Below are 115,343 nucleotides of genomic sequence, written 5' to 3' on the forward strand. Positions count from 1 at the left end.
CCCTGTACCACGGATAGCCGCCGAATATCTCGTCTGCGCACTCGCCCGAAAGTGCAACTGTGCCGTATTTCTTTATCTCACGGCAGAAGAGCAGGAGAGAAGCGTCCACATCTGCCATTCCCGGGAGTCCCCGCGCTTCTGTGGCTTCATCGAGAGCGGCTATAAGCTCGGGAGTATCGACTACTGTCCGGTGGTGGTCTGTACCCAGATATTCAGCCATGCAGGAGATGTATTCGGGATCGCTGTCAGGCTGAAAATGGCTGCTTTGGAAGTATTTATCGTTGTCGCGGTAGTCCACGGAAAATGTGGAGAGAGTCTTGCCCTGCTTTTTAAGTTCGGAAGCTGCCACTGAGGATATAAGGCTTGAATCCAGTCCCCCCGAAAGGAATGTGCACACAGGCACATCGGAGACAAGCTGACGGCGGATAGAGTCAAGAACAAGCTCACGGACGTGCTCGGCGGTCTGCGCAAAGCTCTCGCGGAGCTCATATGCCCGAAGCCGCCAGTACTCCCACAGGCTCAGCCCTTCCGTGCTGTAATAGCCGCACCAGCCTGCATTAAGCTCCTTTACTCCGCGAATGACTCCGCAGCCTATTGTTCTTCCCGGAGCAATGAGAAGAAGCTCTGCCGCGCCTTGAGCGTCTATTTCGTGTGGGATATCAGGGTGTTCGAGGAGCGCAGGGAGTTCCGAGGCAAAGATGAGCTTGCTGCCCGTATCATAGTAAAAAAGCGGCTTAACGCCTATCCTGTCACGGGCAAGGAAAACGCGGTGTTCCTGCTCATCGTATACCGCAAATGCAAAGATACCGTTGAATTTGTCAACGCAGGAGCTGCCCCATTTTATGTAGCTTTTGAGGACTACCTCCGTATCGGAATGAGTATCGAATGAAAAATCCTCGGACAGCTCTTTTCGGAGCTCGGCGGTGTTGTAAAGCTCACCGTTGTATACTATCGTATATTTTCCGCAGCTCATAGGCTGTCTGCCGCCGTCAATGTCAATGACTGCAAGACGGGTGTGTATAAGTGCAGCTTCACGGGTCAGCATCATGCTGTGCTGGTCGGGACCGCGGCGCAGAAGCGCACGCTGCATTTTCTCGTAAATTTTCATATCCTCGCGCATATCTTCAATAAAGCTTATAGCTCCTGCAATTCCGCACATAATATCTCTCCACCGCTTTCCAGCATACGGCACGCTGATCTTAGCCCTTAGCCTTTAGCCCAATGTAGGGGTGGATATTATCCGCCCGTGTATGACTTGCGCAATAAAATAACATGAACCAATTTGTAGGGGAGGGCGCCCTCGCCCTCCCGAGTGGGTATGTATTATTATTGCGGGAGCCCGAGGGCGGGCTCCCCTACAAATGTAAATTATGGTTTATTATATGAAAAAGACCTCTGATGTGTGTCAGAGGTCGTGAGATATTATTTTTGTTTGCGGAGTCCCGAACGTATGCCGTCCATAATAGTGTTGCGCGCTTTTACAGCGTCCTCCTTAGAGAGGGGGGGCGTGTCGCCGAGAGGATAATCAAGTTCCAGCTCAGCATATTTCGGCTTTGCCATATCGTGATAGGGGAGCACATCAAGGGCTTTCAGATTGCTCAAAGTTGATAGATACTCACCAAGCGCGAAAAGCTCCTCATATTTATCTGTTATCCCGGGGACTACAACGTGGCGTATCCAGACAGGTATGCCAAGATCGCGGATATGCTCGGCAAATGCGAGGATATTGCGGTTCCCTTTGCCTGTAAGCTCCCTGTGGCAGTCGTTGTCGATGTGCTTTATATCCAGCATCACAAGGTCGGTATATTTCAGCACTTCGTCTATCTTTTCGTGATGAGCAGGATCGTAAACTCCTGCGGAAGTGTCAAGGCAGGTGTGTACTCCCTTGCTTTTGGCAAGTGCAAAAAGCTCTGCAAGGAATTCGGGCTGTGCAAGAGGTTCGCCGCCTGTTGCGGTGATACCGCCTGTTTTAAGGAATTCCTTGTACGAGTCATACTCTTTCATAAGCTCCTCAGCGGTAGTCTCTTTGCCGCCTGCAAAGTCCCATGTATCGGGATTGTGGCAGTATTTGCACCTCAGCGGACAGCCCTGAAAAAACACCACAAAACGTATTCCCGGACCGTCAACTGTTCCGAAGCTCTCTGTGGAATGTATCCTTCCTGTCATAAACTGCACCTCTGTTCTGCATAGTCCATTATTTCAGCTTTGTCGTTGTTAAGGTCGCCGTCTATGACGTGACCAAGTATCTCATGCAGCATCGAGCCTATTTCCGAGCCTTTAAAGCCCAGTACTGCAAGGTCGGAGCCTTTTATAACAAGTCCGCGGATATTTCTGCACTCGTTATTGTCAACTATTTCATGTCCCATTGCGATAAGCTTGTCAAAGAAGATGTTCTCCTCGAGTACAAATTCATTTTTAGCCGAATTATCGCACTTCTTCATGACCATAAGGCTGAAGAACAGCTCGTCCCCGATATTGGACATCATTTTCTTCACATCTGCGCGGCAGCGTATCTTCTTGCTGTGGTTGGCGATAAGTGTGGAAACATCGGCTATGGACTTATTATCGTAGCGAAGCTCTCTCATAAGCTCCCGAGTCATTTCCGCACCTACGCTGTCATGCTTTTTGAAGTGTCCACGACCATTCTCGTCAAGTGTCATACATACAGGCTTGCCGATATCGTGGAAAAACAGAGCTCTGCGGAGAAGAATATCCTCGCATGGAGCAGAAGCCAGAGCGCGGACGATATGCTCCCAGACATTGTATTTATGGTAGGGCGAACGCTGGTCAAGCCCGATACATGGCTGAAATTCGGGGATAACTGCGGTGATGATGTCACTGTATCCAAGAAGCACATCAATGCAGTTTTTACCGCATATGAGCTTGTCGAGCTCCTCGCGTATGCGTTCACGGGATATATTTTTTAGATCGTCCCTCATTCTGTGGACGGCTGCTGCGGTAGCTTCGTCGATGGTGAAGCCAAGCTGCGAGGAAAAACGCAAAGCCCGCATTATCCTGAGAGCGTCCTCGCTGAAACGCTTTTCGGGCTCACCTACACATCTGATGACACCTGCTTCGATATCGTTTTTTCCGCCGAAAGGGTCGATGATGCTGCCGTTTTTGTTCATTGCTATGGCATTTACGGTGAAATCGCGCCTTGCAAGGTCTGCGGTTATATCAGATGTGAACTCTACCCTGTCAGGACGGCGGTGGTCGGAGTATTCACCGTCAATGCGGTATGTGGTTATCTCAAAGGGCGAGCCGCCGCACAGTACGGTAACAGTGCCGTGCTTTATACCTGTGGGTATCACCCTGTAATCGCGGAAAACCTCAAGTATCTGCTGGGGAAGAGCGTTTGTGGTTATATCAATATCGTGGCATTCTCTGCCCATTATGCCGTCACGGACACAGCCGCCGACCATATATGCTTCAAAGCCGCAGCTTTCAAGCTCTGTAAGTATCTGCCGAGTATTCGTATCTATATTCACAGTGGCTGCCTCCTTTCAAATCATAATTTTGCGCAGCAAAATTATGATTTAGTTGAGAATTGAGAGTTGAGAGTTTTGGTGTCGCCTGCGGCGACATTATTTAAATAATGTGAGCACAGCGAACATAATTATACTACTTTCTACTCACTAATTACTAATCACTAAAAACTATTATACTGCAAATGCGGCTTTTTTGCAAGTCGTTTTAGATCATACAGCAATAATGGACTGCTTATCGCGTTTTTTTGGTGATTAGGCAATATGCGCAATACGAATATGTTGTTTTTGGGCTGATTGCTCAATTGCTTAAAAACGTTAAAAAGTGTATAATAAAAAAAGAGTGGGGATATCTAAAAAAAACAAAAATATTCGTCCAAAATAGTAATTTTAAGGCTCGTTTAAGCAAAATTTAAGATTATTTCAAGGTGCAGCCATTATAATCTAATCATAGTCAAAACTTGGTTGACTTTGAATGGGCGATATTAAAAAAGGAGAATGATGTTTATGAAGAAGAATGGCTTAAAGAAGCTTGTTGCAGGCATTTCAGCAGTATGTGTTGCTGCTTCTGCACTTCCTGTTTTCAGCTTTGCAGCTGATGCCGCAGTTTCAACAATGGTCGGCGATGCCAACAGTGACGGACAGGTCGATCTTTCCGATGCCGTTATGATAATGCAGGCACTTGCCAATCCTAATAAGTACGGCGTAGGCGGTTCGGACGAACACTCTATTACTGAACAGGGCTGGAAAAATGCCGACTGCAACGGCGCAAATGACGGTGTATCCACAAACGATGCGCTTGCTATCCAGATGTATCTCTTGGGCAAGGGAGAGCTCAGCAGCGGCAAGACAGACGTTCCGCCTGTTACAGAAGCTACTAAGATCCACCTCAAGAACACTTCTATCGAGGTCGAGGGCGATAACGCAGCAGTAGACGGTACTACAGTTACTATCACACATTCGGGTGAGTTCTACGTTGACGGTACTCTCGATGACGGACAGATAAACATCAATATTGCTGATACAACAGCAGATGCTGAGACAGTAAAGATATTCCTCAACAATGCAAATATCACAGGTAAGACTGCTCCTGCTATCTATGTTACAAATGCGGAGAATACCTCTATAAACATTGTTGACGGTACTACTAATACTATTACAGACGGTGACACTGCTTATTCAGGGGACTTCGCAAAGGCTGCTGTTATAGAAGCCAAGGACGACCTTACTATCAAGGGCGGCGAAAAGGGAGACGGTGTTCTTGAGATCACTGCAAATACTCAGGACGCTGTTTCTTGTAACAACGACATCAAGTTCAACGGCGGTGATATTACTATCACAACTCTGAACTCTACAGATAAGACTGACGCTGTAAAGGGCAAGAAGTCTGTTACTGTAAAGAGCGGCAAGCTCAAGATCGAAGCTGAGGGCGACGGTATCAAGTCAGGCAAGGGCGCAGTTGCTTTCTCAGGCGGTTCTGTAACTATCAAGGCTGGCAATGACGCTGTACAGGCTGAAACAACTATCGACATCAGCGGCGGCAAGCTCATTGCAGGCGGCGACAGAGGTCTTACAGCTGTAACAGGCGTAAACATCACAGGCGGTACAGTAATTGCTACTGCTACTGATAATCAGGTAGATGAAAAGCTCCTTACAGGCACTACTCAGACTACTGCACTCCTCAATTGTATCGCAAATCCCGAAAATGAAAAGGACGGTACATGGAGCAAGGACAATGCAATAGTTACAGACAGTGTTGATGTCAAGTATCAGAAGAAGTTCAAGTATGTCCTCTTCAGTGATACTTCTATCAACGGTGCTAAGTCATGCGGCTTCAAGAACCTTGCAACAGGTAATGCTGTAACTCATACAGACGGCAAGCAGACACAGTTCCAGCTCAGCCTTGTAACTGTATTCAATAATGTTGATCCTTCAGGCGTAAGCAGCGGTACAACTACTGATCCTACTACACCTGATGATCCTACACCCGTTACAGACGAACTGACTATCACTCTTTCCGATGCAGGCATGGTCACAAATGCATCATCTGAGGCTAAGGTAGAGAACAACGTCTGCACTATCTCTCAGCCCGGTAAATTCACTGTAACAGGCGAGATGACAGGTGGTCAGATCGTAATTGACGTTGACAAGACAGCTTATCCCGATGGAGTCGTAGAGCTCGACCTCAGCGGCATGAGCCTTACAAATACAAAAACTTCTCCTATATACGTAGCGTCTATCGCAGACGAGGTAGTTATCGTTGCCAAGAACGGCACAGAGAATACTATCTCTGACGGTACTGAGTACACAAACGCTGACAACGATACGGGAGCTATCTACTCCAAGGACGATATAAAGTTCAAGGGCAAGGGCAAGCTCACAGTAAACGGCAACGCAGCAGATGCTATCGTAGGCAAGGACGATATCAAGATATATAACGGCACTTTGGTCGTTAACGCAGCTGATGACGGTATCCGCGCAAAGGATACTCTCACTATCGGCAATACATCATCAGACGGTACAGAGGTGGACTATTCCGCCCTCTCCGTAACAGTAAAGACAAAGGCAGGAGACGGCATAAAGGCTACTTCTACCGATGTTTCTTCAACAGCAAAGCAGCTCGGACTGGTAACTATCAACGGCGGTACAGTAAATATCGACTCTTACGCTGACGGTATCTCAGCAGAGCAGTTCTTCACCATGAACGGCGGCGACCTGACTATCAAGACTTATGAGGGCAGCTCCTACGCAGGAACAGGCAGCACTCAGGGCGGCAATACTCAGGGCGGCTTCGGCGGCGGCAGACCCGGCGGTGGCGGCGGAATGGGCGGCATGATGGACGGAAATTCCAACAAGACCGATATCTCCGCAAAGGGCATAAAGGCAGTAGGTCTTTATGACGAGGCAGGTACTACATGGCAGAGCGTAGGCGATATCACTATCAATGGCGGTACTATCACTATCGACTCTTCCGATGACTGTATCCACTGCGGCGGCAGTATGCAGCTTATCGGCGGCGAATTGAAGCTCTCATCAGCAGATGACGGTGCTCATGCCGACCATGATCTCACTATCGGCACAAAGGACAGCGGCAAGTACGATGATATCGTTATCGCTGTAGAGAAGTGCTATGAGGGTATCGAAGCTCAGAAAATTTACCAGAACAGCGGTTCTGTTATCGTAAACTCCACTGACGACGGCTTCAATGCAGCAGGCGGCAGTGACGGTTCGGGAATGGGTAACACAGGTATGCCTTGGGGACAGGGCGGCGGCGGTTTCGGAGGCGGCGGCTTCGGCGGCAACTCAGGAAACTATCTCCTCCAGTTCAACGGCGGTTTAGCAATAGTTAACGCTACCAACGGCGACCACGACGGTTACGACTCCAACGGTAATATTGAAATAAACGGCGGCTACATCATTTCAAACGGCAACGAACCGTTTGACTGCGGTGACGGCGGCAGCACTATCTCAGTAAAGGGCGGAACATGGGTATCCAACTGTTCGTCAGGCGGTATGAGCATGGGCGGCAGCGAGATGTCCGCAAGCGCAACAGCTTCAGCTAATGTATCCGCAAATACAAGATTATCACTGGTAGGAAGCGACGGAAAGGTAATAGTATCTTTCATCGTAGACAAGGCTGTAAGTCAGTTAAAGGCAGGCGGCAATGGAACATCGGGCGCATCTTTCTACACAGGCGGAACCCTTAACGGTTCTACATATTTCCAGCAGGTCGATCCGACTCAGCTTGCAGCCTTTGGCGGTACTCTCTCAGGAGGTACGAAGTGTTAATGACTGTAAGGAAAGTCGTTTTCGATAAATGATATTCTTTACAATTTATCATAAAAGCCACAGTGTAAGCTGTGGCTTTTATGATTTCAGAAACAAAGAGTTAGAGCAGAAGTAAAAAGTTGAGAGCTTAGAATTGTGGAGTCGCCTTCGGCGACATTATTTAAATAATGTGAGCGGAGCGAACACATTAACTCTCAATTCTCAACTCTCAACTCTGAACTAAACGATAATACAAAGCCCCGAAGCAATTAAACTGCCTCGGGGCTGAACTTTTATATGATGTAATGTGACTTATTATTGCGGATTTTCGCCGCCCTCGCCGCCGCCTTCGACAGGCTGCTGCTCAACAGGCGGAGCAGGAGGATCTGTTGGTGGTTCTGTCGGAGGATCAGTAGGTGCTGGAGCCTGAGTTGTAACAACAGGAGCCTGTGTAGTAACTACAGGAGCCTGAGTTGTAACTACAGGAGCCTGAGTTGTAGGAGCAGCTGTAGTGTACTGAGGTGCTTCGGAAGTCTCGGAAACATAGTAAACTGTAAGCTTTTTGCCTTCCTTGTTGCTGAAGAAGTCACCAGCATGGACTACCTTGCCGTCTACCTGTATCTCTACTACAGTATTAGCCTTGCCGTAGGAGTTCTTAGACTCAACGAACTGATAATTGAAATCAGTTATACCTGCCTTGTCAAGAGCGTTCTTGTACTGGTCAACAGTCAATCCTGCATAGTCAGGGATATAAGCTGAGGATTTGCCCTTGCTGACCTTTACCTTGATGACCTGTCCCTGAGCGATCATTTCGCCCTTCTTGACGCTCTGCTCAAAGATCATATCATTTTCGTAATCATCATTGTAAGCGTAATCAGCATCGAGTACAAAGTGGTCTTTCCACAGTTCCTTTGAGTGCTCATAGAATTTTCCGACGAGATCAGGCATCTCAGTGTCTGCTGCATTGGTCGTCTCGGCTTCGTCTATTACATTCTCGGTAACTGACGGACGTTTCGGCTTTACTGCTGTGTTATCCTCTTCCTCGGGATTTGAGAAAAGATTGATAATGATCACTGCAAGTGTCATAAGTATTGCAAGCAGCAGAAGTCCGATGATTATCGGGACTTTTATACGGTCAACGGTATTGACCTTTTCATATTTATAGCTGTCATTTCGGCGTGACTGAGCACTGCGCTGGTGTATCACATTCTGAGGTTCAGGCTGCTGATACTGCTGCTGCTCATATGCAGGCTGTTCGTAGACAGGCTGCTGATACTGCTGCTGTTCATATGAAGGCTGAACAGGATCAGGGAGCACTGTTGTATTTTCGAGTTCTTCCTCTTCTTCCTCGGAAGGCTGCTCGAACAGTCTTGTAACAAGCTCTGTGATAGTCTGTATACGGTCTCTGCCGTTTAAATTCATACCTTCCATGATAACTCTTGATACATGGCGCGGAATACGCGAATCAAGGTCATGTGGCTCATGCAGGTCGTCGTGCTTCAGACGGCTGAGTGAGTCAACAGGCATACAGCCTGTAAGTGCTCTGTAAAGGAGAGCACAGACTCCGTAAACATCAGTCCATGAACCCTGACGGCTGCTGCTGTTTGCAGAATACTGCTCGGGAGCTGCATAGCCCTTGAAAAGCTCGTATTCAAGGCCTGCATTGGCAGTTCTTACAGCTGATACGCAGAAGCCTGAGAGCTTCAGCTCGCCCTTGTCTGTGATATACACAGTATCGGGACTTATTGCACGGTGTATGATACCTGCGTTATGGAGTATGCCGATAGTGGTAAAGAGCGGCGGGAATATCTTTGAGACCTGTTCCCAGCTCAGCTCGCCTGCATTTTCCTTGAGATAATCCAGCATTTTAACGCCGTCGATGTACTCAAAGATAGTGTAGGTAGTATTATTCTCGGCAAACATATCGAGAATAGGCGGTATATTGGTATTGTTCCTGAGTCGTGCAAGAGACTTGTTGAGCTCTGTATATTCCGCCATAAAAGCCTTGTATTTAGCAAGGTTGTTATAGTTTACACTGATAGTTGGTTTGTTCTTTACACGGGTGCAGAGATTGATAGGGACATATTCTCTTATATGCACTTTCTTTCCTGTAGAAATATCAGTGCCTATATATGTAGCACCCTCGCCGTTGTATTCCAGAAGAATACCGCAGAGGTACTTGCCGTGGAGTATTGTACCGGGTGGGACATACATGGGCTCGTGGGCGTCGCTCTCAACAAATCCGCATGACGGACATACATGAAGCGATGCGTCGTACTGTTCCATGCATCTGTAGCAAAATTTACTGTCTCCCAAAGCAGCTCCTCCTCCTAAAAATAGTCGATGCATAATAAAGGCATCATATCTATTTTATCAGTAAAACAGAAAAATGTCAACCATTTAGAGCCTTATATTCCTCATTCTCATGAATTTGTATTTTTTTTGTAATAATTTCACGAAGTTTTTTTCTTAATTGTAACATTTGAGGTAAAAGAAAGAGGTCTGAAATTGCTTTCAGACCTCATTATATTATATATTTCCGTTATTAACAGAAATTATCTTCATTGAACTGAACTTGAATGTGCCGTCATCTTTTTCGGTAAGGCGGAATTCAACGTTCTTTGATACGTTCTTGTCCATCCACTGTGGGAGCTCGTCAACATAGTCAACATTGAGAGTATAGGTATTGCCATTCTTGACGATAGACTTTATCTCAGGTGAGTATGTATGAGTTATAGGCTTTGATCTTACGTTATACACGCCGTCTGCATAGTAGAAGCGTGATTCAATAGGACCTACTGTTGCGTGCTCAAACGGAGGCAGGTTTTCGCCGAAAAGCTCTACTGCATACTTCTCAACATCTACATCAGGGATAGAAACAGTATCAAGTGTGAGCTCATACTTTGATATCTTGCTTTCGTCCATTATGATAGACCATATAGTAGCTGTGATTATCTGCTCGGATGTAAGCTGTGAAGGGTCGGAGAATGGCTCTATATCCATGATAGCAGCAGGGTATATCATCTGAGTGAAGCTGTCCTTTTTAGCTTCGCCCGAAGTGAAGCTGCGAAAAAATCCGACGCACTTGATAATGGTAGCGATAATGCCGATAACTGCAAATATGGTGAATATTACGCCAAGAACAGTGAAAAGGCGTTTTCTCTTGTATGGGTCGCCTGCGGTGAGCTCGTCGGACTCAGTATGCTCACTGCGCTGTGCGATAAGCTCGTCGGGATCTTCATCAAGTATGCGTCCCAGAGCAGAAGTTATCTTGCCCTTTGGCTTTTGAGGAGCAGTTTCCGTAGGCTCAGAAGCTTTTTCTGCTTCTGTCTCAGCCTTTTCTGTAACTTCCTCGGCAGCTGATGTCTCAGTCATTTCTGTATCCTCAGCAGCTGATACATCTTCTTCCTCAGTGATGAAGCTGTCCTCGGCAGGCTCTTCGTCAGATACTACAGCAGGTGCAACTGCGCCCATCTGTGCTCTTCTCATTTCGATGACCTGCTGCTGCTTATCAGCTGAAAGCTCGTCAAAACGCTCTTTGAGCTCGGGTGAGAGCCCTGCGATTATATCCTCGTCTGAGAGTACCAGTGGCTCACTTGGAGCTTCGGCAGCTTCTTCCTTTGGTGTATCCATATCTGCAATGGCTTCTGCCGCGTCCTCGCGGATATTGTCCAGCATATTGCCTACAGGATCGCTGTAGCTTTCGGTACTCTCGCTGTCCTCGGGGTGATTTATAGCAGCAATAGCTGCGTCAATAAGCTCTGTTGCCGACGGAGACTCATCTGACTCGAATAATCCGTCCTCGGGAACAGGATCTGTATCTGTATCGGGCTTGGGTTCTTCCTTGCCCTTATTCATAAGCTTCTTGAAGAAACCGAGCTTCTTAGGCTTTTCTGTTTCTTCTTCCTGTATTTCGGGCACTGCTTCCGAAGCAGCTTCGCCCAGAGCTTCTATAGCTTCATCAACGTCTTTCTCGGCAGGAGGAGCAAATGTACTGATATCGCCTGAAACAACTGTCTCGGGCGCACTGCCTTCGATCTCCTCTGCAAGACGCTTCATTTCTTCGATCTGGCGGAGTTTTTCTTCTTCTGCATCAATACGATGATACTTAGCTTCTTCCTCGGCTATGCGCTGTCTTTCAGCTTCCTCAGCCAGTCTCTGACGCTCAGCTTCTTCCTCGGCAATACGCTGTCTTTCGGCTTCCTCAGCCAGTCTCTGACGCTCAGCCTCTTCCTCGGCGATACGCTGCCTTTCAGCTTCTTCGGCAAGTCTCTGACGCTCAGCTTCTTCTTCGAGCCTTCTTCTTTCGGCAGCTTCCTCTGCAAGGCGTTTTTTCTCCGCAGCGGCTTCTGCGATCCTGCGTGATCTTTCTTCTTCCTCAGCTATACGCTGTCTTTCAGCCTCTTCACGGGCAAGTCTGCGCTGCTCTGCTTCTTCTGCAAGACGCTGTCTCTCGGCAGCAGCCTCAGCAGCTCTTCTTGCTCTTTCAGCTGCTCTTGCTTCTTCAGCAGCAGCTTCGCTGGCAAGCTGAGCCTGTCTTTCTCTTTCAGCTTCTTCGCGTCTGAGTGCCTCATAATCAGGAAGCTCTCCTGTTATGACGATCTTCTTTTTCTTTACAGGCTTTGGGAGCTCTTCGCTCATTGGGATAGCATCGAATACCCTTGTTGTCTCTGCCGAAGCTTCTGTATGCATGACTTCGGATATGATATTCGGTACTTCTTCCTCTTCCGCCTGCATTTCAGGCTCAGAAGCTTTTTCTGTCGGCGGTGCGAACTCCCATACAGAAGGCGGTGTATCCTCATGATACTCCTCAGTGGGAGCAGCATCATCAAGGTAATGCTTTTTCTCGTCTTCAAGTGCGTGGAGCAGATCATCGACCGACATATCGTCGAATTTGCTCTTTCTTACGGAACGGGGAGTATTATGGCTGCGGGCAGGAGTACTCCCACCGCCGCCGCCGTCCATAAGACTGTTGAGCATATCGTCAAGATCTTTTCTAATAGCCATTTCGACCTCCAAAAATCAAATAAAAACTGGATATATAACTAAGGCAGTTATCTTACCTGACCGTTTCCGTTTATCAGATACTTAACTGTTGTAAGTTCAGTAAGTCCCATAGGACCTCTTGCGTGGAGCTTCTGTGTGGAAATGCCTATTTCTGCGCCGAAGCCGAATTCTCCGCCGTCTGTGAAGCGTGTTGAAGCGTTTACGTAAACTGCCGCAGCGTCTACCTGCTTCTGGAATTTCTGTGCATTTTCAAGTGAACGTGTGATTATGCACTCTGAATGTTTTGTGCTGTACTTTCTTATATGAGCAATAGCTTCATCTATATCGTCAACTACCTTTACAGCGATGATGTAGTCGTCAAACTCTGTTGCATACTCTGTTTCGGTAGCCTTTTCTATGGAGCTGCCGAGGATAGCGATGGTCCTGTCACAGCCGTATATCTTTACGTTATGTACCTTGAAGCGTTCAGCAATGAGTGGCAGGAACTTGTCTGCGATATCCTTGTGAACGAGAAGGCTCTCGATAGCGTTGCATACGGAAGGACGCTGAGTCTTTGCGTTGTCGGTCACTTCAACTGCCATATCAAGATCGGCAGAAGCGTCAACGTAAACGTGGCAGTTTCCTGCGCCTGTTTCGATAACAGGTACGGAAGCGTTAGTGACTACAGCCTGTATGAGACCTGCACTGCCGCGCGGGATTATAACGTCAACGTAGCCGTTGAGACGCATGATCTCGGTAGTTGTCTCACGGTCGGTCTTGTCCACTACCTGTATCATATCAGCAGGGAGTCCTGTTTCTTCAAGAGCTTTTCTCATTATGCTTCCGAGGCATACGTTGGAGTTTATAGCTTCCTTGCCGCCCTTGAGGATAACAACGTTTCCTGTTTTTAGGCAGAGTGCAGCAGCATCAACGGTAACATTCGGACGTGATTCGTATATGATAGCGATAACGCCCAGCGGTACACGAGTCTTGATTATCTGCAAGCCGTTGGGACGGTTGCCGCCGCCGATTACCTCACCGATAGGATCGGGGAGATTGATTATATCGTAAAGGCTCTTTGCGATGTCCTCGATACGCTTTTCGTTGAGCAGGAGCCTGTCCTGCTTTGCTTCCGACATACCGTTAGCCTTAGCGTTTGCGATATCCTTTGCGTTTTCAGCGATTATAAGGTCTTTGTTTGCTATAAGTGCCTTTGATATCGCTGCAAGAGCGTCATTTTTCTGTGATGTGGAAGCACTTATGGCAGCAGCTTCCGCAGCCTTGGCTCTTTTGCCCAGTTCCTCTGTATAACTCATAATTACACCTCGTTGTTAGTGGTCTGTATTATTGTTTTGCTTTGAAAAGAGTGCCTATTTCCTTATTTTCAAACAGGTCATAGAGCTTTTCGGGATCTTTTCCGTTCATTATTATCATGTCTATGCCTGCATTTGTAGCTATTTTTGCAGCGGTTATCTTTGTGGACATACCGCCTGTTCCCAGACTTGTTCCTGCACCGCCTGCCATAGCCTCTATCTCGGGAGTTATCTTCTCGACAACAGGTATGGGCTTGGCATCGGGATTTGAACGGGGGTCATCGTCATAGAGAGCGTCTATATCCGAAAGTATCAGCAGCAGATCGGCTCTTGAAAGCTCCGCAACGAGAGCGGAAAGGGAGTCGTTCTCGCCTATTTCAAGCTCCAGCTCATCAATAGCGATAGTGTCGTTTTCGTTTACTATAGGGATAACGTCCATACCAACCAGCTTCTCCACAGTATTCATGAAGTTTTCGCAGTGGTTTGGGTTATTGATGATAGTCTTTGTTAGCAGTATCTGTGCCACTGTTACGCTGTATTTTGCGAACATATCGTCGTATACGTGCATGAGCTCGCACTGTCCGATAGCGGCTACAGCCTGTTTTGTCTTGGTATCCTTTGGCTTCTCGGGGAGACCGAGCTTTCCTGCGCCCAGACCTACAGCTCCCGAAGATACCATGATTATCTCACGACCTGAGTTGTGAAGATCGGAAATAACGCGCACCATATTTGTCATTCTGCGTATATTCAGCTTGCCTGTCTTGTGGGTAAGTGTGGAAGTACCCAGCTTTATGACGATACGCTTTTTTTCTGATATATTTCTCATAGGATCAGCTTCCTTTAGTTGACTTTATTCTGCGGACAGCCATTCTGCCACGCCTTTATATTGCTGCATACGATGTCCACAAGGCGTTCTCTTGTTTCGAGAGGTGCCCATGCTGTATGCGGAGTGATCACGCAGTTTTTTGCACCTTTAAGGGGAGTATCCGGTGACATTGGCTCTTTTACCAGTACATCGAGATAAGCAGCTGCTATCTTTCCGTCATTGAGAGCCTTTGCCAGGTCGGCTTCGTTTACAACTCCGCCTCGTGAAGTATTTATCAGCATAGCAGAGGGCTTCATATGGGATATGAGCTCGCTGTTGATGATGCCTGCTGTCTTGTCTGTAAGAGGACAATGGAATGTGAGCACATCAGCCTTTTCTGCGGCTGTATACAGGTCTGTGACCTCATACGGGCAGTCCTTGGGCTGAGTTCTTGTGCTTATGACTATATTCATGCCGAAGGCAGAGCCTATCTGAGCTGCCTTGCGTCCGATAGAACCGTAACCCACAATGGAAAGAGTCTTTCCTGCAAGCTCGGCAGTAGGTACGGGGAAGTATGAGAAAGCAGGTGAACGCTCCCACTCGCCGTTCTTTACAGCGATGTCGTAGTCCCTTATACGGCTGTAGCGGTCAAGTATGTAAGCAAAGGTCTGCTGTGCAACAGCGTCAGTGGAATACTGACCTGCATTGCATACAACGATGCCTTTTTCTGCGGCATATTCTATATCCACATTGTTGAAGCCCGTGGCGAAAAGTCCGATATACTTGATATTGGGACAAGCGTCCATAACTTCCTTTGTAATGAGCACCTTGTTGCAGAGCACTATGTCTGCATCTCCGATATTAGCAGCTGTTTCCTCGGGGGGAGTAAGTGGGATTATCCTTACGTCGCCCAGCTCTTCAAGCTGAGAAGTGGGGATATCTCCGCTGATATTGACTGTATACCAGTCAAGGACTGCAATTTTCACAGCTTAGTCCTCCTTGTCTTTCTTGTCGGAAGAAGCTTTTTCCTCAGCTGTTTTTGGCTTTACGAATATAGAAGTGAACAGTGCTGTGACAATGAGTATGAGTTCGATTATACCTACAGTGTAGAAAAGAGTTTTATTATTTGATACCCATAAGAGAAGTGAAAGCGGAACAGCTATAGCGAAAATAAGCTGGAAAGGCTTTTTCTGTACCGCAAATCTGTAGCTGAAAAAGATGATAGAGATAACTGCCAGAGCAAGGTGCATCGAGAACGGGAATGGGAAGATAGTCGGATTTTCTGCGTCTGATATCTGGGCTAAACAAGTAAACATATTTGTAAGGTTCATATTATCTCCTGACCTCCGCCGTCCGTAATATATCTGAAATGGGGCGGAATTTATAAATTTGCAAAAGTCTGCACATTACAGTATACCATAAACAGCGCAGAAATTCAACTATTTTTTAAAAAATACACAAAAAAATTATAACGCATTTTTGCGGATTTTCGGATGTTTTTAACAGGGGGTTGAATTTTTTTCCCAACAGACGTATAATATAGTGAGTAGTGATCAGTTCCGAGTCCTTAGCCGTTAGCTTGTAGGGGCGGCGGATTTAATTCGGAATGCGGAATTCGGAATTAGGAATTGTAGGGGCGCGTTCCGCGCGCCCGTGCTCCTGTAACCTTTATGTATGCCATAACTACTGTAGGGCTGCCTTTGGCGGCCCGCATATTGAAAATTGAGAATGAAGGGACGCGCATTGCGCGTCCGTAAATTGATAATCCGTAAATTGATAAAAATGAGAAAGAAGGCGTTATGATGATATATATGCTGGAAGATGAGGCAGGTATAAGGAACTTCGTTATATATGCCCTTGAAAGCTCGGGAATGACCGCAAAAGGCTTTGAAACGCCTTCTGCTCTCAGAGAAGCTATGGCGCAGGAGCTGCCCGAGCTTCTGCTTCTTGACCGTATGCTCCCCGAGGAGGACGGACTTTCTGTACTGAAAAAGCTGAGAAGCGACCCCGAGACCCAGAAGCTCCCTGTTATCATGCTCACGGCAAAGGATTCGGAGCTTGATAAAGTCGAGGGACTTGACAGCGGCGCTGATGATTATATCGCAAAGCCTTTCGGTACTTTAGAGCTTATCTCACGTATAAAGGCACTTCTTCGCCGCACTGCTGATATCCCTTCCGAAAAGCTGGAATTAGGCAAAATAACCGTATATCCTTCAAAGCATGAGGTTTTTGCGAACGGCAGCAAGGTAGTGCTCACCCTTAAAGAATATGATATGCTCATATTGCTTATGAAGCACAGGGGAGAAGTCTTTTCCCGTGATGACCTGCTGAAAGAGATATGGGGCTATGACTTTGCAGGCGAAAGCCGTACAGTCGATGTTCATATAAGGACTCTCCGCCAGAAGCTGGGAGACTGCGGCGATCTGATACAGACCATACGCGGAGTCGGATATAAGGCAGGTGACGATATTATTGACTAAAAAAATATTTATCGGCATCATAACTATCTGTGCGATATCGGTCATAGCGGCTATAATGCTCGTAACTGCGCTGATGTACGACAAATCGGTGGAGTCGGCGGAAAAAGAAGTGAAAAATCATACTCTTATAATATCCTCCGCCGTTGAAAGACTTGGAGAAGATTTCCTCGAAAGCAGTGATTTCGGCGATGATATCCGCGTTACATGGATAGATCAGCGCGGACAGGTGGTTTTCGATACGGAAGAAGCTCCCGAAGCTCTGGAAAATCATTCCGACAGAAAAGAGATTTCCGAAGCCTTTGAAAAGGGCGAGGGCAGCTCATCACGCTATTCAAAGACTATCATGCAAAAGACAATAAATTACGCTGTAAGGCTGAAAGATCACTCTGTAATAAGAGTTTCAAGTGTACATATATCCCTTGAAGCACAGCTGCTGAAAGTATTGAACCCTATGCTGCTCATACTTGCTGTAGTCGTTGTATTTTCCGTACTTGCGGCAACGAGAGTATCAAGAAATATCGTAAGACCTATAAATAATATCGACCTTGCTCACCCCGATACGAAAAAAAGCTATAAGGAGCTTGCTCCTCTGCTGGAAAAGCTGCGCAGTCAGAATAACAAGGTAAGCCGTCAGATGGACGAGATACAGAGCAGCCGTGAGCAGTTCGGGCTTATGACAGAGTCAATGGACGAGGGACTTATAATCACCGATCCAAAGCTGAATGTGCTCACCTGCAATACCAGTGCGAAAAAGCTTCTCGGAGCAGGCGCATTTACGGAGGGTCAGAGCGTTTACGCTCTTAATAATTCGGAGGATTTCAGAAGATGTATCATGAATGCCCTCGGCGGCAGGCGTTCGGAGTGTATCCTGCGTACAGGCGGCGGTCAGCGCGAAGTAATTGCAAGCCCTGCAAACAGTATAGACATGGTATGCGGACTTGTGGTGTTCATCATGGACGTTACCGAAAAGCAGGAGCTTGAGACTATGCGCCGCGAGTTTACGTCAAATGTGTCACATGAGCTGAAAACTCCGCTTACGACTATCTACGGCATATCCGATATGCTGGCAAACGGCATGGTCAAGCAGGAGGACGTTGCGCAGTTCGGCGGAAATATCCGCAGCGAAGCCGAAAGGCTCATCAATCTCATCAACGATATAGTTTCCCTTTCAAAGCTTGACGAGGACTCTGCTCCCCGTGAGAATGAAAGCGTTGAGCTTTACAGCCTTGCTGAGGAAGTCCTTGAAAGACTGAAGCTGAGCGCAGAGGAAAAGGGTGTGACAACAGAGCTTACAGGCGAAAAGGTGTCGCTTATCGGAAGCCGCACCATACTCGGCGAGATACTGTACAATCTCTGCGACAACGCCATAAAGTACAATGTCAGCGGCGGCAGCCTGAGTGTCAAGATATCCCATATACCGCAGAGAGCTATCATAACTGTAAGCGATACGGGTATGGGAATACCGCAGCAGCATATAGGACGTATTTTCGAGCGTTTCTACCGCGTTGACAAGAGCCGTTCGCGTAAAATAAAGGGTACAGGTCTCGGACTTTCTATCGTTAAGCATGGTGTTATGTACCATAACGGTACTGTAAGAGTTGAGAGCGAGGCAGGCAAGGGCACTGTTTTCACAGTAGAGCTGCCTATAGAGAAAAAACAATGAGGTGTTTCAATGAATAATGGCATTACTGCCGCAGAGCTTGAAAAGCTCGATAATTCGGAATATAAGATAATAGATATACGTGACAGCTCCGCTTTTGAGTATGGTCATATAGACGGAGCTGTGAATATTGCGCAGGAGGATGTACTTTCCGCGGAACTGCCGCAGGATAAAAAGCTCATAATCTGCTGCCGCAGCGGTATTATCAGTGGAGATATCGCAGATAAGCTGTGTCAAAAAGGCTTTGAAGCCTATAATTTAGAGGGCGGCTATGTTGACTGGCTCCGCATAAAAATGGAGAACAGGGAAGTCACGGAGGCTGTAGAGCTGAGTATCAGGAAGAAGTTTAAGAAGTCAATATGGTGTAAGTTCACAAAGGCTATAAACGAATACGAGCTTGTAAAGCCGAATGACAAGATAGCTGTCTGTATCTCGGGCGGCAAGGACTCAATGCTCATGGCAAAGCTATTTCAGGAGCTGAAACGCCACGATAAGTTTCCATTTGAGCTTGTGTTTCTTGTTATGGATCCCGGCTACAGTCCCGAAAACCGCCGCGTTATCGAAGAAAATGCACGTTCTATGTCCATACCTGTGCATATATTCGAGTCGGATATATTCGACTCTGTGTACAATATCGAGAAGAACCCCTGCTACATATGTGCGCGTATGCGCCGCGGCTATCTCTACAGTCACGCAAAGGCTTTGGGCTGCAATAAAATAGCTCTCGGACATCATTTCGACGACGTTATCGAGACTATCCTCATGGGTATGCTCTACGGCGGACAGGTGCAGACTATGATGCCGAAGCTCCACAGTACCAACTTTGAGGGCATGGAGCTTATACGCCCCCTTTATCTCGTTAGAGAAGCCGAGATAAAGCACTGGCGCGACTATAATGATTTGCATTTCATACAGTGTGCCTGCAAATTCACTGATACCTGCACTACCTGTGCTCCCGACAGCCGCTCCGTGTCGAAGCGTCTGGAGATAAAAAATCTCATTGCGGAGCTTAAAAAGGTAAATCCGCAGGTTGAGAAGAATATCTTCCGAAGCGTTGAGAATGTCAATGTGAATACGGTCATCGCCTATAAGGACAACGCAGGTGTTCACCGTTTCCTTGATAAGTATGATGATGTAAAGGAATGAATTTGAATATTTCTGCATATATGTAGGGGGAACTGCTTATTGGGCGGTCTGCGATGTTACATTAAGGGACGCCTTCTCTTGCAAGGCGTCCCCTCTAAAAAAACAGTCCACTGGACTGTTTTTTTATTCACCCCTTGTGATGCGCCTTCGTATTATTTCGCTGTTCTTTAAAAGCTGGGAACAGCGACCAGAGACGCTGTCTCTGGACTCTGCCAAAGGAACACAGTCCCTTTGGAAACCCGTTCATACGCTCAGCAAGTTATTTGGCAGGGCAAATTTTAAACATTTAATTAGCTCCGAAACAGTTAAATTATATCGCCACTTTTTATTTTTGGACACTAAAAAGGACTGAGTAAACTCAGTCCTTTTTGCTTATTTCCAGAATATAACTGCGTCTTCAAGAGTATCTATAAGGCTTGGGAAGTGCTTCATAATAGTGCCTTCTCCCCAGTTGAAGAGCTGACCGAAGATGAATACCATTGTCAGTGCCATAGAAATACCCGAAAGAACGTATCTGCTCTTGTGAACTGAGGGATTTGAACAGCCGCGGAATATGCCTATCATAGCTGCAAATGTCATAAGTGGCATGATATCGAATACATAGTGTGTGATAAATCCGCCGAGACAGAAGTCAGCCCATGCAAGGAATACGGACATAGCAAGGCATATAGCCAAGAACCATCTTCTGCAGCGGTCGCCGAGCTCCTTTGTTTTCGGTCCGAAAGCCTGCGGCTGGAGAAGTGTGCCGAAGAGGATAACAGGGAGTGTGAGTGCTCCGAAGCCTATTACCGTATATACGTATGAGCCGTAGTTTTCAAGTCCGTTGAAACCTGTTTCAAAGAAGGGGAATGCAGGCTTTGATTTCGGCATCTGCAAGAAATAGTGGTATATAGCTGACGGTAGATTTGAAAGTCTGAGAGTATTTGCGTGGATATCGCTGACTGTGAGCTGGTATGCTGCACCAAAGTCGAACGGTGAGCCAAATCTTGCAGCGTTGTACTTCATTATAAGTGCTGCACCTGCAATAAGCGGAGCTACAAAGCTTGCTGCAAGTCCGAGACGATAGCCGAGCTTTTCCTTTTTGTCAAGGAGTATGCCGATGAAGAAAGGTACAAGAACTGCGCCGCAGAGTGCGACTGTAGGACGTGAAGCTACTGAAAGTGCAAGAGCTGTACCGCCTATGATGAGCAGGACAGGTTTGAGCTTCTTATTTGCAGTGGTGCAGGCTGTCATGCCTGTGAATAAGCTTATCATAAGGAAGCAAAGTCCCGAGATAGTTGGCAGAGTATAGCGGTCTATCTCATTTCCAAGCGTCCAGAAGCCCATTGTGGCTGCTGCCGTAGGAAGCATGAGAAGCAGAAGCAGGAGCTTAGGCTTTATTTTGAGAAGCTTTAAGGCTGCAAGTACAGTAAGGCACATGAAGAGTATGCCTATTACTGTGTAGAAGTTGTTTGCCATTGCCAGTGTTGGCAGCTTGCCTGTTAATTTATAATAAGGATAGTAGAATGTGAGCACGGGAGCTACGCCGAAATAGCTGTAGTATTTACCGTTATAGTATGCCAGATCCCAGTAGGCGAAAGCCTGTGAATTGCCGCGGAGTCCCGAATCATACACATTTTCAAGCTCATCAAGAGCGGGATCGGCGTCAAGGTCAAGGTATACCTGATCCTTTTCAAAGGCATCGAGAGTCATGGCAAATGGATCGTCGGTATATTTTTCAGTACCTGTATACGGTCTGCCTTCCTGATCAGGCTGACGGAGGCAAAGTCCCGAGAGAGTACATAGTACTATAACAGCGGCAACAGCAATAACGTGAGAACGCTTCTTGCTGTCGTAGTCCACTGCATAAAATCCGAAAGCCTTTATTGCAAGACAGCCTATAACTATAATATAGAGAAGAATAAATCTAAGGTCTGAGAAAGAATAGGGAACAGCGCTTAATGCGCGTATTTTATGGATATTAATGGTTTTGGTAACGCCTGATAATGTAAGTGTGAGTGAGTTGAGCTTTTCGTATGGTTCAAAACAAAGCGAAAGCTCTGAATTTCTGCCGCAGGTGCGCTTGTGCTGAACTATGATATCCTGAGTTGAGAAGTTTTTGTCTGTCATGGAGAGCTTTACATCAAATGGTGTTGATGAGCCGCCTTCAGCGTCAAGGCTTACAAGAAGCACTCTTGCATCTTCGGGAATATTGTACATCTTCATGTCAGAGTCGCCTGTAACGGATATATCGTTATCAGCTGAGCTCTCAGCATTTGCTCCGAGGGTGATATCGGAAGTCGATAAGGTCTGATCTGTCTTTTGTGAAGTGAAGCTTTTTCCGTTGAAAATAAGCACTTCCGCAGCAAGTATAACACAAGCACATATCGCACTCTTTTTAAGAAAAGCACCTATACGCGGAGCTTTATATCGTCTTGCAAGTACAGCTCCGAATACTGCGGCACTTGTAAGGGCAGAGCCTATAAGCGATATTCCGCTGTTTCCGTCTATCATGCCCACTGACGTTACCGCACTGAGCAGTACCATTGCGCAGATAAGACAGCCCAGGGCAGCTGCAAGGTTTTTCATTGTTGATTTTGAGGCGTCTTTTTTCTTATTGTCACTGTATTTCTTGTCGCAGATATTCATTATCGACAGTGATATGAAAAATATTATCGGCGGTATGATTATTGACCAAAGCATTTCTTATAGCTCCTTAAAAATTATTTCTATTATTAGACGTTAACATATCTTTTTTCTCTTGTATAAAAGCAGAAAAAACTATTTTTTTCGCAAATTATACCAAAAGACACAGACATATATATTATACTATCAATACGGTGTCAAATGCAAGCATAAAAAACAGTAGTATATAGCTTTTGGTGGATTTTCGTCATATTGTACATATTTTTCCATGTAATAAAAAATCATTGCCCGGCTATAATACTATCACGGCATCAAAAAATTATTAAGGAGATAACAGAAATGAGCAATAACAGCAATAACAATGGTGTAATGACTGAAAAGGGCAGAGAGGCTCTTGAAAAATTTAAGATGGAGTCTGCAAACGAGCTCGGCATTGACCTCAAGAAGGGTTACAACGGTGACCTTACTTCCCGTGAAGCAGGTTCTATCGGCGGAAGTATGGTCAAGAAGATGATCGATTCTTATAAGATGCAGTAACTCTTTAAGCAGCTCATAATTAATATGTATTCAATAACCGCCGCAAGGCGGTTATTGTTTATATATACAACTATAATCAACTTTTAAACAAAAAATATTCAAAAAACTATTGACGAATTATGTGCATATATGATACAATAAGTGTGTGTTAATATTACATATTGACTAAAAACAAAATACTAAAAACGAACCGGAGGTCGTAAAATGAAAAGAAAAATCGTATCTATCATGGCAGCAGCACTTATCTTAACACCTGCTTTAGCATCAACTCAGAGCATAGCTGAAACTGTTGCAGCAACAAATTATCAGACATATTTAAACGGCGCAGTTTACTCTGTAAAGCTTGACGGCTTAATTTATCAGAGAACTGTATTTTTCCCTAAGGAAATGACGTCGTCCAACAAGAAATATCCTGTAGTTGTATGGGGAAACGGTACATTTGTTACATCTACCGTTTATGAGGAGATCCTCAGCGAGATCTCATCAAAGGGCTATATCGTTGTAGCTTGTAATAGCCGTTTCTGCGGACCGGGAGTATCAGAGTCTGCATCTGTTGACTATATCATCAGTGAGGGTAAAAAGTCAAGCAGCATTTTCTATAACAAGGTAGATGCTGAGCATATCGGATCAGCAGGACATTCTCAGGGCGGAATGAGTGCGGTTAATGCTTCAAGACTCAATTCAAAGATAGACTGTGTATTCGATATACAGGGCTGTCAGCCTGCGTATGAAGCAAGCAAGCTGAAAGTTCCGACTTTCTTTGTAACAAGTACAAATGATATAATAGTAGGCTCTTCATGGGTAAAGGATTCTTATGATGCCTGCAATGCTCCTGCTGTATATGCAAGTGTAAAGGGCGGCAGACACTTAGACCCGGGCGATGCTCATGCACCTGCAATTTTTGCTGAATATGCTGTAAAGTGGTTCGACGCTTTCCTTAAAAACGACAGCAGTGCAAAGGCTGTTTTCCTCAAGGGCGGTGCTCTTTCCAAGGACAGCAGATGGGTCGACTATGCTTCAAAGAATTTCTGATCAAGAATAATAAACTGAAAAAATCTTCGGCTCCTGTGTAAACTCACAGGAGCCGTTGTTTTTATTAAAATATAAAATACCCGATGGCAGCGCATACTGTAAGTGTTATCAGGGCGGAAATAACGCCGTACATTAACTTTATGGCGGTTCTGTTGGCAGTTTTTATTCGGTCGGCTGATATCTCATCAAGGGGCTTGCCTTCCATAAATGCGGCGATCTCCTTGTATGTCTGGATATTGTTCGCTTTCTTCATTTTTTCGACCTTGAACGCCGTAAATATTGCTGCTGCGGCGATAACTGCCCATATAACACCGCCTGCCCAGCTGAGGTACTTTACCAGCGGAAGCGGCGTTACAACCATGAGTATTAACAATACCGCAAACAGCCATGCCATTGAATTGAATTTTTTTACTTCACTTTTGTTGATCTCGTTTTTCATAGTTTCAACATCTCCTTTTACTAATTCGTCAAGAGATATATTGAAAAGATTTCCGAGAATGAGAAGGCTGTGGATATCGGGATAGCTCTTGTCGTTTTCCCAGTTTGAAATAGTCTGGCGGCTGACGTAAGCTTTCTCTGCCAGCACCTCCTGTGACCATTTTAATTTGTTTCTGTGTTTTTTGATCTGATTTCCGATCTCCATTTTTTCCTCCTTCGGAACTTTTCGCTTGACTGACACCAGTATATCAGGACGAAGAAAAATTTGCCACCAATCTGTTTTTACAAGTGCTGAAAAATATGAAAAAAGATGTTTACAAATGCTTGAAAAACCATGTAAAAGCCCGTTGACATAACGTAATACAGCCAAATCCGGACAATCAAAAAAGACGGAGCAAAAGCCCTGTCTTTTCTGGATAATATTACTTGTTCTTTCTTCTTACGACTACAGCAACAAGCTCGGGACCGATATTTGCTGACACTACTGCACCGATGTTGCCGAACATCTCAGCCTTCTTGCCTGTCTTTTTAGCTATCTCTTTCTCGACTTCCTTTGCGAGGGTATCGTCCTTGCCGTGTACCATGATGTATGGTGTCTGCGGAGTCATATTCTTCTCGACTATCTCTGCCAGCTTTGGAACGATATTCTTTTCGCCTCTTATCTTGTCAACAGTTGTTGTCGTGCCGTCAGCAAAGAGTATAACGGGCTTGAGTCCGAGAAGCTCGCCTGCAAAAGCCTTTGCAGCGGAGATACGTCCCGATTTCTTAGCGTACTTGAGGGTGTAAGGTACTGCATATATGCCGCTTACGTTGAACCAGTCCTCAAGATAAGCGATTATCTCTTCCACCTCTGCACCGCGGCGTATCTTCTTAGCAGCTTCCATTACAGGATAGCCGTAGTAAAGAGTATAGCACTTAGAGTCGATGTTGAAGATGTTGAGTTTGCCCTGGGCATCGGGATTATTCTCGAAGAAGTCATTTTTGCCGATGATAGAGTTATTGTACGTACCCGAGCCCTGAGAGTTTATGGAAACGCTGATAATATCAGTATATCCCTGATCGTAAAGCTCTTTGTATGTCTCTTCAAATGTAACGGGAGATATCTGGGAGTGCTTGGGTATCTCATCGGTATTTTCCATAAGCTCATATACTTCTTTTGTAGACTTGTCGTATATCTCTCTGAAGCTTTCACCGCCTAAAGTAAGGGTGAAGGGAATGACTTTTATTCCCAGCTCTTCGATTATCTCCTTTGGAAGGTCGCAGCATGAATCTGTAAGTATTGCGATCTTTGACATTTTTGTTTCTCCTTTACCATTGGTATTTTGTCAGTTTTCCCTCACGGGAAAGGTCGGGATAATCCCATTGCCTCAGTACCTCATACACAGCTATTGCCACTGAATTTGAGAGATTGAGACTGCGCAGCTCATTGCGCATAGGTATCCTTACACAGCTTTCGGGATTTTCGTGAAGAAGCTCTTCGGGAAGCCCCTTGTCCTCACGTCCGAAAACAAGATAGGCGTTGTCGGGATATTCCGCATCACTGTGGACATTAAGTCCCTTTGTAGTGAAGTAGAAGAAGTGGCCGTCCTTGTTCTTCTCGAAAAAATCCGCTAAGCTGTCGTAATATGTGATGTCAAGCTTGTCCCAGTAGTCAAGCCCTGCACGTTTCAGGTGCTTGTCGCTTACCTCAAAGCCGAGGGGGCGTACAAGATGCAGTCTTGCCCCCGTAACGGCGCAGGTTCGGGAGATGTTTCCCGTATTCTGCGGTATCTGGGGTTCTACGAGGACTATATTAAGGTTTTGCATAGGTCTCCTCTGAATATATTAATATGTGTAAAGTGCCTTTATACAGCAGTTATTAGGCGTAAAGTCTATGCCAAGGGCTTCCTTGATGTTGCCGTCGCTCATATCTTTGAGGTCTTTGATGTAATCATAGGTATGATCTACAGCAGGAGCTTCTTCTTCGCCTTCGGGTACTTCTACAGCATGGAAGATAGAAGCCTTGTTCTTCCAGTCGCCTAAGAATACATAGGACTGTCCGCTGCCGCAGGAAGTAACATAGTCGTATGTATCATAGTTTATGGTCTCGCCCTCAACAGGTGCGCCCTTGGTATAGGTGATGACTATTGCGTAGTCAGCAACACTTACAGGACTATCCAGATCAATAGTCTGATAGCCGTGGTAGTTGAGAGTTGCGTCCTGAGAATACATCAGCGTCCTGAAGCCGCTGTCATATATCTCGATCTTTATGTCCTGTGCCTCATCAAAGTCGTTATATGTACCTACTGCGGAAAGATTTCCTGCGCCGTGGAAAACGTTTGCAACAGTAGTTTCATCGCCGCGCTTTATGTATCTGTCATTCTCGTTTCCGACGTCATGGCTGAGAACGGAAGAATACTTATCGGAAATTCGGAAGCTTACGATATCATTCAGCGGAGTATCATATGAAACATAAAAATATGAACCCAGCAGACCTTCGGTGCTGTTATATGCTATCCATGCGCCGTCCTGAGAAGCTTTTTCGTCGAAGTAGTTCTTCGGGAAGTTGTCGTCCCAGCCGATGATAGTGATAGCGTGACTGGGAGTACCGCCTCTTGGATCGTTCATGGTGATATAATCGCCGTACCATTCCTTCTTATCAGAGCTTTCGGGGATATTTGCATAAACGCCGCCTCTTGAGCGGAGAGCGTTCTTTAAGGCGTCTCTGCCCTTATCCGTAAGGATAACAGCACTTTCAAGAGTAAGACCACCGAAGCCGCGTGACAGAGTTTCAGTTACCATCCATGCGCTGCCGCCCATTTCTGAGTTTGGAGCATCGACCTTTTTGATAAATCCGTCTGACTTGTTTGTGTCCCATACAAGATTGATTATACTATTGGGATCAACTGATATGCTGCTGCCTGTTCTGACGGTATAGCTCGTCTCCATGGAAGAAGCGGCAGCATAAGCCCAGCAAGCGGCTTTTTCGTATGATTTGGTTTTGAATTCGGGTGTTTCGCTTAAAAGGTTGAAGTATCCTTCATCACCGTGAACATAGTTATAGGTGAATATATCGGGATCTTTCTTGATCTGAGTCTTGGTTGTGGGCTCGGCTGACGCATCATCAGTCGTGGTCTCTTCTGCCGGTCGTGTTGTTGATGCAGTTTTATCTGACTGGCTGTTTTGCTTGTTTGAACAGCTGTACATTGATAATAGACCTGTTATCATGACCAAAGTGATAAGTAATTTTTTCATGTGAGCCTCCTTTTTGTAAACAGTATAGTTTACTCGTTTTTTCAGATAATACTATTGTCCGCAATGCGGATAATAAAATACGGAGTTTAATGAAATGAACATTATGTCACTTGCCAAAGGTGCTGCTGCGGGAGCAATAGTGGGATTTGCCTGTTATGCTTTTTCTAATGCGCGCCCTATGAAGAAAATGAGCATAAAGCGCGATGCGGGAAAAACACTTAAAGCCGCAGGAAATCTGCTTGAGGATATAAAATCCGTTATTATGTAGCTTCACCTGAATTTCGCCTGAATCCAAGATAGCTTTCGAGGATAAGGACTGCTGCGACTGCGTCAACAACAGCCTTGCGCTTTTTGCCGCGTGTATTCGTAACATTAAGCGCGTTGTGAGCTGATACAGTAGTGCAGCGTTCGTCCCAAAGCTTTACGGGACAGCCTGTGAGTTTTTCCAGCTCTTCGGCGAAAAGCTTGCATTTTTCAGCTCTTTCGCCGACTGTTCCGTTCATATTCATAGGATAGCCCACGACTATCTGTTCAGCGCGCTGCTCTTTTGCGAGAGCGGCGGTCTTTTCTATACATTTGTTGAAGTCCTTTTCGGCGATGACAGTTACGGGAGAAGCTATCATTTCGCTTTTTCCGCAGACTGCAATGCCTGTTCTTGCATCGCCGAAGTCAACTGACATTATAATCATGTTATGTTCCTTTTTTATCTGTAGGGAACGCCGCCCTCGGCGTTCCGTTTGTTATGAAACGTGTTCCGCGGAACGGTGGGGGCGCCGTTCCCTACAATGAGCTAACGGCTCAGTTCAAAATTTAGCAAATCACGCGATGATATGTGCTTTTCGTTTTATGATCTCTCGCGGCTAAAGCTATATTTTGTACAAAGACTTATGCGCGGAGGAAGGGGGCAGCGTCACGCTGCTTACCACGGCTTTACTGTGCCGATTATGTCCTTGACGGAAGATATGCCCTTGCTGTCAAGCCAGTCGTTCATCTCTTCCACTATCTTCACGGGAGCATATGGATCGGTGAATATAGCTGCGCCAACCTGTACTGCGGAAGCTCCTGCCATCATGAGCTCGATAGCGTCACGTCCCGAGGATACGCCGCCCATACCGATAACGGGTATCTTTACGGCGTTTGCAACCTGCCATACCATGCGTACAGCTATAGGGAATACGGCAGGACCGCTCATGCCGCCTACATTATTATGAAGTATCGGTCTGCCTGTGTTTATATCTATCCTCATGCCGAGGAGAGTATTTATAAGTGATACTGCATCAGCACCTGCTGCTTCCACAGATCTAGCGATATCGGCTATGCTGGTAACATTCGGTGAGAGCTTTACCACGAGAGGCTTTTTCGTAACTGCGCGGACTCTCTTTGTTACCTCGGATGCCATTTCGCAGCTTGTACCGAATGCTGCACCGCCCTGCTTTACGTTAGGGCAGGAGATGTTCAGCTCTATCATGTGAACATCGGTATCCTCCAGCTTTGCGGCTACCTCTGCGCACTCATCGGGAGTAGAGCCTGCGATATTCGCAAGAACTACAAGATCCTTTGTGAGCAGGTAGGGGAGCTCGGTCTCGATGAAGTGGTCGATACCCGGGTTCTGTAGACCTACGGAATTGAGCATACCCGAAGGAGTTTCCGCAATTCTCGGAGCTATATTGCCTGTACGCAGGTGAAGTGTAGTGCCCTTTGTGGCGATACCGCCAAGCTTATTGAGCGGGAAGAGCTCTTCGTATTCTCTGCCGTAGCCGAACACGCCCGAGGCAGGGATTATTGGATTTTTGAAGTCTACGCCGCAGACTTTTACGGAAAGATCAGCCATTACCAGAGCACCTCCTCAGCATTGAATACAGGACCGTCCTTGCAGACATGAGCGAAGTATTCCTCGTCATTTCTTACAGTTCGGCAGGCACAGCCAAGACACGCACCGATACCGCAAGCCATACGCTCTTCAAGGGATATCTGGCAGAATATACCGTTTTCCTTGCATATAGCAGCCACGCCCTTGAGCATTGGTATAGGTCCGCAGGCGTAAACTGCGTCGATGCCGCCTTTTTCAGCAAGTTCCTTGAGGGGCTGTGTTACGAAGCCGTGGATACCTGCCGAGCCGTCATCGGTGCAGAGGATAGTTTCTGCGCCTGTTTTGCGGAAGTCGTCCTGTAAAATAACTGCGGAAGCATTTCTGAAACCGCTTATTGCCACGGCTTTATCGCCGTAAGCTTTTGCAAGTGGAAGCATTGGAGGAGTTCCGATGCCGCCGCCGATAAGTACTATTTTATTATAAGAAGGTTCAACAGTGAAACCGTGTCCGAGAGGGGCGAGCATATCTATAAGGTCGCCTTTGTTGAGCTTTGCGATCTCAGCAGTTCCTTCTCCTCTTATTTCAAATACTATGCGCAGAGTGCCTTTTTCCTTGTCGATACCGCATATTGAAATAGGTCTGCGGAGAGTATAGCCCTTTGCTCTTATGTGAACGAACTGTCCCGGACAGGCAGCAGCCGCCACTTCGGGACATGAGATAGTGAAGCTGTATATCTCACGGGCAATTGCGGTTTTGTCAGCAATTATATACTGACCCTGAGTATATTTCATATTGACCTCCTTGAATATAGCGATCAGTTATCAATGAGTAGTCATCGGAAGCTATCTGATAACTATGCACTAATAACTAATAGCTCGGAACATAATTTTACGTCGTAAGATTATGATTTATATTATTATACCATATTTTTTTAAACAAATCAACGTTCAGGGAAAAAGATTTATCGTTTTTTGCCGCATATGACGTAGAAAAGAAAGGGCTTGGTTTGTACATATATAATAATGAAGAGAAGAAAGGGGAGCTGTCGTGAATATGACTTGCTGTGAAAAAGCTTGAAAAAAGCTGAAAAGCTGTGAAATACAATGATAAATCACAAAAAACACTAAAAAACAGCCCAAAACATCGCAGGATAAGATTTGCGGTTCATATGAACTTATGATATAATCATATCATCGTCAGAGAGGAGATGAGGACTATGAACAATAGATTTATTCCAGGTACAACAATGAAATTTTCAGAGCAGGCTCGTGAATCTGCTTTTTCCATGATATCACCTGTCCTTGAAGCTACAGGAGGACTTACACTTTCTCAGCTGTCAAAGCTCACAGGGCTTGAAGGCACTACTATCCAGAACTGGATAAAGCGCGGCTGGGTATCTGCTACAAAGGGTAAAAAGTATTCCGAAAAGCAGATAATAAGAATTATCCTTATCAATATGCTCAGAAAGGCTATGAAGCTGGAGGACATTGCAAATCTTATGAATTATATAAACGGTGATGTTGAAGATACTTCAGATGATATTATAGAGGATATCCTGCTTTATAATATCCTTTGCAGGATAATCTTCACAGCAGAGGACGAGGGGGCGTTCGATACCGAGCATATAAAGACTCTGGTATCCCGTGAGTTAGCGGATTATTCCAAGGAAGTCAAGGACATTGACAAGCTCCGAAAAGCCATGTATGTCATGGTTATGGGGTACAGGAGCGGTTGCCTGAGGACTGAAATGGAAAAGGGGCTTGAGGTCATTCTTGAAGAAAAGTAAAGAACGGACACATTTTACATGATATAAGGATCAAAGGGAGGCTTTAATAATGAATGTTGTAACAGCATTACTAATGAGCAAAAAGAAGATAATTAAGTTATTTGAAGTATCAAAGGCTTATTCAGCAGACAGTGCAAAGTCGTTCGATGAACTTGGTATATTCAATCCCGAAGCAACATTTGAATTGCTGTACGACAATGTGATATCTGCAACAGAGGACGGAAAGTATTATCTTAATAAGAATTAAAGCTTAAACTCGTATTTGAATATACCAAAAAGGAGAATAATTATGGCAAGCATTTTACCAGCATTAGTTTTAAGACAGAAAAGAATAGTAAAATTACTTGAAAAAGCAGGAGCATTTTCAAAGGAAACTGCCAAAGGGCTTGATGAGATAGGATTATTAAATCCGAATACATTTTCTGGTTTGACCAAGAAATTAGTAAAATATAATGTAATATCTGCAACAGAGGACGGAAAGTATTATCTTAACAAGAATTAATGCTTTGGACCTGCTGTAAGGGGGAATTATTATGGCAGTATTCGTACCACCTGTATTCTTAATAAGGAAAAAACGGATAATGAGATCACTTATGAAAGCAAATGCATATTCACCTGATACTGCGAAGAGACTTGACGAGATAGGATTGCTAAGTCCTTACAGTTTCCCGTTCATTACGCTCAGGCTGGTAAGGCGAAATGTCATATCAGTAACAGATGAAGGAAAATATTATATAACACACCAGTAAATGTAGTTTAAAGGAGAATTATTATGCCAATTGATGTAAGAGAGATCAACAGAAATGCTCCAAGGAAGCCAAGCTTCAAGGGCGTTAAGTGGGCTGTTATAGGTCTTGCAGCAATTCTTGTAGCTGCAAATTCATTTACCATAGTTCCTGCAGGTAATACAGGTGTAGTTCTTACACTTGGAGAGGTCTCTGCAAATCCGCTTTCTGAGGGATTTCACCTCAAAGCACCATTCATACAGCAGGTCGAGGATATGTCCAACAAGATACAAGTGTTCAACGCTACAGCAACAGCTGTCTCCCGTGACCTTCAGACTGTAAACAGCGAGATCGCTGTAAACTACAGACTTGTTTCAGACAAATCACCTGATATGTACAAGAATGTAGGTCTTGAATACAGCACTATCCTTGTATCTCCCGTAGTTCAGGAGTGCATGAAGTCAGCTACCGCAAAGTACAACGCAGAACAGCTCATTACAGAGCGTGAGTCGGTAAGTACCGAGGTAAAGACCGCTCTTGACGAAAAGCTCAATATTTACGGTATCTATATCGAGAAATTCAATATCGTAAACTTTGACTTCACAGAAGAATTCAACAACGCTATCGAAGCAAAGCAGGTGGCTGAACAGAACCTGCTCAAGACCAAGACCGAACAGGAGCAGGCTAAGGTAGTTGCAAAGACTGAGGCTGAAAAGAAGGTCATTGCAGCAAATGCCGAGGCAGAAGCAATACTCGCTCAGGCACAGGCTCAGGCTGACGCAAACAAGCTCCTTGAAGAGTCACTTTCAAGCAAGGTAATCGCTTACGAGCAGATCCAGAAATGGGACGGCGTAATGCCTAAGGTAACAGGCAAGGACGGCGGACTCCTCATAGATGTTAACATAGATGAGTCTGCAAATAACGCTGCGGCTTCAACACCGCAGAACTGAAATGGATAAACTTTCGGGGGGAATAATAAAGCTGCTCTCGGAGCGGCAATGATCTCCGGCCTCCGCAAAAGGGGACGGAGGAGGAGATCCGTTCATCATCTACCAAGATAGGGATAGAAGCTCGGGGTATAACAGAGAGCTTCACGTACATAAAAAATGCGGCAAGTCTGGGGAGACTTCCGCAAGTTGGGGTAAACATTATTTCATATATTAGTTCATGAATAACTAAAGCTTATGTAGGGGTACATAAGCTTTTTCTTTTTTCTTTCTCCGCGTAAAGATTTTGTTGAGGCTTTAGCTTTAGCCGTGAGAGACAATAAACGAATGGCATATATCATCGCGTGACAGCGTGACGCTGCACCCTTTCTCCGCGGCGCAGAGCCTGCGCTCCCTTGCTCCGCGTGAGAGATTTATCGGGACTTTAGCTTAAGCCGCGGGAGACAATAAACGAATGACATATATCATCGTGTGATTGCGTGACCTTGTTGTATTAATTCGGAACTCGCCCCTACAATGCGCTAATGTGACTTGCATCATAAGGCAGGGGCGGATACTATCCGCCCCTACTTAGCTCTTAGTTCTAATTTCGCCCCTACAATTGTGAATTATGAATTGATTCGAGGAGCTTTTCGGCGTTGCGGTAGAAGATAAGCTCCTTTTCCTCGTCTGTGAGGGGAAGCCTGTTTATCATGGCTATCTCGTTTGCAGGCTCGTCCCACGGGCAGTCGCTTCCGAAGAGGACTTTATCTGCGCCCTGCATACGTATTATGCGCAGGAGCTGTTCGTCCTCGATATATCGTGAGATAACTCCCACATCGAACCACAGATTGTCGAATTTTCCTGCTGTGTATTTTTCAATGTCGTCCCAGAGCTTCATGCCCCCAAGATGTGCGGCAACTATGGTAAGCTTCGGGAAAGTCTCCGCTACAGCCGCAAAGCTCTGTGGAGTTGCTCTTATGATATCTTCGGAGTAAGGATCCCAGCCGCCGTGGAAAACGGCTATAAGTCCAAGCTCGGCTATTTTTTCGTATATTGGGAACATTCTCTCCTCATGGGGACAGAACTTCTGATACTCTGAGTGAAACTTAACGCCGCAGAGTCCCAGAGACTTTATACGCTCAACCTCTGCAACAGCGTCCTCAGCGTCAGGGTGGACAGTTCCGCAGCAGTAGATACCGCCGCCCATTATTTCAGCCGCCCAGTTGTTGATAGCGGTCTGCTGTGAGGGCTTTGTGGCTACAGGCAGGAGCATAGCGCGGTCTATGCCGTTCTCAGCCATTTTTCTGCGCAGTCCGTTTAAAGTGCCGTCAGTTGCGGGAGTTATGCCGCTTGTCTCGGAAAGTCCAGACATAGCGCGTTCTGCAAGGGTGTCAGTGAATGCGTGGGTGTGAAAATCAAAATATCTCATGCAGCAGCTCACTCCATAACGTGTTCCATTGCGTGATAGAAGATAGTCTTAACATGGTCATCGCAAAGGGAGTAGTAGATAGTCTTGCCCTCGCGTCTCGAGCTTACAAGGCGAGCCTGTTTCAGCACTCTCAGCTGGTGGGATATAGCGGACTGTGTCATATTGAGCAGCCTTGCAATATCACAGACACACATTTCACTCTGACAGAGTACGAATATTATCCTTATCCTTGTAGCATCGCCGAAAATTTTAAGAAGCTCCGCAGCCTCGTAAAGTACAGCTTCATCGGGCATGACCTTTGAGACCTTGTCAACGATTTCGTTATGCACTCCGTGAGTGCCGCAGATGTGTTCGTCCATTATTTCCTCCTTAGATATTTGGGAATATGAGAATGCCTGCTATTATAGACGCTATACTCAGTAAAAAGCCTATGGTACAGGTAGTGCAGGCGAATTTATCGTAAACGTATTTATTGTTTCTTGTGAGAAAAACAGTGTGTTTCTTGTCACTTGGGTAGAGTTTGCTTTGAAGAAAGCCTTCCTCGGGGAAGATATTGGGGTATTCCGTACCGTCAACGATGTAGTATGCCACGTTAAATCTGTTTCGCGGACTTTTGTCTATCCTTGAAAAAGAAGCAGTGTGCTTTTTCGTGAAGAGCAGTCTCACGAAGAATACAGTCAGGAGTATCATAGATACTGCGAAAGCGAGAGCGATAAGGGCAGCAAAGCCGAATACCAGCCATATTACCTTTACGCCCACTATTACTGCAAGCACCGATACTACCAATATAACAAGAATGATCTCCATGACCGCGCCCCCTTTACGGTTATGATATCTGCTTGTCCGAGCATTATATATCACTATAAGTATAGCATATTTTTCTCATTAAATCAACAGTTATGTTTTTAGGTAATATCAGGCGAAGGCTGAATGTATTATCTCCGTAAGCTCTGCACCGTGTTCCGTGAACTGTTTTAGCTGGCTGAGGAGCTGCTCTGCACGGGCGAGACAGTCCGCAGAGGTCTTGCCGCGGAAGTACTTGTTTTCGCTTTTGCAGTCGATGAGATAGCGTACAGCAAGCTCACCTGTGAGCCATAAAATGCCGTAATACAGGGAGTTCACCTCATCATCTGAGAGTATGCCGCCAAGTCCCTGAGCAAAGCCTGCGGTTATATGGCGGACAGGCGACAGGTCGGTGATGCCGTTTTTGCAGACCGAGCGCACAAGGTCGCCGTAATCAATGGCTGCATAGCCGCACATGACCGTGTCAAGGTCTATTATGGTCGTTTTATGGGCGATTATTATATTATCCGCTTTTGCATCGCCGTGTATGATACGCTTTTGCAGTGAACTGTCGAACACCTGTCCCAGCGTATCACGGAGCTTATCGAGAGCCGCCATTACATCTCTGTCTATGCCGTTTTTTGAAGCAAGTACAGCGAAATATCCGTCAAAATCGTGAAATCCTTCGATAGCAGGAGTGCTGCTGAGTTCACTGCCGTCCATAATGCGGATAAAAGTGCCGAATGACCGTCCCGCAGCCATTGGTTCAGCCGAAGCTTCTGCGGTCGCCGTTATATATCTGTAGATACGCCATACCTTTTCATCTGCGGCTGCATAGTTTTTATCGCCGCAGGAGATAAAATGCGGAACGGCAATATCACAGCCGCCGACTTTCGCAAAAGCTGCTTCAATGCGGCTTATGTTGTCCATAACAGCTTCGGGAGCACGAAATACAGCCCTGTTCAGAGATTGGAGCACGCATTTTTCGCCGCCGCAGACAGCAAGAAAGGTTCGGTTTATGTGACCTGCCGAAAGCTCTGTGAGTGCGTCAGCTTCGGGAAGTCCGAAAAGCGTTGGTATATTGCGGATATCCATGATATCACCTCCTGTTTGATCCATAATTCATAATTATATGGGCGAAATTAGAACTAAGAACTAAGAGCTAAGAATTGTAGGGGCTGGCGTCCTCGACAGCCCGTGCCTTACGTAATAAATTCCATGAGCGAACTGTAGGGGCGAACATTGTTCGCCCGAGCCTTTAGCCCTTAGCCGTTAGTCTGTAGGGGACGGCGTCCACGACGACCCGAGTCTTACGATGTAAACAACATAAACGCGCTGTAGGCAGCATGACCTGCGCCCGTGTGTCGAAGCAAGTGAGAGAAAATCGAAAAGGGCGGATAATATCCGCCCCTACAGTTGCGGAACGCCGAGGCGGCGTTCCCTACTCACTACTTACTTATTTCTACTTACTAATTCTTCAGGCTCTGCATAGGTGCAGGGATACGTCCGCCGCGGTTGATGAACTTAGCAGGCGACTTCTCGCGTATAGGCATAACAGGACCGCTTCCGAGGAGTCCGCCGAATTCGAGGGTATCTCCCTCTTTCTTGCCTATAGCAGGGATAAGACGTACAGCAGTTGTCTTTGAGTTTACCATACCGATAGCAGCTTCGTCTGCAATGATAGCAGAGATAGTCTCGGGAGTTATCTCGCCCGGAACTACTATCATATCAAGTCCTACAGAGCATACAGCTGTCATAGCTTCGAGCTTTTCAAGGCTGAGTACTCCTGCAACGGCAGCGTCTATCATGCCTGCGTCCTCTGATACGGGGATAAATGCACCTGAGAGTCCGCCGACTGTAGAAGAAGCCATTACGCCGCCCTTCTTTACTGCATCGTTGAGCATTGCGAGGCAGGCTGTAGTACCGTGAGTACCGCACATTTCCAGTCCCATTTCCTCGAGGATATGAGCAACACTGTCGCCGATAGCAGGTGTAGGAGCAAGTGACAGGTCAACTATACCGAAAGGTACGCCGAGGAGCTCGGAAGCTCTTGCGCCGACGAGCTGACCCATACGTGTTATCTTGAATGCAGTCTTTTTGATTATATCTGCAATTTCATTTATTGAAGCGTCAGGGTACTTTGTAAGAGCTGCGCGGACAACTCCGGGACCTGATACGCCAACGTGTATCTCGCAGTCAGGCTCGCCCACACCGTGGAAAGCACCTGCCATGAATGGGTTATCCTCGACAGCATTGCAGAATACGACCAGCTTTGCAGGTCCTATGCAGTCGCGGTCTGCGGTCTTTATTGCAGTTTCCTTGACTATCTGACCCATGAGCTTTACAGCGTCCATATTTATACCCGACTTTGTAGAGCCGATATTTACAGATGAGCAGATGTTCTGTGTAACGTCGAGAGCTTCGGGGATAGACTTGATAAGTGCCATATCTCCTGCGCTGAAGCCCTTGTGTACAAGTGCGGAATATCCGCCTATGAAGTTTACGCCGCAGGTATCAGCTGCTCTCTGGAGCGTCTTTGCGAACTTTACTGTATCACTGTTCGGACAGGCAGCAGCGAGCATAGCGATAGGAGTTACCGAGATACGCTTGTTTACGATAGGTATACCGTACTCAGTCTCTATCTGCTGACCGACAGCAACGAGGTTTCCTGCCTTTGATACTATTTTATTGTAGACCTTCTCGCAGGCTTTATCAATATCCGTGTCGATACAGTCAAGGAGAGAGATACCCATAGTTATAGTACGGATATCAAGGCACTCGTCCTGTATCATGCGGATAGTTTCAAGTATATTATATACATTAAGCATTGAGCTTTCTTCCTTTCATCAGATACTGTGCATTGAGTTGAAGATATCCTCGTGCATTGTGTGGATAGAGAGACCAAGCTCAGTGCCGAGGGTGTTCATTCTTTCTACAAGCTCAGAGAAATCGCCCTTGATAGCCGATATATCCACCAGCATTATCATAGCGAACATATCCTGAAGAACGCTCTGTGTTACCTCTATTACGTTAACATTGTACTCAGCGCAGATACCGCTTACCTTGTGGAGAATTCCCACAGTATCCTTACCTATTACAGTTACAACTGCTCTCATGATCAAAACCTCCGTTTTATTGTTATTCGGTGTATCCCGAATGATTGATATAATTATAACACACTTATTCCGAAAAAGCAACAGCCACGGGAAATTTTTTCATCTAAGAACTTAGAACTAAGAGCTAAGAACTAAGAGCTAAGAATTGTAGGGGCGGCGTTTCGCCGCCCGTCAATTACGTTTAAATCACAAATGACACACTGTAGGGAACGCCGCCCTCGGCGTTCCGAGCCATTAGCCTGCGCCCCCTTGCTATTTCAAAAATTATATGTTATAATATTAGAATATCAAAAAAGAGGTGATACCATGAAGCTAATGGACTGCCACACACATACGCAGTTTTCGGTTGACTCCGAGGCTGATATAAATAAATGTATCAAGCGAGCGGCGGAGCTGGGACTTGCCGCCTATGCCATTACCGACCACTGCGAGTGCAACGGCTGGTATAAAAAGGAGCACTATTCCGAGAACGAATGGTATCTGCGCGAAAGCTTCGATTATGCTGCCGACTTTGAGAACTCCGTATCTGCGGTGACTGCGCTGAAAGAGAAGTGGGCAGGAAAGCTCAACCTTATCTGCGGCGTGGAGCTGGGACAGATAATACATGATACGGACGCGGCGAAGATAGTCAATGCCGACAAGAGAGTCGATTTCATCATAGGTTCGGTGCATCAGGTCAGGGGTGAGCAGGATTTTTACTTCATAGACTACGAAAAAATGACCATGGACGAGATATACGACCTGCTTGAGCGTTATTTCAAGGAAGCCTATGAAGTCAGCAGAACTGATCTCTTTGACGTTTTCGGTCATATTACCTACTGCCTGCGATACATGAAGCAGAGGAACGGCATAAATGCCGATATAAGCCGATATGACGATGTTATCGCGGATATCTTCCGTGATCTTGCACAAAACGGCAGGGGCATAGAGATAAATACTTCGGGACTGAGACAGGGCTTCGGTGACTGCTTCCCGAACCTTAAATATGTAAAGCTTTTCCGCGATATGGGCGGCGAGATAGTCACAATAGGCTCGGACTCCCATACAGTTGAGGATATAGCCGCCAACTGTGCTGACGGAATAGAGATAGCGCGAGCGGCAGGCTTCACAAAGCTTGCGTACTTCAAAAAGAGAAAGCCTTATTTCATTGACATAACATAACGGGGGATATATTATGAAAGCGAAAAGAATATTATTGCTGAGTCTGGCACTTATTACTGCGGCATCTTCATTCGGCTGCGGCAAAGAGAGCAGCAAGTCCGAGGAAAAGTCATCAAAGGCTGAGACAACTGCGGAAGCGACAGAAGAAGCAGAAGAAGAGACTACGAAAAAAGACAAAAAGGACAGCAAAGGCGGAGATGTTCTTGACGAGATGTCATTAGGTATGCTTGGCTATGTTGAAAAGAGCAAGCAGACTTCCGCAAATGTCAATGCTTCTTCGATCTATAAATCCATTATGACTGTTCTGACAGATGAAGAAAGCAAATTCAGCGGCAATATCATATACGCCAAGGCAGGTGAGGGAGATTTCGGAGAAAAGCTCAGCGAGTATTATTCTCCGCTCAATGAGCTCGAATATGTGGCTATTATTGACGACTACGGTCAGCCTAAGGCAGTTATGTGCTGCGAAGGCACTTCCCGAAAGGATAAAGTCGGAGTTTACGGCGATGTCGAGGACGCTGACGATATCAGAGATATGAAGTGGAAGAAAGTTCTTGAAAAATTCGGCTTGGAGTACGGCGAATATACCGATATAAAGCTTGAAAAGGTCGATAATTCCTACACAGGCAGCAATTACAACACTACACGCGAAGAGCCGCAGGGAATAGACTTTGATGATATTGATGCAGTGGAGTCCTGCGATCTTGCTGCGGCTATCGCGTGGGAGTACAACCGCGGAGAAAAAGATATCCCTGTATATCTTTACGGCAAATGGAGCAAGGATACGCCTTTTACGGCTATTACAGAGGAAACTGACTGGGAGATGCCCAAACACGGCGACATAGAGTATGTTATGGAATACAACGGCTTCAGCGTAACAAATGTCTATTGCTGGGACACCGAACGCGACAGGAAATATGTGGGCGATGCAGATATGGGATACGGCTATACGAACTTTGTCGGCAAGACATGGGACGACGTACTTGATTACTACGGCTATAAGCAGGGCGAATACGTTGAGTATTGATAGTCCTGAGAACTAAGAGCTAAGAACTAAGAGCTAAGAGCTAAGAACTAAGTAGGGGACGAACAGTGTTCGCCCGTGTCCCCCCTTACGATGCAAATAACATTATCGTTGTGTAGGGAACGCCGCCCTCGGCGTTCCGCAAATTACTATGCAAACAGCATGAACGCACTGTAGGGGCGCCCTTTGGGCGTCCGTAAGGTATGATCAGATTACAACGCGCCGCCACAGGCAGCCCCTACACATGGCTAAAGGCTGAGCTTTATTATTAATGAAAGGAACTGATATTATGAAAGACATTGTAAAAATATTACAGCAGAATGCACGTATTTCCAATGCGGCATTGGGTGAGATGCTGGGTATATCCGCGGAAGCAGCCGCAGCAGAGATAGAAAAGCTTGAAAAGAGCGGAGTCATCAAGGGCTACAGCGTTATCGTTGACGACGACCTCTACGACAAGTCAACTGTTTATGCAACTATCGAGCTTAAAGTTACACCACAGCGCGACTGCGGATTTGACGACATTGCAAAGACTATCATGATGTACGACGAGGTGGAGAGCGTCAGCCTTATGTCATCGGGTGCTTATGACCTTGCTGTTGAGGTAAAGGGCAACGACCTCAAGGACGTTGCATTCTTTGTATCAGAGAGACTGGCTACTATTGACGGCATACTTTCAACTTCCACACACTTTATTCTGAAAAAATACAAGGAAAAAGGCATCTTCATTGACGGTGAAGAGCCTGATGAAAGGGGACTCGGCTGATCGTGATAGATTACGATAAAGTCCTTTCAAACAAGATAAAGGACATCAAACCGTCTGGGATACGTAAATTCTTCGATATTGCAGGCACTATGGACGACGTTATATCTCTCGGAGTTGGCGAGCCTGACTTCAATACACCGTGGGCTATCAGAAAAGCCGCTATACAGGTGCTTGAAAGAAAGCATATCATCTACGGACCTAACAAGGGACTTGCTTCTCTGAGAAATACTATTTCAGCACACATTGAGAAAAAACATGGCGTAAAATACGATCCCGACAAGGAAGTGATCGTTACGGTCGGCGGTTCTGAGGCTATAGATCTTGCTATCAGAGGTCTCCTTGACCCCGGTGACGAGGTTCTTGTAGTCGAGCCCTGCTTCGTCTGTTATGCGCCGCTGGTAGAGCTTGCAGGCGGCGTTCCTGTGTCTGTGCCCACACGTATTGAGAACAACTTCAAGCTCACTCTCGATGACTTCAAGGACAAGGTCACAGACCGCACAAAGCTTTTGATACTGCCTTTCCCGAATAATCCTACAGGTGCGGTAATGACAAAAGAGGACTTAGAGCCTATTGCGGATTTCCTCCGTGATACCAATATAATGGTACTCAGTGACGAGATATACTCCGAGCTCACCTACGGCAGAAAGCATTTCTCCATAATCGAGCTTGAGGGTATGAGAGAGCGTACTATCTACGTTAACGGCTTCTCAAAGGCTTATGCCATGACAGGCTGGAGACTGGGCTATGTAACAGCTCCCGAGCCTATAATATCACAGATATCAAAGATACACCAGTACGGCATCATGTGCAGCCCTTTCATAAGCCAGAATGCGGCAGTTGAGGCACTTACCGCCTGTGATAAAGAAGTAGAGAAAATGGTTGAGGAGTACAATATCCGCCGCCGCTATCTTGTGGGCGAATTCAACCGCCTCGGACTTACCTGCTTCAACCCCGAGGGCGCATTCTACGTGTTCCCGTGTATAAAGAGCACAGGCATGACCAGTGAGGAATTCTGCGAAAGACTGCTCTTTGAGGACAGAGTTGCGGCAGTTCCGGGAAGCGCTTTCGGTGAGAGCGGCGAGGGGTATATGCGTATCTCCTACGCTTATTCGCTGAAACACCTTATGGAAGCTATCAGACGTATCGAGAAGTTCCTGAAAAAGCTGGAGGCTGAGAAGAAATGAGGGTAAAGACAGCGGCAAAGGTCAATCTTGCACTCGATGTCACAGGAAAGCTCCCAAACGGCTATCATGCCATAGAAAGCGTGTTCCAGACCGTGGGGATATATGACGAGGTAACAGTCGAGCTTACCGAAAGCGGCATAGAGCTTAGCTGTGATGTTCCCGAAAGGTTCGCAAGCTCCGATCCTATCCCGTGTGATGAGCGAAATATCGCATATAAAGCTGCAAGATTTTTCTTTGAGCAAAACGGTATGGACTGCGGCTGCCGTATACATATTAAAAAGGGTATCCCCTCGCAGGCAGGTATGGGCGGCGGAAGCACCGATGCAGCGGCTGTTCTCTTCTGTCTCGGCAAGCTTACGGGAAAAAGCGTGAAAGCTTCCGAAAAGCTTGGTGCGGACGTTCCGTTTTTTCTTATGGGCGGAACTGTCTACGTTGAGGGCATAGGCGAGAAGTTAACTCCTATTTCCGATTATTCGGGACGTATACTGGTTATCGCAAAGGGTAAAGAGGGCGTTTCCACGGCTGAGGCTTACGGGAATATTGACTCTCTTGAAGCTCCGCAGCACCCCGATGCAAAAAAGCTTGCTGAGGCTATTGAAAAAGCTCCCGAAAAGGCTTATGAGTGGTTCGGTAATCTCTTTGAGCAGGCTGTACAGCTGGAAGAGGTTGACGACATAAAGTCTGTAATGCTGGATAATAACGCGCTCAGTGCAGTGATGACAGGCAGCGGTTCGGCAGTTTTCGGACTTTTTGACAGCGAGGAGCAGGCTGAGATATGTGCGGAAAAGCTTGAAAGCGCAGGTTATTTTTCGGCAGTATGCAAAACAGTCTCGGAGAGCTTTACCGTGATTTAACGGCAGGAAAAGGAGAGAACGCATATTAAGTGTATAAGATTTTTCTTAGCTTTTATATTGGCGGCGATTATTGTCGGTTGCGGCAGAGCAGGTACAAGCAGCTCCGAATTGCTTGATGATTTTTCATATGAGAGCACAAGTAAAACTGAGAAAGAAGAGGATACTGTGTCGGAAGCTAATAACGTAAATGCAGCAGCTGAGGACTTTCTCGGTCAATGGGAATACACTAAGAATGATGAATATATAATGCTTGCTATTGTTGAACTCGATGGTGAGTATCAGGCTGCGGTGAGTTGGAACGAAAGCACTGGAATGACTAAAGAATGGGAATATACTCTGAAATACAAAGACGGAAAGCTTGTTTGTGATAGTTATGGGTTGAAGTCGGAAATCAATGAATCAAAGCTTGCCGCTCAGGGAGATGTCATTGATTTGTCGGATATTATGAAAACAACTCCGAATCAAACGGCAGAGTTTTATATGACATCGGAAGGTATCTGTTGGAATAATCTGTCGGAAGGATCAGCAAAGGATATCGTGTTCAAGTTTTTGCAGAATGTGGGATAAACACTGTTTCGCGATGCTTACATTATATCATAAAAGGAAGTTCGGCAGTATGCAAAACAGTCCCCTAAAGCTTTATTATTACAGAATAATTATGATGAGGAGCGTACATTGGTACGCTCTTTTTTATCAAAAATTGAACAGTTTTACTTTTTGTTCGTTATTTTGATGAAATTTAACAAAATCTATTGACAAGCTGATATAATTCAGTTATAATTATGGTGAAAATCGGCGGCAAGTTCGATTTATAATAATTTTGCTGAAAGGTGTTGAAAAACAATTATGGGAAAATTTATCATCAAGACTACCAAGACTGGCTTTACATTCAGCCTGAAGGCTGGTAACGGAGAGGTGATCGCTACAGGCGGAGAGGTATATAATACACTCGCAAGCGTTAAAAACGGCATCACAAGCGTTATGAAGAACGCTCCCGAGGCTAATCTTGAAGATCAGACCGTAGAAGGATTTCAGACTGAGACAAATCCGAAGTTCGAGATTTACAAGGACAAATCAGGCGAATTCAGATTCCGCCTTAAAGCAAGAAACGGCGAGATCATAGCCGCCAGCGAAGGCTATGTAAAGAAGGACAGCTGCAAGAAGGGTATCGCAAGCGTAAGAAAGAACGCTGTGGACGCTCCTGTTATCGAGCCTGAGCCTGATAAAAAGTAAATAAAAGTGTAAGGGTGTGGTAATTCGTTTATCACGCCCTTTTTATAATTCGGAATGCGGATTTCGGAATTCGGAATTGTAGGGACGCGCATTGCGAGTCCCTATAGCACGTTCATGTTACTTGTATTGACAGGCACGGGCGGCGGAAGGCAGCCCCTACAATCCTGAGTTCTTAGCTCTTAGTTATAAGTTCTTTTTTCACTAATTGGCTATTGACAATACCTATGCTGTTAGTATATAATAAATGTGGCGGAGCTTCTGCGTGTTAGCAGCGCAGGAGCTGTTTAGTACCGCTGTTTACTGCTCTCTCCCGTGAGTCACCACCGATGGGAGCAAAACTATGAAATTTTCAAAAATGCATGGCATCGGCAACGACTATATCTATGTGAACTGCTTTGAGGAAACTGTCAGCGAGCCCGAAAAGGTCTCTGTAGTCCTCAGCGACAGACACAAGGGCGTTGGCGGCGACGGTCTTGTACTCATCATGCCATCGGATATCGCGGATTTCCGCATGAGGATATTCAACGCAGACGGCTCTGAGGCTATGATGTGCGGCAATGCCACACGCTGTATCGGCAAATACGTCTATGATATGGGACTTACCGATAAGACTGACATTACACTGGAGACAAATTCAGGCATAAAATATCTGAAGCTTTATTTAAAGGACAATAAGGTGGATTCTGTTACTGTGGATATGGGCAAGGCTATACTTGTGCCAAAGGATATCCCCGTAAACAGCGATCTTGACCGCTTTGTGAGTCAGCCTGTTGAGATTTGCGGCAGAACATGGGATATCACCTGTGTTTCTATGGGGAATCCACACGCAGTTATCTTCACAGAGGGCGTTGCGGAGCTTGACCTTGAAAAGATAGGTCCTCATTTCGAGAACCATGAGCTCTTCCCCGACCGCGTGAATACGGAGTTTGCTGAGGTCATTGACGAACACACTCTCAATATGCGCGTATGGGAGCGCGGAAGCGGCGAGACCTTCGCCTGCGGTACAGGCACCTGCGCCACAGTAGTTGCGGCTGTGCTCAACGGTATCTGCAAACAGGACGAGGAAGTACTTGTGCATCTTCGCGGAGGAGATCTGCGTATCACCTATAAGTCGGACGGAACCGTGCTTATGACAGGTCCTGCCGAGTACGTTTTCGAGGGAACTGTTTCCGATGAATTCATCAATAAAGCAAAGGAGAATGTTGTATGCCGCAGCTGAACGAAAACTTTCTCAGACTTGAGAAAAACTACCTTTTTATAAATATTGCAAAGAAAATAGCAGCTTTCAAGGAGGCTCACCCCGAGGCTGATATCATAAGAATGGGGATCGGCGATGTTACGCTTCCTATCGCACCTGTTGTCATAGAGGCAATGAAGAAGGGCTGCGATGAAATGGGCGTAAAGGAGACCTTCAAGGGTTATGAGGACAGCGGTGCAGGCTATGATTTCCTGCGTGAAGCTGTTTCGGGCTATTATAAAAGCTTCGGAGCTGATGTTGCTCCAAACGAGATAAGGATAAATGACGGTGCGAAGTCAGACTGCGGAAATATCGTGGATATCTTCGGCGACGACAATACTATCCTTGTCACAGACCCTGCATACCCTGTTTATGTGGACTCTAACCTTATGAGCGGCAGAAAGATAATCTATGCCGACTCAAATGAGGAGAACGGCTTTGCTGCAATGCCAGATGAATCGGTACACGCTGATATCATCTACCTCTGCTCACCTAATAACCCTACAGGTTCGGTATATACCCGTGAGCAGCTGAAGCAGTGGATAGCCTACGCAAAGAAGAATGATGCTGTAATTATCTATGATTCGGCTTATGAAGCGTTTATCACCGACTCTGATGTGCCCAGGAGCATATTCTGTATCGAGGGTGCTAAGGAGTGCTGTATCGAGATGTGCTCACTTTCAAAGACCGCAGGCTTTACAGGCATGAGATGCGGATATACCGTTATCCCGGATGCTTTAAAGGTAACTGCAAGCGACGGTACTGAGGTGTCTGTATCTCAGATATGGGGCAGACGACAGGGAAGCAAGTTCAACGGCGTATCCTACCCTGTACAGTGCGCAGCAGCTGCTGTATTCACTCCCGAGGGCTTGAAGCAGGTGCATGAGAATATAGCTTACTATCAGGAGAATGCGCGTATCATATCCGATACTATGACAAAGCTGGGCGTTAAGTTCACGGGCGGTGTAAATTCACCGTATATCTGGTTCAAATGTCCTAATGATATGAAGAGCTGGGATTTCTTCGACCTTATGCTTGAAAAGATAGCAGTTGTGGGAACTCCAGGTGCAGGCTTCGGAAAGAACGGCGAGGGCTGGTTCAGACTGACTTCATTCGGCGACAGACAACGTACTATCGAAGCTATGGAGCGCTTTGAAAAGCTCGTAAAAAATATGTGATGAAAAGGGCGGACTTCCGCCCTTATTTTTTGTTTAGAGTTGAGAATGGAAAATGTAGGGGCGCCCTTTGGGCGTCCGCAAGGTATGATGAGATCATCACGGGCCGCCGAAGGCAGCCCCTACAGTGCGGTATTTATAGTTTATGCGTGATTTACGGACGACCAATGGCCGTCCCTACGGTGCGTTTATGTTGTTTGCATCGTCAGGTATACACGGGCGAGCGGAACTCGCCCCTACAAATATTCTCATGTTACGTAATTGAATATCACGGGCCGCCGAAGGCAGCCCCTACAATTCCTAATTCCGAATTCCGCATTCCGAATTAAATCCATCGCCCCTACAAGCTAAAGGCTAACGGCTAATGGCTTGGAATGCCGAGGCGGCGTTCAACACTATGCACTGAGCACTAACAACTGATAACTTTTTAAAGTTTTTATTCACAGAAATCTATTGACATAACGTCTGAAATATTATATAATAATTATGTTGTATTTATTTGCATAATATTACTTTGGCAGTATATGCAGCTTTGTTTTAAATCATTATCCGCAAAGGGCGATATATATACAGTTCCTGCGGTATAAATATGATAATGAAAACAAATTTTGGACGGGGATTATTACGTCCGTCTATTTTTGCGAGTCGGATCCTTTGGGGATCGGCTCTTGATCTATATATTTACAAATGAATAAAATAAGCGGCATTTACCGCCTTTCAGTAATAATAAAAAATTATGATACAAACTTTTGATTATTTTTACAAAAAGGAGGTAATGCACTGTATGGATCCAATCATCGCTATTGTCCTTATCGTTGCTGCTCTGGCAGCAGGCGTTGGCGCGGGATATGCTCTGTTCTACAAAAAGGGCGTTGAGGCAGGTGTTGAAAAGCGCAAGCACGACGCAGAAGCTATCGTAGGCTCTGCTGAACAGCAGGCTGAGCGTATCATCGAGGACGCTGAGAAGGATGCCGATAATAAGAAGAAAAGCGCACTCATCGAAGCAAAAGACGAAATACATAAGCTCCGCACCGAAGCAGATAAGGAGATCAAGGATCGCAGAGCAGAGCTGTCACGTCAGGAAAGACGTATGCAGCAGAAGGAAGAAAACTTAGACAAGAAAACTGATAACCTTGAAAAGAAAGAGGAAACTCTCAATCAGAAGATCAAGACAGCTGATGAAAAGCTGAAAGAGGCTGACTCTATAAAGAAGAGCCAGATGGATATTCTGGAGCGTATTTCCGAATTCACTAAGGATCAGGCTAAGGAGTATATCATCTCAAAGCTTGAGGACGATCTGGTACACGAAAAGGCTGTTAAGGTTGCAGCGTATGAGCAGGTCATCAAGGACGAATGTCAGGAGAAGGCAAGAAGCTATATCTCACTGGCTATCGCTAAGGTGGCTGCCGACCAGGTATCAGAGGCAGCAGTTTCCGTTGTCCCGCTTCCGAATGATGAGATGAAGGGCCGTATAATCGGTCGTGAGGGCCGTAACATAAGGACTCTCGAAACTCTGACAGGTGTTGATCTTATTATTGATGATACCCCTGAGGCTATCACTATTTCCTGCTTTGACCAGATCAGACGTGAGGTCGCAAGGATCGCTCTCGAAAAGCTTATCGCTGACGGAAGAATCCACCCCACACGTATTGAGGAAATGGTCGAAAAGGCTAAGCGCGAAGTTGAGTACCGCATCAAGCAGGAAGGTGAACGTGCTGTAATTGAGACCAATGTTCACGGTCTTAATCATGAGCTTATAAAGCTTATCGGCCGCCTTAAATTCCGTACAAGCTACAGACAGAATGTCCTCGATCATTCCATCGAGGTCGCCAAGCTCTGTGGAGTTCTTGCTTCAGAGCTGGGAGTTGACGCAAATATTGCAAGACGTGCAGGACTTCTCCACGATATCGGTAAGGCTCTTACCGCTGAGATCGAGGGTTCACACGTTCAGATAGGCGTTGATGTTTGTAAAAAATACAACGAAAATCCTGTTATTATCCATGCTGTTGAGGCACATCACAACGATGTCGAGCCAAAGACAGTTATTGCCTGCATAGTTCAGGCAGCCGACGCTATCTCCGCTGCAAGACCTGCCGCAAGAAGCGAAAACTACGAAAGCTATATCAAACGTCTTCAGAAGCTTGAGGAGATATGCAACTCCTACGACGGCGTTGAGAAGTGCTTCGCAGTACAGGCAGGACGTGAAGTCAGGATCATGGTTATGCCTGAGGTCATCAATGATGAAAAGATGGTCCTCGTTGCAAGACAGATCGCTCAGCAGATCGAATCTGAAATGGATTATCCAGGTCAGATCAAGGTCAATCTCATTCGTGAGAGCAGAGTTTCTGACTACGCTAAATAATGTTTTTATGCGGTAAATAGTGAACGCAGAAAGTTCGGCTGTCGGGCATTATGCTCGACAGCCTTCTTATTTTATTGTGGAAACATCGGGAACTCTGCTCCCTGTGCTTTCAGAATAAAATACATCTTAATGGTAAAGGGGGATCTTAAATGAAAAGGTATTCGTTTCTAAAGGCAATGACATCATTGGCAGCAACGGCTTTGATAGCTGCTGCTATGGTCCCTGCAAGTGCAGGGGCTGCATGGAAAAAGGTCTGTACACTTGGCGACCTTAACAATGACAGTCAGGTAAATGTGGCGGATATCGTCGTGATTTCAAAAAATCTGCACGGTACTGCCAAGCTTGACGATAAAAGTATTTACCGCGTATCCGACTCGCAGAAGTATTCCGTAGAGTACGGCAGCGGTTCGCGCAGGGACGCTCTGATAAACAACGGAACGATCCAGAAAGCAGATCTTAATTTCGACGGCTCTGTTGATATCTATGATCTTGTGGAGCTGAGAAAAAGCGTATTGAACTCAAACTACAGGGGCGATGTTGTTCAGTGGGTGGCTGAAACTACCACCACAACCACTACAACGACGACAACTACTACGACTACAACTGCCACAACGACTACGACCACCGCACCTAAGAAGGACTTTATCCCTGCACCTGTGTATGATATGTACGGAACTCTGCCTTCACAGGGCGACGCAAATCTGATAATATTCTATGTCGATTTCCCTGACTGCAAGTTCAGTTACGAGCCGTCTACGGAAAAAATAGAGGAAATAGCATTCGGCGGCGAGAATAAAAACTCGAAGATGTACCCCTTTGAGAGCTTTTCTGCTTTCTATTCCAGAGCTTCAAAGGGAACTATGAACCTTCAGGGCAAGGCTTACAGATATACCTGCAAGAACAATATAAGCACCTATCAGGGCGATGTGTATAAGGCTGACTTTACTACGGAAGTAATAAAGAATATGGACAGCATCGTGGATTATTCCAAATTCGATGCCGACCATAACAAGGAAATAGACGCTATACTCTTCTGTGTACCGAGCTCATCTGACCAGGATGACTGGTGGCCGTGTGCAGGCGGCTTTGGCGGCAATTACTGGATGAAGGTGGACGGTATGTCCATAGGCCATGTTATAACAGGAAATGCCGACATAAAGAGCGACAGCGACTATGTAGACTTTACTTCCACTTATCTCCACGAAATGGGACATTGTATGGGACTTCCCGACTATTACCTATACGGCGTTGATGACTTTGAGGGTATGCACGGTTCGGCAGGCTATGACCTTATGGACGAAGCTTTTTCCGACTTCAGCGCGATATCAAAGCTTATGCTGGGCTGGTACAGAGAAGATCAGATACAGGTCTATGACAGATCAAAGGGCAGTCAGACATTTACTCTTACAAACGGTCAGTCAGACGAAGGAAACTGCTTGATAATACCGAATAATTCGCTTAACAGTGAATATAAATCCGAATACTTTATCCTTGAGTATACCACTCTTGATGAGAATAACAGTCAGGTCAAGGGACATTTCTGGTGGAGACCTACGGGCAGCGGTGTAAGAGTGCTGCATATAGAGGCTACGGAAGCCGATGACGGCTGGCGCAAGTACTTCCTCTATGAGAGCGGAAATGACGAGTATACCAACAATAATAATGGCAAACGCTTTATAAGGCTTGTCGATGACGGCGATAAGGATAATCTGCTGAGAGAAGGCTCAAAGGTGAACGGAAGTACCAACGGTTTCAGGTGGTATGACTCAGGCGGCGGTCAGACTATTGATCCCGGAATTACTATAACCGTGGGCAAAAAGAGCGGAAACAGCTACACCGTTACTGTAACACCTAATAATTAAATACTGCATGAAATGCAGGAAGGAAAGAAACATAATATGGCAAAAACATTATTTCATTCATCCGAAAAATCAAACTTTATACTGAATATGACGGAGGAGCAGTTTTCAAAGCTTGCTTCAAGAGGACTTGCGATTGCAATGATGATGGCTCCGCTGTTTACGCTCGTACCAGAGATATCTTACAGCACCAGCGATTTTTCAGAAGGCTATATTTCAAATTATACTTTTTCTGCGGGAGGACTTGTTTTAGGCGGCGTTATCGCAATGATAATCACTATCATCGGTCTGATGAAAAAGTATATCAGTAAATGGAATATCTTCCCTGTATGTGCTATGGCAGCAATGGTGCTGTGGGGCGTAGTTTCGCTTGTTAAAGGTGTTGACCTCAGCATATCGTTTTACGGTTATCCCAACAGAGGCGAAGGATTGCTTGCGATAATCTTCTATTTCTGCTTCTTTGCAGCGGCTGCATCGCTGAAACGTGAAACAGCGTTAAAGACCATTGCTGACGGTGCCGTCGGAGTCGGTGTGCTGAACAGTGCGGTATCGCTTATTCAGATATTCACAGGAGAGCTCAGCCATTATAAGAGCAGCACACTTGGTGAAGAAATATATGCTGCTTCGGGACTTTCCATGTCTCCGCTGTTCCTTGCAATGGCACTTTCACTTGCACTTACTGCGGCATTTGTAGGCTTTATCACATCAGAGAGCAAGGCTCGCAGGATAATATTATTCTGTTCGGCAGTGCTGATTTCATTCGTAATGATGTTCACTTATTCCCTTATAGGCATATGCGGTTTTGTACTTGCAGTGATAATAGCTGTAATAGCTGTATTTGTACTTAAAGCTCCGAAGAAGCGACTTGTATGTCTCCCTGCAAGCATTGCTGCGGCAGGAGCTGCGATCGCTCTGGTTTTTGGCGGAGTTATAGGAAATATCAATTCGTACAGACTTTACGACGGAAAGCTGCTCTGGTGGTGTGACAGCTATATGAGAGCCTGTGCATCGGGTTCTTACGACAGCAGTAAAGTCGATATAGATGATACTTTAGATGTATATTCCTATCTCAACAGCAGAACTATGGATATCATCGAGAATAACGCTCTTGTAGGAACAGGTCCCGACCAGCTTGCTTTTGCGCTTATCAATACTTCGGCAGAGATAGATCCTAATATGTCTATCCCCGATTTCATGACATCAGAGGTCAACAGAGGCACGTTTGACAAGGTGTACAACGAGTATCTTTACACAGCGGCTACAAGAGGTGTACCTTCACTTATCGCACTTATACTTGTTATCGTTTCAGCAGTGGTCCTCGGCATAAAGTCGTACCGCAGAAGAAAGACAGCAGAAGCCTTTACTATAAGTGCATTGACTATAGCAGGTGTGCTTATATTCTTCATAGGCTGCAGCAGCATAACATTTGCACCTGTATTCTGGACAGCCGCAGGTGCTGCCTGTGCAGGTATCGTTACAGATAAGGAAAAGAAGGCACAGAAAAAGCTTGCCAAGAAAAAGTAATGATACATTATAGCCGTTAGCCGTTAGCCATTAGCCGAAAGAGTTCGCTTACGCTCACATTATTAAAATAATTTGCTGAAGGTGACACATTGGCTGACAGCTAAAGGCAAAAGGCTAAGTGCTAAGTATGTAAGCGCCGACTAACAAAAAACTCTTGATTTTTTGTAAATATATGATACAATGTAAATAACGAGGAGCAAGTAAGCTCCCGATTAATACGGAGGTGTATGTATAATGGCATATATTATTTCTGATGATTGTGTAATGTGCGGTGCTTGCGCAGGTGAGTGCCCTGTAGGCGCAATTTCTGAGGGCGATGGCAAGTACACTATCGACGCTGATGCTTGTGTTGAGTGCGGTGCTTGTGCAGGCGTATGTCCTGTTGGTGCTCCTAACGCTGAGTGATCAAAAAAAGCGTAAGCAGTTCCTTATATCGGAACTGCTTATTTTTTTACTGTTTATTATTCGCAGCAGCCTGAGCGTTTTACGAATGAATTACAGTCGGTACACTCGGGTACAGTAGGATCAGATTCATGTGTGCCTACTGATATGCAGTCGAGAGAACAGTAATTCTCGGATACAAGGTTGTGGCGGCACTGTGAAACGTCACACTTGATACTTTTGTTTTTCTTCATTTCTTCCATGATAAACATCTCCGATCATTGAATTGTCCTTATGGACTATGTATATTCTGCCACAATAATTATGAATTATTCGTTATGGATTTATTACAGCATGAAAACAAATTGGGAGAAATATTGACTTTTGTGTCGGTTTGTGTTAATATAATCGTTGAGGGAGGGATACTCTCTCTTAATGATATTTTTACGGAGGGGATCTATATGTCAAATTATGATCAGAACAATGGCTTCGACAATTCTCAGTTCGATGCTTCAATGAGCGCTTCGGGCGTTGAGAATGTAACAAAAAAGGGTAAGGGAAAAAAGGCAGCTATGATAGGGGGTATATCTGCGGCTGTAGTAGTAGGCGGCGGTGCAGCAGCTTACGCTTTCTCTGACACAGTAAAAAATCAGGTAAAGCTTCGTCTTAGCAAGCCTGAAAAGTATTATGCATGGGTAACTGAGAAGAATTCTTCGACTCTCGGAGAAATGCTCAGTGAAAACTATAAGAAACGCCTCGACAATATGAAAAAGGGACAGGAAGTTGACCTTTCTGTTTACTATGAGGCAAACGATAACGTGAAAGACCTTATCATCGACGAGATCTTCGGCGGAAGAAGCGGCGATAAGGAAACAGATCAGATCATCGACGTTATCGAGAATATCGACAAGCTCTCATTGTCCGCAAGTCTTTCTGCAAAGAAAGGCAATATGAAAACAAATGTGGGCCTTGATGTCAATGACGACCGTATCGTAAGCTTTGACGTTGCAGGAAATACAGATGAGATGAGCTATTTCTTCCGTGTTCCCGAATTAAAGGAGCAGTGGCTCGGCGTTGACGCTTCAGACATCGGTGAAGAGGCAGGAATGTCTGAGATAGTTGAGGCGTACAAAGAGATACTCAAGGATCCCGGTTCGTTCCTTTCACCTGAGGATCTCGAGACTGAGGTCAACAGATATGCAGGCGTATGGACAAACTATGTTGACGAAGTAAAGCTTGAAAAGAGCGAAGAGATCGACATCTGCGACATCACTGTAAATTACACTGTTGCTACTGTTGAGCTCAACGACAAGGACATGGATAAGCTCGAGCTTGAATTTCTCAAGGAACTGAAAAACGACAAGGTCATCAAGAAGATCGTTACAGACAAGCTTGACGTCATGGACGAGGACGATTTTGAGGAGCAGATACAGGACGAGATCGACTCTGTAAAGGAAGACCTCGAAGATGATGATTACGATAAGGATACTATTGTTACAATAGATACTTATATCGACGCTACAGGTACTATCCGCGGATTTAATTTTGAATCTGACGGCAATTCAGTATTTATGGCTCTCGGCAAGGACGGTGACAACATCAGAGGCGAGATCAAGGCTACTGACGAAGACGGTGAGGTTCCTTTCTCTGTAAAGCTCAATGCTGAGGAAAACGGCAAGAAGTACAGCGGAGATATCACTTTCGCATATGAGTCTTATTCATATCGTGATGATGAAAGCACTACTAAGGAAGCTGTATTGAATTTTGACGATTTTGAAGTTGTTGACGAGGACAAGGGCTATGTAAACTGTGATGTTTCTATAAATATCCCTGACCTTGATCCTATCGACATTTCTCTGAATTCTGACGGCAAGAAGCAGGATATCAACTATACTATCCGCCTTAACGGAAAAGACTACGGTAAGATAGGCGTAACATACGGCATTAAGTATGGCGTTGACGTTGATCTCCCTGACAAGAGCAGTGCTTGCATGATCGACAAGGATCAGATGGAAGATTTCGACATCGACAGCTATATAACAAGCGATGAGATAAGCAAGTTCGTAGAGGATAAGCTTCTCCAGATCGGCTTTGACAAGGATATGTCCGAGAGCGCAGCTGAAAGCGTCAAGGAAGGCTTCGATGAGCGCGCAGAAGGTGGTTCACTCTTTGACGATGATGACGACTGGGACTATGATGACGATGACGACTGGGACTATGATGATGATGATGATATCATAGGCGGTTCAGACAACTCAGGCTTCAAGTATGAATTCAACCGTGATGACTTCAACTATGACGACTACAAGAAATACTACACCGAAGAAGAATTTGAAGAAATGCTTGACGAGATGGAAGAATACTACGAAGAAATGAACAAGAAAGCTTCATAACAAAGCATAAGGAAAGACCTCCGTTTATCGGAGGTCTTTTTGTTTAGCCCTTAGCGAGTGAGTAGTGATCAGAAAGTAGTGATCAGAAAGTAGAAAGTAGATTGTAGGGGCTGCCTGTGGCAGTCCGTGCCTGACGCTGTAAATAACATGAGCGTACTGTAGGGGCGAATGACCTTCGCCCGTATTTCCCGTAACTGTTATGTATGCCGCTCCTATAATTACGAATTACGCATTGACGGGAGCCCGAGGGCGGGCTCCCCTACAAAAGCAACATATAACAGAAAGGGCGGATAATATCCGCCCCTACGAGCTGAGCCAGCTCGACCGCTTCCACGTTGTCGCTTGTTTCACTCGCTCACTCTTAACAAAATCTTTAATCGTACATCGCTTACAGCACGTTTAACTACGAATTACGCATTGATACTACTCACTACTTACTACTCTCTAATTTCAAGAGTTTAGAAAGTATTACATTTGCGGCATCGAACTTGCTCATAAGCTCCATTTCTTCATCGCCGTCTTTGGTTATCATGGTGATGATATTTGTATCAGTTCCGAAGCCCGAACCTGCTTTTCTCAAAGAATTAGCACATATCATGTCGCAGTTCTTCTTTGTGAGCTTCTTGCGTGAATTCTCGATAACATTATCGGTCTCCATTGAGAAGCCGCAGACCACCTGTCCTTCGCGGCGGTTCTCGCCGATATATTTGAGGATATCGGTAGTGCGCTTCAACGGTATGCTCATATCGCCGTCGGACTTCTTTATCTTGCTGTCGGCAGTTGTTACGGGAGTATAATCAGCGACTGCGGCAGCCTTTATAACTATATCTGACTCATCAAGGCGTTCCTTTACTGCGCTGAACATATCCTCGGCAGACTTTACGGGAACAACATTCACGAACATAGGCGGCTCAACGTCTGTATGTGCAGCAACTACGGTAACATCTGCACCTCTGAGCATAGCAGCTCTTGCAAGTGCAAAGCCCATTTTGCCGCTTGAATGGTTGGTGATAAATCTTACGGGATCTATGCTCTCACGGGTAGCACCTGCGGTAACGAGCACCTTCTTACCTGCAAGGTCTTTCTCGAAAGCAGCCTCGCGGACGATGTATTCCAGAAGAGTTTCCTCGTCTGGGAGCTTTCCGTCGCCGATATCACGGTTGGCAAGCATACCTCTTACGGGCTCTACTATCTCATAGCCGAACTTTTTCAGCTTTTCGATATTGTCCTGAACGATAGGATTGTGGAACATATTATGGTTCATTGCAGGAGCGATTATCTTCTTGCAGGTGCAGGCCATAACAGTAGTTGTGAGCATATCGTCTGCGATACCGTTTGCTATCTTGCCGATAACATTTGCGGAAGCAGGAGCTATCATAACTACGTCAGCCTTTTTTGCGATAGATACGTGCTCCACGCTGTATTCAAAGTTACGGTCGAAGGTATCTATCAGGCACTTGTGCTGAGTAAGAGTCTCAAAAGTAAGCGGATGAACAAAATTAAGGGAATTCGGAGTCATTGCAACATGGACATCTGCCCCTAACTTTGTGAGCATACGCGCAAGGTTGCATATCTTGTATACGGCTATAGAGCCTGTGACTCCGAGTAAAACTGTTTTTCCTGTAAGCATGGTGAACGCTTCCTTATATATGAAGTTCGTTAGCGCACTCTTCGCCTTTATGGCAGGCGATAAGGTTGCTGACGGTAGTTTCTGCGATATTGCTGAGGGCTTCTTCTGTGAGGAAAGCCTGATGTGAAGTAACGATGACATTCGGCATGGAGATAAGTCTTGCAAGAGTATCATCGGCGATGATATGTCCCGAGAAGTCCTGGAAGAACACGTTTGCTTCTTCTTCGTATACATCGAGGCAGGCTGCACCTATCTTACGTGCCTTTATGCCTTCGAGGAGAGCCTCTGCGTCAATGAGAGCACCTCTTGATGTATTTACGATGACTACGCCCTTTTTCAGCTTTTCCACTGACTTGCTGTCTATCATGTGGTAAGTCTCATCGGTGAGAGGGCAGTGGAAGGAGATTATATCGCTTCTGCTGAAAAGCTCGTCAAGCTCAACGTACTCGATATCGCTGTCCTTTGCAGGGAACTTATCATAAGCGATAACGTTCATTCCGAAGCCGCGGCAGATGTTGATGAAGATGCGTCCTATCTTACCTGTACCCACAACGCCTACGGTCTTGCCGTGAAGGTCAAAGCCTGTAAGTCCGTTCAGTGAGAAGTTGTGGTCTCTTGTTCGGATAAAAGCCTTGTGTACGCGGCGGATAGAAGTGAGCAGGAGAGCCATTGCGTGTTCTGCAACAGCGTAAGGCGAATAAGCAGGAACGCTTACTACTCTGAGCTTGTCCTTTGCGTACTTGATATCAACGTTGTTATAGCCTGCGCACCTTAGTGCAAGTATCTTTACTCCAAGCTCGGAAAGCTTGTCTATTACAGCAGCATTGACAGTATCGTTTACGAATACGCAGACTGCTTCACAGCCCTTTGCAAGTGCGGCTGTGTCCTCGTTGAGCTTTGTCTCGTAAAACTTGAACGTGATCTTGTTTTCCTTGCCGTATTTCTCGAATGAAGGAGTGTCATAGGGCTTGGTATCGAAAAAAGCGACCTTCATGTAATTTCACCTTCCAATATCATATAGCAGCTCAGCCGCCTGCTTATAGTATTACACTATCTTTGCAAATATACCTGCAAGTGAAGCGATATATGTTTTCTGGACTGTATCGGCAGGGATAGTCTCGCCGTTTATAGTAAGATCCATAGTTGCGCAGGCATTTGCCACAAGAGTTACATCATAGCCGTGATCCATAGCGGCACGGACTGTAGTATCTACGCACATATGTGTCATCATGCCGCATACGATGAGCTTTTCAACGCCGAGACTGCGCAGGCAGTCGTTGAGCTCTGTACCGAGGAAGCTGTTAGGGCAGTATTTTACTATAACAGTATCGGTAGGCAGAGGCTTTATCCTGTCTGAGATCTCGCAGCCGTATGTCCCCTCGACAAAAAAGTCGTCATCCAGCTGGTTGATATGCTTTATATATATAATGTGGCGGCCGAGTTCGCGGCTCTCTTTGATAAGGTCGATTATGTGATCCTCTGCCTGACGGGCGTTATGAAGCTCACAAGCTCCACCTTCAAAGTAATCGTTCTGTACATCTATGATAAGTAAAGCTTCTTTCATAATTCATATCTCCTCATATAATATTTTTAATTTTAGTATACCACATAGAGTTAGCTCTGTCAATCATTTTACCCGTTGTCATAATCACGAAAAATCCTGTTTTTTCGGTCAAAAAAATGTAAGGGAGTATAGTGCGGACAGGGCAGGTGCAGAAAAAACGGGAACAAAAGATAACAATTCGTATAATACATATCGTGTAATACGAATGGTAGGATAATGACACGCAGTATCATGCTTGCAGTTAAGTGGGGAGAGGTAATATTGAAAAATCAACGCTGCTATGGTATAATTGATATGTTATGATCCTTAATAATAAACAAATAAGAATTTGATAAGAATTATATAGTAGTATGATAAAGATGTTTTTGCCAAAATGAGGTATACTAAGATCACAGAATAAATGCAGGACGCTTTCGGGCGCAGCTGCGGAAAAGGAGTATTTTTTATGAGTACTGCTGTATTACATACAGAAAAGCTGTGCAAGACCTTCTCAAGCGGAGGATTTCAGCAGCACGTTATCAAAAATCTTGATATTGAGATCCGCGAAAAGGATTTTACTGTGATCATGGGGTCTTCGGGCTCGGGAAAATCAACGCTTCTGTACGCGCTTTCGGGTATGGATAAGCCCTCACTGGGTAAGGTTTTCTTCGGAAATGAAGATATATCAGGTTATTCTAACGATGAGCTTGCAGTGTTCCGCCGTAAGAACTGCGGATTTGTATTCCAGAGCATATACCTTCTTGAAAATATGACAGTGTTCGACAATGTTATGACGGGAGCACTTGTTGCACAAAAAAACTCTGCCGACCTTGTTAAAAAAGCCGAACAGCTTCTTGAAAAAGTGGGGATAAAGAAGGAGTGCTGGAAGAAGTATCCCAACCAGCTTTCAGGCGGTGAATGCCAGCGTGTGGGCATAGTTCGTGCAGTAATAAACGAGCCAAAGATACTCTTTGCTGATGAGCCTACGGGAAGTCTTAACTCCGCATCGAGCCATGATGTGCTCGATATTTTTACCGAGCTCCACAATAAAGGGCAGAGCATAGTCATGGTAACGCATGATGTAAAGACAGCTCTCCGCGGAAACAGAGTCATCTTCCTGTCTGACGGTACGATCAGCGGTGAGTATGAGATGCCGAAATTCGGTACTGATGATGTTAAGAAACGCCGTGACGGCTTGCAGGATTTCCTTGACAGAATGGGATGGTGACGGTAATGAGAAAGATCGTCAGACTGTCATGGGCGAACATCAAAAAGCACAAGCTCGAAACCGGTGCACTTGTTATACTCGTCATGCTTTGTATGCTTCTCATAAGCTCTTCCCTTGAAGGAATAAGCAGTATAAAGTCAATATTTCCGAATATGATGAAAAATACCGAAAGCTATGAGAACTATATACTTATTCCCGACAATGCCTATAACAGGGAATATGAAAACATTCTCAGTGCTGATGAGCGCGTTGAAAAAAGCGCGGCTTCAGAGCTTTTGTATAGCATGAGTACGAATTATCTGGACGATAAGGGCAAGGAACAGGCTTTGTATATGGCTTTTATCACAAAGGATAACGAAAATAAGCTTGAACGCGCCGAGATAGAGACTACAATGAGCGATGCCGAGATAGCTGATATCAAGCACCCTATATATATGCCTTTTTCTGTAAAGGACGGCATGGGCTATAAAGTCGGGGATAAATTTGATATGATATTCGGCACGAAAAAGTTCTCGTTTACTGTTACAGGTTTTTATGATACAGTCCTGTTCGACACATCAAGCGGCGGACTTAAAATGATAGTTTCCGATGAGGATTATCATGTGCTTGAAGCTGTGCTCACAAAGTATAACATACTTGTGTATAACGATAATCAGGGCAAGGGCGGAACAGACCTTGGGAATGAGCTGATAGAGGCTTTCGAGGATTATTCAAACCTTGATGTAAAAAGCGGCTACATGATGCTCAACTACAAGAATATCAAAGACGGAGTAGTATTCTTTACAGAGCTTATGCTCAAAGTTATGATAGCTATGGCAGCTGTTATTATAGTAGCAATTATCATAATGATACGCTACAGGATAGCAGGCGACATCAAGGATCAGATCGTTTCGATAGGCGTTCTTGAGGCTATCGGCTATACATCGAAGAATATAACATTCTCATATGTTATCGAGTATCTTATTATCTCGGCTGTGGGAATACTTCTGGGTATCGGCGGCTGTCTGATGCTCTCACCTGTGCTTTTCCGCACCAGCGAGATAATGTCGGGACACCGTATTTACAGCAAGATCACTCTGTCACCTATACTTCTTACAGCAGGCGGCATAATCCTTTTTGTTTCGCTGATAGCCTTTATAAGAGCAAACATGGTAAAGAAATATCCTCCTGTCTGCGCATTCCGCAAGGGCTTGGGAGATCACCGCTTCGGCAAGGAGCGTTTGCCCCTCAGAGATACAAAGAAAAGCGTACATCTTCGTCTTGCCATGAAGGGCTTTCTGAATAACTTCAAGCAGAATATAGGACTTACCGCATGTATCACTATCTCTGCGATCGCTATTGTATTCAGCTTTGTGATGTTCAGCTTCTTCAATGACGGCATGGACGCTATAGTAAAGAGTGCTGGCATGGAAATGAGCAACCTGCGTGTTGAACTTATGAATTCGGCAGATGCTTACGAATTTGCAGCTGAAGTCGAACAGATGCCCGAGGTAAGAAAGGCTACTCCAACATCGGGTCTTTCACAAATGATAAAGCTTGTTGACTGTAACGAGCTCATGTTCCCTATGGCGTTCAGAGACTTTAAGGATACGGAAAATATATTCCCTATAGAGGGACGTTTCCCCGAGCACGACAACGAACTTATGATAACAAATATGTGCTCAAGGTCTGAAAATATAAACGTTGGCGACAGTGTTACACTGGATTATCTCAACGTTAAAAGGAAGTATATAGTAACAGGTATCGTTACCTGTCTTACCAACGGCGGTATAAACATCTATCTCACAGAGGACGGTATGAAGAGGCTGATCCCTACATACACTCCCAATACTGTTGAGGTCTATCTGAAAGACGGCGTAAATGCTGAGGATTTCAGATACAGGCTCACTCAGGAGTACGGCAGGAGCATCTCTGATATGTCAGATGACGAAAGCACAGGCAGTTCATATGAGGACAGAATAAAGGCTGAGGCAGACAGACAGATAGCTGATCTTATGGCAAGCTACGGCGTATCTCATATCGAATATGCTATACAGGCAGGGGACACGGTCATTAAAGGAAACAGCAGCGGATTTATGATAAAGTCTGTTATGAACATATTGGATATTATGAATACCCAGCTTTCGGGGATCGCACAGGCAATATCCGTCACTACAACTTTATTCATGCTTATATCTGCTCTTGTGGTAATGATAATACTGTTTATACTTATGGAGTCAAGCGTAAGGAGACAGCGCAAGGAACTGGGAATAATGAAGGGTATGGGGTATACCTCAAAAGAGCTTATGTTCCAGCTGGCATTCAGGATAATGCCTGCGGCATTGTTCTCGGTCATTATCGGAACTCTTATTGGAATTGCAGCTGTCAATTTGATAACGGGCTATATAGGCTATATAGCTATCAACATTCCTGCGGTCATAGTTCTGGATATATTACTGCTTCTCTTCTGCTTTGGCTGTGCATATATCGGCGCAAGGAAGATAAAGAAGATATCAGTATACGAGCTTATGACGGAATAAGGAGGAGAGATATGAAAAAGAACAGAATAGCGGCACTTGCAGCTGCGGTGGCTATCGCCGCAGTCTCGGCTGCGATACCTGTAAAAGCAGAACATGATATAGTTGAAAATAAATCCTATGACAGCCACGATACGCTTTCATGCATCGGCTCTGTCAGCAAAACTTTTGCGGCAATGGCTGTCATGCAGCTTGCCGATCAGGGCAAGGTGGACATAGATAAACCGATTACAGAGTATCTTCCTGATTTCACAATGGCTGATCCGAGATATAAGGACATAACGGTGCGTATGCTCATGAATCATACTTCGGGCATCATGGGAACTACCGAAGGAGATTTCATGCTCTTCAATGACAGAGATACAGCTCCGCATGATACCATGCTAAAGGAGCTGAGTACACAGAGACTTAAAGCTGATCCGGGGAACTTCGGGGCTTACTGCAATGACGGATTTGAGCTTATTGAGCTTATAGTGGAGCAGGTCAGCGGACAGTCGTTTACGGATTATATAGAAGAGAATATCTGTAAGCCTCTCGGTATGCAGCAGACAGGTACAGCATGGAACGTTTTCCGTACAGATGAACAGGTAAAGACCTTCTGGAACGGAAATGTGCTTCTGGCTACAGATTATTGTATGGATCTGGGTTCGGGAGGAGTACATTCAACAGCGTCTGAGCTTTGTACATTCGGAAGTGCGTTTTTCACAGGCGATGAGCGTATGCTCTCCGACAAGGCAAAGAAGGAAATGAGCACAACATCGGTCGAGGACAAATACGAGGACGGATTTGGTCTGGGCTGGGATCGTGTCGATTATGCAGACTACAGTGCGGCAGGGGTAAAGGTAATAAGCAAGGGCGGAGATACCGTAAATCAACACGCAGGGCTGGTCGTTGCCCCTGACGAAAAGATAAGCGTAGCTGTTCTTTCATCGGGCGGCAGCAGTATGTATGATGAGCTTATGGCAATGGCTCTTATGGATATAGCACTTTCGGAAAAAGGCATAAATATACAGCACAATACACCCGAAACGAAGCAGACTGTTGATACTGTTCCCGAGAAGTATCTTGCTTATGAGGATATATATATATCAGGAGATTCTGTATATTCAGTAACATTCCCTGACAGTAAGTATATGGAGATCACCAACATAAGCAGTGATAAGCGCGAGAAACAACAGTATATGTACACTTCCGATGATGATTTCGTCCGCATGGAGGGGGATATCTCCTCGGGCAAGGCTGTACAGGCAAAGCAGCAGGAGGTCGTTACATTCCAAAAACGAAACGGTGTAGATCATATCTGCGGCGATAATTATTATGAAGTCGGCAGAAAAAATAAGCTTTCCATGTCCTCATACATGATGCAGAGAGCAGAAGCAAATCCTGTCAGTGATGCTGTACAGTCGGCATGGGACGCAAGGAACGGAAAGAAATATTATTTATACAACGGAAAGTACTCCAATACCTGCTACACGGAATATCCATGTGTAAAGATAAAAACTTTACCCGAAGCAAAGGGATATGTTTCTTCCTGCAAGATGATCGACGGCAATAACTTAAAGGCAGCACTTGTTATGCCCGGCGGAAGAGATCTGAAGGATATGACTGTCAGAAGTGAAAACGGTTATGAGGTATTGGATATAACCAACTGCGCTCTGGAGTTTATTTCCGAAGATGCTATCCCCGAGCTTGACAGCAGTATCACAGAAGTAAAGCTCAGCACTAAAAAGGCAGAATGGTTCAGTATCGGAGCTGCGGAGAACAAGACTCTGATACTTGATATACCTGACAATGCAGCAGTGTATGTATATGACCAATATGACAGAGTGACCTATTCGAGCTATATGACGGAATACGGCAATTCAGTACCTCTGCCTGCAAACGGAAAAATCGTCTTTATCGGTGAAGACGGCGGAGTTATAAAGATCTCACAGTAAAAGGAGTAATGTAATGAAATATCAGTGCCTTATGATCGACGATGATGTGACTATCGCAGAAACTACTGCGGAGTATTTCAATATTTTTGATATCAGCACAGCCTATGTTACCAGCTTTGAGGACGCGGTGAAGTTCCTTGAAGAAAATCAGGTATCGCTTCTGCTGCTGGATATCAATCTTGGTGAAAGATCAGGATTTGAACTGTGCAAACAGGTCAGGGCACAGTATGATATGCCTATACTGTTCATAAGCGCGAGGACAAGCGATGATGATGTCCTTACTGCGCTGAACATAGGCGGCGATGATTACATAAAAAAGCCTTATACCCTTAATATCCTTCTTGCAAAGGTAAAGGCTATACTTAAACGATATGAAAGATCAGCGGAGGCGGCAGTTGCTGTCTCCGCCAAAGCCGTTTCATCGGGTGATACCATGAAGCAAAGGGAAGTGGTCATAAAAGACGGACTTGTTCTTGACACGGGCAGGCGCAAGCTCATTAAAAACGGCGCTGAGGTCAGCCTTAAAGCTATGGAATACAAAATGCTCGTATATCTTCTTGAAAAGCGCGGATTTGTCGTGACAAAGGACGAGTTCCTGAAAAATGTCTGGGGAGATGAATTCATAGGGGAGGGAACTCTTGCGGTGCATATACGTCATCTGCGCGAAAAGATAGAAAGCGATCCAAATTCTCCTGATATCATCAAGACTGTATGGGGAGTAGGATATATTATCGAGGACGGAGAGGCAGGACAGGAAGCATGAAGTTTTATATCAGGCTCCTGCTTACCATAGCCGCTATAATCATATGCGGCATAATAATATTTGCCGGCATAACAAGCTCTTACAGGAGCAGCAAGACAGATACGCTGTTATTGAATGACATCACACAGACTGTGAAGGAGCAATGGAACGATATAGGTGCTTTTGACAGTGATGCTTTCAGCGATGAGATGATAATTTTCAATAGTGACGAGTTCGTTGTGTATTCCGATGTAAGCAGCGAGCTGAAAGATGTGAATTCAGTTGAGGAAGCTGTAAATAAGGGCTGTCTGTGTCTGTCGGTGGCTGACGGCAGCCGCCTGCTGGGCACGATAATCATACCCGATCCCGATAAAACAAAGTTCAATATAGCGAAACGAAAGCTCATTATGGCTGCGCTGTTAATGGCGATGATGTTTATTCTTGCAGGTACGATGTATGGTGCCTACGTAAGAAAGAATATTATAACCCCGTTTAAGGAAATGGAGCAGTTCGCCGTGAATGTAGCTTCGGGAAGTCTGGACGAGCCTATAATGCTGGAGAAGAACAATCTCTTCGGAGCGTTTACGGAAAGCTTTGATATCATGCGTGAGGAGCTTAAACGTTCAAGGCAGGTCGAAAATGAATTGAAGCAGAAAGAAAAAGAAATGATAGCTTCCCTGAGTCATGATCTGAAAACTCCTATAACAGGCATAAAGCTCATTTGCGAGCTGCTTATGGTAAAGGTAAAAGATGAGTATGTGGGTGAAAAAGTCGGCAACATTCATCAGAAGGCTGAACAGATCAACATTCTTGTCAGTGATCTGCTTTCTTCTGCACTTGAAGATCTCGGCGAAATGAATGTAAACTGCTGCGATGAGAGTTCAGAGATACTGCACGAGCTTGTTGCCGAGCATGACAGCCGCTGTCTTGCAAATGAGGGCGTGATACCGCAGTGTCTCATGCGTGTGGACAGACCAAGACTTTCACAGGTCATTGGCAATATAATCAGCAACTCATACAAGTACGCAGGCACGGTCATAGATATAGGCTACAGCATAAATGACAGCTACCTTGAGATGTACATACGGGATCACGGTGCAGGAGTTCCTGCCGATGAGCTTGACCTGATAACGAGCAAATTCTACCGCGGCAAGAAAAACTCAGTGGGCAAGGAAGGCAGCGGCCTCGGACTGTATATCGCAAGCGAGCTTATGGATAAGATGAACGGCGAGCTTATATGTTCAAGCCCGAACGATGGCTTCTGCGTTACGCTGATGATACCGCTTTCATAAAAATGCAGTATAATAATTAAGGAGTATGGCTTTTGCAAGTCATACTCCTTTTTTAACATTATTTCTTTGCGTCATTCTGCATGAATTCGTCCATTGAGATAACACTCTGCTTTGCAGTGGAAGCATATGTGTAGTACGCAAGTATCTTTGAAGCATCGACAGAATCAACTATGCCGTCTTTGTTTACATCGGCAGCAGTTTCCTGCTTTTCGTTGAAGCCGCTCTTCTGATTTGTCGATGTCTGAGCATAATTTCTCAGTACGATAGAAGCGTCAACAGAATCTACTCTTTTACTGTTATCCACATCACCGAGAGAATAATCCTCCTGTATTGCAGGCTCGACAGGAGTTACGGGAGTCTCGGGATTTTCAGGGATAGTGAACTCTATTGACTTTCTGTTGACTTCGAGCATCTGGTTAAGCATTTCCGTAAATTCGGTACGTGTTGCCTTTCCGTGAGGATCTATCAGACGCTCCTCCTTGGGTGCGCCCTCCTCGCCCTTACCGTCTATGATATGCCATGTACAAGCCCAGCATATAGCCTCCCAGTGGTCGAAGTCCACCTCGTAATAGTCCATGAAGTCATCACTTCTGCCGAAGTCGATAGAACGCTCATAGCCCATATATTCCGAGAAACGCATCATCATAAGCGCTACATCTTCTCTTGTTACCCATTTGCCAACGCCGAATGTATCGGATACAACATAGGGATAACCGAGGCAGAGAGCATTTTTCTCGCCCCAGAGCAGTGCGTCCTCATACCATGCACCGTGCTCTACATCTGTAAATCTTGACTTCAGTCCGCTAACGCTTGGCTTTCCTGCCATTTCATACAGTGTCTGTACAGCAGCCTCTCGTGTGATAAGCTCTTTTGTGTCAGTTATAGCGTCATCGTTGTCCTCATACACGGGGAAAGAGCCGTTGGATTCAGCATTGAGCTTTACTGTATTGTTAATGGCGAGGAAGAAGATGTTATCCTTGCCTGTGGAAGTATCTCCGCCATAGTCGATAGTCCATGCGGTGAATTTGCCGTAGTTCCATACATCCTGTTTCGCACCCTCGTTATAGGTCTTTATAAGATACGGATTGCGGCTTATGTCAAGTTCCGTAAAGTCGTTTATAAAAGCCTGCAAGAAGCGCAGATTTGCATGATAGGAAAGATCAAGGCTTTTAAGGTGATTTTGCATACAATCCAGATAAGCAAGCTTTGGATTATGTGAAAGGTCAAGCTCAGTAAGCTCGTTGTAAGCACAGCTGAGCTTGTTCAGCTCGGGATTATGGCTAACGTCAACACTGGTCGCACCGTTATTGGAGCAGTTGTAATACTGCAAGCCCGGGCACTTGCTGACATCTATGCTTCCGAGTTCGTGGTTGTCCCAGACATTAAGTCTCTTCATTCTCGGACAGCAGGTAACATCAAGTGTCTTGAATTTATTTCTGAAAGCGTCAAGGTGCTGCATATTGGGATTATGGCTCAGGTCAAGCTCGGTAAGCTCACAGTCGCCGCACATAAGATGTTCAAGCACGGGGTTTTTGGAAACGTCAAGTTTCTTCAAAGGATTTGAATTACATTCGATATATGACATCTTGGGGTTTTTAGTAACGTTCAGCGATGTCAGCTTGCAGTTGTAGCAGTATACCCATTCAAGAGTCGGAAGATTTGAAAAATCCAGTGACGTGAACAGATTATCCGAACACCATATACCTGTTATCTGCTGGTTCTTGCTGAGGTCCATTGTCTCTATCTGATTATCCATGCAGTAGAGTCCGCGCAGTTCCACAAGATACTCGATACCCTTTAGTGATTTTATCTTCTTTCCGTTGCACCATACGTTTCTTGCATAAAGTATTTCTTCAGGATCAAGAGTGCCGTTTCTGTCCTTGTCAAAAGCACTTGAAACATATTCCCTGAAATTAGCATCGGGGAATGTTGAAGAAGTTATCTTTACGGACTGGATACCGTCAGTAAACGCGGCATCTCCTTTTATATCGGGCTTTATCATTCCGCCGCCCAGCGTCAGCATCATTGCCGTACAGCCTGCAATGAGCTTTGTTATCCTGCAATCCCTTTTTTTCATCATTCACTACTTCCCTTCTTTTCGCCGTTTAAAGGCATGATTTTTAGAAAAACGTATACATAAAGAATGTACATAAAATCAAATCATAAACATCTCAAAAAATTCATTTTACCGATCTTATCAAGTTATAATACATTGAAAGGAATCTGTTTTTATCATATCACAAATCAGCGTATGTGTCAATATTCTGGCGAAAACTCCGCAAAAAATGCAACTTTTCCACATTTTGTCCCTCATCATATTTTTCTCACAGCAACACCGATAAACAGTAATATTGCTCTTGACTTTTTCACTAAAATACTGTACAATTTATGTAATGTTATAGATGTTTTGTGCTCACGAAAATGATTATTTTTAAGGAGGATCAGGTTATGAAATTCAAAAAGGCATTATCCATACTCGGTGCATTGGTACTAAGCTTTTCATACGCTTCATCGGCTGCTGTATGTACTTCCGCTTCACTTATCTCAGATATCGTAGACAAGGTAAATAATGATGTTTTCAACTATTTCAGTATAATCGAAGAAACAGGCGGATACAGCAGTGCAGTTATAGCTATGGAAGAGCCTGCAAGTACGCTGGAATTCAGAAACATTGAAGAGAGCCAGCTCAAAGCTCAGCCGCCTATGTATTATGCAGGCACTATTGAAATCGGCGGCGAAACATATCATGTATGCAGACGCAAGGGATTAACTTACACCGAGAAGATAGAAAATCTCGAAACCGATTATAACGATTACATTTTTTATCATGTATGCCCTGACGGCAGTTCATCTGAGGAATTTCCCTCTTTCCCGCTCTATGAGCTTATCGAGGGTGCAAAGCATTTCGGACTTAAAACAGGCAAAATGAGCAGTGTCAAGTTAGACGAAAACACATATAAATGTAACTGCGATACTACTGCGCTGAAAAAAGAGGGCGTTGAGACTACAGGCAAGCTGTATTCGGATCTTTCGATGATGAGAGCCAACTATATGATCATTGATAACTACGTTTTTTATTCGCCTGAGTATTATCTTTTACGCGGCAGCAATATGTACGCTTATACAGGGGGCTGCTTCACCGTAAACGCCAAAGAGTACCAATTTCTCTATACCGAAAAGTCTGTAGACTCAACTGTGGACATCAACCTTAACAGGACATCGGTGTATGAGCTTAACTCCGAAAACGATATATGCATTGACTGTCAGATGGACGACAGCCTTGAAGGTAAATACGCAATGGTCTATACATTCTATACACCGTATGATACCAATTCACTCATCACTTTCAGAATAGTAGAAAAGGTTGCGGGTATGGACATGGAAGAATTCTTCAGCAGCTATTCAAAAAAGCAGGGTATCGGCAATGATTATTCCTACCGTTCATCAGAGCTTATGACCACCTATACCGAAAACGGCAATGAATATGACCTCTATAAAGTAATTTATCATTTCATCGGTGAATTTCGGTCGTACGATGAAGTATGCTATTTTGCAGTCCGCAAGGACACCGATGATGCCGCTTCTTACAAAGACACTATGAGCGTATACGATCATATGAGTCATATCCCCGAGCTTGAATCAGGCAGCGAAATATTTGATATCGAGCTTGCTTTCCACAACTGCGGTGCAACGGGTGATATAAGCGTTATCAAAAACGATATACGCTTTGAAAAAAGAGAAGCCACCGAAATAATAGCAGGTGACTTCAATAACGATAAAATTATAGATGCGTTTGACATCGTATCAGCAAGAAATGCTATCATCTCAAAACTTGATGATGAAAATGCCAAAACGGACGGGCGAATGGATCTTAACAAAAACGGAAGCTTCGATATTGCGGATTTAGTACTTCTTCAATCATTCGTCCTCGGAAAAATAAAAACCTTACCATAAAACAACGCGTCACGCGATCACGCGATGATCGTTTATGTATCGTAAAATATCCCTCGCGGCGTAATATTTATGCTTTGGAAAATTATGCCGCGGAGCAAGGGTGCAGCGTCACGCAATCACGCGATGATCGTTTATGTATCGTAAAATATCCCTCGCGGCGTAATATTTATGCTTTGGAAAATTATACCGCGGAGCAAGGGTGCAGCGTCACGCTGCCTTAGATTATCTTGGTTGACCATTCTTCGATATTCCAGATGTTATCGGCGATATCCATGTAGAATTCCGGTTCGTGGCTTACGATGAGAACAGTTCCCTTGTAGTCCTTTATAGCCTTTTTCAGCGACTCCTTTGCGTCAACATCAAGGTGATTTGTGGGCTCATCGAGTACGAGGAGATTTACTTCCTTCAGCATTATCCTGCATATCCTTACCTTTGCGTTTTCACCGCCTGAGAGTACCCTCATCTGTGATGTGATATGCTCTGTAGTGAGTCCGCACTGTGCAAGGGCAGCTCTTACTTCTGCATTTGTCATTGAGGGGTATTCTTCCCATATAACATCGAGTGCAGTTTTTGATGTGCTTTCCTCTTCCTGCTCGAAGTAACCGTATTCCACGAACTGGTCATGCTCAACATAGCCCGATATAGGCGGGATTATTTTAAGGAGAGTTTTCAGCAGAGTGGATTTTCCTATGCCGTTAACTCCGCGTATAGCTATTTTCTGACCGTTCTCGACTTTTACGGATATAGGCTTTGTGAGCGGTTCATCATAGCCGAGGACTACGTTCTTACAGTCGATGACTACACGTCCGGGAGTACGTGCTTTTCTGAACGAGAATGTGGGCTTCGGCTTTTCGCGCATAAGGGTTATCTTGTCCATTTTATCAAGCTTTTTCTGACGTGACTTAGCCATGTTTGTCGTAGCGACTCTTGCCTTGTTGCGTGCGATGAAGTCCTCAAGGTCAGCGATCTCTTTCTGCTGCTTTTCGTAAGCCTGTTCGATCTGCTTCTTTTTCAGTTCGTACATTCTCACGAAGTTGTCGTAATCGCCTGTATAGCGCGTCATAACTGCATTCTCAACATGGTATACCACATTTATTACGCTGTTCATGAAGGGTACGTCATGGGATACAAGTATGAATGCGTTTTCGTAGTTTTGCAGGAAGTTTGTCAGCCATCTGATGTGGTTTTCGTCGAGGAAGTTTGTAGGCTCGTCGAGTATAAGTATCATGGGATTTTCAAGCAGCACCTTTGCCAGCAGTACTTTTGCTCGCTGACCGCCTGAAAGCTCCGCAACGTCCCTGTCAAGACCAATCTCATTAAGTCCGAGTCCGTTCGCGTACTCGGATATTTTTGCGTCTATGGTGTAATAGCCGCTGTAATCGAGAATACTTTGTATCTCGCCGACTTCCTCCATAAGTGAATTCATTTCCTCATCGGAGCAGTCTGACATTTTCTCATAAAGGGTGAGCATTTCTGCTTCAAGCTCCGAGAGGTGGTCGAAGGCTTCACGAAGCACATCGCGGATAGACTTGCCCTTTGCAAGTGTGCTGTACTGATCGAGATAGCCTGTGGTAATGTGTCTGCACCATTCTATTTTACCCTCATCAGGCTGGAGCTTGCCCATGATAATATTCAGAAATGTGGATTTACCTTCGCCGTTAGCTCCCACAAGTCCGACGTGCTCGCCTTTGAGAAGGCGGAAAGAAGCGTCATTGAGTATCTGCCTCGCACCAAATCCGTGGGTTACGTGTTCAACATTGAGTATGCTCATAATATCCTCCAATTTTAGACATATTATTCATTATAGCATATTTTTTTGTAAACAGCAACACTTAAAGCAAGAATATCGCGGCCTGTATAATTGCAGGTCTTTTTTATTGTCTGAACGTACCCTATCCGAAAAGATCAGGGGATAAATTTTGAAAAATTTGTCACTTTTTTCCTTTATGTGTCGAGTGTACTATATAGAACAGGTTTTTTCACAGAAAGGAACTTCAAAATGAAAAACAGATTTATAATGACGGCAGCAGCAGAGTTTCTTGCGGGCTCATAAGCTCAGATGTTAAAAGAATCTGTCTGGAAGAATCAAATGCTTACTTCCACGGTGAAAGATCAGCTGAGGAAGCAGCTAAACTCATGCAGAATCGTATTTCTATATTTGTCAGTGAAAAAGAACTGACAGGAAATACTTTTCATAATCCCCCCAATGTCGCACCTCCGTGTGGGGGTGCGCCTTTTTTTGATACATTCATGACACGATCATTGAAGTATATAATTTTAAATACAAGGAGTGATAAAAATGAAACTAACAAAAATCAAAAAGTCGATCTGCACAGCTATCACAGTTCTTATGGCTGCCGCAAGCATACCGACCATGGCTAATGCCGCTGATGATTACCAGGATACAGGCAATATCGGCGGTTTCGACTGGGAAGTATGGAATCAGGAGAGTAAGGGCAATTTCTCATGGGAACCCTCAGCAGGTTCGTTCACCTGCTCGTGGAGCGGTATCGAGAATTTCCTTGCGCGTATGGGTAAGAATTACGACAAACAGAAGAAGAACTACAAGGCTTTCGGAGATATAGTTCTGTCCTATGATGTTGAGTATACACCAAAGGGTAATTCTTATATGTGCATTTACGGCTGGACGAGAAGTCCTCTTGTGGAGTACTATATCGTAGAAGGCTGGGGCGACTGGAGACCGCCGGGAAATGAAGGCGAAAGCAAGGGAAGCGTGACCATTGACGGCAATACCTATGATATACTCAAGTCAAGACGTTACAACAAGCCTTCCATTGACGGTACACAGACGTTTGACCAGTACTGGAGCGTTCGCAGAACAAGCGGCTCTGCAAATAACAAGACCAACAATATGAAGGGTACGGTATCTGTTACAAAGCACTTCGATGCATGGGCTAAAGCAGGTCTTGATATGTCAGGTACTCTCTATGAAGTATCTCTCAATATCGAGGGTTATAAGTCAAATGGTTCTGCCAAGGTAAAGTCTATTTCATTCGACAAGGCAGATATCGTACCCGAGCCTGTAATTGAGCCCGTAAAGCCTGATGCAAACGGATACTATTTCAAGGAAAAGTTCGAGGACGGCACAGGTGATTGGGCAGGCCGCGGCGATGCGACAGTCAAAACAAGCTCAGAGGGATACGACGGTTCAAAGGGATTATTTGTTTCGGGACGTACCGAGGAATGGAATGGTGCTTCTATAGCTCTTGACAGCAACACATTCAAGGCAGGCGAGACCTACAGCTTCGGCGTTAATGTTAAGCAGCTTTCGGGTTCTGCAACACCAATGAAGCTCACTCTTCAGTACACTGATCAGGACGGAAAAGAGATCTATGATACTGTAGCAGAAAAATCCGCTTCAGATGAATGGATAGAACTTTCCAATTCTTCTTATACTATCCCCGAGGGGGCTTCAAATCTTATCCTTTACGTTGAAGCTCCGAAAAGTCTTACGGATTTCTATATCGACAACGCTTATGCAGGTATCAAAGGCACTAAGCCTCTTGTAACTCCAAGCGGTACAGTAAAGTCCTCAGATGATATGCGAGGCGATATAAACGAGGACGGCACAGTTGATGTTTTCGACCTTATACAGTTAAGAAAAGGTATTATCGACTTAAAAACCGGCACAGTTCCTGCGAATTACGATGTAAACGGTGACGGTACTGTCGGTGTGGCTGACCTTGTATGCTTGCAGAAGCATATTCTCGGTACATCATCTATCCCTGAACCAACTAAATAATATAGAAACTTTTATGTTTATCAATGAGAAAAGCCCCTTTTGAAAAAGGGGCTTTTTCCGATTAACTATAAACTTCTATGCAAGCACTGCGGTCATAAGGCGGTAAATGTTTACTCGTTATCATAACATTCACTGAAATAGATGAATTCTACGCTTATATAATTGGAAGCGATCACGTCGCCGCAGTAATATGATTTGTTTTTGAAGTCGATATCAAGATCGCACAAGTCGAAATATTCCTGTTTATCATTTGGACGGCAGCGTACCTTTATATGGCATGGCGCATCATCGTTTTTGCCGTAATCAACGCAGAACCCTAAGTGACTGCTGTCAGGATCATCGGAATAAATGTCATTGTTATCGGTTTTGACCAGTACAGTACCGTCGGCGTATGTATCCGTATGCTCTACGATATACTGAGTACCGCTTTCGAGTATGCCTTTATTCAGGAAAAATGACTTGTCGATATCTACAGTGGCAAAGTCTTCAAAGTGAGGATCAGCCTTTCTCTGTTCAGCTCTCTGCTGCTCCTGCTCTTCCATTTCTCTGCGGTATTCTTTAACTCCGTCTGCTTCATCTATCACATATACAAAGTCATTTATATCGTTGAAATTATAGGAAGAGTACTTTGCGAGCCTGCTGTTATATTCTTCCTCTGAAACTTTATCACCGCGATTATACCATATGTCTTTAGGACGATAATCAGCCTCATTTCTGTGGGCATCAAAATCTTCCCAGTCACTGCCGTGATAATAGTCGTCAATATCAAGTGAGTAATCCTCATTCATAGTTATGTACAGGTGTACACCGCCGCTTTCCTTATCATAAAGATAGATGCAGCTTTCATCATCGCTTATTTTAGGCATTGATGTGCTCATTATCGAAGCAGGTCTGCCGTATTCATTTATATCACATACATATTCAGAACCGTTATAGCGATAGATAAGAGTCTGGTAATAAGCGTTCTCGAAAAATACCATAAGCTCGGAAGTACCGTCAGCATTCATGTCGATATATTTGTACTGTACATCAATTGCATATGCTGTATGTATAAAATCGTCAATTACTTTCTGTCGCGCTCTTGCAATTTCTTCATCAGGTACAGGAGAAGATATATTGAAATTCTTTGCTACATATGTGGTAACAGTGGTCATTTCGGGTAAGGTCTCTGTCGATGAGGTAGTTACAGTTCCTGTTCCTGTGTTTGTTACAGTCGTACCTGTGTTGGTAACATTCTGATTTGCATTTGTGGTTATAGTCTGCTCAGGTATTACAGTAGTATCAGGTTTCCTGTGGAGCATAATAGCAGTCGTTCCGATAAGCACAGCCGCAGCTGCACAGCTTGCGGCAGCAGTAACTATGCGCTTTATCTTTGAACGCTTGTACTCTTCCGCATTGCCCGATACGGTATACTCGTCATTCTCTGTATATGTGTTATCTGTTTCTGTAATTCCTTTTGCTCTGTTGAATTTTTCCTTGCTCATTTTTAACATTCTGTCTTTAGCGTTTTGTGTAAGTATAGGAGTATCTGCTCCCATTTCCTTTATCTTTTTCTCATCTGCATTTTCAAGCACTTCAAACCCTATCTTTCTGTTCTCGTTCATATTTCTCCCTCCTTCAGATCATAGCCTTCAGCTGTAAGAAGTTCTTTCAGTTTTTTCAAGGCTCGGCTGCATTTTACACGGACAGTTGCAGCGGGCAGCGATAATTTTTTGCCTATCTCATTGGATCTCATGTTGTAATAATACTTGTGTATCATAATAGATGAGTCTGGTTCGCCGAGAGACTTTATACATTTTATCATTATGTCCTGAAGCTCTGACTGTTCAGCATTTTTAGCCACCGTATCCTCGGAGGGCAGCTGAGTTGTCATCTCCTCGATATAGGTCGTTCTGTCGCTCTTGGCGGACAGCGAATGGAACATATTTATAGCTTTGTTTGAGGCTATCCTGCCTATGTAGCCTTTAAGGTCGCCGTTTATGTTCTGTTTGCTGTCATAGCAGAGAAAAACGGCAGAAAAAACATCACTGACACATTCTTCTATGTCCTCGGCACTTCCGCAGCTCCTTAGCTTATTGAAAACGATCGAATATACATAGTTGATATATTCCTCAAAGAGTGCGTTCTGTGCAGCGGCAGGCGACTTTTCAAATAAAGCGCGGTATTCATTATCAGTCATAATATTCCTCCTTTTCAATTGTTTTTGCTGTGGTCTATCGTTTTCATTATACTTACTCAGGTAAAGAATGTAAAGTGTTTCAGAAAAACAAAAATTTTTTTGTCAGGGCAGTGTCCATATTAAATGTATGTAAAATAGCAAAATTTTGCTTGATTTTTGGAAAAGTGTAGTATATAATATGTGCATAATATAACGTTTAATATCAAACATTTAAAGGAGGGCAAAAATGAACAAGTGTATGAAGAAGATGTTCTCAGCTATGACTGCGGCGGCAGTGTGTGCTGTGAACATGACTGTTTTCCCTGCATATTCAGGTATCATCATAGACCATAACAGCAGCGGTGTCGATAAGGGCTACTATTACGAATTCACAAATAATGACAAGGACGGTACTGCTTGTGTTAATATGGAACCGGGCGGATATTACGAGTGCAGCTGGGGCAATGAAGAGACCTTTTCAACAGCAAGAGGCTGGAAGTTTGCTTCACCTGTAAAGTATTCAGACCTTGGCTATATTTCTTTGTGCTATATGCAGTATGTGAACATTGACGGATTTTACTCAAAAGACGGTTATGTAAGATTTGGTATACGTGTACGCAATTCCGACGGCAAGACCTTTACTATCCTTGAACAGGACGAATCTTCTGACAAACTCAGTATCGCCGAAAAGAACGACGGATACGAAAAGATCGGAAGCTTAGAATGTGTGGACGAATTCAAGGAAAAAAACATATGGGGAGAGTTCAGCGAAGTCAAAAAACAGAGCGTGGATTATACACTTTATTCTTTTGCGGACGAAAATTCTCCAATGTTATACCGCAGAGATGAGTCATTGGAAGCTAATTTCTTCAATGATAATACACGTTGGGTATGTGTCAGCGATAAACTTGATGCAATGGCAGCAGCAGGCTGCGATATAGGTGATATTACTGATATCACTTTATTTGTTGAGGCTGCACAGTCAAAGGGCGATGCCAGAATATATATGTCTGAAATTGAAATAGAGAATATGCACGAGCTTGTACAGCATGAGTGTGAAGATGAGGAAGCACCACTGATCCTGAGAGGATATTATGATGACGGTGTACGCACAGATCACTATTATAATTTAAGCAGCGGCTATCCTGCAAGAATGCAGGTGCTTGCTCCTTCGCTTTTCAAAGCTGACTGGGATTCGACAGAAAATAAATATAACAACGATCCGGTCTTCCAGCGCGGAAAGCAGTATAAGGAAGGCCAGTCCTATAAGGCAGTTGCAAATTCTTCCATAGATTATTCAATGAATATGGACGTGGAGGGAAAATACTTCACAGCTGTCTATGCGGATATTGTAGGACCTCAGACGGACGAGTATAACTACGCAGTGGATATATATATCGTTGATGCTTATCAGGACTGGAGCCCGAATTATGTTGAAAAAGTAGGAGAGCTTACAGCAGATGAACAGGATTATGATGTATATTACGTTTTATCGACTCTTGTAGGAAGCTTCAAGCCTGTCCGCAGACATACATATTATTTTATCAGCAAAGATGCAGAAGAAAACGGCAGGAACGGAAAGGTTTCCGCTAAGCATGAGCTTGCACCGTTTACTGAGTTCATAAAAGAAAAGGGAACGATCTTGGGCGAACCTGCAACGCTGACCGCTTTTGTGAACGGCGGTACAGCAAAGGGAAGTGTGGAGCTTGTAAAGAATGAGGTCACTATCCCAGAGTTTACTCCCGATGACGGTTACTATGCAAGAGAGCTCAGTAAGGTTTCTGTCGACTCAGAACATCGCTTCCGGACATTAGATGATGTATTCTATGATGTTGAAGGTGAGAATGTTTCCATGGAGGGCTATGCAGGCGAGAAGATAGACTGTAAATGGCAGAAAGGATCTGAGCCGTGGTCATCATCGGGTATAGATAAAGAGCATCATTCTTTCAGTATAATCAAGGATCGAATAGATAGTTTTGACTGGAATGATATTGGAGGTGTGGTTTCTTTCACAGATCCTGCTTCCGATGACTCACAAGAGACAGATGCAGGCACAGCTGATCTGATAGGCGGCTTTAAAGATGATGAAAAGGTCTATGTGGATTACAGCGTTGACCTCGGAGAGCTCAGCGATGAGGGCGAAGAGTCAAACGTTATCATAGGCGGATATGTACAGTGCCATAATAATGATTATCAAGCTAAATCTTCATGGAACGGCTTTTTCTGGGATAACGGAGAGTGTCAGAACTATAATATACTTATCGCCGATAAATGGGATAAGGAAATAGGAACAGAGATAATTGATTTCCCTGCACGTGACGTTATCGAACTCGGTACTATAGAGTCTGACGGTGTGGTATATAATGTAAAGGAATATTATCCCGAAGCCGCAGCAAGGATCACTCCTTATATAATAGTATCACGCGCTGAATCGCTTGCTCCGTCAGAGGCTGAGGATATCCCCGAAAAGTTTACACGCTATGAAAATACGATATGTATTACCGATATTGTTGAAAAGCTCAAAGCCTTTGATCTGAAACTGCATACGACACAGTTAGCAGGTTTTCAGATGCATACCTTCCATAATGCAGGCTCGGCTGTCATAAATACTGCTGAGATCAAGGTGATACCCGATGAAGAAAAGCTCTATACAGCTGATGATGTTCAGAAGCTCAAAGACTTCATTCTCGGAAAAAAGGTAGATATTGATAAAGATACGAACTACGACCTCAACGGCGACGGCTTATGGGATACATATGATCTTTGCCTGATGAGAAACAGGATTGAAAAATAATATTAAAGTAATAGGGACGAATGATCGGTCATTCGTCCCTTATTTTTTATAAAAAAATCCCTCGGTACGATACCGAGGGAAAAAATCAGAAATTACTATATTTTGTAAAAACAAATGTGTATGAATGAAGTTGTCTTAGATAGATCACTGACCTTCGTGGAAGAAGTATGGGAGCGCATCGTAAACGTAATGTCTTACATAGCCCCACCAGTGAGTTTTGCCCTGAGCAACCATGAAGTAGAAGTTGCCCTTTGAGAAGTCAGATGTATATACGAACTGGCTCATCTTCTTCATTTCGTTGACCTGTGGGTTAACGTTTGGATAAGCTATATCATCTGAACCTGTTGCTGCGAAGATGAAGTATTCATTCTTTTTGAGACCTGACTTGTCGATAGCGTTAGCGATTGACTTAGCCTTATCGTATGCTGAATTTCCGCCCCAGTGATCGCCGCTGAGCGGCATGAAGTAGCCAACGATGTCGAGGCAATTCTCAAGAACAGCCCATGTTGAAACTGAACCCATTGAGAAGCCGCCGTATGCTCTGTGCATTCTTGACTTCTGGAGTGATGCCTGTGAAGTATCTCCGCCTGCATATGTTGAATATTTGCCTTCAACGAAAGGAACTACGCTCTGACGGAACTCGCTGTAGAATCTGCCTGCCTCAGTCTTGTTGAATGTAGGTGTAACAACGATAAGAGGCTCCATGTCGCCGTTCTTTATCATGTTGTCGAAGAGGTTCTGCATCATTGTGTCGTTCTGACCGAAGAGAGTATTCTCGTCCTCTCCGCCGCCGTGCATGAGGTAGAAGATATTGTACTTCTTGCTCTTGTCATAGCCGTAAGGGAGGTATACGTTAAGGTTGTTGTAACCGTTGATACCGTTGTAGCTTTCCTTTATTACCTTACCCTGCTGGCTGCACTGGTTGAAGTAGTTGCCCGGAGCTTCCTTGAACTGAACGTTTGCATTGTAGTTGAAGTTAGATGTACGCTCAGGAACTTCGCCGACTGTACCGCCGCCTGTTACAACTGAGGACTTTGTTCCCTCTGATGCAACAACAACGTTGTCAAGGTAGAAGTCCATTGTATCGCCTGAATCAGGGAGTGTTTCTATGTAGAGCACCATATCGCCTGAGTTGTCAGGAATTGTGAATGATGTGTTTTCGAGCTTTGTCCACTGACCGCTCTTAGCACTTACCTTTGCAATGCTTGTGTATACAGCTGAGTCGCCTTCGCCCTGCTGGAGTGACATCTGGATAGTTGCGTCATTGCCTGACTGCTGGAGAACAGCAGCACTGAAGCTGTATGACTGTCCTACTACGAAGTCAGAACCAAGAGTTACAGCTGCACCGTTCCACTCAGCTGATCTGCCTGAAACATAGAGAGCCTTGCCGCTGTAGTTGCTGTCTGCGCTTACTTCTACAGAAGCATCGCCTCTGCCTGACCAGCTCTGAACGCCTGAATCAAATGAATTATCGAGGTATGTCTTGTTTACTGCGGCAGCTTTTGTAGTTGTTGTAGTTGCAGCCTGAGTTGCTTGTGCCTGAGTCTGTACTGCAGCACCGCCGCCCCAGTTTTCGCCGCTTGTTGCCCAGCTCTCTGGAAGTGTCTTTACAAGACCTAAGAGATATTTCTGGATAGTAGCAGCATCGCTGTTTGTGATACCGCTGCCTGCCTGATATACGTCAGCGTTTGCAGCAGCCTTTTCAGAAAGTGCATACTTGTTAGGATTTGCAAGTGACTGCATTATCATAACTGCATCTGAAAGGTCAACATCACCGTCAACGTTTGCGTCGCCCCACTTGCTTACCTTAGCTTCGAGAGCAGCCTTAAGATCCTGTGTAACGATAGGAGCTGTTGTAGTAGTTGTGGTGGTAGTTGTAGTAGTTGTGGTGGTGGTTGTTGTTGTTGTCTGCTGAGTAGCATACTTGTCCATGATCTTGATGATATCGTTGTAGAATGACTTAGGCTGATAGTTGCTGAATGGAAGCGGTGAACCGCCGTTCTCACGGTATCTCCAGCTTCTCTCATCAGTTGTGCCCCAGAGAGTTACGCAGGAAATGTTCTTAGCGTGCTTGCATATTACCTCGAAGATCTCGGGGTAGAGCTTGTTGTTTGTACCGGTGCTGTTAGTGATATCGAGCTCTGTTATCTGAACGTCAAGGCCGAGACTCTCAAACTTCTTGATAGCTGTCTCGTACTCACTTGCGGAAGGATATTTTGAGTCAAGGTGTGACTGCATACCGATACCGTCGATGTAGTCGCCCTCTGCCATTACCTTCTTAGCCATGTTGTACAGGTCATTGGTCTTTGCAGTCATGTACTCGTTATAGTCGTTGAGATAGAGCTTTGTTGTCTTAGGAGCATACTGTCTTGCATATTTGAATGCATTGATAACGAAGCTGTCGTTACCGTATACTCTTACCCAGTTTGAATTATAGGAAGGTCTCATTCCGCCGCCGTCGTTAACGAAGAGCTCGTTACAAACATCGTAGGAATGGAGCTTGAGGTTAGGATAATTCTGCTTGATAGCAGCAAATGTATTCTTTATCATGCTCTCGAGACGCTTGTTCATTCTGTCAGGTGATACGTCTCTGCCGTTTTCCTGGAACAGTGAACCCGGAGTCTGGCTATACCATACGAAGGTATGACCGCGAACGCCGATTCCGTTCTGCTCAGCGAACTTGAGGATAGGATCAGCACTTCTTAGGCTGATATTTACGTTATCACCGTTTACGCCTGCAACGATAGAATCAGGCTTCATTTCGTTCTCACAAGTGATAGAATTGTAATTCTGCTTGATGAAATTCTGTCCCTGTGATGTATTTATTTCGTTTGCACTTACGGAAGTACCGAGTCTGAATAACGGACCTGCGTGATCCTTAAATCCGTCTCCGCCCTTCTTGTAGGTATAATCCATGTTCTGGTGTGCAGCAACGCCTATTCCATGTGTAATTGGGTTCTCATCAATATATGGCGGATTAAAAGTGCCTTCGCCTACCTTGCCGCCGCCTGTCTTTACAGATGACTCCTTGCCTGACTTTGATGCCTGAACCGCGTCAATATAGAAATCGCAAAGGTCGCCCGAGCTTTCGGGAGTCTCGATATAAAGTACCAGATCGCCTGAATTATCAGGGATAGTGAACTTTGTATTTTCAAGCTTTGTCCACTCACCGCTCTTAGCGTCAGCTGTAGCGATCTGTGTATAAGCAGCACCATTGCCGTCGCCCTGCTGGAGTGACATCTGCATTGTTACCGTGCTGCCTGACTTCTGAAGAACAGCAGCACTGAAGCTGTATGTCTGACCGGGTACGAATGCACCTGAGTCAAGCGGAATTGCACAGCCGTTCCACTCGTTTGATCTGTCGGATACATAAAGGGACTTGCTGCCGTCATAGTAGTTCTCAGAATCGACTGAAACTGACGCGTCGCCTCTGCCTGACCAGTCGCCCTTGCCGCTTTCGAATGTGCTTGTGAAGTAGTTGCCGTTTGCATCAGGCTCTACTGTAGGTGTTGCAGGAGTTGTTGTTTCTGTTACTTCACCGTCGAGACCGTTCTCGTAAACTCTTACGCTCTTTACGTTAGCCTGACCGTTTGATCTGTAGCCTTCGATATTAAGTGAAACTTCATAAAGTGTACCCGACATATCAAGACCCTTCTGGCTCCATGCGTCGAAGTGCTTGCCTACGTGGATAGTACCCTTCATGTAGTTTGTCTGATTGTTAGCCGAGCCGCTTCTTTGACGTATGCTCCAGTACTGTGGGAAAGTAGCAGTACCGTCAAGTGATGGCTGGTTGTAACGCATTGTCTTTGCAATGTCGTATGTATTTCCGTCAAGAGTTACTGTACCCTTGTTTTCAGCACCGTTTCCGGGTGGTCTCCAGTCGCCCCAGCCTTCAACGATATAATATTCCATAAGAGGATTTCTTGTCCAGCCATATACACACATATACGAGTTTCCTCTTGGTGTGTACTCAACATCATAAGTAAGTGTGATGTCCTTGCCTATGCTCTTATAGTTCTTCTTCTGGCTGTCATAGTTCTTGCCCATACGTGCAAGAAAGTTTTCAATGTTGCTCCATGAGCAGGTGAAAGAACCTGCACCGGGATTCATTGATGCCTGACCCTGTCCGTTCTGATTCCACATTTCATAGTCGTATCCGCCGATATTGCCTCTTGTCTGCTGGTCAGCAGCATTTGCTACTATAGCAGTAGGGACTACAGGGATACTCGAAGCAACCATCAGTGCAGTAATGCCTGCGCTGACAAATCTTTTGAAGCTGCTCTTTTTCATGTCAATCAAACCTCACTTTCGTTTCGTAATAAATGATATCCTTTACAATTAAAGAAAATCGCAAAAGCTTGTGTGACTTTTGCGGCGTTTCTTTATAATCATTTTATTACATTTTTATGAACGGTTCAAGTCAAAATTTGCTCATTATACCTAATTCGCCGAATTCAAGCCATTGATGCTCATTTTTAATTGCTTTTTTACTACTTCTTTAGTTGATTTCACAATTTAAGGTTGTAATTTTTTTATTTTTTATACTATCAGTAGGCTGATTTTTAGCACAATAGTGATATTTTTCGTTTTCGCTAACCAAAAATTAGTATATTATTGCGGTCGTTTAATTTACAAAAGGAATATTTATTTTAAAAAAATACTCTGCGAAAAGACAAAATTGTTGGTTTTGCACTTTATTGTACTGATTATCTGCTCATTTTTATACTATATGCTGTTGGCAGTGGCTAACTATGCTTTAATTATATAACATAAAGTCAAAAAGCAGGAAAAAGCCAAAATATGATATTTTTTTAATGGTGATGCACCGTGTGATATGACATAATATTTTTGAATTAATGTAAATTGTTTTATTTTACTTCACTCAATAGATTGTATAAAATGAGCAGAATATTACATTTTGCAATATTAATATAAAAATTCATTTAATTATTAGCTTTTTTATGCAATTAATACACAGTGACAATAAAATGGACTTTTTCACCCTGATTTTTTTACTTAAATCAGATATAAAAATCCTGTACAAGGCTTGAAATAGCCTTATGCATATGCTATAATATTTACGTTGCTATTTTTTAGAAATATATTTGACAAATGACGCAAAAATCATATAATTATTTTTATAACACTGAAATTATTTGATAGCAGCAAACGAGGATAATTTTATCAGATGAGGTGGAGAAAATTGAAAACCAGAATGAAAAGCCGTAGTATCGCGGGGATACTATGTCTTGGTATGCTGCTGCGATCAGCTTCATACCTTCCTGCAAATGCCGATGCAAACGCACAGGTGACATTCAATGAAGTTTGCTCGAAAAACACGGTCTATCATGCAGCAGACGGGGGCTGTTATGACTGGATCGAGCTGTACAACAACAGCAAGACAGAAGCCGATATTTCGGGCTGGGGACTTACCGACAAAGAGGATCAGCCCTTTAAGTATGTATTCCCCAGCGGTACACGTATAGGTGCTGAGGGAAGGCTTGTTGTTTTCTGTGACAGCGATGCGGCGGCAAACAATAAAAGTATCGCTCCGTTCGGTATTTCGGCTTCGGGCGAGACGCTTTTACTGTCAGACGCAAACGGAAATACGGTCAATACACTTACCGTCGGCTCTCTTGCGGAGGATACATCTTTCGGTCAGTATCCCGAGGGAAGCGGAGAGTATTACGTACTCAGCTGTACTCCCGATAAGAAAAACACAGAACCCGAGGGCACTAACGCTGTTCATGCTCCTACTTTCTCGCATGAGAGCGGCTTCTATGACAGCGAATTCAAGCTCACACTGACTGCCGATGAGGGCTGTGATATATACTACACAACAGACGGCAGCGATCCTGTATACGGCTCGAAGAAGTACACCGAGCCCCTTACTATCAAGGATATGACTGATACCGAGAACCGTCTCAGCGCACGTACAGATATAGTTCCCGACGGAGCAGAAGCTCCTCGCGGAAATGTTGATAAGGCAGCTATAATAAGAGCTGTTGCGGTGGACGGCGAGGGACGCCCCAGCGAATATATTACAAAGGTATTCATGGTAGGCAAGACCGCTTCTGGATACTATAAAAACATGAAGGTAGTATCTCTTGTTACCGATCATGCAAATCTTTTCGACCGCGACAAGGGCATTTACTGTCTCGGCAAGGTCTACGACGAGAATAAGCATGGCACTGAGGGCAAGTGGCCGTGGGAGATAAAAGCCAACTATTCCATGAAGGGCAAGGATTGGGAGCGTCCTGCGGTATTTACCATGTTCGACAACGGCGAAAAGGTCATCGAGCAGAACGTAGGTATCCGCATAAAGGGTGCGTACTCAAGATGCCTTGCACAGAAGAGCTTTAATGTTTACACACGCGAGAAATACGGAAAAGACGAGTTTGAATACGACTTCTTCTCGGGAAAGGCTACAAAGGCTAAGAACGGAAAGGCTATCAAGAAATATGACGGCTTGGTTCTCCGTAACGGCGGAAATGACAATACGGGAGCTTTCTTCCGCGACAGCATAAATCAGAGCCTTGTATCAGACAGAGCTTGTGCAACTCAGGCTACTTCGGAGTGCATCGTATTTATCGACGGTGAATTCTGGGGCATATATCAGGTAATGGAAAAGCTGGGCAAGAGTTATATAAGCGATCATTACGGCATTAAAAAAAGCGACGTTGCAATGATAAAGAACAACGGACTTGAAGAGGGAAGCGACAGCGACCTTAACGACTGGCGCAGAGCCTGTGACGGTATTTCCAACGGAAGTATGTCATATGACGAATTTTGCAGCAAGTTTGATATACAGTCATTTATGGACTATTTTGCAGCACAGATATACTGGTGCAATGCAGACTGGCCGCAGAACAACTACATGGCATGGCGTTCAAACGCTGTAGATGCCGAAAATCCATATGCTGACGGCAAGTGGAGAATGGTGATCTTTGATACCGAATCAGGTCAGGGACTCTACGGCACAGAGGATAAGGTATACTCTGCCGACTGTTTCAGACGTATACGCGAAAGCAATTGTCAGCTTGCAAGAGTGTTCAACAGCCTTATGAACAATGAACAGTTCAGACTGAAGTTTTCAAGAACTATGATGGACCTTGCAAACTATAACTTTACTCCCGACAGGACAAGAAAAGTTATAGAAAGCTACAAGAATACATTCAGACAGCAGGTAGTTGATACATATTCACGCTTCCATTCGGGAAGCTTATCGGGCTCAAACGCTGAAAGACGCTTTGAGGGCGACATGAATACCGTTACTGAATTCTATGCTCAGCGTTATTCACACGCAGAGCGCACACTTCGCTCTGCTGCAAAGCTTTCTTCCGAACCTCGCAAGCTCACTGTTGTGAACTCTGCCGACAACGGAAGTATAAAGCTCAATACCCTTGAGCTGGGAAAGATAAACAGCTGGAGCGGCAAATATCATACAGATTATGATATCTATATAAAGGCTGTACCCGTTGATGGCAAGACTTTTTCTCACTGGAAGGTTAACGGTGCAAAGATAACCAACGGTGACACAACTACAGCTTCTATCAAGGTAAGACTTGAAGGCGATGCAACTGTTGAAGCAGTTTATGCAGGCTCGGGAAATGAACAGTCTAAGACAACTACGACTACTACTGTAAAAACTTCAACAACTACCACAACTTCCACATCAAAAACTACTTCCAAGACAACGACCAAGACCACATCAAGCACACCGACTGTTACTACATCTTCCTTTAAGCCGGGAATAGTTTCTCTCGGCAAGGTAGTACAGGCTGAGAAGTACGATATCAAGTCAGGTATAGATACCGAAAACTGCTCTGAGGGCGGTCTTGACGTAGCATATGCTGAGAATAATGACTATATCGGCTTCAAGAGCGTTGACCTTACAGGCGTTAAGAATATTGATTTCCGTATCGGTTCAAACGGTGCAAGAGCACAGCTTGAGATACGCGTTGATGATCCTAATGGCAATGTTATAGGCAGAATGGATATCAAGAGCTCAGGCGGCTGGCAGACCTGGAACACACAGGCTTGCTCGATACAGGAGACCAACGGCAAGCATGATATCTACTTCAAGTTTGTTGGGGGTGACGGTTATCTCTACAATATCAACTGGTGGAGAACAGACAAGCGTGATGAGAATTACGCTCTCGGCGACCTTAACGGAGACGGAACAGTTGATATATACGACCTTTGCAGCATGAAGAAAGCAATTGTAAACGGTGATGTAAAGAACTTCAGTGCGGCAGACATGAACGGCGATGACGTTATCAACGAGACCGATCTTGAACTGCTCAGAAATTTCATCAAGGGCGACTGCAAGTAATACGTCCTCAATAAATGCCGTAAGGCAATATTATATAAGCTTGCTTCTGAATAAAATATAGTAAGCCAAACACCTGTCTTTAGCAGTTATCTGCTTTAGGCAGGTGTTTGGTTTATAGGGGTATTTTTTTGAACTTATGAAAATTTTTTGAAAAAGCTATTGACAAGCGAGAGATAAGGTGGTAATATATAGGTGTAATAACTGTACTATTTGACATAGTACACACGATACAGAAAGGAGATGCCTATGTTTTCTGTTGACCTGACAAGCAGGACACCCATATATGAGCAGATATATCAGAAGATAGTCGGGCTTATTCTCAGCGGTGTGCTAACCGAGAACGAACAGCTGCCCAGTGTAAGAAGTCTTGCAAAATCCACAGGTGTTAATCCTAATACAGTTGCCAAAGCTTATCAGGAGCTTGAACGAAACGGAGTTATATACTCTGTCCCGGGAAGAGGAAGCTTCATATCCGCACAGAATTTTGATGAATTCCGCAAAAAAGCGTTGACGGATTTTGATAATGCAGTGAACGAAGCTTTCGATAAGGGAATATCTCCTGAGGATCTGAAAGTAAGGATAGAAACACTATATATTTCTTACGGAAAGGAGCAAGAATAATGATAGAACTAAAAAATACAGTAAAAAAATTCGACGGCTTTACAGCTCTTGATGAAGTTGACCTGCGCATCGAAAAGGGAACTGCCTTTGGTCTGCTCGGCTCTAACGGTGCAGGAAAATCCACTATACTACGTCTTGTTTCGGGTATTTATTCCGCGGATTCGGGAGAGGTGCTCGTTGACGGAGAAAGCGTTTACGATAATGCAGATGCAAAGCAGAAGATATTTTTCATAAATGACGAGACCGTTCAGTTCGGAAGCTTTACACTTAAAAAGCTGAAAAACTATTATAAGGTTTTCTACCCGTCTTTTTCGGAGGAGATCTTTGAGTCGCTGAGAAAAAAGACAGGACTCCCCCTCGACAAGAAGATAAACACCTTTTCAAAGGGCATGAAGCGTCAGGCGATAGTGATAATCGGTCTTGCCTGCCGTACTGATTATCTGCTTCTTGATGAGGCGTTCGATGGACTTGATCCTACTATGCGTATCATAGTCAAGAAAATGCTTGTTGACGCTATGCTTGACCGTCAGCTGACGACAATAATCTCTTCTCATAACCTCAAAGAGATAAACGAGGTATGCGACACAGCTGCACTTCTTCACAATGGAAAGATAGTATTCTCCCGTGATATAGATGATATAAAGGGCAGCATACATAAGATACAGGTGGTATTCAACAAGAACGAAGACGGCTCTGTGGTCAATTATACCGAGGAGGATTTTGTCCAGGAGGATATAGAGATACTCCACTATGAGCAGAGCCAGAGTATATGCTTCATAATCGCAAAGGGCGACATTGATGCTATAAAGGCATCTCTGCTTTCAAAGCACCCGATGCTCACAGAGGTCATACCGCTCACACTTGAAGAAATATTTATCTACGAACTGGAGGTGCTCGGCTATGACAGCAGCGACAACAACGAAAGCGAATAAAAAGAAGGGAATGTTCTCTCTGCGCTTCAAAAGCAAGTTCTCTGAGGATATGAAGCTGTTCATTACAAATCTTGTATTTCAGCTGTTATGTCTCCCCGTTGTTGTGGGAGTCTTTCTGAGAGAGATGTATATCGAAAACAATAAGATCGTCGGTGATGATTCGGTATTAGGGCTGTTCATAATGATAGCCGCTATCGCATTGTGCCTGAGTATCGCAATGGGTATCGTGATACCCATGATGAATTTCCGATACCTGTATAACAAATCCCTTGTTGACATGAACTATTCACTTCCACTAAATAATCGTCAGCGTTTCTTTGCGGATTTCTTTGCAGGACTTGCAACATATATGCTTCCTGTATGCATTGGAGTTATCATAGCAGGAGCAGAGCTGCTCATAGGCTCCTGTTTCATAGAGATAAAAGAACTGTCAGAACTCATCTGCACTGCAATTCAGCTGGGTTCGATCGTGGCCGCAGGAATGCTGATCCTTTATACCCTGTCGGTATTCGCAATAACCTTTGCAGGCAGTACATTTGAAGCGATTTTCAGCATCGCAGCCGTAAATATAATGATACCCACATTTATATACTTTACATGGATGAATATTGTAAATGCGGCACATTTTGGACTCAACGGCAATTCTATCACAAGAAACTATACTTTCTTCACAACAAGTCCCATAGGCGTTTTTGGGTATATAATGTATGCTGATGACAAGGGGATCTTTGTCGGAAGAGGTGACAGTTCTTCGTTTACCGATACACTGGTAAATTCCATGTACCTGAATTTTATGGTAAGAATACTGCTGTTCATGGCTGTGCTTGTTGCAGTGACATTTCTTTTGTATAAGCACCGCAAGGCAGAGGACGTTTCAAAGCCCTATGTTTACAAGGCATTCTATTATATTATTATGTCTGTTGGAGTTTACTGCGTTTTCTCAATGATAAATATGATGAACATTTCAGGCGGATCTATTGCAGCTATTATCATAAGCGGCATACTCTGGTTCGTTATGGAAGTCATCAGAAGAAGAGGCTTCAAACGCTTCTGGACTGCTGTTGTAAGCTTTGCAGCAGCAAGTGCGGCAGTTATGTGCATTATCAAGGTGATCGACCTGACAGACGGACTGGGCAGAGCAAAGGTGATACCTTCGGAATCATCTGTCACTGATGTAGAGATAGATATATGGGGAGACAGCGACGCATTAAGAGAAAACAGGACATTCCACGACAAAAAGCTGATAAAAGATGTGATGAAGCTCAATAAGGAGCTTGTTGACCGCCATTTTGATCCCGATAAGTATGAGTATGAAATGTCTGGGCTTAACGTATCAAACTATTGGGAAGATGTAGCAGCAGCGTCCACTATCGGCAATTCAAAGGATCCCATGTACCGTTTTGACGAGATCACAATAAGAATGACATATTATACCAGAAGCGGCTCATCAATTATCAGACAGTACACTATCCCGTCGGAGATGCTCACGGAATTATACTGTGATATGTATACAAGTGAAGAGTACGCCAAGCAGGTATCGGGAGAGATATTCCGCAATAGTCTGAGAACTGACAAAAAAGAAAACGATTATGATGTTAAGTTAGAAGATGCAGGATATTGCATATTCAATCTCAGAGACAAGCTTGGAGCTTCAACGTCCAGATGGTTCTCAGTAGAAGAGGGCAGGGAGCTCACTGAGGCTCTGCGTAAGGATATGGCTTCGATGAGCGTTGAGGAACTTAAAAATTCTGAGTTCTATTGCGAGCTTGAAGGACAGACTATCAATTCTGCCTGCGTAAATACTGTTAAGTTCTTTGAAGATCATAATGTCAAATACAAAAAGACTTCTGAGGAACTGGCAGAAGAAATAGATACTTATTCCAATTATCTCATGATAACAAGAAATATCGAGTATGTTTTCCCTATAGTGCTGATAAAAGGTGCGAACTATGAGAATTATTATGATCTGTACACGGACAATGATGCCAATTACGTAAAAAACTATTTAGGAAAGTATTATAAGCTTGACTCCATACTCAGTCTTAACACCAGAAGGCGATCAGGCAGTATGGGGTATAACGATAAGCATATTGAGATAGAGGATAAAAAAGCCATCGAAGCACTCTTTGATATAGCAGTTCCTGTAATTACAGGTGAAAAGGTACTGGCAGAGATCGGCTACAACGATGTTGCACTTTATATCAAGGACGAACCTGGCAATAGCGAGATAATCGAAAATGCAATAAACGCCATGAAGATATACACTAACAGCGGCGAGTATTCTTCAGATTATATCGAGTTCAGATAACCTCGATCTTCTTAAAAAAATATGAAAGAAGCCCCTTTTAAAGGGGCTTCTTTCAGTAAATGCTAATATTATTAAAATCCGTCTTTCCAGCGGCGTATCTCGTCTTTGCTGAACGGAAATGCCCCTGTTACAAATAGATCCTTTTTCAGATATTCCTGCGTAAACCATGGAGTCTCCTCTCTGCCCTCTGTCCTTGTCAGTATATGGAAGCATACGGCAGGGATAAAACTCTCTCCTATGAGATAGCATTTTTCACCTTTCTCATTTACCGCTTCATCGACTATCAGGACGACATGAGTATCATCGCATATGATATCTCCGACACGGATATCATCGGGTGATATCACTTCAGATTCTTTTTGCAGAGAGAGCGTACCTGCATAATTCATTACCTCCTTGAGGTAGTTTCTGTACTGCTGTTCGCTGTTGTCGGGAAGTGCAGCAGGTATCTCACAGGAGAAATCGCCGAGGACAAACATTCTCTTTCCTTTGCGCCAGCGGTTATAATCGCAGACATCACCGTTTGAAAACTGAAATGATATCTTGTCATACTGCTTGTTCTCATAAAAATAATCGCTGTAAAGTCTTATTACACTGTCAGCGCACTGCTGATATCCTTCATCGCCAAGACTTATATCAAATATAGCGGCAACGTATGAGTAATCCATTGTCGTTCCGTCGTATACCGGGAGTTTAGTATTGTCGGGGAGAAGCGGATATTTACGCAGATACTCGGTGAAACTTCCTTCCTTTGCAGGAACACGTTCATAGCCCTCAGGCGGAAGAATCCTTGTTTCAAGCGTCGTACCCGAAGGTTCGATACACTGTATATCGGAGATCCTGTTTGCAGGCTCTATGGTGAGCTTTGCAGCCTTCCATTTAGGATTTACACGGATATAAACAGCAACAAGCAATGCTGCAATAACGATCAGGAAAAAAACAATACGAAAACGTTTTCTGCCTTTTGTTTTTTCAGAAATTACTTTATCATTTCCCATAATTATCTCCTTATCATTTTCTCTGCATGACTGTTGAACAGCAGAGATATATTTTTTGCTCTTTATAAAATATACCATAATCAAGCCTGTAAAACAAGCTTTTCGGATAATATTCAAAAAAATTTCAAAAGATGTCTTGACAAATGAGATTTTATGTGATATAATCCAAACATAAGCTATGAGGAAGACAAGCAAAGTATTGCCAATGTCTACAGAGAGCCGACGGGTGGTGCGAGTCGGTGATAAGCAGTGCTGTGTATCCCTTCTGAGCCGGAATGCTGAAAGTTCTCCAGTAAGCGTTCCCGTGAGTCTGCGTCAATGAATAGGGCTTGTCAGAGCCTGAAGTGGTGTTACGCAATAGCGGCACAATTTGAGTGGTACCGCGGGTAGTCAAGTATTGATACTCGTCTCAAAGAAAATCTTTGAGACGAGTTTTTTATTTTATTAAAAAAGGAGCGATTATTATGAGCGAAACGACAAACTTGCAGAATGCAGAAATAAGGATCAAGGAGGTCGCTGAACGTATTTCACACCTGCGTGAAGACCTCGGTATTTCCGTTGAGGAAATGGCAGAAATAACTGATTACTCCGTAGAAGAATACAAAAAGCTTGAGTCGGGCGAACAGGACTTCAGCTTTACTTTCATATATAAATGCGCAAATAAATTCAATGTCGAGATCACAGATCTCATGGAGGGCAGCAGCCCTGAGCTCAGCGGCTACACCGTTACAAGAAAGGGCGAGGGAGTACCGATCGTCCGCAGAAAGGGCTTTGCATACAACCGCCTTGCTTCAAAGTTCAAGAACAAGACTGTCGAGCCTTTCCATGTAGTTATCCCTTTTTCAGAAGAAGCACTTTCCGAACCTCTCCACATGGCAAGCCATGCAGGTCAGGAAATGGATATAGTTCTCAAGGGCACACTTCGTATGACAGTTGGTTCACATACCGAGATACTCCATGAGGGAGACTGTATCTATTACGACAGCTCTATGCCACATGATGAAGTTGCTCTCGGCGGCGAGGATTGCGAGATCTATGCATTTGTAATGGCTCCTCACGGCACAACAGGTATGACTGAATACCGCGAGCACGTTGCCGAACATCACCTTACAAATGTTGACAAAGCAGGTCTGCTTCACCCTGTTGCTGAGAAATTCGTCAAGTGCGAGACCAATGAGGACGGCATACTCAGCGCAGTTAATTTTGAAAATCAGGATAAGTTCAACTTTGCATACGATATCGTTGATGCAATGGCTGAGAAATGTCCTGACAAGACAGCATTGATCTACGTTGATGTTAATCACAACGAGCGCAAATTCACATTCAAGGACATCAAGAAATACTCCTGTCAGACAGCTAACTACTTCAAATCACTGGGTATCAAGAAGGGCGACCGCGTAATGCTCGTATTAAAGCGTCATTACCAGTTCTGGTTCTCAATAATCGCACTTCACCGCATAGGTGCTCTTGTTATCCCTGCATCGAATATGCTCAAGGAGCACGATTTTGAGTATCGTTTCAATTCAGCAGAGGTATCCGCTATCGTCTGCTCGGCTGACGGCGATATCACAAGCGAAGTCGATAAAGCCTGTGCTGTTTCTCCAACACTCAAAACCAAGATCATCGTTAACGGTCAGCGTGAGGGCTGGCATGATTTCAACGCAGAGCTTTCTGCATACAGCACACACTTTGAGCGCACTGCGGAGACTCCTTGCGGTACAGATCCTATGCTCATCTTCTTCAGCTCAGGTACATCGGGCAATCCTAAGCTGGTCCTTCACAGCTATCAGTACCCCCTCGGTCACTATGTAACTGCACGTTACTGGCAGAATGCCGATCCTAACGGTCTGCACTTCACTATCTCTGATACAGGCTGGGGCAAGGCACTCTGGGGCAAGCTCTACGGTCAGTGGATGTGCGAGGCTGCTGTATTCGTTTACGACTTTGATCGTTTCCACGCAGACGATATCCTTCCTATGTTCAAGAAGTACAATGTAACTTCATTCTGCGCACCTCCTACAATGTACCGTTTCTTCATCAAGGAGGACCTTTCCAAATACGATCTTTCATCACTTAAATATGCTTGTATCGCAGGTGAAGCTCTCAACCCTGAAGTGTTCCACCAGTTCTACAAGGCAACAGGCATCAAGCTCATGGAGGGCTTCGGTCAGACCGAGACAACTCTTACGATCGCAAACGTTGTTGGTATGGAGCCAAAGCCCGGAAGCATGGGCAAGCCTAATCCGCAGTACGATGTACAGGTGCTTCTCCCTGACGGCACTCCTGCCGGCGTAGGTGAAACAGGCGAGATCTGTGTAAAACTCAAGGACGCAAATGCTAAAGGCTACGGCGTTCCGGGACTTGCACTGTGCTACTACGGCGACGAGGAAAATACAGCCGAGACATGGCGTGAGGGCTACTATCATACAGGCGATACTGCATGGGTAGACGAGGACGGCTACTTCTGGTATGTCGGACGTGTTGATGATGTTATCAAGTCATCTGGCTACCGTATCGGACCATTCGAGATCGAGAGCGTTCTCATGGAGCTCCCGTATGTGCTTGAATGCGCAGTAACAGGCGTTCCGGACGAGATACGCGGACAGGTAGTAAAGGCAACTATCGTCCTGACTAAGGGCACCACAGGTTCTGAGGAGCTTGTCAAGGATATAAAGGAGTACGTCAAGAGCCGTACCGCACCTTATAAGTACCCTCGTGTTATCGAATTCGTTGAAGAATTGCCTAAGACAGTGGGCAGCGGAAAGATCCGCCGTGCTGCTATCCGTGAAATGGATAAGGCTAAATATCAGTAAGAATAAAGAAGCCCCTTTTCAAAAGGGGCTTTTTATGTTGCGTTATCTAATTTATGTCATATTTCAGTGCGTTTTCGCCTGTGTTATAATATTTATGCCATGCAGAGCGGTAGCACAGATATGCCTGATACAGTTTAACGTCTCCGTCAGGATCAATTTCGGGATCAGTTATCCAGAGGTTGCGTTTCCACTTATAGTTTGTGGCAGCATCGTTGAGTCTGAACACCTTGCCTGAGAGCAGATAAAATATGATCTGTGAACGGATTATCGGAGCAGTCGGATAGTTTGCATCAGCACATTGAGTAAGTATTGAATACGGATTATTCTTTTCTTCCGTTCTGTCGTAATAATGCCTGTATTTGGCATCAGCAATATCATCAAAGCGGATATTCCTGCGCCTTAGAAACATTCGTACTTTGATATGATCGCTTTCGATGATTATTTTTGCACCGAATATTTTCTCGGCTATATACAATAATATGGAAATTATCTCCACTGCGCCGCAAAGGATAAGTATTCCTAAGAATATCTTTGCAGGCAGCTCGTCAAATACCGTAAATCCGAAAAACACAAACAGTAAAAATACAGCAGCGGCAACTCCCCAAGGGATAATGATACCGTACAGGAAAGCTCTTGTTTCGTGTCTGATCTTAAATTTCATTTCAGTCACCTCAGCATAAAATATATCGAGCTGATCGGCGCATGATAAATATCATGCGTTTTCTTTTTTGTCCTGTTCTTCCTTTGAATAACGGTTTTTAAGCTGCTGATTCATCCACGCCGTATGTTTTCTTGCAACAAGATAGTGAACGCAGCAGGTAAAGAAGTATATAAACACAACTGCGATAAAAGTCAGGAATACAGACAGTGGAGTTATCCTGCACCAACCGAACATTTTCAGCAGCATCACTGTAATGAAGAATATCAGCAGGAAATGAATGACCCACAGTACCACCGAGACCTTGACACTTTTGGGATCAAAGCAAAGAAGTATGGCTGTTGGCAGAGCTGTGATAAAACCGCTGAAAAGTATCTGCCAGAGTATGACGTTTTCCATTTGCTGTCCCGAAAATGTCAGATATACAGCCGCAGCTATTATAACAGCTGTAGTTATGTCCACAAAATAATGTAATAATGAGATAAAAAATTCCTTTATCATCATTCAACCTCCTCAATACCGAGCTTTGCCTTCAGACTATGTACATATTGCCTTGAGATAAGGACTTTCTCACCGTTTTTCAGATGTGCTTCAAGCTTTCCGCTGAAAAGGGGAGAAAGAAATTCTATCTTTTCCATATTTACTATCATGGACTTTGAACAGCGCACGAAATCCAGCGGCTTGAAAAGTTCCTCAAGCTCATAAAGCTTATATTTTACCTCGTAGACATCTGAACGGCAATATGCAAAAACTCGGTTCTCATTGGATTCAAAATAGTACACGTCCTGATAGTTCAGACGTGCTATCTTGTCATTCAGATATCCTGTGAGTTCTGTATTGACAGTCTTGAAAGAAAGCAGCATGGAAATAAGACGCTGATCGGGTGACGCGCACCTTACAATAACAACGTCTTCTTCGTCCGGCTGAGGGGATTCGATTATAATTCTCATGATCGGCCTCCGCTTTATTAGTATTTATAGTGTTGGGACAGTATTGCAAAATATCCGTCAGATCTCCAGTGAGCCTCCGTGCGGCAGCTTATAGACTTTCGCACGTTTTTTCATGTGCTCCTCAAAATCTGATGTATCAATTTCAGAACTGAACGGTGGGAAAGTGTCGTCAAAATGTGTCAGCAGAACGACTTTCGGAGCAAGCTTGCCGCAGATATTCGATGCAAGCTCACATATATTCTTTGCGCCCTGATACGGGAAAAATGCGAGATCGACACCTTTCGGGTAATCTATATCATCTGCAAGAGCAAGGCTGCCGAGTATAAGGATACGCTTGCCGTAAACTTCCACAACATAGCACAGCGTCTCCTTTTTTTCAAGGCAGGAGGTTATCTTTTTCAGCTTTCCCGTAATGCCTTTCAGGTTATATATGACGCGCCTGCTGCATACAGCTTTCAGAATATCCCACGCATTTAACCTGATATGTTTCCCTTTGTATGCAGTAATGTGAAAATCACCCACGCTAAAGGAAGAGCCTGCTGTTATAAGTTTAAGATTTCTTTTTTTTACGCCCTTTTTGCAAAGGGTATGGTACGGTGCTTTGGTGCAGTACACAACGGTATCTTTTTTTACGATATCCCTGATACTGCTGATATGGTCAAAGTGTCCGTGTGAAATAAGGATATGGCTGCAATCGTCATAGGCATTTGCAGCTAACTTTATCCTGCTGTCGGGAAACGGAAAAAACGGATCTATCAGGAGCTGTGAGCTGCCCGCAGTAATTCTTACGGAAGCTGTACCGTACCATGTGATATTGATCTTTTCATTCATAAGCAAGCTCCTTTGCTGTATCGTTGATATGATTTTATCATAAAAAATGGCAAAATTCAATCATTCACACAGCTTATTTCAAACCATATATATGATAACACATATCAAAAGCAGCTGTCAATGCAACTTACCCCCTAAAAAACGCAACTTACATATTGAGAATAACGGATAAAAGTCATGATTCCGCAAGCCTTTTCTTGAAGCTCTCGCCGTACATTCTCGATACATGGAGCTCCTCTTTGGTGGAAAGAACGGCAAGAAGAGTACGGTTGAAGCCGTTTTTGTATCCGACTGTACGTTTCATATTTATAAGTGTGGAACGGGAGATACGGAAGAAATCCTTTTCCGAGAGCATCTCCTCAAGCTCGAACAAACGCTGCTTAATTTCGTATTTTCCGCTTTTAAGAGCTGCAAACACCTTCTTTTCGCCTGTTTCAAAGTACAGTATATTTTCCAGCGGTACTTTAGTTATCGAGCCTTTATTCACTACCATTACCGCAGCAGCCAGTTTCTTGGCATCAATGTCGTTGCGGATAATATCCGTTTTCGTGTCGGTCTGTGTATTCTGAGCGTAGTCTGTACACTGCTGACGTACACGGAGCATTTCAACGCCAATGGCTATCCTGTTTGCGAATTGTTTAGCGTGAAGCGTATAAACGTTAGGCTCGGCGTAGCCGATGGTCATGAAGCCGTAGACACGTTTATCAAAAGTCAGCGGCATTACGTGGACATTCTGTATAGCTCCGAATGAGAACATATCCGGATATATGTCCACAGCGCGGAACATAGCCGTTTCACCGTTTATAAGATAGTCCTTCAGATAGATACATTTTGCATTTTCATCGTCCTGTTCTGTAAGATTTACGCTGACGCTTATCTGATTGCGGATAAGGTACTTGTGGTTTTTGATGAAGTGCGAAAGCTCCTCCTGCGAGCGGACTTTGTACAGCTTTTCCTCGAAGCAGCTGTTTCTGAACTCCATATCAGCTTTCTCCTGTTTATGCAGCTCGTCAAACTTTGCGCGGACATTCAGCTTGCTTTTTCTGCCGCAGCCGCAGCTCTCACCTGTAATGACACAGTGCTTCTTGGGTTTGAGCTGTTCTGCTTCCTCACCTGTTATAAGGGAATGGAGCAGTGCCACAGCTCGCTGACCGCAGAAATGAGTATCGGCTGTAAGAGTAGTTATAGATACGGCAGAGTTTGAAGCATACGGCGAATCGTCAAATCCCGTAACGAGTATATCCTCGGGAACGCGGAGTCCCACGAAGAAGAGCTGCTTTATCAGTGCGTATGCTATCTCATCGTTGAGACAGACGATAGCATCAGGCTTTTCTACAGTGCCGTATGCGATATCCTTTGCAAGAGCTTCCGCCCCCGATATCCAGTAGCCGCCGTAGAGGAGATTTTCCTCGCCGCAGGGCAGTCCGTATCTGTTCATAACTTCAACAAATCCGTCGATACGTTCATCGGCGATACTCTTTTCGCCGCCGAGACAGTATACAGACTTGCAGTCGTGTTCTGTAATGAGATGCTCAACTACTTTTTCAAAGTTTTTCTGATTTTCCAGACCGATGACATTTGGCAGCAGATTTGACTGACCTATAACGACTACAGGACATCGGCAGTTTTCGCGCAGTGATCTTTCAATAGGCGGTATCAGGTTCTTATGAGTTGAAAAAGTGTGCTCTACAAAAATAACACCGTCGTATCTGTCATAGTCGATAAGGCTGTATATCCATTCCTCATTGTGGGTATACAGTTCACTTGTCTGAGGCATAGAGAACGTAAATGTGCGGTATCCGTAAGCGTTGGCTTGGTTTTGTATCCCGAGGATAAAACCGTCATTATGATCGTTTTTAAAGTCTGAAAATATTACAGCTATTGATTTGTCTGCTGGCATAAAAACGCCCTCCTTTGTGTTTTTGTAGTAGAAAGATAAATATATAATGTATAAGAAGCAGTAATTTATGACGAAGTGTACATTTTGAGTGACGAACTGCATATATTGTCAGCTTGTCAAATGGCTGGCAGCTTAGTTTTGATTTTGTACATTTCGTCGCAGAAATCTGCTTTTTGTCGCGGAAATCAACGTCTTATCCCGAAAATATTGAGTTATTCGGCGCGGTATGATAAACTATGATCACAGACAGGGAACAAAAAGTTTCCTGACAAACGAAAAAACTATATCAATACAAATGGAGGAAAAACACTATGAAAAAACTGGCAAAAGCTATCGCAGCTATATCTGCTGCAACAATTCTCGCTATCCCTGCAAATATGACAGCATCTGCTTATCTTGTGGATACAGGCAAGTCATTCAGCAATCCGCTGATAAACTATGACTTCTCAGCAGGAAGAGGTCAGCAATGGCAATATGAGTCACTTCAGAAAGACATTCCTGTGCTTTCAAAGGTAATTCTTGAAGCTAAAGGCAAGTACACTTACTATGCAACTACTGACACAAGATGTAATGAATACGGCAACTGTGATATGTTTGCACTTCTGCCTCTTGAAGTTGCGACAACTTCAAAGATCAATAATGCCCGTCCCTATGTGGATAATCTTTCTGTAAAGACCAAAGCAGGAAATTACTACGCATTGGTAATGGAGTATTCAGATGTTTCAAAGACCGATAGCCACCGCAGGCGTCCAAGCATTAAAGTTAACGAAAAGGCTTGTGATTACGGACTTAGAATGCTTGAAGGTCCATATTTACAGAATATCCTGAATAACTTCTATATTGACCACCCGGAGGATATCACTTATTACAGTGTAACAAACGGCGGTTATACAGGCAATATTTACCTTGATAATTATTATGTTGCAGGAATGAGGCTTTCAAGCTCAGACCGCTATACAACATTTGATGAGCCTGTTCTTGAGGAGAAGCCCAACGGAAACGGATTCCGTACAAAGATAACATTCCATATCAGTGATCCTACTCCTGATCCGACTGTCTATATGGGAACATCGGGTTCTACATCAGGCTCACGCACATTTGAGTTCCTGAAGAACGTAAAGCTTACCTGTAACGGAGATCAGTCCTCAGCTGTAAAGGATTATATCAAGGTAGGCGGTATTTCAAAACAGACCATAGCTGTTCCATGCAGCGATTATCTTGGATACTGTGATAAATTTGAGGGAGTTATCGGCTGCCCGCACATTGAAAGACAGCTTAAAGGAGTTACCCGTGAAAACTTCCTTAATAACAAGTTCAATGCATATAAGCGAGTAGGTAATACTGTTTATATCTACACAGGCAAGAATTCAGGTATCGGCGATCGTGACTGGTTAAACGGTTCAGGCAGCACAAAGTTTGAAGCATTCTTCCGCTGCGGCGGCAGAGATATCTTAGGACATTGCGATGATCTGAGAATATACCTTCAGAATTCTACCACAGTATGCTTCTATTCAGATGCCACACCTACATCTGTAGGTACTCAGTATTATTCCATGAGTGCATCTACTCTCCTTAGCAGGCTCGACCGCGGCTGATAAAGCAGGATAACATAGTCAGATAAATACCTTAAAGCAGTCTGTAGCGATACAGGCTGCTTTTCATATTTATGATATCACGTTTTTTGACTGTGTGTCAATGCAACTTACACCTTTGAATATGCATCTTACCGGATGAAAAAAGCAACTTACTTTTAATAAAAAAGGACGGCAATTGCCGTCCTTTTTTTGTGAACCCACCTATTTTATCAGCTTAGAATAAGCTGCTGATGATATCGAGCCAGTATCTGAGGCTGTTGATAAACAAATTGAGTATCACATCGCATACAGAAGTAGTTTTTGTATGTACCAAGTCTACATATTCACCGTTCTCGTTGTGACCTGTGCCGTCCATAGGGTCGACAGTGTATGTTTCAACGAATACTCCTTCATTTTCATCGCGGATAGAGACGCAGACATTTCCTTTAAAATCTGATCCGGCAAATGCTCTGTAATTGCCCTCGCCGTTTTTACTGATGAAATCATTCAAAGCCATTTCTTCAAGCTGTTCGTATGAATAGAATTTCACACTGTTCCTTTCTGTGTTTTGGATATAAGTCAGCTTTAAAGTATGACCGTCATCTGCATCATCTGTCCATGTAAGTATTATGCCGTCTTCTGCTTCCTGAGTACGGAAGAATATTTTTCCGCTATTGAAATATGCAATACCATAGCCGTCAATAAAACGGCAGCTGAACTCTAAGTCTGTTCCGAACTGAGCATCATAGTATACAGCTGTTTCATCGTTTCCGCTGAACCAGAAATAACCGTCAGAGCCCGTACCGCTCAGGTCGTCACATCTCCAGAGGCCTTTTGCGAAGTGTTCCGACTCTGCCATAACAGGGTTATACAGGTCGATTTTCTCGCCGTTTTCGTCAGTACATTCACCTGTCAGGCGATCAATGCGATAGAAAGGTATTACAGACATCTGATCGAGATAGTACGGTTTGTCAACGTAATGAAGGATAACGTATCTGCCGTCTGTGATCTCCATATCTATGTATTTATTACGCTTGCAGGTCATTGCTTCGTAATAATCGGAAACAAGCTGCATTATCTTGTCGTTGCTAAGGTAGTTAAAGGTCTCGGGAGCTGCGTCGGAGATGTATTCAAGCTCGGTCGTCATGTTGTGGATATCCTTAGTAACTGCCTTGTCCTCCCAGATAGTAACGATTTTCTTTTCAGTATAGCCATAGTCATAAGTGATCTGTAACTGATCGTTTACAAGGCTGAACTGTGCAGGGTGCTTTGTATCTGAATACGGATCAATGATAGTGCAGTCCTTTCCGTTGGCATCAAAATAGATGTAGTACAAAAAGCCTGCCTGATTGGAAACGCTCCATATACCCTGTCTGAAAGAAGTTACACCTGTATCCTGCGGAACGTTTTCAAGGTCGATCAGATTATTGTTATCATCAATACAGAGCAGTCCTCCGTTATATGAATGATAGTTTATTTCTTTTCCGTTTTCGAGCTTCACATTAATGATAACTTCATATCGCTCGTATGAAGCTTCAACAGATATGGGGGCTTTTCCTGTTACTTTTGTCACGTATTTTTTGGCGAATTCGCAAAGCTGGGGATTTGAGTAAAAAGGTACATTTTCTTCGCCTTCATACCATAAGTCTAATGTATCTGTTTCTTTGTTGTCCCAGATTATAGATGCGGTATTATTGTTTGAAGCTACCATGCCCTTGCGGACAGAACCTTCACTTGCAACAGTGAGCTCGTTATCTGCCATTGTGTAAGAGAAGTCGGTTCTTTCGCCTGTTATTCTGTCGATACAATAGCCTGTCCTGCCGTCCTCATTGAAATAATACCATGCGGCTGCATTTCTGAGCACCCATGTACCGTTTGTGAATGAGTCTGCACATTCTCTTTTTACGTTGAATGTATATTCAGTCGTTTTAAGACCTTCCTGCTGTGCAGTAAGCTTTATTGAGAACGGATAAGCTCCGCACTTATATGTACGCTCTTCATAAGAACCTGTAACATTTTCGCCGTCAGTAAGTGTACCTGTCATAGTAGGGAGCAGAGTGAGCTCGTCTGCTCCAACAGGTATGATTATATCTGCTCCATTGTCGATATCCACATAGAATTTATCTAACCCAGAGATAGCGAGCATATTGATTATCTCAGCGTGTTTTTCGGAATAGTGCTTTGAGAAAACATTGTCCTCATTGCCCTCTGCATATGCAGAGATAGTCATATCCTTCTGAAAGCTAACAGGAGCAGTATAGAGCTGATAATCTCCGTTGTCCACAGAATAATAAATATCCTTGCCGTCAGCACAGCTGAGTGATATCTCAGTTCCTGGGGCAAGTGCATCGCTGTATGTTGAGAAATGCACAGCACCCTCGTCGCAGGTCATAGCTCTGAGACAAAGATTGCCTGTGAGGTATTCGGAATCATAGTCATAGCTTTCATACAGATCGGTCCAGTTCTGTCCGTCTGAACTGAAAAAGCTTTGATTATCGCCGAATGTTTTCATTATCCTCTCTTCATTTACAAGCATAGATGAATTAGTGAGGTTATTGTTAAAATCGGAATTATATAAAGGCTCTCCATGGTTATTGTATGAGAATTCACAGGCTATATGATATCCCTGAGTACCGTTAATCTTTGCAACAACGGCAAATGTTTCACCTTCGCCGATATGAACAGGTTCGGCAAGGGTTATTGTCTGATAACCTATGTGATCAAGTGTGCCTGTTGTGGCAGTATGAGCCTCGCCCGATGTAGGCACATCAGCATCGGTAACGCCTGTATAAACAGTTATTTCGTATTCATCATCAGGCACACAGCAGTTCAGCATAACATCTGTTATGAAGCCGTTTTCTTCTGCTGTATACTCATTTGAGATATATGTACAGGTATCGCCGTCCTCGGATATACCGAACTGACCGCTGACACCGCAGTCATCGTATGAATACAGATGATCGTGCATCTCGGCTCTTTCTTCTTCAAAGAACTGCATCTCATCAATAGAGTTATCATAGTAGGATACCCAGTAAAAGCCGTTATCGCCCCTGTCAACGCCCCAGCTGTTTTTTACCAGCCATGCACCGTTCTTTCCGGGGGAAGTATTGAAGTTGTCGGCAGGATAATCGTCGTCATAGCCAACGATTATAACAGCATGGTCAGAACCGCAGCTTGATTCGTTATATATTGCGGAGTTGAAATAGTTATATGACTCGTCCTCGGAAAAACGCATTGAAAGGTATATCGCATGACCTTCACATACCGCACGTTTTGCTGTATTGAGGTTTGCGTAGAACAGATCAGAGTCGGTTATCCTTTCATAGGTCGTATGATCGTAAAAATCAATGCAATGAGCATCTGTCACATGAAGCACTGACTGCTGCTGCAATTCCTTTCTGGAAAGGTCAGATGTGTATTCCTCATCGTATGGCGCAGCAGCTTCGGAAACTGCGCCTATCCAGTTTGTTAGCAGACCAAGAGCATCTCCTGCATTTGCTCCGCTGCCGAATTCGATGGAACCGTCGCCGTATTCTTCCGATACCATATATGTACCGAGATAGCGTTCCGAAAGATCTATATGCGGATCTTCTGCCATTCTGTCTGTTTCGAGAGAGCCGAGCATAGCGTGTGCCCAGCAGGTACCGTAACCGCCCTGATTTTTTACAGATGAGACAAGTCCTTTTGTACGCAGGTCGAATTTCGACGGAAGTTCATAATCATCTTTTTCTGTCTCTGTTGATACAGCGATATCAGCCTGTATCGAAGTCGGGGAAGGGTACAGGTGCTGAACTTCTGTATCCTCATTTGCTTCTTCCGTTATCTCGGCAGTATCGGATACTTCGTTTTCCGTATTCTCATCAGCAGCAAAAGCAGCACATGGTGTGTATGGAAGTGTCATTACAAGACCTGACAGAAGTGCGATAGTTTTCTTCATTTTCATACTTAATATTCTCCTTCAAATTTATTCTGCAATAGTTAGTTGTTATAAAGTGGATAATTGTGTATAAGATCGATCGTACATATAATACAATCGTAGCAAAAAGATGAAATGTTACGTATTTGAGAAAAATTTTTTCTTCAAATTTTTTTGATGCGCAAATTATCCTGATATATAGCGGATATTCCAGCATGAAAATTTATCGGTAAAACAAAAGCTCGGGCAATGCCCGAGCGAACAAATGATATTATTATTACTGTCATAGTGTCTGCGCGTAACGTCCATGAATTGCAGTGACAGCCTACTTGTTAAGAGGCAGTGATATCCTGAATAAGCTTCCTTTTCCCTGTTCGGATCTGGCTTCACACTTGCCGTTATGGAGAGTAACTGTCTGCTTTACGATAGCCAGACCGAGTCCTGAAACGCCCTTGCCCTGACGCTGACGCTTTGTGTAGTATTTATCCCATATACGTTCAAGCTCTTCGGGAGCAATCCCCTCGCCGTGATCGGCTATTTCAATAACCGCATTATTATTCTCGGATTTCAGTGTTACACCAATCCACTTATCCTCACCTGCGTGACGGACGGCATTGTCCATAAGGTTGTATACAGCTCTTTGCAGGCGTGAAACATTACCGCGGATATGTATATTCTCAGCGATATTCCGTTCAAAGACATATCCGTCCTTAGAATGAAGATTTTCAAAGCTGTCGGTGACTGAATTCACGACCTCGCTAAGGTCAACCTCTGTCATTGCAAGTTCTGTATCGGTCATCTGCAATTCGGAATACTCAAGTATCTCATTAACGAGAGCCGTAAGCCTGTCGGTCTCCTCAACGATGACCGCAACATCTTCCGCACACTGTTTTTCGTCCTCACGGGAGATATCTCTTATCATTTCCGCATAACCCTTTATCATCGTGAGGGGAGTACGCAGATCATGTGAGACATTTGCAAGAAGTTCGTTCTGGAATTCCTGCGACCTTTTCAGTTTATCCGCAGTATTGTCAAGAGTATCGTTCAGCTCGTCAAGCTCAGAACAGAAGCCCTCACGGAAAGGAATATCACTGTCTTTGTCGCCAAGCTTATGAGCTTTTTCTGTGAGCTGAGCAACAGGGCGCGAAAAGCTCCTTGACATGAACCACGCAAGCACAAAGCCGATGACGACAGATAAAAGAGTCACCCACAAAAGCTGTACACGGATTATCCTTGCCGTTGAACCCACTGCGTTAAGTGTCGTACCGATATAAAGCACAGCTTTTCCATCATTGCCGCAGAAATCTATATATCTTCCGTAAACATACAGATCATCGGTCTGCAATTCGGCTTCATTGCTGTCAGATGAGAGGAGCTTATCCAGAAACTCGCCGTAGTTTTCAGGAAGCTCCCTGTAATGTCCGCGCTCATCTTTAAGATCTGCTTTCATACCATTGAACTCAATGTCTCGATTTCTGTGGATCTTCTTGTATTCGTCTGAGGAATAAAGTATATTCCCATAAGTATCCGTAACGAAAACAAGTACCGAGTTATTACGTGAAAGCTCGTCTATATATTCGGTTATATCGCCGGAATTGCTCTGAGAAGCTATTTTATCGGCAGCCCTGACGGTATTGCTTATGACCATGCTATTGTAGAAACGCTGCAAGAATACGGTCTGCAAAAGCCACAGGACAGCGAAGATAACAGCAGTGAAGAATATAAAGTAGCCCAGCAGTTTGCGCTGGAAAGTCCTTGCTTTAGATCTCAAATTTATATCCCACCCCTCGCATGGTCTTGATACAGTCACGGTACTGACCTAATTTGCTTCGCAGCAGCTTTATCTGCCAGTCAACAGTCCTGTCAACGCCGAAGCTGTCATATCCCCATACCTCATTCAGTATCCTGTCACGGGAGAGCACAACGCCCTTGTTCCTGACAAGAAGCAGAAGAAGAGAATACTCCTTTGCAGTAAGATCAGCCTTTTCGCCGTCAACTTCAACAGTCATACCCAATGTATCTATTACAATGCCGCCAACACTTATGATACGTGCTTCTTCTTTTATTTCAGGCTTTTTCTTATGGCTCAGAATTACCTTGATACGCGCCATGAGCTCCATAGGCGAGAAAGGTTTTGTAACGTAATCGTCAACACCTACCTCAAAGCCGAAAAGCTTATCGAACTCAGTACCTCTTGCAGAAAGCATGATAACGGGGATATCCTTGAATTCCTTTATCTTCTTGCAGGCGGTAAAACCGTCGGTATCAGGCATCATTACGTCCATTACAATAAGGTCGAAATCTTCATTATGACAGGCATCGATAGCCTGCCTTCCGTCAGAAACAGTCACGATATCGTAGCCCTCGCGCTGAGCGTAGCGGCTTATGAGCGTAACTATATTAGGCTCATCATCGGCAATAAGTATCTTAGGCATAGCACACCTCCGCAGTATTATTGTTAATATTATACACGAAAAATGCTCCTTTGTAAATAACGCAGGAGCATTTTTGCTTAGATGTTATGCCTGCCGCCATAACATATTTCATCATGTTGTCTTGCAGTTTGCAAATGCTTTTGGGCAATACTGCTTCAGTCTGTATTTTGTGATGGTTTTCAGAATCTGCCGCCTCTGCCACCGCCGAAGCCGTTCATATTGCCGCCCATGTCACCGCCCATTCCGCCGTGCATACCGCCGCCCATCATGCTCTGAGGTATCTCGGACACTTCTTCACCGTTGATGATTATAGTACCGCCGTTGAATTCGGCTGTTTTGTCATAGTCGAACGATGACATCTGAGCTGTAACGTTTATTGTACCGCCGTTTACGTAGATAGAGCCGTTCGCGTCGATAGCGTCTGTATCGCCCTGACCGACCTCAACAGTGATGTAGCCGCCGTTTATCTCGATAGCAGTTTCGTATGCATTTGTATTTGCGGAAGCGTTTATGCCGTCATCAGTCGCATATATATTTATATCGCCGTCATTGATGAGTACGTATGTAGCTTCGAGTCCCTCAGAAGCTGTGATATCGAATGTACCGCCGTCTATCTGGAGCAGTGCGCAAGCCTGAATACCATCGCTCTTGCCGTTGATATTGAATGTACCGCCTGATATTGTGATAGTACCCTCGGTCTCGTCATTCTCACAGTGGAAGCCGTCCTTGTTTGTTGAGATATCAAATGTACCGTCGCTTACCGAGATAGAGTCGTTTGCTTCAAAAGCGTCAAGAGCAGACTTAACATTGTAAGTACCGCCTGTTATCTTCATATCGGCCTTTGAAGTGATACCGTTGCCGTAATATGAAGTAACATTCAGTGTACCTGTTCCGTTGAGAACAAGATCGTCCTTTGAGTATATAACAGCATCTGTATTTGTGTCGCCGTCAGATGTGAACTGACCGCTGACTGTAAGTGTGTTCTCACTGTCTGTAGTTGTAATGAATACCTTATCAGCTGAAACTATATATATTGCAGGGAGATCATCGTTTGTAATGCTGACTCCGTCAAGAACGAGCTGTACCTTTGCGTTTTCATTAGCTTCTACTCTTACAGTGCAGTTCTCGGCAGTTCCGCTTATAGTGTATACGCCCTCTTCTGTGATGTCAATGGTCGTATCGTCAGAAACACTTATGTTTTTTGCTTCGCTTGTATCGGCAGTCTGCTCAAGCTCACGCTCAGTATAAGTTACTTCTTCAATGTTTGAAAGCGGCTGTGCAGCGGCTGTATCTTTTTCCTCTGATACAATAGCTGTTTTTGTCTTGCTATCAGATGAAACGCTTATGTCTGCGTTGTTATTGCTTCCGCAGCCTGTTACTGCTGCTGCGAACATTGCTGCAATAAATGAATACATATATATCTTTTTCATAATAACTCTCCTTTTTAATACATCGGGTGTGGTTTTTGTTTCTATGTCTGTATTATACAGGAGCAGTTTGTAAGTTAAATGGAGCCTGAGTGGAATATCTGGGGAGTAATGTGGAATTTCAAAACTGTTTTGTGATAAGTCTGTGAATTAAGGAGGTATCAGCTATTGCTGACACATTAATACTTATGCAGTCCTGAGCTTCGCGCTGAAATCATATCCTTTATATATAGGAAGAAAAGCGGCTTTTCCGGACTCCAAAAAAATTCAAAAAAATTTTTGAAAAGCTGTAACATTTGATATTGGTGTTCCGAATGTTGTTTATGAAAGGTCGATCTTAAAGATTTTATGAAAAGAATTCGGAGGAAAATTAAAATGAAAAATATTGTTACTATTATGGCTGCCCTTGGCATTATGTTTACATCAGTTCCCGTTAGCACTGCTTATGCAGCAGACGCTGCTCAGACTTCCGTAGTATCGGAAGCTTCACCTGCAACAACAGACATCGAGCATCTCGCAGGTCAGTGGAAATATCAGGCATCAGATACAGATCTTTATGTAAGTATAAGCCCTACAGATTACGGAACTTTCGATATAAATAAAGACGGAACATACACTTTTACAGACAATAACGGAAAGAAAACATCAGGAACAGTTAAATTCAGCGTTGAAACTATCGGCGGTACACCTTTCCAGTGCATAAGCCTGTATGAAGGTCAGGAGAGAATGTTCGGCGGATATTATCACAGCGATGATCCCGACATCATCTATCACGGAAACAACCACTTCTCACGTATAATTCGCAAGGAAGCAGCTGAAGCAAAAATGTCTGATTTCGTAGGAAGCTGGAAGTATCAGGAATCAAACGGCAACAGCACTGTTGATGTTTCTGCAAAAGATGCAGGCAGCATGGAAATAAATGCAGACGGCACATATAAGTTCACAAAAAATGACGGCGTTGCAGAAACAGGCAAGGTTTACCTTGGCGATGAAACTATAGGCGGCACAGTATTAACTACACTCAGATTTTATAACGGTTCTGAACAGAAATTTTCAGCTACTTATCTGTCAGAAAGACCTGACGAGCTCCACATCGGCAACGGCGGTATGATGCGCCTTGTTAAGGAGTCCGCTGCGGCTGCAAAGGTCAAGGGCAACGGCGATGCAAATTGCGACGGCAATACAGATATGTCCGACGTAGTACTTATCATGCAGGCATTATCCAACCCAAACAAGTACGGTACAGAGGGAACAGCTGCCGAGCATATCACCGCAGCAGGCGTTAAAAATGGAGATGTAGACGGTGACGGACTCACTGTAAATGACGCACTTCAGATACAGAAATATCTCTTAGGAGAACTCAGCCTTTAAGTTAATGATCACAAGCACCGACCATATGGTCGGTGCTTTGGCGTTTATTGACTTTTTATATATTCTTCCAAGGGTAATACATCTTCTTCTGTGGTTGAAGCATACGCATAATAAGCGAGTATATTCGATGCATCGATCGCATTTATTGCGCCGTCATAGTTTACATCAGCAGCAAGCTTTTGCTCATTAGTATATCCTGGGTTCTTATTTGTAGACGTAAGTGCATAATACGCAAGGACTGATGAGGCGTCTATTGCATTGATGAGTCCGTCGTTGTTTACATCACCAAGATCATATTTGATCTTGATTTTTTTCTCTCCTATGACCTTGATATAGCCGTTGTAGATACCTTTTGTGAATACGTAGGTCATCTGTAGTCTGCCAGCGTCATCCTGCTCCGTATTAATAAAGGTATCAGCGGCTATTCCGTCATTTGTATATGAAATGCCAAATGGATAGAGCTCGCCTTGTTCGGCAGTTTCGGGAACGATAAAATCAATGGTGAATAAACTGCCTTTAGTCAGCTTGTTCTCATCTGAATATGCATAGAATACAAGCTGTCCTTCTTCCACCATTGCAGAGCCAGTTGTGAAGTCCTGCACTGCCTTTCCTGCGGTTATTACCTCGCCATTGGAGTTCTCCTTTACAGTCAGACGGGTATCATAAAAGAAGTGGAGCTTGATGCGGCTGACAGGTTCAGTTGCACCTGTTATGCTGAAATATACACGCTGGACAGTACCCTTTGCGTATTCGGGCTCAAGTCCGATCTTGTCGAAATAAAGCATTATACCGCCTTTATAATCCTTTGGATCGATTTTCGGCGAATTCCATTCTCTGGGCTGTACCCAGCTTCTGCGGTCATATGGCACTTCCTCATCGTCCTGGCAGTTAAAGGGATTTTCCGTGACAGACTCACTTGCTGCAGCTGAGGTCAATATTGAATCTGTTTTTAAGATAAGATAGGGGAAACAATGGAAAAGCGAGAATACAAACGCAAAACTTGTAATTGCTGATATAAACCGTTTAAAGCTCTTCTTTTTCATATTGGACCTCCTGTGTAGCACGTAGCAGACTTTTAAATAAGAATTATTCGGTCGGCTCGAGACTGTTTATTATCCTGAGCAGATATTTCTGTATTTTCAATGCGTCATTTCCTGTAAGTCCCTTGACTGTTGTATCAACATCTGCCTGTATCTTGCCTTTTTCGGTTATAGCACTTGCCGCTGTTCCGCTCACGTCATACTTATTAGGATTAGCGATCGACTGCATTATCAGTACAGCGTCGGAAAGATCGACTTCACCGTCGCAGTTGGCATCGCCCCAGAGCAATTCCGTGATCTGAGTATCAGGAGCGTATACCGCCTTTATGACAACATTGCTGTCGACAGGTTCAAGAACAGCCTCAGCACTTGCCGCGCTTCCAGATGTAAAATCAGCACCGCTTATATCCCAGCGCAGGAACTTATATCCCGACTTCGGAACAGCTTTAAGCGTTATGGGCAAGCCCTGCGAATAATCACCCTGCCATTTGCTTTCAGCACAGTCAAGAGTAAGCGTATTGAACTGTATACAGCCCTGATCGGCATTATTGTCCAGAGTTACCTGATATGTTTCACTGCTTACCTTGTCGCCAAGGTACTCGATAAGCTGAGATTTGGCATATTTGGCACGTACCTTCCAGTAATCACGCAGTCTATTGGTCTCGAATTCAAACTTTCCTTCCGCATCGGCATCAAGTTCACCTTCGCTTGTATAACATTCATATGAGAAGCGGTCAAAGGTATCTGCCATTGGAGCTTTATACACTGAATACAGTTCTTCGAGCCTTCGCAGAACGTTGTCAGCTCTGTAGTTTTCATTGCAAAGATCGAAATATATTCGCATGAACTCGGTACGTGCTTTCTCGCTTTTGTTGAGCATATCAAAAAGAATATCGTAGTTCCAGCCTCCCGACAAGGTCTTTGTCTCGAAGAGGTTATCCGCTTCGGCAGAACCGCCGTAAATTCCCTGACCTGATTCAGTATCATACAATACAAGGCGCAGCTTACCGTCAGCATAGGGATTAGTACTGTCAACAGTTCTTGTTTTCCAGAAAGCAGTATTATTGAATCCCGAGTCCACATTGCCTATGATCAATTCCACAGCCATATAGTTCATAAAGCCTTTCATGTCTATGATCTCGGCGAAGTTATCGTAGATATCACCGCTGTCAGTATTGTATTCAATATCGCTGATCTGTTGGTAAATATCCATTATCTCGGTATCATGCGGTGTATCACTTTTGACACATATTACATCATTGCTTTTGACCTTGTAATGGTCGGCGATGAATTCCTCGTCAATTTTTTCTGTAATATTATAAAGTCCCCAGAATTCACCGTCAATGAATAAAACACATTCTGTCTGCATCAGTGTTCCGAAGTTCCTGTCTGCTGCCAATTCCTGATTGAGACGATCATGAAGTTTGGTTTTTGTATCATTGCCTCCGTTTCGGAGCGATATGCTGTCAAATGAATCAATAACTTTTCCTTTGACATTTTTCAGCTTACCGTTAAAGAAGTCATGATCCATTTTTCGTGGACCGTATTCACTTCGCGCATTTAAAGTGAAGCTCTTTTGCGCTGACTCACGCGACGTGCCTCCGCGTATACGTATACCGATATTCGCACTGTACGAAGCCTTGCCGTTCTCAAATACAGTTATATTTGCAGGACGCTCCCATTCTTTTCCGCTCATTATATAATTTGAAAGACCGGATTCAGAATCGGCTCCTTTTCCATTTACATATATTCCTTTTTCGTAATCAAAAAGATTGTCGGGATCGGTCACGAGAGATATAACGCGCATATTTCTTGTGTAATCATTTTCGGGATACCCTATGAAATATGTATTTGAAACTATCGGACTTATATTACCCTTAGTATCTTCCGCGATTGCTCTGACTATCATTGCCTTGTCCACAGGCTTTTCGGGAGCAGTATAATCACTGAAATTTACGTCGGTTATTGCGGAATACACATTCTCTTCCGATGACTTGTCATATACAGATATGGGAGACTCATAACGCTTTGAATTTACTGTCGGATCACTGCCGTCAAGTGTATAATAAATGTTATATCCTTCGGGCACAGAAAGAGAAAGCTTGAAATCAGTGTCATAGAAGCCGCTCCCCTGTGAAAAACTCGGCGTGGGAACACTTATCATAAAGCCACTTTCAGGATTTGAACTATCGGGAGAAAGCTCCTTCATCACTCCGAAGCTGTCACTTCCGTCAGGAAGCCTGCCATATGAGGTATTATCCGCAAGTGCAGGTATCTCGATATATTCGATCTTATTGCCATTTGCATCTGAAAGCAGCAGGGTGTCGCCGTTTTTTGAAAGTCCGAACTTCGTTCCTTCTATTGCGGTATCATCTTTCACATCGCAGTACACTACATAAAAACCGCCTGCCGCAATTACAGCATTCTCAGGGAAAACGTATTTATCAGGCGTATCCACATCATCGGAGAGTGAATATCCGCTCAAAGAGACAGCTTTATCGGTGGGGTTATAAAGCTCCACAAAGTCATAGAAATTGCCGTCAGGTGCAGCGGCAGTGGTATTTTTCGTGCAGATCTCATTGATAACTACGGCTTTTTCATTATCTGCACCAGTTGTAAGAAGCGGTACATGATCTGCAAATGTAAAAGCTGTTATTATCATGCAAGCCAATGCTTTTTTATAAGCTTTAGAAATATTAATATCCATAATTCAGTTATCGAAGCGTTTTTCGGAGTTCGTATGCCTGCTGAGTATGATATGTTCGGATTTCACAGGCGATACACGAATGGGTATACTTATGCTTGTTTGCTTTTATTGTTGATATCTTCATATTATTATCTCCTTTAAGATTTTTTATATTAGACCAACAACATGGCTGCCGCTGTTTTTACACCAATATTATACCTTATATCAAATTAAAGGTCAAGCAGTTATACGGCGTATTGACTAAAACACAGTTATAATAACCGCTGACTTTGAAAAGGCAGAACAAATATTAGATAAGAATTCCGTTAACGAGGAAACGGGTGCTTCAAAAGACGAAATTAATCAACTCGACCAATTGCTGATACAAAGCAATGAAACCAAATACATATTTAGTCCGCATACTCGACATCTCCTCCATTGATGTAATTGATCTAATCAAATCATCGCTGCGCAAGTTTGAAAATTGCATTTTTTCTACATACTATTCCGCTATTTAAAGCCTTTTTTAGATAAAGTTTAAGACTATTTTAAGAATAGCGCGTTAGTATGTAAATGCATTTATTGTTATTTTATTTTTAGGAGGATGAAAAAATGAAAAAGAAAAACATTCTTGCAGGCATATTATCTGCCTGCATTGTCGGCTCAGCATCAGTCCTGACTCTCACAGGCTCAGCAGCCGACAAGCTGTACGGCGACGCCAACTTAGACGGCTCGGTCGATATGTCGGACTGCGTTCTTATTATGCAGTCGCTGGCTAACCCCTCAAAGTTCGGCACTACAGGTACAGATGAAAAGCACCTTACCCTCGACGGTGCAGACCTTGCCGACGTTGCTGACCGCGGCAACGGTATCACCGCAAATGACGCCCTCTCTATCCAGCGTTATCTTCTCGGCACAATAAAGAGCCTGCCCGAGAGCTTCGCAGAAGGTGGCAATGGCGACAGCTCCTCAAATGACGAGACAAGTACCAAGATACATCTCAAGGACAATGCTGTAACTGTTGAAGGACAGTACGCTGTGGCAGACGGCTCAAAGGTCACTATCTCTCATTCGGGAAGCTATACTATCGACGGAACTCTCTCTGACGGTCAGATCTACGTTGAAGTTCCTGATACTAAGGCTGATAAGGATACGGTCAAGCTCATATTCAGCGGAGTCAACATCACAGGCAAGAGTGCTCCTGCCGTATTCATAAAGAATGCTGACAAGACCTCGATCACGATCGCTGACGGCACCGAAAATACTCTCTCTGACGGTACTGCTGCATATACGGGCGATAATGAGAAATCCGCCGTTATCGAAGCCAAGGACGATCTTACAATAAAGGGCGGAGACAAGGGCACAGGAACACTTACCATAACCGCTAACGTTCAGCCTGCTATCGAATGTAACAACGATATCAAGTTCACAGGCGGTATCACAAGCATTGATACTCTCAACGAAACAGAACCAAATGACGCAGTAAAGGGCAAGACCTCGGTTACAGTCAAGGGCGGCAAGCTCTATATCGACTCCAAGGGCGACGGTATCAAATCAACAAAGGGCAATGTTGATCTTGCAGGCGGCGAAGTTGTCATCAAGTGCGGAAGCGACGCTGTACAGGCTGAGACAGCTATCAACATCAGCGGCGGTGATATTTCTGCCTTCGGTGATAAGGGACTTACAAGCGCAGGCACTATCAGCATCACAGGCGGCGAGCTTCTTGCAACAGCAACAGACTGCCAGTGCGA

At 44.4% G+C, this 115,343-nt stretch carries 86 protein-coding genes and 1 other annotated feature (2 of these 87 cut by a window edge); of the genes, 42 read left to right on the forward strand and 44 right to left on the reverse strand.

All coding sequences use genetic code 11. The features are described from left to right. The 3 genes from asnB to BLW60_RS10560 all read right to left on the reverse strand — a co-directional run. Positions 1-1,159, reverse strand: partial view of an asparagine synthase (glutamine-hydrolyzing) gene (asnB, locus tag BLW60_RS10550; protein ID WP_074717138.1) — the 5' portion only. Its footprint begins 662 nt before the window's first position; only the first 1,159 of its 1,821 coding nucleotides appear in the window; it begins with the start codon at positions 1,157-1,159; its stop codon lies off the left edge, out of view. Between the two features lie 263 nt (positions 1,160-1,422). Then, positions 1,423-2,166, reverse strand: a complete 744-nt coding sequence (gene pflA, locus BLW60_RS10555) for a pyruvate formate-lyase-activating protein (RefSeq protein WP_074717140.1) — start codon at positions 2,164-2,166, stop codon at positions 1,423-1,425. Then, positions 2,163-3,488 (reverse strand): CCA tRNA nucleotidyltransferase, encoded by a 1,326-nt coding sequence (locus tag BLW60_RS10560; RefSeq protein ID WP_074717142.1) that lies wholly within the window; start codon positions 3,486-3,488, stop codon positions 2,163-2,165. Before BLW60_RS10560 ends, pflA begins: the two co-directional genes overlap by 4 nt. Before the next feature lie 504 nt (positions 3,489-3,992). On the opposite strand from BLW60_RS10560, the gene BLW60_RS10565 reads away from it, so the two are divergent. Next, positions 3,993-7,274: a carbohydrate-binding domain-containing protein gene (locus BLW60_RS10565; protein WP_074717144.1), complete on the forward strand. Its 3,282-nt coding sequence runs from the start codon at positions 3,993-3,995 to the stop codon at positions 7,272-7,274. A gap of 294 nt (positions 7,275-7,568) precedes the next feature. Here the strand turns inward: BLW60_RS10565 and BLW60_RS10570 are convergent, their stop codons facing one another. The 6 genes from BLW60_RS10570 to BLW60_RS10595 all read right to left on the reverse strand — a co-directional run bounded on the left by BLW60_RS10570 (position 7,569) and on the right by BLW60_RS10595 (position 15,688). Further along, positions 7,569-9,569 (reverse strand): protein kinase domain-containing protein, encoded by a 2,001-nt coding sequence (locus tag BLW60_RS10570; protein WP_074717146.1) that lies wholly within the window; start codon positions 9,567-9,569, stop codon positions 7,569-7,571. A 213-nt stretch (positions 9,570-9,782) separates the two neighbouring features. Then, entirely contained in the window at positions 9,783-12,260 is a 2,478-nt protein-coding gene (locus tag BLW60_RS10575) for a coiled-coil domain-containing protein (RefSeq protein WP_074717148.1), read from the reverse strand. Positions 12,261-12,307: 47 nt separating this feature from the next. Beyond that, complete coding sequence (locus tag BLW60_RS10580; RefSeq protein WP_074717150.1) at positions 12,308-13,555, reverse strand: glutamate-5-semialdehyde dehydrogenase; 1,248 nt, start codon at positions 13,553-13,555, stop codon at positions 12,308-12,310. A gap of 28 nt (positions 13,556-13,583) precedes the next feature. Next, positions 13,584-14,378, reverse strand: a complete 795-nt coding sequence (gene proB / locus BLW60_RS10585) for a glutamate 5-kinase (RefSeq protein WP_074717152.1) — start codon at positions 14,376-14,378, stop codon at positions 13,584-13,586. 14 nt (positions 14,379-14,392) lie between these two features. Then, on the reverse strand, positions 14,393-15,343 hold the full coding sequence (locus BLW60_RS10590) for a D-2-hydroxyacid dehydrogenase (protein ID WP_074717154.1): 951 nt from the start codon (positions 15,341-15,343) through the stop codon (positions 14,393-14,395). Between the two features lie 3 nt (positions 15,344-15,346). Continuing rightward, positions 15,347-15,688, reverse strand: coding sequence for a hypothetical protein (locus BLW60_RS10595; protein ID WP_074717156.1), 342 nt, complete (start codon positions 15,686-15,688; stop codon positions 15,347-15,349). 471 nt (positions 15,689-16,159) lie between these two features. Between BLW60_RS10595 and BLW60_RS10600 the strand changes: the two genes are divergently transcribed. From BLW60_RS10600 to BLW60_RS10610, 3 genes are read left to right on the forward strand one after another with little or no spacing between them, the layout of a single operon-like run. Continuing rightward, a complete protein-coding gene (locus BLW60_RS10600) occupies positions 16,160-16,837 on the forward strand; it encodes a response regulator transcription factor (RefSeq protein ID WP_074717158.1) in 678 nt (225 codons plus the stop codon). Continuing rightward, positions 16,830-18,500: an ATP-binding protein gene (locus tag BLW60_RS10605; protein ID WP_074717160.1), complete on the forward strand. Its 1,671-nt coding sequence runs from the start codon at positions 16,830-16,832 to the stop codon at positions 18,498-18,500. Before BLW60_RS10600 ends, BLW60_RS10605 begins: the two co-directional genes overlap by 8 nt. A 9-nt stretch (positions 18,501-18,509) precedes the next feature. Continuing rightward, positions 18,510-19,643 (forward strand): PP-loop family protein, encoded by a 1,134-nt coding sequence (locus tag BLW60_RS10610; RefSeq protein ID WP_074717162.1) that lies wholly within the window; start codon positions 18,510-18,512, stop codon positions 19,641-19,643. Between the two features lie 372 nt (positions 19,644-20,015). Here BLW60_RS10610 and BLW60_RS10615 read toward each other — a convergent pair whose 3' ends face one another. Continuing rightward, positions 20,016-22,325 carry a hypothetical protein gene (locus BLW60_RS10615; protein WP_074717164.1) on the reverse strand — a complete coding sequence of 770 codons (2,310 nt, stop codon included), beginning with the start codon at positions 22,323-22,325 and terminating at the stop codon, positions 20,016-20,018. A gap of 282 nt (positions 22,326-22,607) precedes the next feature. Between BLW60_RS10615 and BLW60_RS10620 the strand changes: the two genes are divergently transcribed. Further along, entirely contained in the window at positions 22,608-22,805 is a 198-nt protein-coding gene (locus BLW60_RS10620; RefSeq protein ID WP_074717166.1) for an alpha/beta-type small acid-soluble spore protein, read from the forward strand. 204 nt (positions 22,806-23,009) lie between these two features. Continuing rightward, entirely contained in the window at positions 23,010-23,837 is an 828-nt protein-coding gene (locus BLW60_RS10625) for an alpha/beta hydrolase family protein (protein WP_074717168.1), read from the forward strand. A 64-nt stretch (positions 23,838-23,901) separates the two neighbouring features. On the opposite strand, the gene BLW60_RS10630 is transcribed toward BLW60_RS10625, so the two are convergent. The 4 genes from BLW60_RS10630 to BLW60_RS10645 form a co-directional block, all read right to left on the reverse strand. After that, positions 23,902-24,480: a helix-turn-helix domain-containing protein gene (locus BLW60_RS10630; RefSeq protein ID WP_074717170.1), complete on the reverse strand. Its 579-nt coding sequence runs from the start codon at positions 24,478-24,480 to the stop codon at positions 23,902-23,904. Positions 24,481-24,697: 217 nt separating this feature from the next. Then, complete coding sequence (locus BLW60_RS10635; protein WP_074717172.1) at positions 24,698-25,570, reverse strand: DegV family protein; 873 nt, start codon at positions 25,568-25,570, stop codon at positions 24,698-24,700. 13 nt (positions 25,571-25,583) lie between these two features. Further along, a complete protein-coding gene (gene trmL / locus BLW60_RS10640; protein ID WP_074717174.1) occupies positions 25,584-26,081 on the reverse strand; it encodes a tRNA (uridine(34)/cytosine(34)/5-carboxymethylaminomethyluridine(34)-2'-O)-methyltransferase TrmL in 498 nt (165 codons plus the stop codon). Positions 26,082-26,099: 18 nt separating this feature from the next. Then, the gene (locus BLW60_RS10645) at positions 26,100-27,509 is read right to left on the reverse strand and encodes a lectin like domain-containing protein (RefSeq protein WP_074717176.1); all 1,410 of its coding nucleotides are present in this window, start codon (positions 27,507-27,509) and stop codon (positions 26,100-26,102) included. A gap of 94 nt (positions 27,510-27,603) precedes the next feature. On the opposite strand from BLW60_RS10645, the gene BLW60_RS16840 reads away from it, so the two are divergent. Next, on the forward strand, positions 27,604-27,777 hold the full coding sequence (locus BLW60_RS16840) for a hypothetical protein (protein ID WP_175460928.1): 174 nt from the start codon (positions 27,604-27,606) through the stop codon (positions 27,775-27,777). On the opposite strand, the gene ruvX is transcribed toward BLW60_RS16840, so the two are convergent. The 3 genes from ruvX to BLW60_RS10660 all read right to left on the reverse strand — a co-directional run bounded on the left by ruvX (position 27,770) and on the right by BLW60_RS10660 (position 30,110). Continuing rightward, positions 27,770-28,198 (reverse strand): Holliday junction resolvase RuvX, encoded by a 429-nt coding sequence (ruvX, locus tag BLW60_RS10650; protein ID WP_074717179.1) that lies wholly within the window; start codon positions 28,196-28,198, stop codon positions 27,770-27,772. The two genes, BLW60_RS16840 and ruvX, sit on opposite strands and share 8 nt — an antisense overlap. A gap of 230 nt (positions 28,199-28,428) precedes the next feature. After that, positions 28,429-29,340: a dihydroorotate dehydrogenase gene (locus BLW60_RS10655; protein WP_074717181.1), complete on the reverse strand. Its 912-nt coding sequence runs from the start codon at positions 29,338-29,340 to the stop codon at positions 28,429-28,431. Then, positions 29,340-30,110 carry a dihydroorotate dehydrogenase electron transfer subunit gene (locus BLW60_RS10660; RefSeq protein WP_074717183.1) on the reverse strand — a complete coding sequence of 257 codons (771 nt, stop codon included), beginning with the start codon at positions 30,108-30,110 and terminating at the stop codon, positions 29,340-29,342. Before BLW60_RS10660 ends, BLW60_RS10655 begins: the two co-directional genes overlap by 1 nt. Positions 30,111-30,535: 425 nt before the next feature. Here BLW60_RS10660 and BLW60_RS10665 point away from each other — a divergent pair, with 425 nt between their 5' ends. Genes BLW60_RS10665 through BLW60_RS10685 form a run of 5 tightly spaced genes read left to right on the forward strand, consistent with a single transcriptional unit; the run spans position 30,536 to position 32,780 of the window. Continuing rightward, positions 30,536-31,105: a DUF1836 domain-containing protein gene (locus BLW60_RS10665; protein WP_242872868.1), complete on the forward strand. Its 570-nt coding sequence runs from the start codon at positions 30,536-30,538 to the stop codon at positions 31,103-31,105. A gap of 49 nt (positions 31,106-31,154) precedes the next feature. Next, positions 31,155-31,352, forward strand: coding sequence for a hypothetical protein (locus BLW60_RS10670; protein WP_074717185.1), 198 nt, complete (start codon positions 31,155-31,157; stop codon positions 31,350-31,352). A 42-nt stretch (positions 31,353-31,394) separates the two neighbouring features. Continuing rightward, positions 31,395-31,607 carry a hypothetical protein gene (locus BLW60_RS10675; protein WP_074717187.1) on the forward strand — a complete coding sequence of 71 codons (213 nt, stop codon included), beginning with the start codon at positions 31,395-31,397 and terminating at the stop codon, positions 31,605-31,607. 31 nt (positions 31,608-31,638) lie between these two features. Beyond that, on the forward strand, positions 31,639-31,854 hold the full coding sequence (locus tag BLW60_RS10680) for a hypothetical protein (protein ID WP_074717189.1): 216 nt from the start codon (positions 31,639-31,641) through the stop codon (positions 31,852-31,854). A 23-nt stretch (positions 31,855-31,877) separates the two neighbouring features. After that, the gene (locus BLW60_RS10685; protein ID WP_074717192.1) at positions 31,878-32,780 is read left to right on the forward strand and encodes a prohibitin family protein; all 903 of its coding nucleotides are present in this window, start codon (positions 31,878-31,880) and stop codon (positions 32,778-32,780) included. Between the two features lie 592 nt (positions 32,781-33,372). On the opposite strand, the gene BLW60_RS10690 is transcribed toward BLW60_RS10685, so the two are convergent. From BLW60_RS10690 to BLW60_RS10715, 6 genes are all read right to left on the reverse strand, one after another. After that, entirely contained in the window at positions 33,373-34,188 is an 816-nt protein-coding gene (locus BLW60_RS10690; protein WP_074717194.1) for an amidohydrolase family protein, read from the reverse strand. An 8-nt stretch (positions 34,189-34,196) separates the two neighbouring features. Then, positions 34,197-34,547, reverse strand: coding sequence for an ArsR/SmtB family transcription factor (locus tag BLW60_RS10695; RefSeq protein WP_074717196.1), 351 nt, complete (start codon positions 34,545-34,547; stop codon positions 34,197-34,199). A 10-nt stretch (positions 34,548-34,557) separates the two neighbouring features. Next, positions 34,558-34,995 (reverse strand): hypothetical protein, encoded by a 438-nt coding sequence (locus BLW60_RS10700; RefSeq protein ID WP_074717198.1) that lies wholly within the window; start codon positions 34,993-34,995, stop codon positions 34,558-34,560. Between the two features lie 108 nt (positions 34,996-35,103). After that, positions 35,104-36,066 carry a phosphotransferase enzyme family protein gene (locus BLW60_RS10705; RefSeq protein WP_074717200.1) on the reverse strand — a complete coding sequence of 321 codons (963 nt, stop codon included), beginning with the start codon at positions 36,064-36,066 and terminating at the stop codon, positions 35,104-35,106. 374 nt (positions 36,067-36,440) lie between these two features. After that, positions 36,441-37,799: a PFL family protein gene (locus BLW60_RS10710; protein WP_074717202.1), complete on the reverse strand. Its 1,359-nt coding sequence runs from the start codon at positions 37,797-37,799 to the stop codon at positions 36,441-36,443. 18 nt (positions 37,800-37,817) lie between these two features. After that, positions 37,818-38,087, reverse strand: coding sequence for an ACT domain-containing protein (locus BLW60_RS10715; protein ID WP_074717204.1), 270 nt, complete (start codon positions 38,085-38,087; stop codon positions 37,818-37,820). 306 nt (positions 38,088-38,393) lie between these two features. Here BLW60_RS10715 and BLW60_RS10720 point away from each other — a divergent pair, with 306 nt between their 5' ends. The 13 genes from BLW60_RS10720 to BLW60_RS10780 all read left to right on the forward strand — a co-directional run bounded on the left by BLW60_RS10720 (position 38,394) and on the right by BLW60_RS10780 (position 52,871). Continuing rightward, positions 38,394-39,248: a histidinol-phosphatase HisJ family protein gene (locus tag BLW60_RS10720; RefSeq protein ID WP_074717206.1), complete on the forward strand. Its 855-nt coding sequence runs from the start codon at positions 38,394-38,396 to the stop codon at positions 39,246-39,248. A 13-nt stretch (positions 39,249-39,261) separates the two neighbouring features. After that, positions 39,262-40,275, forward strand: coding sequence for a hypothetical protein (locus BLW60_RS10725; RefSeq protein ID WP_074717208.1), 1,014 nt, complete (start codon positions 39,262-39,264; stop codon positions 40,273-40,275). 268 nt (positions 40,276-40,543) lie between these two features. After that, positions 40,544-41,038 (forward strand): Lrp/AsnC family transcriptional regulator, encoded by a 495-nt coding sequence (locus BLW60_RS10730; RefSeq protein ID WP_242872869.1) that lies wholly within the window; start codon positions 40,544-40,546, stop codon positions 41,036-41,038. 5 nt (positions 41,039-41,043) lie between these two features. Next, positions 41,044-42,222, forward strand: a complete 1,179-nt coding sequence (locus tag BLW60_RS10735) for an aminotransferase class I/II-fold pyridoxal phosphate-dependent enzyme (protein ID WP_074717387.1) — start codon at positions 41,044-41,046, stop codon at positions 42,220-42,222. Beyond that, positions 42,219-43,076 (forward strand): 4-(cytidine 5'-diphospho)-2-C-methyl-D-erythritol kinase, encoded by an 858-nt coding sequence (gene ispE, locus BLW60_RS10740; RefSeq protein WP_074717213.1) that lies wholly within the window; start codon positions 42,219-42,221, stop codon positions 43,074-43,076. The genes BLW60_RS10735 and ispE overlap by 4 nt, the downstream gene beginning before the upstream one ends. A gap of 57 nt (positions 43,077-43,133) precedes the next feature. Further along, positions 43,134-43,643 carry a hypothetical protein gene (locus BLW60_RS10745; RefSeq protein ID WP_207645935.1) on the forward strand — a complete coding sequence of 170 codons (510 nt, stop codon included), beginning with the start codon at positions 43,134-43,136 and terminating at the stop codon, positions 43,641-43,643. Positions 43,644-43,922: 279 nt separating this feature from the next. After that, positions 43,923-44,309 carry a YegP family protein gene (locus BLW60_RS10750; protein WP_074717217.1) on the forward strand — a complete coding sequence of 129 codons (387 nt, stop codon included), beginning with the start codon at positions 43,923-43,925 and terminating at the stop codon, positions 44,307-44,309. A 340-nt stretch (positions 44,310-44,649) separates the two neighbouring features. After that, the gene (gene dapF, locus BLW60_RS10755) at positions 44,650-45,528 is read left to right on the forward strand and encodes a diaminopimelate epimerase (RefSeq protein WP_074717219.1); all 879 of its coding nucleotides are present in this window, start codon (positions 44,650-44,652) and stop codon (positions 45,526-45,528) included. Continuing rightward, positions 45,516-46,724: an LL-diaminopimelate aminotransferase gene (locus BLW60_RS10760; protein WP_074717221.1), complete on the forward strand. Its 1,209-nt coding sequence runs from the start codon at positions 45,516-45,518 to the stop codon at positions 46,722-46,724. The genes dapF and BLW60_RS10760 overlap by 13 nt, the downstream gene beginning before the upstream one ends. Positions 46,725-47,505: 781 nt before the next feature. Beyond that, positions 47,506-49,083, forward strand: a complete 1,578-nt coding sequence (gene rny / locus BLW60_RS10765) for a ribonuclease Y (RefSeq protein ID WP_074717223.1) — start codon at positions 47,506-47,508, stop codon at positions 49,081-49,083. A 149-nt stretch (positions 49,084-49,232) separates the two neighbouring features. After that, a complete protein-coding gene (locus BLW60_RS16845) occupies positions 49,233-50,945 on the forward strand; it encodes a dockerin type I domain-containing protein (protein ID WP_074717225.1) in 1,713 nt (570 codons plus the stop codon). Positions 50,946-50,981: 36 nt separating this feature from the next. Beyond that, positions 50,982-52,466, forward strand: a complete 1,485-nt coding sequence (locus BLW60_RS10775; protein ID WP_074717227.1) for an O-antigen ligase family protein — start codon at positions 50,982-50,984, stop codon at positions 52,464-52,466. Positions 52,467-52,700: 234 nt separating this feature from the next. Beyond that, positions 52,701-52,871, forward strand: coding sequence for a DUF362 domain-containing protein (locus BLW60_RS10780; RefSeq protein WP_072950472.1), 171 nt, complete (start codon positions 52,701-52,703; stop codon positions 52,869-52,871). A gap of 56 nt (positions 52,872-52,927) precedes the next feature. On the opposite strand, the gene BLW60_RS10785 is transcribed toward BLW60_RS10780, so the two are convergent. Then, a complete protein-coding gene (locus BLW60_RS10785; protein ID WP_028516859.1) occupies positions 52,928-53,110 on the reverse strand; it encodes a DUF1540 domain-containing protein in 183 nt (60 codons plus the stop codon). Between the two features lie 198 nt (positions 53,111-53,308). On the opposite strand from BLW60_RS10785, the gene BLW60_RS10790 reads away from it, so the two are divergent. After that, positions 53,309-55,240 carry a DUF6583 family protein gene (locus BLW60_RS10790; RefSeq protein WP_074717229.1) on the forward strand — a complete coding sequence of 644 codons (1,932 nt, stop codon included), beginning with the start codon at positions 53,309-53,311 and terminating at the stop codon, positions 55,238-55,240. Between the two features lie 430 nt (positions 55,241-55,670). Here BLW60_RS10790 and coaBC read toward each other — a convergent pair whose 3' ends face one another. Genes coaBC through BLW60_RS10805 form a run of 3 tightly spaced genes read right to left on the reverse strand, consistent with a single transcriptional unit; the run spans position 55,671 to position 58,434 of the window. Beyond that, positions 55,671-56,870 carry a bifunctional phosphopantothenoylcysteine decarboxylase/phosphopantothenate--cysteine ligase CoaBC gene (gene coaBC / locus BLW60_RS10795; protein ID WP_074717230.1) on the reverse strand — a complete coding sequence of 400 codons (1,200 nt, stop codon included), beginning with the start codon at positions 56,868-56,870 and terminating at the stop codon, positions 55,671-55,673. Positions 56,871-56,883: 13 nt separating this feature from the next. Then, positions 56,884-57,864 carry a 2-hydroxyacid dehydrogenase gene (locus BLW60_RS10800; RefSeq protein ID WP_074717232.1) on the reverse strand — a complete coding sequence of 327 codons (981 nt, stop codon included), beginning with the start codon at positions 57,862-57,864 and terminating at the stop codon, positions 56,884-56,886. Positions 57,865-57,915: 51 nt separating this feature from the next. Continuing rightward, positions 57,916-58,434 carry a cysteine hydrolase family protein gene (locus BLW60_RS10805; protein WP_074717234.1) on the reverse strand — a complete coding sequence of 173 codons (519 nt, stop codon included), beginning with the start codon at positions 58,432-58,434 and terminating at the stop codon, positions 57,916-57,918. Positions 58,435-58,879: 445 nt separating this feature from the next. On the opposite strand from BLW60_RS10805, the gene BLW60_RS10810 reads away from it, so the two are divergent. From BLW60_RS10810 to BLW60_RS10830, 5 genes are read left to right on the forward strand one after another with little or no spacing between them, the layout of a single operon-like run. Further along, positions 58,880-59,641, forward strand: a complete 762-nt coding sequence (locus BLW60_RS10810; RefSeq protein ID WP_074717236.1) for an ABC transporter ATP-binding protein — start codon at positions 58,880-58,882, stop codon at positions 59,639-59,641. Positions 59,642-59,646: 5 nt separating this feature from the next. Next, a complete protein-coding gene (locus BLW60_RS10815; protein WP_074717238.1) occupies positions 59,647-62,160 on the forward strand; it encodes an ABC transporter permease in 2,514 nt (837 codons plus the stop codon). Positions 62,161-62,171: 11 nt separating this feature from the next. Beyond that, positions 62,172-64,094 (forward strand): serine hydrolase domain-containing protein, encoded by a 1,923-nt coding sequence (locus tag BLW60_RS10820; RefSeq protein ID WP_074717240.1) that lies wholly within the window; start codon positions 62,172-62,174, stop codon positions 64,092-64,094. 13 nt (positions 64,095-64,107) lie between these two features. Then, positions 64,108-64,857: a response regulator transcription factor gene (locus BLW60_RS10825; RefSeq protein ID WP_074717242.1), complete on the forward strand. Its 750-nt coding sequence runs from the start codon at positions 64,108-64,110 to the stop codon at positions 64,855-64,857. After that, positions 64,854-66,128 (forward strand): HAMP domain-containing sensor histidine kinase, encoded by a 1,275-nt coding sequence (locus BLW60_RS10830; protein WP_074717244.1) that lies wholly within the window; start codon positions 64,854-64,856, stop codon positions 66,126-66,128. The genes BLW60_RS10825 and BLW60_RS10830 overlap by 4 nt, the downstream gene beginning before the upstream one ends. Before the next feature lie 58 nt (positions 66,129-66,186). Here BLW60_RS10830 and BLW60_RS10835 read toward each other — a convergent pair whose 3' ends face one another. Then, a complete protein-coding gene (locus tag BLW60_RS10835) occupies positions 66,187-68,208 on the reverse strand; it encodes a dockerin type I domain-containing protein (RefSeq protein WP_074717246.1) in 2,022 nt (673 codons plus the stop codon). Positions 68,209-68,576: 368 nt separating this feature from the next. Here BLW60_RS10835 and BLW60_RS10840 point away from each other — a divergent pair, with 368 nt between their 5' ends. Beyond that, complete coding sequence (locus BLW60_RS10840) at positions 68,577-70,082, forward strand: dockerin type I repeat-containing protein (RefSeq protein WP_074717248.1); 1,506 nt, start codon at positions 68,577-68,579, stop codon at positions 70,080-70,082. A 217-nt stretch (positions 70,083-70,299) separates the two neighbouring features. Here the strand turns inward: BLW60_RS10840 and BLW60_RS10845 are convergent, their stop codons facing one another. After that, positions 70,300-71,853, reverse strand: coding sequence for an ABC-F family ATP-binding cassette domain-containing protein (locus tag BLW60_RS10845; protein WP_074717250.1), 1,554 nt, complete (start codon positions 71,851-71,853; stop codon positions 70,300-70,302). A 528-nt stretch (positions 71,854-72,381) separates the two neighbouring features. On the opposite strand from BLW60_RS10845, the gene BLW60_RS10850 reads away from it, so the two are divergent. Further along, complete coding sequence (locus BLW60_RS10850; RefSeq protein WP_074717252.1) at positions 72,382-73,845, forward strand: glycoside hydrolase family 11 protein; 1,464 nt, start codon at positions 72,382-72,384, stop codon at positions 73,843-73,845. A gap of 110 nt (positions 73,846-73,955) precedes the next feature. On the opposite strand, the gene BLW60_RS10855 is transcribed toward BLW60_RS10850, so the two are convergent. Next, the gene (locus BLW60_RS10855) at positions 73,956-75,449 is read right to left on the reverse strand and encodes a hypothetical protein (RefSeq protein WP_074717254.1); all 1,494 of its coding nucleotides are present in this window, start codon (positions 75,447-75,449) and stop codon (positions 73,956-73,958) included. Beyond that, positions 75,446-76,024 (reverse strand): RNA polymerase sigma factor, encoded by a 579-nt coding sequence (locus tag BLW60_RS10860; RefSeq protein WP_074717256.1) that lies wholly within the window; start codon positions 76,022-76,024, stop codon positions 75,446-75,448. The genes BLW60_RS10855 and BLW60_RS10860 overlap by 4 nt, the downstream gene beginning before the upstream one ends. Positions 76,025-76,250: 226 nt before the next feature. On the opposite strand from BLW60_RS10860, the gene BLW60_RS10865 reads away from it, so the two are divergent. Continuing rightward, positions 76,251-78,797: a glycoside hydrolase family 11 protein gene (locus BLW60_RS10865; RefSeq protein WP_074717258.1), complete on the forward strand. Its 2,547-nt coding sequence runs from the start codon at positions 76,251-76,253 to the stop codon at positions 78,795-78,797. 144 nt (positions 78,798-78,941) lie between these two features. On the opposite strand, the gene BLW60_RS17030 is transcribed toward BLW60_RS10865, so the two are convergent. Beyond that, positions 78,942-83,087, reverse strand: coding sequence for an endo-1,4-beta-xylanase (locus BLW60_RS17030; RefSeq protein WP_074717260.1), 4,146 nt, complete (start codon positions 83,085-83,087; stop codon positions 78,942-78,944). Between the two features lie 913 nt (positions 83,088-84,000). Between BLW60_RS17030 and BLW60_RS10875 the strand changes: the two genes are divergently transcribed. The 4 genes from BLW60_RS10875 to BLW60_RS10890 all read left to right on the forward strand — a co-directional run bounded on the left by BLW60_RS10875 (position 84,001) and on the right by BLW60_RS10890 (position 90,993). After that, positions 84,001-87,132, forward strand: a complete 3,132-nt coding sequence (locus BLW60_RS10875; protein ID WP_242872870.1) for a CotH kinase family protein — start codon at positions 84,001-84,003, stop codon at positions 87,130-87,132. Between the two features lie 246 nt (positions 87,133-87,378). Next, positions 87,379-87,753: a GntR family transcriptional regulator gene (locus BLW60_RS10880; protein WP_074717264.1), complete on the forward strand. Its 375-nt coding sequence runs from the start codon at positions 87,379-87,381 to the stop codon at positions 87,751-87,753. Beyond that, positions 87,753-88,685, forward strand: coding sequence for an ABC transporter ATP-binding protein (locus BLW60_RS10885; protein WP_074717266.1), 933 nt, complete (start codon positions 87,753-87,755; stop codon positions 88,683-88,685). Before BLW60_RS10880 ends, BLW60_RS10885 begins: the two co-directional genes overlap by 1 nt. Next, entirely contained in the window at positions 88,654-90,993 is a 2,340-nt protein-coding gene (locus BLW60_RS10890) for a hypothetical protein (RefSeq protein WP_074717268.1), read from the forward strand. Before BLW60_RS10885 ends, BLW60_RS10890 begins: the two co-directional genes overlap by 32 nt. 71 nt (positions 90,994-91,064) lie before the next feature. Here the strand turns inward: BLW60_RS10890 and BLW60_RS10895 are convergent, their stop codons facing one another. Continuing rightward, positions 91,065-91,991 (reverse strand): DUF4846 domain-containing protein, encoded by a 927-nt coding sequence (locus BLW60_RS10895; protein WP_074717270.1) that lies wholly within the window; start codon positions 91,989-91,991, stop codon positions 91,065-91,067. 169 nt (positions 91,992-92,160) lie between these two features. Then, positions 92,161-92,406 (forward strand) — a binding site (T-box leader). Between the two features lie 49 nt (positions 92,407-92,455). Between BLW60_RS10895 and BLW60_RS10900 the strand changes: the two genes are divergently transcribed. Continuing rightward, a complete protein-coding gene (locus BLW60_RS10900) occupies positions 92,456-94,804 on the forward strand; it encodes an AMP-binding protein (RefSeq protein ID WP_074717272.1) in 2,349 nt (782 codons plus the stop codon). Positions 94,805-94,850: 46 nt separating this feature from the next. On the opposite strand, the gene BLW60_RS10905 is transcribed toward BLW60_RS10900, so the two are convergent. The 5 genes from BLW60_RS10905 to BLW60_RS10925 form a co-directional block, all read right to left on the reverse strand. Next, positions 94,851-95,465, reverse strand: a complete 615-nt coding sequence (locus BLW60_RS10905) for a hypothetical protein (protein ID WP_074717273.1) — start codon at positions 95,463-95,465, stop codon at positions 94,851-94,853. 51 nt (positions 95,466-95,516) lie between these two features. Next, on the reverse strand, positions 95,517-95,963 hold the full coding sequence (locus tag BLW60_RS10910; RefSeq protein WP_074717275.1) for a DUF3021 family protein: 447 nt from the start codon (positions 95,961-95,963) through the stop codon (positions 95,517-95,519). Beyond that, positions 95,963-96,412 carry a LytTR family DNA-binding domain-containing protein gene (locus tag BLW60_RS10915; protein ID WP_074717277.1) on the reverse strand — a complete coding sequence of 150 codons (450 nt, stop codon included), beginning with the start codon at positions 96,410-96,412 and terminating at the stop codon, positions 95,963-95,965. Before BLW60_RS10915 ends, BLW60_RS10910 begins: the two co-directional genes overlap by 1 nt. Before the next feature lie 57 nt (positions 96,413-96,469). Further along, positions 96,470-97,243, reverse strand: a complete 774-nt coding sequence (locus BLW60_RS10920; RefSeq protein ID WP_074717279.1) for an MBL fold metallo-hydrolase — start codon at positions 97,241-97,243, stop codon at positions 96,470-96,472. A gap of 175 nt (positions 97,244-97,418) precedes the next feature. Continuing rightward, complete coding sequence (locus tag BLW60_RS10925) at positions 97,419-99,143, reverse strand: substrate-binding domain-containing protein (RefSeq protein ID WP_074717281.1); 1,725 nt, start codon at positions 99,141-99,143, stop codon at positions 97,419-97,421. A 311-nt stretch (positions 99,144-99,454) separates the two neighbouring features. Between BLW60_RS10925 and BLW60_RS10930 the strand changes: the two genes are divergently transcribed. Further along, the gene (locus BLW60_RS10930; RefSeq protein WP_074717283.1) at positions 99,455-100,738 is read left to right on the forward strand and encodes a hypothetical protein; all 1,284 of its coding nucleotides are present in this window, start codon (positions 99,455-99,457) and stop codon (positions 100,736-100,738) included. A 214-nt stretch (positions 100,739-100,952) separates the two neighbouring features. Here the strand turns inward: BLW60_RS10930 and BLW60_RS10935 are convergent, their stop codons facing one another. From BLW60_RS10935 to BLW60_RS10950, 4 genes are all read right to left on the reverse strand, one after another. After that, positions 100,953-104,660 (reverse strand): lectin like domain-containing protein, encoded by a 3,708-nt coding sequence (locus tag BLW60_RS10935; RefSeq protein ID WP_074717285.1) that lies wholly within the window; start codon positions 104,658-104,660, stop codon positions 100,953-100,955. Between the two features lie 298 nt (positions 104,661-104,958). Continuing rightward, positions 104,959-106,404: a sensor histidine kinase gene (locus BLW60_RS10940; protein ID WP_074717287.1), complete on the reverse strand. Its 1,446-nt coding sequence runs from the start codon at positions 106,402-106,404 to the stop codon at positions 104,959-104,961. Beyond that, positions 106,394-107,068, reverse strand: coding sequence for a response regulator transcription factor (locus tag BLW60_RS10945; protein WP_074717289.1), 675 nt, complete (start codon positions 107,066-107,068; stop codon positions 106,394-106,396). The genes BLW60_RS10940 and BLW60_RS10945 overlap by 11 nt, the downstream gene beginning before the upstream one ends. Positions 107,069-107,247: 179 nt before the next feature. Next, positions 107,248-108,498 (reverse strand): carbohydrate-binding domain-containing protein, encoded by a 1,251-nt coding sequence (locus BLW60_RS10950; RefSeq protein WP_074717291.1) that lies wholly within the window; start codon positions 108,496-108,498, stop codon positions 107,248-107,250. A gap of 372 nt (positions 108,499-108,870) precedes the next feature. On the opposite strand from BLW60_RS10950, the gene BLW60_RS17350 reads away from it, so the two are divergent. Then, positions 108,871-109,866: a dockerin type I repeat-containing protein gene (locus BLW60_RS17350; protein ID WP_074717293.1), complete on the forward strand. Its 996-nt coding sequence runs from the start codon at positions 108,871-108,873 to the stop codon at positions 109,864-109,866. Positions 109,867-109,910: 44 nt separating this feature from the next. Here the strand turns inward: BLW60_RS17350 and BLW60_RS10960 are convergent, their stop codons facing one another. Further along, on the reverse strand, positions 109,911-110,909 hold the full coding sequence (locus BLW60_RS10960; RefSeq protein ID WP_074717295.1) for a dockerin type I domain-containing protein: 999 nt from the start codon (positions 110,907-110,909) through the stop codon (positions 109,911-109,913). A gap of 43 nt (positions 110,910-110,952) precedes the next feature. Continuing rightward, positions 110,953-113,613: a CotH kinase family protein gene (locus BLW60_RS10965; RefSeq protein WP_081348219.1), complete on the reverse strand. Its 2,661-nt coding sequence runs from the start codon at positions 113,611-113,613 to the stop codon at positions 110,953-110,955. 591 nt (positions 113,614-114,204) lie between these two features. Here BLW60_RS10965 and BLW60_RS10970 point away from each other — a divergent pair. Next, positions 114,205-115,343 carry the 5' end (the start) of a carbohydrate-binding domain-containing protein gene (locus BLW60_RS10970; protein WP_074717299.1) on the forward strand. The gene runs 1,741 nt beyond the window's last position, so only the first 1,139 of its 2,880 coding nucleotides appear in the window; it begins with the start codon at positions 114,205-114,207; the stop codon falls past the right edge of the window.

Origin of the sequence: Ruminococcus flavefaciens, assembly GCF_900108555.1 — a bacterium.
Taxonomy (GTDB): domain Bacteria; phylum Bacillota; class Clostridia; order Oscillospirales; family Ruminococcaceae; genus Ruminococcus; species Ruminococcus flavefaciens_P.

Excerpts from the sequence above, each read along its gene's own strand:
- BLW60_RS10945 (WP_074717289.1), bottom strand. The coding sequence starts at position 107,068 with ATGCCTAAGATACTTATTGCCGATGATGAGCCTAATATAGTTACGCTC.
- BLW60_RS10725 (WP_074717208.1), top strand. The coding sequence starts at position 39,262 with ATGAAAGCGAAAAGAATATTATTGCTGAGTCTGGCACTTATTACTGCG.
- BLW60_RS10710 (WP_074717202.1), bottom strand. The coding sequence starts at position 37,799 with ATGCTTAATGTATATAATATACTTGAAACTATCCGCATGATACAGGAC.
- BLW60_RS10715 (WP_074717204.1), bottom strand. The coding sequence starts at position 38,087 with ATGAGAGCAGTTGTAACTGTAATAGGTAAGGATACTGTGGGAATTCTC.
- BLW60_RS10845 (WP_074717250.1), bottom strand. The coding sequence starts at position 71,853 with ATGAGCATACTCAATGTTGAACACGTAACCCACGGATTTGGTGCGAGG.
- ispE (WP_074717213.1), top strand. The coding sequence starts at position 42,219 with ATGAGGGTAAAGACAGCGGCAAAGGTCAATCTTGCACTCGATGTCACA.
- BLW60_RS10895 (WP_074717270.1), bottom strand. The coding sequence starts at position 91,991 with ATGGGAAATGATAAAGTAATTTCTGAAAAAACAAAAGGCAGAAAACGT.
- BLW60_RS10785 (WP_028516859.1), bottom strand. The coding sequence starts at position 53,110 with ATGGAAGAAATGAAGAAAAACAAAAGTATCAAGTGTGACGTTTCACAG.
- BLW60_RS10935 (WP_074717285.1), bottom strand. The coding sequence starts at position 104,660 with ATGAAAATGAAGAAAACTATCGCACTTCTGTCAGGTCTTGTAATGACA.
- BLW60_RS10670 (WP_074717185.1), top strand. The coding sequence starts at position 31,155 with ATGAATGTTGTAACAGCATTACTAATGAGCAAAAAGAAGATAATTAAG.
- BLW60_RS10655 (WP_074717181.1), bottom strand. The coding sequence starts at position 29,340 with ATGGCTGATCTTTCCGTAAAAGTCTGCGGCGTAGACTTCAAAAATCCA.
- BLW60_RS10965 (WP_081348219.1), bottom strand. The coding sequence starts at position 113,613 with ATGGATATTAATATTTCTAAAGCTTATAAAAAAGCATTGGCTTGCATG.
- BLW60_RS10890 (WP_074717268.1), top strand. The coding sequence starts at position 88,654 with ATGACAGCAGCGACAACAACGAAAGCGAATAAAAAGAAGGGAATGTTC.
- BLW60_RS10930 (WP_074717283.1), top strand. The coding sequence starts at position 99,455 with ATGAAAAAACTGGCAAAAGCTATCGCAGCTATATCTGCTGCAACAATT.
- BLW60_RS10680 (WP_074717189.1), top strand. The coding sequence starts at position 31,639 with ATGGCAGTATTCGTACCACCTGTATTCTTAATAAGGAAAAAACGGATA.
- proB (WP_074717152.1), bottom strand. The coding sequence starts at position 14,378 with ATGAGAAATATATCAGAAAAAAAGCGTATCGTCATAAAGCTGGGTACT.
- BLW60_RS10775 (WP_074717227.1), top strand. The coding sequence starts at position 50,982 with ATGGCAAAAACATTATTTCATTCATCCGAAAAATCAAACTTTATACTG.
- BLW60_RS10630 (WP_074717170.1), bottom strand. The coding sequence starts at position 24,480 with ATGGAGATCGGAAATCAGATCAAAAAACACAGAAACAAATTAAAATGG.
- BLW60_RS17030 (WP_074717260.1), bottom strand. The coding sequence starts at position 83,087 with ATGAAAAAGAGCAGCTTCAAAAGATTTGTCAGCGCAGGCATTACTGCA.
- BLW60_RS10840 (WP_074717248.1), top strand. The coding sequence starts at position 68,577 with ATGAAATTCAAAAAGGCATTATCCATACTCGGTGCATTGGTACTAAGC.
- BLW60_RS10805 (WP_074717234.1), bottom strand. The coding sequence starts at position 58,434 with ATGAAAGAAGCTTTACTTATCATAGATGTACAGAACGATTACTTTGAA.
- BLW60_RS10885 (WP_074717266.1), top strand. The coding sequence starts at position 87,753 with ATGATAGAACTAAAAAATACAGTAAAAAAATTCGACGGCTTTACAGCT.
- BLW60_RS10850 (WP_074717252.1), top strand. The coding sequence starts at position 72,382 with ATGAAACTAACAAAAATCAAAAAGTCGATCTGCACAGCTATCACAGTT.
- BLW60_RS10810 (WP_074717236.1), top strand. The coding sequence starts at position 58,880 with ATGAGTACTGCTGTATTACATACAGAAAAGCTGTGCAAGACCTTCTCA.
- BLW60_RS10925 (WP_074717281.1), bottom strand. The coding sequence starts at position 99,143 with ATGCCAGCAGACAAATCAATAGCTGTAATATTTTCAGACTTTAAAAAC.
- BLW60_RS10800 (WP_074717232.1), bottom strand. The coding sequence starts at position 57,864 with ATGAAGGTCGCTTTTTTCGATACCAAGCCCTATGACACTCCTTCATTC.
- BLW60_RS17350 (WP_074717293.1), top strand. The coding sequence starts at position 108,871 with ATGAAAAATATTGTTACTATTATGGCTGCCCTTGGCATTATGTTTACA.
- BLW60_RS16840 (WP_175460928.1), top strand. The coding sequence starts at position 27,604 with ATGAACATTATGTCACTTGCCAAAGGTGCTGCTGCGGGAGCAATAGTG.
- BLW60_RS10720 (WP_074717206.1), top strand. The coding sequence starts at position 38,394 with ATGAAGCTAATGGACTGCCACACACATACGCAGTTTTCGGTTGACTCC.
- BLW60_RS10705 (WP_074717200.1), bottom strand. The coding sequence starts at position 36,066 with ATGGATATCCGCAATATACCAACGCTTTTCGGACTTCCCGAAGCTGAC.
- BLW60_RS10900 (WP_074717272.1), top strand. The coding sequence starts at position 92,456 with ATGAGCGAAACGACAAACTTGCAGAATGCAGAAATAAGGATCAAGGAG.
- BLW60_RS10665 (WP_242872868.1), top strand. The coding sequence starts at position 30,536 with ATGAACAATAGATTTATTCCAGGTACAACAATGAAATTTTCAGAGCAG.
- ruvX (WP_074717179.1), bottom strand. The coding sequence starts at position 28,198 with ATGATTATAATGTCAGTTGACTTCGGCGATGCAAGAACAGGCATTGCA.
- coaBC (WP_074717230.1), bottom strand. The coding sequence starts at position 56,870 with ATGCTTACAGGAAAAACAGTTTTACTCGGAGTCACAGGCTCTATAGCC.
- BLW60_RS10835 (WP_074717246.1), bottom strand. The coding sequence starts at position 68,208 with ATGATGAAAAAAAGGGATTGCAGGATAACAAAGCTCATTGCAGGCTGT.
- BLW60_RS10855 (WP_074717254.1), bottom strand. The coding sequence starts at position 75,449 with ATGAACGAGAACAGAAAGATAGGGTTTGAAGTGCTTGAAAATGCAGAT.
- BLW60_RS10635 (WP_074717172.1), bottom strand. The coding sequence starts at position 25,570 with ATGTCAAAGATCGCAATACTTACAGATTCATGCTGCGACCTTCCAAAG.
- BLW60_RS10950 (WP_074717291.1), bottom strand. The coding sequence starts at position 108,498 with ATGAAAAAGATATATATGTATTCATTTATTGCAGCAATGTTCGCAGCA.
- BLW60_RS10905 (WP_074717273.1), bottom strand. The coding sequence starts at position 95,465 with ATGAAATTTAAGATCAGACACGAAACAAGAGCTTTCCTGTACGGTATC.
- BLW60_RS10695 (WP_074717196.1), bottom strand. The coding sequence starts at position 34,547 with ATGGACGAACACATCTGCGGCACTCACGGAGTGCATAACGAAATCGTT.
- BLW60_RS10690 (WP_074717194.1), bottom strand. The coding sequence starts at position 34,188 with ATGAGATATTTTGATTTTCACACCCACGCATTCACTGACACCCTTGCA.
- BLW60_RS10830 (WP_074717244.1), top strand. The coding sequence starts at position 64,854 with ATGAAGTTTTATATCAGGCTCCTGCTTACCATAGCCGCTATAATCATA.
- BLW60_RS16845 (WP_074717225.1), top strand. The coding sequence starts at position 49,233 with ATGAAAAGGTATTCGTTTCTAAAGGCAATGACATCATTGGCAGCAACG.
- BLW60_RS10910 (WP_074717275.1), bottom strand. The coding sequence starts at position 95,963 with ATGATAAAGGAATTTTTTATCTCATTATTACATTATTTTGTGGACATA.
- BLW60_RS10620 (WP_074717166.1), top strand. The coding sequence starts at position 22,608 with ATGAGCAATAACAGCAATAACAATGGTGTAATGACTGAAAAGGGCAGA.
- BLW60_RS10865 (WP_074717258.1), top strand. The coding sequence starts at position 76,251 with ATGAACAAGTGTATGAAGAAGATGTTCTCAGCTATGACTGCGGCGGCA.
- BLW60_RS10685 (WP_074717192.1), top strand. The coding sequence starts at position 31,878 with ATGCCAATTGATGTAAGAGAGATCAACAGAAATGCTCCAAGGAAGCCA.
- BLW60_RS10920 (WP_074717279.1), bottom strand. The coding sequence starts at position 97,243 with ATGAATGAAAAGATCAATATCACATGGTACGGTACAGCTTCCGTAAGA.
- BLW60_RS10610 (WP_074717162.1), top strand. The coding sequence starts at position 18,510 with ATGAATAATGGCATTACTGCCGCAGAGCTTGAAAAGCTCGATAATTCG.
- pflA (WP_074717140.1), bottom strand. The coding sequence starts at position 2,166 with ATGACAGGAAGGATACATTCCACAGAGAGCTTCGGAACAGTTGACGGT.
- BLW60_RS10600 (WP_074717158.1), top strand. The coding sequence starts at position 16,160 with ATGATATATATGCTGGAAGATGAGGCAGGTATAAGGAACTTCGTTATA.
- BLW60_RS10915 (WP_074717277.1), bottom strand. The coding sequence starts at position 96,412 with ATGAGAATTATAATCGAATCCCCTCAGCCGGACGAAGAAGACGTTGTT.
- BLW60_RS10820 (WP_074717240.1), top strand. The coding sequence starts at position 62,172 with ATGAAAAAGAACAGAATAGCGGCACTTGCAGCTGCGGTGGCTATCGCC.
- BLW60_RS10825 (WP_074717242.1), top strand. The coding sequence starts at position 64,108 with ATGAAATATCAGTGCCTTATGATCGACGATGATGTGACTATCGCAGAA.
- BLW60_RS10880 (WP_074717264.1), top strand. The coding sequence starts at position 87,379 with ATGTTTTCTGTTGACCTGACAAGCAGGACACCCATATATGAGCAGATA.
- rny (WP_074717223.1), top strand. The coding sequence starts at position 47,506 with ATGGATCCAATCATCGCTATTGTCCTTATCGTTGCTGCTCTGGCAGCA.
- dapF (WP_074717219.1), top strand. The coding sequence starts at position 44,650 with ATGAAATTTTCAAAAATGCATGGCATCGGCAACGACTATATCTATGTG.
- BLW60_RS10730 (WP_242872869.1), top strand. The coding sequence starts at position 40,544 with ATGAAAGGAACTGATATTATGAAAGACATTGTAAAAATATTACAGCAG.
- BLW60_RS10700 (WP_074717198.1), bottom strand. The coding sequence starts at position 34,995 with ATGGAGATCATTCTTGTTATATTGGTAGTATCGGTGCTTGCAGTAATA.
- BLW60_RS10565 (WP_074717144.1), top strand. The coding sequence starts at position 3,993 with ATGAAGAAGAATGGCTTAAAGAAGCTTGTTGCAGGCATTTCAGCAGTA.
- BLW60_RS10615 (WP_074717164.1), bottom strand. The coding sequence starts at position 22,325 with ATGCTTTGGTCAATAATCATACCGCCGATAATATTTTTCATATCACTG.
- BLW60_RS10760 (WP_074717221.1), top strand. The coding sequence starts at position 45,516 with ATGCCGCAGCTGAACGAAAACTTTCTCAGACTTGAGAAAAACTACCTT.
- BLW60_RS10595 (WP_074717156.1), bottom strand. The coding sequence starts at position 15,688 with ATGAACCTTACAAATATGTTTACTTGTTTAGCCCAGATATCAGACGCA.
- trmL (WP_074717174.1), bottom strand. The coding sequence starts at position 26,081 with ATGCAAAACCTTAATATAGTCCTCGTAGAACCCCAGATACCGCAGAAT.
- BLW60_RS10580 (WP_074717150.1), bottom strand. The coding sequence starts at position 13,555 with ATGAGTTATACAGAGGAACTGGGCAAAAGAGCCAAGGCTGCGGAAGCT.
- BLW60_RS10860 (WP_074717256.1), bottom strand. The coding sequence starts at position 76,024 with ATGACTGATAATGAATACCGCGCTTTATTTGAAAAGTCGCCTGCCGCT.
- BLW60_RS10675 (WP_074717187.1), top strand. The coding sequence starts at position 31,395 with ATGGCAAGCATTTTACCAGCATTAGTTTTAAGACAGAAAAGAATAGTA.
- BLW60_RS10660 (WP_074717183.1), bottom strand. The coding sequence starts at position 30,110 with ATGAAATATACTCAGGGTCAGTATATAATTGCTGACAAAACCGCAATT.
- BLW60_RS10575 (WP_074717148.1), bottom strand. The coding sequence starts at position 12,260 with ATGGCTATTAGAAAAGATCTTGACGATATGCTCAACAGTCTTATGGAC.
- BLW60_RS10645 (WP_074717176.1), bottom strand. The coding sequence starts at position 27,509 with ATGAAAAAATTACTTATCACTTTGGTCATGATAACAGGTCTATTATCA.
- BLW60_RS10780 (WP_072950472.1), top strand. The coding sequence starts at position 52,701 with ATGGCATATATTATTTCTGATGATTGTGTAATGTGCGGTGCTTGCGCA.
- BLW60_RS10790 (WP_074717229.1), top strand. The coding sequence starts at position 53,309 with ATGTCAAATTATGATCAGAACAATGGCTTCGACAATTCTCAGTTCGAT.
- BLW60_RS10815 (WP_074717238.1), top strand. The coding sequence starts at position 59,647 with ATGAGAAAGATCGTCAGACTGTCATGGGCGAACATCAAAAAGCACAAG.
- BLW60_RS10625 (WP_074717168.1), top strand. The coding sequence starts at position 23,010 with ATGAAAAGAAAAATCGTATCTATCATGGCAGCAGCACTTATCTTAACA.
- BLW60_RS10750 (WP_074717217.1), top strand. The coding sequence starts at position 43,923 with ATGGGAAAATTTATCATCAAGACTACCAAGACTGGCTTTACATTCAGC.
- BLW60_RS10960 (WP_074717295.1), bottom strand. The coding sequence starts at position 110,909 with ATGAAAAAGAAGAGCTTTAAACGGTTTATATCAGCAATTACAAGTTTT.